This is a genomic window from Kaistia hirudinis (assembly GCF_014196455.1).
Lineage (GTDB): Bacteria > Pseudomonadota > Alphaproteobacteria > Rhizobiales > Kaistiaceae > Kaistia > Kaistia hirudinis.
In genome coordinates this window covers 568,256-682,331 of the sequence record NZ_JACIDS010000003.1, presented here as the reverse complement: position 1 = coordinate 682,331, position 114,076 = coordinate 568,256, and the positions used below count along the sequence as shown (strand labels likewise).

General features: G+C 67.4%; 102 protein-coding genes (2 of these 102 cut by a window edge). 64 read left to right on the top strand and 38 right to left on the bottom strand.

Going from position 1 to position 114,076, the window contains the following annotated elements; genetic code table 11:
• Nucleotides 1-615: the 5' portion of a glutamate synthase large subunit gene (gene gltB / locus GGR25_RS13175; protein WP_380146893.1), read on the bottom strand. Its footprint begins 4,104 nt before the window's first position; the window shows 615 of its 4,719 coding nt (coding positions 1-615); it begins with the start codon at nt 613-615; the stop codon falls past the left edge of the window.
• A 464-nt stretch (nt 616-1,079) separates the two neighbouring features.
• Between gltB and GGR25_RS13170 the strand changes: the two genes are divergently transcribed.
• Complete coding sequence (locus GGR25_RS13170) at nt 1,080-2,126, top strand: threonine aldolase family protein (RefSeq protein WP_183399231.1); 1,047 nt, start codon at nt 1,080-1,082, stop codon at nt 2,124-2,126.
• An 81-nt stretch (nt 2,127-2,207) separates the two neighbouring features.
• Here GGR25_RS13170 and rpmB read toward each other — a convergent pair whose 3' ends face one another.
• Nucleotides 2,208-2,501: a 50S ribosomal protein L28 gene (rpmB, locus tag GGR25_RS13165; protein ID WP_183399230.1), complete on the bottom strand. Its 294-nt coding sequence runs from the start codon at nt 2,499-2,501 to the stop codon at nt 2,208-2,210.
• A gap of 319 nt (nt 2,502-2,820) precedes the next feature.
• Between rpmB and GGR25_RS13160 the strand changes: the two genes are divergently transcribed.
• The 6 genes from GGR25_RS13160 (at nt 2,821) to GGR25_RS13135 (ending at nt 10,708) form a co-directional block, all read left to right on the top strand.
• A complete protein-coding gene (locus tag GGR25_RS13160) occupies nt 2,821-3,684 on the top strand; it encodes a DUF3108 domain-containing protein (RefSeq protein ID WP_183399229.1) in 864 nt (287 codons plus the stop codon).
• 635 nt (nt 3,685-4,319) lie between these two features.
• Nucleotides 4,320-7,652: a helicase-related protein gene (locus GGR25_RS13155; protein WP_183399228.1), complete on the top strand. Its 3,333-nt coding sequence runs from the start codon at nt 4,320-4,322 to the stop codon at nt 7,650-7,652.
• Between the two features lie 15 nt (nt 7,653-7,667).
• The gene (locus GGR25_RS13150) at nt 7,668-8,063 is read left to right on the top strand and encodes an RNA-binding S4 domain-containing protein (protein ID WP_183399227.1); all 396 of its coding nucleotides are present in this window, start codon (nt 7,668-7,670) and stop codon (nt 8,061-8,063) included.
• A gap of 116 nt (nt 8,064-8,179) precedes the next feature.
• Nucleotides 8,180-8,518, top strand: coding sequence for a ferredoxin FdxA (gene fdxA, locus GGR25_RS13145; RefSeq protein WP_183399226.1), 339 nt, complete (start codon nt 8,180-8,182; stop codon nt 8,516-8,518).
• Between the two features lie 187 nt (nt 8,519-8,705).
• The gene (locus GGR25_RS13140; RefSeq protein ID WP_343068051.1) at nt 8,706-9,536 is read left to right on the top strand and encodes a CarD family transcriptional regulator; all 831 of its coding nucleotides are present in this window, start codon (nt 8,706-8,708) and stop codon (nt 9,534-9,536) included.
• A 302-nt stretch (nt 9,537-9,838) separates the two neighbouring features.
• Complete coding sequence (locus tag GGR25_RS13135; RefSeq protein WP_183399225.1) at nt 9,839-10,708, top strand: RNA polymerase factor sigma-32; 870 nt, start codon at nt 9,839-9,841, stop codon at nt 10,706-10,708.
• Between the two features lie 15 nt (nt 10,709-10,723).
• Here the strand turns inward: GGR25_RS13135 and GGR25_RS13130 are convergent, their stop codons facing one another.
• The 3 genes from GGR25_RS13130 to galE are packed head-to-tail and all read right to left on the bottom strand — an operon-like array spanning nt 10,724 to nt 14,304.
• On the bottom strand, nt 10,724-11,974 hold the full coding sequence (locus GGR25_RS13130; RefSeq protein ID WP_183399224.1) for an SGNH/GDSL hydrolase family protein: 1,251 nt from the start codon (nt 11,972-11,974) through the stop codon (nt 10,724-10,726).
• Between the two features lie 44 nt (nt 11,975-12,018).
• The gene (locus GGR25_RS13125) at nt 12,019-13,287 is read right to left on the bottom strand and encodes a lytic murein transglycosylase (RefSeq protein ID WP_246409614.1); all 1,269 of its coding nucleotides are present in this window, start codon (nt 13,285-13,287) and stop codon (nt 12,019-12,021) included.
• 24 nt (nt 13,288-13,311) lie between these two features.
• On the bottom strand, nt 13,312-14,304 hold the full coding sequence (galE, locus tag GGR25_RS13120; RefSeq protein WP_183399223.1) for a UDP-glucose 4-epimerase GalE: 993 nt from the start codon (nt 14,302-14,304) through the stop codon (nt 13,312-13,314).
• A gap of 143 nt (nt 14,305-14,447) precedes the next feature.
• Here galE and galU point away from each other — a divergent pair, with 143 nt between their 5' ends.
• Entirely contained in the window at nt 14,448-15,329 is an 882-nt protein-coding gene (galU, locus tag GGR25_RS13115; protein ID WP_183399222.1) for a UTP--glucose-1-phosphate uridylyltransferase GalU, read from the top strand.
• Between the two features lie 24 nt (nt 15,330-15,353).
• Here galU and GGR25_RS13110 read toward each other — a convergent pair whose 3' ends face one another.
• From GGR25_RS13110 to GGR25_RS13085, 6 genes are all read right to left on the bottom strand, one after another.
• Nucleotides 15,354-15,944 (bottom strand): NAD(P)H-dependent oxidoreductase, encoded by a 591-nt coding sequence (locus tag GGR25_RS13110; protein ID WP_183399221.1) that lies wholly within the window; start codon nt 15,942-15,944, stop codon nt 15,354-15,356.
• A gap of 7 nt (nt 15,945-15,951) precedes the next feature.
• The gene (locus GGR25_RS13105; protein WP_183399220.1) at nt 15,952-17,367 is read right to left on the bottom strand and encodes an FAD-binding oxidoreductase; all 1,416 of its coding nucleotides are present in this window, start codon (nt 17,365-17,367) and stop codon (nt 15,952-15,954) included.
• 21 nt (nt 17,368-17,388) lie between these two features.
• Nucleotides 17,389-18,702 carry a cytosine deaminase gene (locus tag GGR25_RS13100; protein ID WP_183399219.1) on the bottom strand — a complete coding sequence of 438 codons (1,314 nt, stop codon included), beginning with the start codon at nt 18,700-18,702 and terminating at the stop codon, nt 17,389-17,391.
• Between the two features lie 2 nt (nt 18,703-18,704).
• On the bottom strand, nt 18,705-19,559 hold the full coding sequence (locus GGR25_RS13095) for an ABC transporter permease (RefSeq protein ID WP_183399218.1): 855 nt from the start codon (nt 19,557-19,559) through the stop codon (nt 18,705-18,707).
• Nucleotides 19,556-20,356, bottom strand: coding sequence for an ABC transporter ATP-binding protein (locus GGR25_RS13090; RefSeq protein ID WP_183399217.1), 801 nt, complete (start codon nt 20,354-20,356; stop codon nt 19,556-19,558). The genes GGR25_RS13095 and GGR25_RS13090 overlap by 4 nt, the downstream gene beginning before the upstream one ends.
• Before the next feature lie 104 nt (nt 20,357-20,460).
• On the bottom strand, nt 20,461-21,474 hold the full coding sequence (locus tag GGR25_RS13085; protein WP_183399216.1) for an ABC transporter substrate-binding protein: 1,014 nt from the start codon (nt 21,472-21,474) through the stop codon (nt 20,461-20,463).
• Between the two features lie 321 nt (nt 21,475-21,795).
• Here GGR25_RS13085 and GGR25_RS13080 point away from each other — a divergent pair, with 321 nt between their 5' ends.
• Complete coding sequence (locus GGR25_RS13080) at nt 21,796-22,188, top strand: RidA family protein (protein ID WP_183399215.1); 393 nt, start codon at nt 21,796-21,798, stop codon at nt 22,186-22,188.
• Here the strand turns inward: GGR25_RS13080 and GGR25_RS13075 are convergent.
• Entirely contained in the window at nt 22,133-23,083 is a 951-nt protein-coding gene (locus GGR25_RS13075; RefSeq protein WP_183399214.1) for a LysR family transcriptional regulator, read from the bottom strand. The two genes, GGR25_RS13080 and GGR25_RS13075, sit on opposite strands and share 56 nt — an antisense overlap.
• A 99-nt stretch (nt 23,084-23,182) precedes the next feature.
• Here GGR25_RS13075 and GGR25_RS13070 point away from each other — a divergent pair, with 99 nt between their 5' ends.
• From GGR25_RS13070 to GGR25_RS13015, 12 genes are all read left to right on the top strand, one after another.
• Entirely contained in the window at nt 23,183-24,211 is a 1,029-nt protein-coding gene (locus GGR25_RS13070; protein WP_183399213.1) for a YeiH family protein, read from the top strand.
• 84 nt (nt 24,212-24,295) lie between these two features.
• Nucleotides 24,296-25,645 (top strand): 8-oxoguanine deaminase, encoded by a 1,350-nt coding sequence (locus GGR25_RS13065; RefSeq protein ID WP_183399212.1) that lies wholly within the window; start codon nt 24,296-24,298, stop codon nt 25,643-25,645.
• A gap of 131 nt (nt 25,646-25,776) precedes the next feature.
• Nucleotides 25,777-27,132: an 8-oxoguanine deaminase gene (locus GGR25_RS13060; protein WP_183399211.1), complete on the top strand. Its 1,356-nt coding sequence runs from the start codon at nt 25,777-25,779 to the stop codon at nt 27,130-27,132.
• Between the two features lie 23 nt (nt 27,133-27,155).
• Nucleotides 27,156-27,965: a creatininase family protein gene (locus GGR25_RS13055; protein ID WP_246409611.1), complete on the top strand. Its 810-nt coding sequence runs from the start codon at nt 27,156-27,158 to the stop codon at nt 27,963-27,965.
• Nucleotides 27,966-28,070: 105 nt separating this feature from the next.
• Nucleotides 28,071-28,997 (top strand): NAD(P)-dependent oxidoreductase, encoded by a 927-nt coding sequence (locus GGR25_RS13050; RefSeq protein ID WP_183399210.1) that lies wholly within the window; start codon nt 28,071-28,073, stop codon nt 28,995-28,997.
• 145 nt (nt 28,998-29,142) lie between these two features.
• On the top strand, nt 29,143-30,729 hold the full coding sequence (locus GGR25_RS13045) for an ABC transporter substrate-binding protein (RefSeq protein WP_183399209.1): 1,587 nt from the start codon (nt 29,143-29,145) through the stop codon (nt 30,727-30,729).
• 101 nt (nt 30,730-30,830) lie between these two features.
• Nucleotides 30,831-31,841 carry an ABC transporter permease subunit gene (locus GGR25_RS13040; RefSeq protein WP_183399208.1) on the top strand — a complete coding sequence of 337 codons (1,011 nt, stop codon included), beginning with the start codon at nt 30,831-30,833 and terminating at the stop codon, nt 31,839-31,841.
• The gene (locus tag GGR25_RS13035) at nt 31,831-32,730 is read left to right on the top strand and encodes an ABC transporter permease subunit (protein WP_183399207.1); all 900 of its coding nucleotides are present in this window, start codon (nt 31,831-31,833) and stop codon (nt 32,728-32,730) included. Before GGR25_RS13040 ends, GGR25_RS13035 begins: the two co-directional genes overlap by 11 nt.
• 3 nt (nt 32,731-32,733) lie before the next feature.
• Entirely contained in the window at nt 32,734-33,741 is a 1,008-nt protein-coding gene (locus GGR25_RS13030; protein WP_183399206.1) for an ABC transporter ATP-binding protein, read from the top strand.
• Nucleotides 33,738-34,727 carry an ABC transporter ATP-binding protein gene (locus tag GGR25_RS13025; RefSeq protein WP_183399205.1) on the top strand — a complete coding sequence of 330 codons (990 nt, stop codon included), beginning with the start codon at nt 33,738-33,740 and terminating at the stop codon, nt 34,725-34,727. Before GGR25_RS13030 ends, GGR25_RS13025 begins: the two co-directional genes overlap by 4 nt.
• Nucleotides 34,728-34,822: 95 nt before the next feature.
• On the top strand, nt 34,823-35,902 hold the full coding sequence (locus GGR25_RS13020) for a CobW family GTP-binding protein (RefSeq protein ID WP_183399204.1): 1,080 nt from the start codon (nt 34,823-34,825) through the stop codon (nt 35,900-35,902).
• Between the two features lie 77 nt (nt 35,903-35,979).
• Nucleotides 35,980-36,966: a WD40 repeat domain-containing protein gene (locus tag GGR25_RS13015; RefSeq protein ID WP_183399203.1), complete on the top strand. Its 987-nt coding sequence runs from the start codon at nt 35,980-35,982 to the stop codon at nt 36,964-36,966.
• 6 nt (nt 36,967-36,972) lie between these two features.
• On the opposite strand, the gene GGR25_RS13010 is transcribed toward GGR25_RS13015, so the two are convergent.
• On the bottom strand, nt 36,973-37,338 hold the full coding sequence (locus GGR25_RS13010) for a hypothetical protein (protein WP_183399202.1): 366 nt from the start codon (nt 37,336-37,338) through the stop codon (nt 36,973-36,975).
• A 70-nt stretch (nt 37,339-37,408) separates the two neighbouring features.
• Here GGR25_RS13010 and GGR25_RS13005 point away from each other — a divergent pair, with 70 nt between their 5' ends.
• Nucleotides 37,409-38,347, top strand: coding sequence for a lytic transglycosylase domain-containing protein (locus GGR25_RS13005; RefSeq protein ID WP_183399201.1), 939 nt, complete (start codon nt 37,409-37,411; stop codon nt 38,345-38,347).
• A 180-nt stretch (nt 38,348-38,527) separates the two neighbouring features.
• Nucleotides 38,528-40,276 (top strand): amidohydrolase, encoded by a 1,749-nt coding sequence (locus GGR25_RS13000; protein ID WP_183399200.1) that lies wholly within the window; start codon nt 38,528-38,530, stop codon nt 40,274-40,276.
• A 35-nt stretch (nt 40,277-40,311) separates the two neighbouring features.
• Here GGR25_RS13000 and GGR25_RS12995 read toward each other — a convergent pair whose 3' ends face one another.
• The 3 genes from GGR25_RS12995 to GGR25_RS12985 form a co-directional block, all read right to left on the bottom strand.
• Nucleotides 40,312-41,751 (bottom strand): homospermidine synthase, encoded by a 1,440-nt coding sequence (locus GGR25_RS12995; RefSeq protein WP_183399199.1) that lies wholly within the window; start codon nt 41,749-41,751, stop codon nt 40,312-40,314.
• Between the two features lie 154 nt (nt 41,752-41,905).
• Entirely contained in the window at nt 41,906-42,457 is a 552-nt protein-coding gene (locus GGR25_RS12990) for a GNAT family N-acetyltransferase (RefSeq protein WP_183399198.1), read from the bottom strand.
• Nucleotides 42,458-42,485: 28 nt separating this feature from the next.
• Nucleotides 42,486-43,616 (bottom strand): type III PLP-dependent enzyme, encoded by a 1,131-nt coding sequence (locus GGR25_RS12985; RefSeq protein ID WP_183399197.1) that lies wholly within the window; start codon nt 43,614-43,616, stop codon nt 42,486-42,488.
• A 754-nt stretch (nt 43,617-44,370) separates the two neighbouring features.
• On the opposite strand from GGR25_RS12985, the gene GGR25_RS12980 reads away from it, so the two are divergent.
• The 5 genes from GGR25_RS12980 (at nt 44,371) to GGR25_RS12960 (ending at nt 49,978) form a co-directional block, all read left to right on the top strand.
• Nucleotides 44,371-45,960 carry a gamma-glutamyltransferase family protein gene (locus GGR25_RS12980; RefSeq protein ID WP_380146741.1) on the top strand — a complete coding sequence of 530 codons (1,590 nt, stop codon included), beginning with the start codon at nt 44,371-44,373 and terminating at the stop codon, nt 45,958-45,960.
• A gap of 108 nt (nt 45,961-46,068) precedes the next feature.
• The gene (locus tag GGR25_RS12975; protein WP_183399196.1) at nt 46,069-47,253 is read left to right on the top strand and encodes an amidase; all 1,185 of its coding nucleotides are present in this window, start codon (nt 46,069-46,071) and stop codon (nt 47,251-47,253) included.
• A gap of 88 nt (nt 47,254-47,341) precedes the next feature.
• Nucleotides 47,342-48,250 carry a LysR family transcriptional regulator gene (locus tag GGR25_RS12970; protein WP_183399195.1) on the top strand — a complete coding sequence of 303 codons (909 nt, stop codon included), beginning with the start codon at nt 47,342-47,344 and terminating at the stop codon, nt 48,248-48,250.
• Between the two features lie 64 nt (nt 48,251-48,314).
• The gene (locus GGR25_RS12965; RefSeq protein WP_183399194.1) at nt 48,315-48,959 is read left to right on the top strand and encodes a DUF1007 family protein; all 645 of its coding nucleotides are present in this window, start codon (nt 48,315-48,317) and stop codon (nt 48,957-48,959) included.
• Entirely contained in the window at nt 48,956-49,978 is a 1,023-nt protein-coding gene (locus tag GGR25_RS12960; RefSeq protein WP_183399193.1) for a nickel/cobalt transporter, read from the top strand. Before GGR25_RS12965 ends, GGR25_RS12960 begins: the two co-directional genes overlap by 4 nt.
• 6 nt (nt 49,979-49,984) lie before the next feature.
• Here GGR25_RS12960 and GGR25_RS12955 read toward each other — a convergent pair whose 3' ends face one another.
• A complete protein-coding gene (locus GGR25_RS12955) occupies nt 49,985-50,791 on the bottom strand; it encodes a gamma-glutamyl-gamma-aminobutyrate hydrolase family protein (RefSeq protein WP_183399192.1) in 807 nt (268 codons plus the stop codon).
• 101 nt (nt 50,792-50,892) lie between these two features.
• A complete protein-coding gene (locus tag GGR25_RS12950) occupies nt 50,893-52,395 on the bottom strand; it encodes a bifunctional metallophosphatase/5'-nucleotidase (RefSeq protein ID WP_183399191.1) in 1,503 nt (500 codons plus the stop codon).
• A gap of 145 nt (nt 52,396-52,540) precedes the next feature.
• Here GGR25_RS12950 and hemH point away from each other — a divergent pair, with 145 nt between their 5' ends.
• Nucleotides 52,541-53,572, top strand: a complete 1,032-nt coding sequence (gene hemH / locus GGR25_RS12945) for a ferrochelatase (protein WP_183399190.1) — start codon at nt 52,541-52,543, stop codon at nt 53,570-53,572.
• A gap of 614 nt (nt 53,573-54,186) precedes the next feature.
• Nucleotides 54,187-54,636: an NfeD family protein gene (locus GGR25_RS12940; RefSeq protein WP_183399189.1), complete on the top strand. Its 450-nt coding sequence runs from the start codon at nt 54,187-54,189 to the stop codon at nt 54,634-54,636.
• A gap of 59 nt (nt 54,637-54,695) precedes the next feature.
• Here GGR25_RS12940 and GGR25_RS12935 read toward each other — a convergent pair whose 3' ends face one another.
• Nucleotides 54,696-55,694 (bottom strand): KpsF/GutQ family sugar-phosphate isomerase, encoded by a 999-nt coding sequence (locus GGR25_RS12935; protein ID WP_183399188.1) that lies wholly within the window; start codon nt 55,692-55,694, stop codon nt 54,696-54,698.
• A 182-nt stretch (nt 55,695-55,876) separates the two neighbouring features.
• Here GGR25_RS12935 and GGR25_RS12930 point away from each other — a divergent pair, with 182 nt between their 5' ends.
• The 4 genes from GGR25_RS12930 to GGR25_RS12915 all read left to right on the top strand — a co-directional run bounded on the left by GGR25_RS12930 (nt 55,877) and on the right by GGR25_RS12915 (nt 59,556).
• The gene (locus tag GGR25_RS12930) at nt 55,877-57,316 is read left to right on the top strand and encodes an outer membrane beta-barrel protein (protein ID WP_183399187.1); all 1,440 of its coding nucleotides are present in this window, start codon (nt 55,877-55,879) and stop codon (nt 57,314-57,316) included.
• A 110-nt stretch (nt 57,317-57,426) separates the two neighbouring features.
• A complete protein-coding gene (locus tag GGR25_RS12925) occupies nt 57,427-57,933 on the top strand; it encodes a MarR family winged helix-turn-helix transcriptional regulator (RefSeq protein WP_183399186.1) in 507 nt (168 codons plus the stop codon).
• 85 nt (nt 57,934-58,018) lie between these two features.
• Entirely contained in the window at nt 58,019-58,936 is a 918-nt protein-coding gene (locus GGR25_RS12920; RefSeq protein ID WP_183399185.1) for a DMT family transporter, read from the top strand.
• Nucleotides 58,937-59,052: 116 nt separating this feature from the next.
• Nucleotides 59,053-59,556 (top strand): GyrI-like domain-containing protein, encoded by a 504-nt coding sequence (locus GGR25_RS12915; protein WP_183399184.1) that lies wholly within the window; start codon nt 59,053-59,055, stop codon nt 59,554-59,556.
• Between the two features lie 35 nt (nt 59,557-59,591).
• On the opposite strand, the gene GGR25_RS12910 is transcribed toward GGR25_RS12915, so the two are convergent.
• Nucleotides 59,592-60,206: a TetR/AcrR family transcriptional regulator gene (locus tag GGR25_RS12910; RefSeq protein WP_183399183.1), complete on the bottom strand. Its 615-nt coding sequence runs from the start codon at nt 60,204-60,206 to the stop codon at nt 59,592-59,594.
• Between the two features lie 185 nt (nt 60,207-60,391).
• Here GGR25_RS12910 and GGR25_RS12905 point away from each other — a divergent pair, with 185 nt between their 5' ends.
• From GGR25_RS12905 to chrA, 4 genes are all read left to right on the top strand, one after another.
• Nucleotides 60,392-61,588, top strand: a complete 1,197-nt coding sequence (locus tag GGR25_RS12905; protein ID WP_183399182.1) for an efflux RND transporter periplasmic adaptor subunit — start codon at nt 60,392-60,394, stop codon at nt 61,586-61,588.
• Nucleotides 61,585-64,728: an efflux RND transporter permease subunit gene (locus tag GGR25_RS12900; protein ID WP_183399181.1), complete on the top strand. Its 3,144-nt coding sequence runs from the start codon at nt 61,585-61,587 to the stop codon at nt 64,726-64,728. Before GGR25_RS12905 ends, GGR25_RS12900 begins: the two co-directional genes overlap by 4 nt.
• A 119-nt stretch (nt 64,729-64,847) precedes the next feature.
• A complete protein-coding gene (locus GGR25_RS12895; protein ID WP_183399180.1) occupies nt 64,848-65,789 on the top strand; it encodes an alpha/beta hydrolase family protein in 942 nt (313 codons plus the stop codon).
• Nucleotides 65,786-67,024, top strand: coding sequence for a chromate efflux transporter (gene chrA, locus GGR25_RS12890; protein WP_183399179.1), 1,239 nt, complete (start codon nt 65,786-65,788; stop codon nt 67,022-67,024). The genes GGR25_RS12895 and chrA overlap by 4 nt, the downstream gene beginning before the upstream one ends.
• Before the next feature lie 76 nt (nt 67,025-67,100).
• Here the strand turns inward: chrA and GGR25_RS12885 are convergent, their stop codons facing one another.
• From GGR25_RS12885 to GGR25_RS12875, 3 genes are all read right to left on the bottom strand, one after another.
• Nucleotides 67,101-68,618: a DHA2 family efflux MFS transporter permease subunit gene (locus tag GGR25_RS12885; RefSeq protein WP_183399178.1), complete on the bottom strand. Its 1,518-nt coding sequence runs from the start codon at nt 68,616-68,618 to the stop codon at nt 67,101-67,103.
• Between the two features lie 118 nt (nt 68,619-68,736).
• A complete protein-coding gene (locus GGR25_RS12880) occupies nt 68,737-69,990 on the bottom strand; it encodes an HlyD family secretion protein (protein WP_183399177.1) in 1,254 nt (417 codons plus the stop codon).
• Complete coding sequence (locus GGR25_RS12875) at nt 69,987-70,490, bottom strand: MarR family winged helix-turn-helix transcriptional regulator (RefSeq protein ID WP_183399176.1); 504 nt, start codon at nt 70,488-70,490, stop codon at nt 69,987-69,989. The genes GGR25_RS12880 and GGR25_RS12875 overlap by 4 nt, the downstream gene beginning before the upstream one ends.
• A gap of 200 nt (nt 70,491-70,690) precedes the next feature.
• Here GGR25_RS12875 and GGR25_RS12870 point away from each other — a divergent pair, with 200 nt between their 5' ends.
• Complete coding sequence (locus GGR25_RS12870) at nt 70,691-71,872, top strand: OpgC family protein (protein WP_183399175.1); 1,182 nt, start codon at nt 70,691-70,693, stop codon at nt 71,870-71,872.
• A gap of 63 nt (nt 71,873-71,935) precedes the next feature.
• Here the strand turns inward: GGR25_RS12870 and GGR25_RS12865 are convergent, their stop codons facing one another.
• Complete coding sequence (locus tag GGR25_RS12865; protein ID WP_183399174.1) at nt 71,936-72,118, bottom strand: YdcH family protein; 183 nt, start codon at nt 72,116-72,118, stop codon at nt 71,936-71,938.
• Between the two features lie 261 nt (nt 72,119-72,379).
• Here GGR25_RS12865 and GGR25_RS12860 point away from each other — a divergent pair, with 261 nt between their 5' ends.
• Nucleotides 72,380-72,586 (top strand): YdcH family protein, encoded by a 207-nt coding sequence (locus tag GGR25_RS12860; protein ID WP_183399173.1) that lies wholly within the window; start codon nt 72,380-72,382, stop codon nt 72,584-72,586.
• Here the strand turns inward: GGR25_RS12860 and GGR25_RS12855 are convergent.
• Entirely contained in the window at nt 72,576-73,262 is a 687-nt protein-coding gene (locus GGR25_RS12855; RefSeq protein WP_183399172.1) for a GGDEF domain-containing protein, read from the bottom strand. The genes GGR25_RS12860 and GGR25_RS12855 overlap by 11 nt on opposite strands.
• A gap of 173 nt (nt 73,263-73,435) precedes the next feature.
• Between GGR25_RS12855 and purE the strand changes: the two genes are divergently transcribed.
• The 4 genes from purE (at nt 73,436) to GGR25_RS25025 (ending at nt 79,418) form a co-directional block, all read left to right on the top strand.
• Nucleotides 73,436-73,900: a 5-(carboxyamino)imidazole ribonucleotide mutase gene (gene purE / locus GGR25_RS12850; RefSeq protein ID WP_183399584.1), complete on the top strand. Its 465-nt coding sequence runs from the start codon at nt 73,436-73,438 to the stop codon at nt 73,898-73,900.
• Nucleotides 73,893-74,981, top strand: coding sequence for a 5-(carboxyamino)imidazole ribonucleotide synthase (locus tag GGR25_RS12845; RefSeq protein ID WP_183399171.1), 1,089 nt, complete (start codon nt 73,893-73,895; stop codon nt 74,979-74,981). Before purE ends, GGR25_RS12845 begins: the two co-directional genes overlap by 8 nt.
• A gap of 227 nt (nt 74,982-75,208) precedes the next feature.
• Nucleotides 75,209-78,364, top strand: a complete 3,156-nt coding sequence (ileS, locus tag GGR25_RS12840; RefSeq protein WP_183399170.1) for an isoleucine--tRNA ligase — start codon at nt 75,209-75,211, stop codon at nt 78,362-78,364.
• Nucleotides 78,365-78,716: 352 nt separating this feature from the next.
• A complete protein-coding gene (locus tag GGR25_RS25025; RefSeq protein ID WP_183399169.1) occupies nt 78,717-79,418 on the top strand; it encodes a cyclic nucleotide-binding domain-containing protein in 702 nt (233 codons plus the stop codon).
• 9 nt (nt 79,419-79,427) lie between these two features.
• On the opposite strand, the gene GGR25_RS12830 is transcribed toward GGR25_RS25025, so the two are convergent.
• Nucleotides 79,428-79,691, bottom strand: coding sequence for a BolA family protein (locus tag GGR25_RS12830; protein WP_183399168.1), 264 nt, complete (start codon nt 79,689-79,691; stop codon nt 79,428-79,430).
• 68 nt (nt 79,692-79,759) lie between these two features.
• Here GGR25_RS12830 and GGR25_RS12825 point away from each other — a divergent pair, with 68 nt between their 5' ends.
• The 4 genes from GGR25_RS12825 (at nt 79,760) to GGR25_RS12810 (ending at nt 84,451) form a co-directional block, all read left to right on the top strand.
• Complete coding sequence (locus GGR25_RS12825; protein ID WP_183399167.1) at nt 79,760-80,383, top strand: J domain-containing protein; 624 nt, start codon at nt 79,760-79,762, stop codon at nt 80,381-80,383.
• A gap of 94 nt (nt 80,384-80,477) precedes the next feature.
• Nucleotides 80,478-81,464, top strand: coding sequence for a cobaltochelatase subunit CobS (cobS, locus tag GGR25_RS12820; protein ID WP_183399166.1), 987 nt, complete (start codon nt 80,478-80,480; stop codon nt 81,462-81,464).
• 39 nt (nt 81,465-81,503) lie between these two features.
• On the top strand, nt 81,504-83,396 hold the full coding sequence (gene cobT / locus GGR25_RS12815) for a cobaltochelatase subunit CobT (protein ID WP_183399165.1): 1,893 nt from the start codon (nt 81,504-81,506) through the stop codon (nt 83,394-83,396).
• Nucleotides 83,393-84,451, top strand: coding sequence for an esterase-like activity of phytase family protein (locus GGR25_RS12810; protein ID WP_183399164.1), 1,059 nt, complete (start codon nt 83,393-83,395; stop codon nt 84,449-84,451). The genes cobT and GGR25_RS12810 overlap by 4 nt, the downstream gene beginning before the upstream one ends.
• A gap of 281 nt (nt 84,452-84,732) precedes the next feature.
• On the opposite strand, the gene GGR25_RS12805 is transcribed toward GGR25_RS12810, so the two are convergent.
• Genes GGR25_RS12805 through hemC form a run of 4 tightly spaced genes read right to left on the bottom strand, consistent with a single transcriptional unit; the run spans nt 84,733 to nt 89,192 of the window.
• Nucleotides 84,733-86,256, bottom strand: a complete 1,524-nt coding sequence (locus GGR25_RS12805) for a heme biosynthesis protein HemY (protein ID WP_183399163.1) — start codon at nt 86,254-86,256, stop codon at nt 84,733-84,735.
• Nucleotides 86,257-86,261: 5 nt separating this feature from the next.
• A complete protein-coding gene (locus GGR25_RS12800; protein WP_183399162.1) occupies nt 86,262-87,473 on the bottom strand; it encodes a COG4223 family protein in 1,212 nt (403 codons plus the stop codon).
• 46 nt (nt 87,474-87,519) lie between these two features.
• Nucleotides 87,520-88,251, bottom strand: a complete 732-nt coding sequence (locus GGR25_RS12795; protein ID WP_183399161.1) for a uroporphyrinogen-III synthase — start codon at nt 88,249-88,251, stop codon at nt 87,520-87,522.
• Nucleotides 88,252-88,253: 2 nt separating this feature from the next.
• Nucleotides 88,254-89,192, bottom strand: coding sequence for a hydroxymethylbilane synthase (gene hemC, locus GGR25_RS12790; protein WP_210299923.1), 939 nt, complete (start codon nt 89,190-89,192; stop codon nt 88,254-88,256).
• Nucleotides 89,193-89,298: 106 nt separating this feature from the next.
• On the opposite strand from hemC, the gene tsaD reads away from it, so the two are divergent.
• The 13 genes from tsaD (at nt 89,299) to GGR25_RS12725 (ending at nt 103,610) form a co-directional block, all read left to right on the top strand.
• Nucleotides 89,299-90,393: a tRNA (adenosine(37)-N6)-threonylcarbamoyltransferase complex transferase subunit TsaD gene (gene tsaD / locus GGR25_RS12785; protein ID WP_183399160.1), complete on the top strand. Its 1,095-nt coding sequence runs from the start codon at nt 89,299-89,301 to the stop codon at nt 90,391-90,393.
• Nucleotides 90,390-90,881, top strand: a complete 492-nt coding sequence (locus tag GGR25_RS12780; RefSeq protein WP_246409609.1) for an NUDIX domain-containing protein — start codon at nt 90,390-90,392, stop codon at nt 90,879-90,881. Before tsaD ends, GGR25_RS12780 begins: the two co-directional genes overlap by 4 nt.
• Nucleotides 90,878-91,846, top strand: a complete 969-nt coding sequence (locus GGR25_RS12775; protein ID WP_183399159.1) for an NAD(P)H-dependent glycerol-3-phosphate dehydrogenase — start codon at nt 90,878-90,880, stop codon at nt 91,844-91,846. The genes GGR25_RS12780 and GGR25_RS12775 overlap by 4 nt, the downstream gene beginning before the upstream one ends.
• Nucleotides 91,847-91,925: 79 nt before the next feature.
• Complete coding sequence (locus GGR25_RS12770; protein WP_183399158.1) at nt 91,926-92,207, top strand: YciI family protein; 282 nt, start codon at nt 91,926-91,928, stop codon at nt 92,205-92,207.
• A 23-nt stretch (nt 92,208-92,230) separates the two neighbouring features.
• Nucleotides 92,231-92,650 (top strand): EVE domain-containing protein, encoded by a 420-nt coding sequence (locus GGR25_RS12765; RefSeq protein ID WP_183399157.1) that lies wholly within the window; start codon nt 92,231-92,233, stop codon nt 92,648-92,650.
• Between the two features lie 8 nt (nt 92,651-92,658).
• The gene (locus GGR25_RS12760) at nt 92,659-93,363 is read left to right on the top strand and encodes a class I SAM-dependent methyltransferase (RefSeq protein ID WP_183399156.1); all 705 of its coding nucleotides are present in this window, start codon (nt 92,659-92,661) and stop codon (nt 93,361-93,363) included.
• A gap of 103 nt (nt 93,364-93,466) precedes the next feature.
• Entirely contained in the window at nt 93,467-95,422 is a 1,956-nt protein-coding gene (gene acs / locus GGR25_RS12755) for an acetate--CoA ligase (protein WP_183399155.1), read from the top strand.
• A gap of 250 nt (nt 95,423-95,672) precedes the next feature.
• Nucleotides 95,673-95,759, top strand: a complete 87-nt coding sequence (gene kdpF / locus GGR25_RS25105; RefSeq protein WP_183399581.1) for a K(+)-transporting ATPase subunit F — start codon at nt 95,673-95,675, stop codon at nt 95,757-95,759.
• A 33-nt stretch (nt 95,760-95,792) separates the two neighbouring features.
• On the top strand, nt 95,793-97,502 hold the full coding sequence (gene kdpA / locus GGR25_RS12745; protein ID WP_183399154.1) for a potassium-transporting ATPase subunit KdpA: 1,710 nt from the start codon (nt 95,793-95,795) through the stop codon (nt 97,500-97,502).
• Between the two features lie 24 nt (nt 97,503-97,526).
• Nucleotides 97,527-99,590, top strand: coding sequence for a potassium-transporting ATPase subunit KdpB (gene kdpB, locus GGR25_RS12740; protein WP_183399153.1), 2,064 nt, complete (start codon nt 97,527-97,529; stop codon nt 99,588-99,590).
• Nucleotides 99,591-99,602: 12 nt separating this feature from the next.
• Nucleotides 99,603-100,205 carry a potassium-transporting ATPase subunit KdpC gene (gene kdpC, locus GGR25_RS12735; RefSeq protein WP_183399152.1) on the top strand — a complete coding sequence of 201 codons (603 nt, stop codon included), beginning with the start codon at nt 99,603-99,605 and terminating at the stop codon, nt 100,203-100,205.
• A 12-nt stretch (nt 100,206-100,217) separates the two neighbouring features.
• Nucleotides 100,218-102,923, top strand: coding sequence for a DUF4118 domain-containing protein (locus tag GGR25_RS12730; RefSeq protein WP_183399151.1), 2,706 nt, complete (start codon nt 100,218-100,220; stop codon nt 102,921-102,923).
• 3 nt (nt 102,924-102,926) lie between these two features.
• The gene (locus tag GGR25_RS12725) at nt 102,927-103,610 is read left to right on the top strand and encodes a response regulator (protein ID WP_281378612.1); all 684 of its coding nucleotides are present in this window, start codon (nt 102,927-102,929) and stop codon (nt 103,608-103,610) included.
• A gap of 6 nt (nt 103,611-103,616) precedes the next feature.
• On the opposite strand, the gene GGR25_RS12720 is transcribed toward GGR25_RS12725, so the two are convergent.
• The 7 genes from GGR25_RS12720 to GGR25_RS12690 form a co-directional block, all read right to left on the bottom strand.
• Complete coding sequence (locus GGR25_RS12720) at nt 103,617-104,381, bottom strand: SDR family oxidoreductase (protein WP_183399150.1); 765 nt, start codon at nt 104,379-104,381, stop codon at nt 103,617-103,619.
• 22 nt (nt 104,382-104,403) lie between these two features.
• Nucleotides 104,404-105,912 carry a sugar ABC transporter ATP-binding protein gene (locus GGR25_RS12715; protein ID WP_183399149.1) on the bottom strand — a complete coding sequence of 503 codons (1,509 nt, stop codon included), beginning with the start codon at nt 105,910-105,912 and terminating at the stop codon, nt 104,404-104,406.
• 109 nt (nt 105,913-106,021) lie between these two features.
• On the bottom strand, nt 106,022-106,960 hold the full coding sequence (locus tag GGR25_RS12710) for a sugar ABC transporter substrate-binding protein (protein WP_183399148.1): 939 nt from the start codon (nt 106,958-106,960) through the stop codon (nt 106,022-106,024).
• Nucleotides 106,961-107,120: 160 nt separating this feature from the next.
• Nucleotides 107,121-108,104 (bottom strand): ABC transporter permease, encoded by a 984-nt coding sequence (locus tag GGR25_RS12705; RefSeq protein ID WP_183399579.1) that lies wholly within the window; start codon nt 108,102-108,104, stop codon nt 107,121-107,123.
• A gap of 73 nt (nt 108,105-108,177) precedes the next feature.
• Entirely contained in the window at nt 108,178-109,650 is a 1,473-nt protein-coding gene (locus GGR25_RS12700) for an FGGY family carbohydrate kinase (RefSeq protein WP_210299921.1), read from the bottom strand.
• Between the two features lie 2 nt (nt 109,651-109,652).
• Nucleotides 109,653-110,606: a transketolase family protein gene (locus GGR25_RS12695; RefSeq protein ID WP_183399147.1), complete on the bottom strand. Its 954-nt coding sequence runs from the start codon at nt 110,604-110,606 to the stop codon at nt 109,653-109,655.
• On the bottom strand, nt 110,606-111,430 hold the full coding sequence (locus GGR25_RS12690; RefSeq protein ID WP_210299963.1) for a transketolase: 825 nt from the start codon (nt 111,428-111,430) through the stop codon (nt 110,606-110,608). Before GGR25_RS12690 ends, GGR25_RS12695 begins: the two co-directional genes overlap by 1 nt.
• A gap of 320 nt (nt 111,431-111,750) precedes the next feature.
• Here GGR25_RS12690 and GGR25_RS12685 point away from each other — a divergent pair, with 320 nt between their 5' ends.
• Both GGR25_RS12685 and GGR25_RS12680 read left to right on the top strand, forming a co-directional pair.
• A complete protein-coding gene (locus GGR25_RS12685; protein ID WP_183399146.1) occupies nt 111,751-112,713 on the top strand; it encodes a sugar-binding transcriptional regulator in 963 nt (320 codons plus the stop codon).
• 19 nt (nt 112,714-112,732) lie between these two features.
• Complete coding sequence (locus tag GGR25_RS12680; RefSeq protein WP_183399145.1) at nt 112,733-113,515, top strand: glucose 1-dehydrogenase; 783 nt, start codon at nt 112,733-112,735, stop codon at nt 113,513-113,515.
• A 29-nt stretch (nt 113,516-113,544) separates the two neighbouring features.
• Here GGR25_RS12680 and GGR25_RS12675 read toward each other — a convergent pair whose 3' ends face one another.
• Nucleotides 113,545-113,751 (bottom strand): DUF1674 domain-containing protein, encoded by a 207-nt coding sequence (locus GGR25_RS12675; protein ID WP_183399144.1) that lies wholly within the window; start codon nt 113,749-113,751, stop codon nt 113,545-113,547.
• A 217-nt stretch (nt 113,752-113,968) separates the two neighbouring features.
• Between GGR25_RS12675 and htpX the strand changes: the two genes are divergently transcribed.
• Nucleotides 113,969-114,076, top strand: the beginning of a protein-coding gene (gene htpX, locus GGR25_RS12670; RefSeq protein ID WP_183399143.1) for a zinc metalloprotease HtpX. It continues 870 nt past the right edge of the window; 108 of the gene's 978 nt are visible here — the first part of the coding sequence; it begins with the start codon at nt 113,969-113,971; the stop codon falls past the right edge of the window.

The window sequence follows — 114,076 nt, the reverse complement described above, 5'->3', positions numbered from 1 at the left end:
GATCACCTTGCGGATAATGAAGAGCCGCCGCTCGAAATCGTCCTCGCTCTCGATCGCCTTGCCGCGACCGATGAAGACCTGCCGGTGATAGGGCTCGGTCGCCGCGATCTCCGGCGCCTTGGACAGCGAGGAATTGTCGACGGGCACGTCGCGCCAGCCGATGAGGACCTGGCCCTCCTCGGCGACGACGTCCTCGACGATCTTCTCCATGCCGGCGCGAACCGCCGCATCCTGCGGCAGGAAAAGGAAGCCGACCGCATAGTGGCCGGGCTCGGGCAGCGTGAAGCCGAGCCGGACCGCTTCCTCGGAGAAGAAGCGGTGCGGAATCTGCACGAGCATGCCGGCGCCGTCGCCCATCAGCGGATCGGCACCCACCGCGCCGCGATGCGTGAGGTTCAGCACGATCTCGAGGCCGCTCTCGACGATGCGATGCGACTTCTCGTTCTTCAGGTTCGCGATGAAGCCGACGCCGCAGGCGTCGTGTTCGTTGCGCGGGTCGTAAAGGCCGCGGCGGCCGGGGCTCAGCGTTCGGGCGCCGGTGGCCGTGGCGCGCGCGGCGTCTTTGGCTTCACGGACCACCGCCGCTCCCGCCAACCGCATCTGCGCATCGCTCATGACCTTCGGCATTGCACTGCCCTCATCTCTGTCAGAAATCCGTTCATCGCCCGCGTCGGGCCATCAGCCCGACAGCGGTCCCCCTCCGCCGCCCGAACGGGCCCGGCCTCCTACCGCCATCCCGTCCAAGCAAGTTCCATTCCGGGTCCGGAAGGCATCGCCGCAGCGATTCACCCCCGATCTCGGAGCACCCTCAAATGGGACAGCAATACTGTCCTATCAAAAGCGCGCCAAAATGCCAGACTTCTCCGCGGTGCGCAAGCGTTCGGCACCGGCGGCATTATGTTTGTTTCAGAGCGCTCCCCGCAATCGTCGTTACCGCGAAAGCGCCCCGACGTACACGCAAGATTCTTGCGCCGGGTTGCCCATTTCGCGAATCACCCGATGACACGCTTTGTCGCGGCGGCGCCCTCGGCGTCGCAGCCGGCTTGCGCGGGCGCTCCATCCCATAGCATGAGGAAGCCATGAACTTTGCGAGCGACAATTGGGCAGGCGCTTCCGAGCGCGTGGTGGCGGCACTGGCAGCGGCCGGGGACGGCGCGATGCCGGCCTATGGCGGCGATCCGCTGACCGCCAGGGTGGAGCGCCTCTTCGCGGAGGCCTTCGAGCACGAGACGCATGTCTTCTTCGTCGCCACGGGCACGGCGGCCAATGCCCTCGCGCTGGCGCAGGCCGGACGAGCGGGTGGCGTGGTGTTCTGCCATGCGGGGGCTCATATCGCCGTCGACGAGGCCGGCGCGCCGGAATTCCTCGCCGGCTGCCGTCTGCATCCGATCGAAGGTGCCGCCGGCAAGATTACGCCGGATGCGCTCCGGGCGGCGATCGCCCGCTATCCGGCCGCCGCGATCCATCATGGCCAGCCCATGGCGGTCTCGATCAGCCAGCTCACGGAGGCCGGCACGGCCTATGCGCCGGATGAGATCCGGGCGCTGGCCGAGATCGCTCATGGCGCCGGGCTGCCGCTGCACATGGATGGATCGCGCTTCGCCAATGCGCTGGCCGGCTCGACCGCGAGCGCGGCGGAACTCACCTGGTGCGCCGGGGTCGACATGCTGTCCTTCGGCGGCACCAAGAATGGCTGCTTCGCCGCCGAGGCGGTCGTGTTCTTCGATTCGGCGCGGGCAGCCGGCTTCGCCTTCCAGCGCAAGCGCGCCGGCCACCTATTTTCCAAGAGCCGGTTCGTCTCGGCGCAGTTTGCGGCCTATCTCGAAGACGGGCATTGGCTCGCGCTCGCCGCCCACGCCAACGCCATGGCAGCCCGCCTCGCGGCCGGGGTCGCGGCGTCACGCGGCGCCCGTCTGGCGCTTGCTCCGGACGGGAACGAACTCTTCATCCATTTGACGAGGGATGCGGACAGCAGGCTGCGCGCGGGCGGCGCCGTCTATCACGGCTGGCCGGCGGAAACGCTTGGCCTGGCCAAGCCGGACGACGGCGTCATCGTGCGCGCCGTTACCAATTTCCGCACACGGGCCGGCGAGGTCGACCGCTTCGTCGCGCTCATCGACGGATAGGCCACCCCGGCGAATGCGCAAACGAAAACACCCGGCGGCGCAGCGGCGCGGCCGGGTGTTTGAACGTCGAAGCGACGATTATCAGGCGGCGGAAGCGCTGAGCTTCTTGGCGATCTGACGCTTCAGAAGCTGGGCCTTCGCCGAAAGCTCGCTCGCATCGGCCTTCGCCAGGAAGGCGTCGAGGCCGCCGCGATGCTCGACCGTGCGCAGGCCGGCCGCGGAAACGCGGAGACGGTAGCTCTGGCCGAGCGCGTCGCTGATCAGCGTCACATTGACGAGATTCGGCAGATAGCGACGACGGCTCTTATTGTTGGCATGGCTGACGGTGTTGCCGGTCATGACGGCCTTGCCGGTCAGCTCGCAGACTCGAGACATGGCAATAATCCTTCTTATCCGCCGCGCTCAGTCGGCATCCGCCATCCGTACGGCAGGGATCTGAAAAGTGGGCTTCTCATAGTCACCACGAAGCGGCGCGTCAAGCCGAACAGGCATGGAGCCGGCTATGATCGCGCGGATAGGGTGGCTTTTCCCGCGCCGATCCCGGCCGAACGCCCCTTTGACCGGCCTCGATGGCGGCCTAAGCTACCCGCATCGTGCAGACGTCCGCCGGCAGGTAACACTTTAGTCAGAACCCCCGGTCATTATGGTTAATGAAATGATGACGTCCTCTGCACCCCTGCGACGGAAGAGGCCGATGACCGGATCTCTGTTCTCATCCCTGCGGCGCGCCGGCACATTGGCGGCTGCCCTGTTCGCTTTCGCGCCTTCCGGCGGCCAGATCGCTTTTGCCGAGCCTGGCCCGGTGCGCGACGGCTCGCTCGAGGCGAGCTACAATATGCTGCTCAATGGCGTCACGATCGGCCGCTTCGATCTCGACACCAAGATCGATCATGCGCGCTACACCATGACGATCCGCGGCCGCACGGCCGGCGTCACAGCGATGGTCTCCGACGGCACCGGGCTGTTGAAGAGCAGCGGCCAGATCGCCGGCGCCAAGGTACTGCCGGGCGACTATTATCTCGACACGACCGAGAATGGGCAGAGGAGCAGCAATGTCTCCATGCGCATGAAGCTCGGCACGATCGTCTCGGTCGCGGCGCTCCCACCCTTGCCGGTGAAGGCGGACCGCGTGCCGCTGCTCCCTGCGCACAAGCACAATATCGTCGATCCGCTCAGCGCGATGATGGTGCCGATGAAGCGCGCCGACATGGGCGCGGCCTGCAACCGCTCGATCCCGGTCTTCGACGGCTGGCAGCGCTTCGACGTCAAGCTCTTCTACAAGTCGACCGCGCAGGTTCAGGGCGAGGGCGGCTCCTATTCGGGGCCCGTCGTCGTCTGCGGCGCGCGCTACGTGCCCGTCGCCGGCCATCGGCCGTCGCGCGAGCAGGTCAAGTTCATGGAAAACAACAAGCAGCTCGAAGTCTGGCTGGCACCGGTCGATAATCTTGGCGTGCTGATGCCGTTCCGCATGCAGATCGGCACTGAAGCGGGCGTGCTTACGATCCATGCCTCGCGCTTCGTCGGCCAGTCGACCAGCGAGCGCGCCGCGCTGAACTGACACCCATCCGACCGTTTCACTCATAAGCCCGCCGGCTTGAGCAGCCGGCGGGCTTTTTCATGCCCGTACGCCTGGGCCACCCAGTCCCGTAACGCGACAGAATCCGACGACAATCCCTAACGAAGCCGACGTGGTTTCGCTGGTGCGCTGCTTGCGGCAGAACGCCGGCATCGCAGATCTTGAGGACTTGGACGCGCCGACCGCGACCCGTGGTGAGAACGAAGCATGAAGCCCCGGTTCCCAGCGATTCGTCGCCGATTCGTTCAGGATTCGGCCCAGCCCTTAACGCCGATGCGAAAAATCCGAGTGATCGAATTAAGGTGTTGTTGACCATGACTTGGCGGGTGACGGGGCGCCTCCCGTTAATACGGGCAGCCGGATTTCGCCCCGGCATGGCGTCCCGGCGCGCTGAAAATAGTGGAACCCCACGCTACGCACCCCATATGTCGCCGTGAACAGAACGCGAAGATCGATCGAGTCAGCGATTCGGACCGTGTTTGTTCCAGACTCGTTCCGGTTGTTAAGACGGCCGCGCTACAGGCAGGATGGTCTCCCGCTTCTGTGCCGGCATGGTACAAGCACCTGCCCGCCGCGCGCCGAGAAGGCGATTTTTCCTGTCCCGAGACCCCGCAGCGATGACCGAGTTTGAGAAGCCCCCGCGTGGGGTTGCCGACGGGCGCAAGGTGATCGCCGTGCTCGGGCCGACCAATACCGGCAAGACGCATTATGCGATCGAGCGGATGCTCGCCCATTCGAGCGGCGTGATCGGCCTGCCGCTGCGCCTGCTCGCGCGCGAGGTCTATAGCCGTGTCGCGGCGCGCGTCGGTCCAGAGGCGGTCGCCCTCATCACGGGCGAGGAGAAGATCGTCCCGCCACATCCGCGCTACCGCGTCTGCACGGTCGAGGCGCTGCCTTCGGAGACGGATGCCTCGTTCCTGGCGATCGACGAAATCCAGCTCGCCGGCGATTTCGAGCGCGGCCATGTGTTCACGGACCGCCTGCTCAATCTGCGCGGCCGCGACGAGACGCTGCTGCTCGGCGCCGGCACGATGCGGGGCATCATCGAGAAGCTGCTGCCGGGCGTCACGGTCATGACGCGGCCGCGCATGTCGCTGCTCACCTATTCCGGCTCGAAAAAGATCACGCGTCTGCCGCGGCGCTCGGCGATTGTCGCCTTCTCGGCCGACGAGGTCTATGCGGTCGCCGAGCTGATCCGTCGCCAGCGCGGCGGCGCGGCCGTCGTGCTTGGCTCGCTCAGCCCGCGCACGCGCAATGCCCAGGTCGAACTGTTCCAGTCGGGCGACGTCGATTTCCTCGTCGCGACGGACGCGATCGGCATGGGTCTCAATCTCGATGTCGAGCATGTCGCCTTCGCGCAGGAGCGCAAGTTCGACGGCTACCAGTATCGCCGCCTGAGCGCGGCCGAGTTCGGCCAGATCGCCGGGCGCGCCGGCCGGCATACGCGCGACGGAACCTTCGGCGTCACCGGTCAGGTCGATCCGTTCGAGGATGAGCTGGTCGAATCGCTCGAGAATCACGCCTTCGCGCCGGTGCGCGTGCTGCAATGGCGCAACCGCGCGCTCGATTTCCGCTCGATGGATGCGCTGCGCCTCTCGCTCGACCGCCCACCCGCGATGGAAGGCCTGACCAAGGCGCCGCCATCGGAAGATGTGAACGTGCTGGAGATCCTGAAGCGCGACGCGGAGACGCGAGAACTCGCCAAAGGTGTCGAACGCGTGCAGCTTCTCTGGGACATTTGCCAGATTCCGGATTATCGTCGCATCGCGCCCGCCAGCCATGCCGAACTGGTGGGCGAGATCTTCTCATTCGTCGTCCGGCAGGGAGCGGTTCCCGACGACTGGTTCGCACGGCAGGTCGCCTTCGCCGATCGCACGGACGGCGATATCGATACGCTCGCGAATCGCATCGCCCATATCCGCACCTGGACCTTCGCGGCCAACCGGCCGAACTGGTTATCGGATCCACGCCATTGGCAGGAGCGCACGCGCGCGATAGAGGATCGGCTGTCCGATGCGCTGCACGAAAGGCTGACACAGCGTTTCGTGGATCGTCGGACCAGTGTGCTGATGAAGCGGCTCAGAGAAAACGCGATGCTCGAAGCAGAAATCACGACCTCCGGCGATGTGCTGGTCGAGGGACAGCATGTCGGAAGCCTGCAGGGTTTCCGCTTCACGCCCGATCCAAAGGCTGATGGTCCCGACGCCAAGGCCATTGCCGCGGTGGCGCACAAGTCGCTCGCCAGCGAGATCGAGCGGCGGGCCGAGAAGATCGGCCGCGCGCCCAACACCGAATTCGCCCTTGCGATCGACGGCACGCTGCGCTGGCTCGGCGCGCCGGTCGCGCGCATCATCGCGACCGACGACCGGCTGAAGCCGCGCTTCATCCTGCTTGCCGACGACAGCCTCACCGGCCCGTCGCGCGAGCGCGTCCAGGACCGGGTCGATCTCTGGCTGAAGAGCCATATCGAAACCCTGCTCAAGCCGCTGTTCGACCTTCTCGCCGGCGCCGAGCTTTCCGCCGAGGCGCGCGGCATCGCGTTCCGTCTCGCCGAAGGCCAGGGCGTGCTCGAGCGCTCCGAGATCGCTGGCGAGATGAAGGCGCTTGACCAGGATTCGCGCGCCGGACTGCGCAAGCTGGGCGTCCGCTTCGGCGCGCATCACATCTATGTCCCGGCGCTGCTCAAGCCGGCCCCGAGCGCCCTCAACGCGATGCTCTATGCGCTGAAGGCCGGCGGGCTCGACATGCCCGGCCTCGCCGAGCTGCCGCAGCTCTCGTCCAGCGGCCGCACGACCATCCAGGTCGACCCGACCTTCGCCAAGCCGCTCTATCGCGTCGTCGGCTATCGCATCGCCGGCAACCGCGCCGTGCGCATCGACATCCTGGAGCGGCTGGCCGACATCATCCGCCCGCTCATCGCCTGGAAGCCGACATCCGACAATCCGATCCCGCCCGACGGCGCCTATGACGGCAATGGCTTCACGGTAACGGTCGCCATGACCTCGCTGCTCGGCTGCTCGGGCGAGGATTTCGCCGGCGTGCTGAAGTCGCTCGGTTATCGCGTCGAACGCCGCCCTGCCCCGCCCAAGGCGGTCGCCGCGCCCGCACCGGCCCCGGCTGTAGCGGCAGAGGACGCGCCGGTCGCCGAGGACGCGGCCACGGCGAGCGAGGCTCCGGCCGAGACCGTCGCCGAACGCGCCATTGTTGCCGATGCCCCCGAAGCGGTCGAAGCCGATGCGCCGGAGACGGCCGAGGCGATCGCCGAGCCCGAAACCGCAGCGGACGAGCCCGTCGCCGCCGAAACGGCCGAGGCGGACGAGGTGCCGGCCGACGCGGAAGCGACCGCGGATCCCGTCGAAGAGCCGGAGGCTGCGGCCGAGATCGCCGCCGACGCGCCGGTCGAGACGGCGGATGCTCCTGTGGCCGAGGCCGGTACGGCCGAGACGGCGGCGGCTCCCACTGAGCCCGAAATGGTCGATGTCTGGCGTCCCGGCCGCCCCGATCGCCGTCCGCGCGAGCGGCACGAGAAGCGCGATTTCGGCCGCCAGCGCCACCAGAACAATGCCGGCGGCGCCGAGGCCGGCGAGGCCCGTCCCGCGGAAGGCCGCAACGCCGAGCCGCGGCATGGCCGCCCGCCGCGCGAAGGCGAGCGTCGTGACGATCGCCGTCCGCGTCCCGAGCGCCAGGGCGGGCCGCGCGGCGGCGAGCAGGATCGCGAGCAGCGCGCGCAGGGCGAACGCAATCATGGCGGCCAAGGACGCGGCGATCGTCCGCGCGGCGATCGTCCGGATCACCGCCAAGGCGAGCACGGCAAGAGCCATGGCGGCAATCATGGCGGCGCGCCGCGCCGCGAGGAGCCGAAGCGCGAGCGCGCAATCGATCCGAACTCGCCCTTCGCCGCGCTCGCCGCGTTGAAGGCCGATCTCGAAGCGCGCAAGCGGGGCGGCTAGCGGACCGGGAGCGCGATGGCCGAAGCGGATCGCCAGCGCATCGACAAATGGCTCTGGTTCGTGCGCCTCGCCAAGACGAGGACCGCGGCCCAGCGCCTCGTCGAGGACGGTCGCGTCCGCGTCAATCGCGAGAAGGTCGAGGCGGCCAGCCGCCTCGTCCGCCCGGGCGACGTGCTGACCATCCGCCTCGAGCGGCAGATCCGCGTGCTGAAGGTGGTCGCGCCGGGCGTGCGCCGCGGCCCGCCGGCGGAAGCGCAGACGCTCTACGAGGATCTGACGGAGCCCGCCGACCCCTCTGCCCCGTCGTCGGGCGGGCAGCGCCCGACCAAGCGGGATCGTCGCGCCCTGGACGCTTTTCACGCCGGAACGCCCTTCGCCGAAACTGACTTTTCGCGGGACGGCGACGAATAGACAACCATTCCTGACACGTCGTCGCGGGCGAACGGCGAATCCTTGCACGCTCGCGCCAAACCGTTTACCCCAACGCTCGGCGCGGGAAAGCGTTATGCCCGCCGCAGGAGGCTCAAGTGCCCTATGTCGTGACCGACAACTGCATTCGCTGCAAGTACACGGATTGCGTGGAAGTATGTCCGGTGGACTGCTTCTATGAGGGCGACAACATGCTCGTCATTCATCCGGACGAATGCATCGACTGCGGCGTCTGCGAGCCGGAATGTCCTGCGGAAGCGATCAAGCCGGACACCGAGCCGGGTCTTGAGAAGTGGCTGAAGCTCAACGCGGAATATGCGGAGAAGTGGCCCAACATCACGGTGCGCAAGGACCCTCTGCCGGAGGCGAAGGAGTTCGACGGCGTCCCCAACAAGCTGGAAGCGCACTTCTCCGAGAAGCCGGGCGAGGGCGACTGATCCGCCTACCGCTCTGAACCGCTTTTACGCGCGGCCCTCCGGGCGGCGACGGCAAGACTTTGTTTTTCGGGTATTTTGTGATATATACCCAACACAGTCGGTAAATGCTCTAAGGCGTCGCCGCACCGTGTTGGTGTTTGGTTTGTGATCAGCCCTCAATCTTCAGCTCGTTGACGTTCAGGTGCACGTGGCGGTGCGCCTGAATTTTTGCGCGATTGAATTTCTGCTGATCACGCCCATCTCTGCGGGCAAAGCGATCTTCCCATCGGCTGATGTTGCGAATGTGCGGACCAGCCGGTTCGCCGCCGGACCTTGCGTCTCGGCATCGGCTGGTTGCGCGGAAGCGATGCTTCGGACGGATTACCGAGATCCGGCCTCTGGCTTGGCGAGCTGGGACCGTAACCGCAAGGGAGTCAATACGCGTATGGCCGCAATAAAGAAGACCACCCAACGTTCCGATTTCAAGACGGGCGAGCGGATCGTCTACCCGGCGCATGGCGTCGGCGAGATTGTCGGCCTCGAGGAACAGGAAGTGGCCGGCATCAAGCTTGAACTCTTCGTCATTGCCTTCGAGAAAGACAAGATGAAGCTGCGTGTCCCCGTCGCCAAGGCGAATTCGGTCGGCATGCGCAAGCTCTCCGATACAACGATCGTCAAGAAGGCTCTGGAAACCATCCGTGGCCGCGCGCGCGTCAAGCGCACCATGTGGAGCCGCCGCGCGCAGGAATACGAGGCCAAGATCAATTCGGGCGATCTGATCGCCATCTCCGAAGTGGTCCGCGACCTCTATCGTTCGGAATCGCAGCCCGAGCAGTCCTACTCGGAGCGGCAGCTCTACGAGGCCGCGCTCGACCGCATGTCGCGCGAGATCGCCGCCGTCAGCGAGATCTCCGAGACCGAGGCGATCCGTCAGATCGAGCAGAACCTCGCCAAGAGCCCGCGCCGTGGCGGCAAGGGCGACGAGGAGAATGTTGCGGTCGAGACGGCCGAGGATGACGAGCACGACGAGGCGGCGTGATCCCTTCTGCGGGATTTTGACGCAGGCGCTCCCACGCCACGCCGCGACCCCGCCGAAGATCACCTGCCGCTAGAAGCTTTGTCGGCCAAGGCTGACGAGCCATTGAAACGAGGCGTCCGGACCCTGTCCGGGCGCCTCGTTGCATTTGGTGCCGGCCAATCTGGCCGGTCGTCCACGATCATCGCCGCCGATCGCGTGCGATCACGTTCAATCACGTCCTTTTGTGCCGGCAACGGAAGCCGAATGGCTGCCTCGTTCGTATTGTGAGTATCGGGAACCACAACAGCGAAACGGGTGATCCTATGGGCAGCGCAATGACTTCAGGACGTGGATACGTCAGGGCGGCCATGCATGCACCGTATCTGGAACGCGAGGAGGAGAAGGATCTCGCCACCCGCTGGCGCGAAGATCACGACCCGGGCGCGCTGCATCGCCTGACCGCCTCCCATATGCGGCTCGTGATCGCCATAGCCGCGCGCTTCCGCCATTTCGGGCTGCCGATGGCCGATTTGATCCAGGAAGGCAATGTCGGCCTGCTGGAGGCGGCGGCGCGGTTCGAGCCGGAGCGCGATATCCGCTTCTCGACCTACGCGACCTGGTGGATCCGCGCCGCGATCCAGGACTACATCCTTCGCAACTGGTCGATCGTGCGCGGCGGCACCAGTTCGACGCAGAAGTCGCTGTTCTTCAACCTGCGCCGCCTGCGCGCCAAACTGGCCCGCGGCGGGATCGCCGTCGAGGCGCATCATCTGCACCAGCAGATCGCGGCCGCCATCGGCGTTTCCATGGACGATGTCGCGCTGATGGATGCGCGGCTTTCCGGCTCGGATCTCTCGCTGAACGCGCCGATCCAGGATGGGGAATCGGCGTCATCCGACCGTCAGGACTTCCTCGTCGACGGCGCGCCGCTGCAGGACGAACTCGTGCAGGACGAGATCGATACCGGCCGCTGGAGCGGGTGGCTGCAGGACGCCATGGCGACGCTGTCGCCCCGCGAGGCCCGCATTCTCAAGGAGCGGCGGCTCAAGGATGATGGCGAGACGCTGGAATCGCTCGGCGCCACGCTCGGCATCTCGAAGGAACGCGTGCGGCAGATCGAGAGCCGCGCGCTGGAGAAGCTGCGGCTCGCCCTGACGCGCGACCATCCGCATCAGCGTCCGACCTTCTCGTAAGGTCGGTCCGCGCCGCTACTGAGCGGGTGCCGCCGCCGGGAGGATGACGATGCCGTCGACAACGCTCTTGCGCGTGGCGGCGGCTTCCTCATCGGAGCGTGGCGCCTTCCAGGCGAAGTCGTCGGCGCGTCCGGGCGGCGCCGGCGGCGCATCGCCCTTGACCGTCAGGCTATAGGCAACCCCGGTGGTGGATGCTGCCGCGGTCGGCTCGCCGCCGGCCAGCGCCGCATCGGCCGCGCCGGGCGGCGGGTCGGTCAGCGAGACGATCGGCCCGACCACGCGCGATTTTCCGTCCGGTCCAATCTCCGTCGTCTGGTTCGGGTTCAGCATGGTGGCCGTGCTGGCACCGGAACCGAGCCCGGCATCCTGGCGGATCTCGCGCTCAACATAGAAGGCGAGCTTGCGCCGTCCGGCCTTGGTGAAGTTGATGCCGTCGCCAGAGCGAAGCTGCCGCATCTGGCCGTCGACATCGGGACCGCGCGAGACGAACTTGCCGTCCTCGCTGGCAAAGCCATCCCAGATGTCGACGAAGCTCGCGCCCACGGCCTCGGAGCGCGCCTTGAACAGCGTGTTCAGATAGGCCATGTCGGCGGCGCTGTCGGCCGACTGCATCGGCGGCTCGCCGACCCAATAGACCGGCTTGCCATAGGACTGGAGCGCCAGCAGGAAGCGATCGACGCGCTGCTGATAGAGCTTCTGCCACTCTTCCGAACGCGGCGCGAAACGCCCGTCGGCCGTGCGGAATTGCTGGCGGTCATTCGTGCCGATCATGACGACGATCATGTCCGGCTTCTCGGTCGAGAGCAGCTCGGGCAGCGTCGCGGCCCAGTCGTAATGGTCGTCGCGCACGAAGCCGGACGAGCCTTCCGTCCGGTCGAGGATCTCGACCCGCGGCTCGTCCGCGAAGGCCTGGTCGAGGCCCCAGGCGAGACCGCCGGCAATGAAATCGCCGACGACGAGGACGCGCTTGGCATCGGCGTTCTTCGGCTGCACGTCGAGGACCGCATAGGGCGGCTCGCTCGGCTGCGCGGGCGCCTTCTTGCGCGGGGCCTGGCCGGGGTTCTGCCCGGCCTGCGGCTGCCGGCCTGCCCGCGGGGCGACGTCGGGAATATCCGCCGGCGGCGCCACCTCGCGCTCGCGGCCGAACAGGCGATCGAGAAAGCCCGTCGGCCCGCCACGGAACGACTGCGCCGATGCGGGCGCGGCTATGACACCGACCAGCGCCGCCAGCAGGACAAGAAACAACCCGGAACGTGCGCGCCGCATCACAAAGTCACCCGGACAATCCGCCCCCCGGAGCCGGGTCTACTCTATCCGCCAGCACGCAGGCGCTGCAACAACTCGGTCGAGGGATAGCCGTCGGCAACCAGCCCGGCGCGATGCTGATAGGTGCGGATCGCCGTCCGCGTGCCCTCGCCGATCTTGCCGTCGACCGTGCCCTGGTAGAAGCCGCGGCGGGCGAGCAATTCCTGGATCTCGGCGCGCTCGGCGCTCGTCAGCGGCCGTGCGTCGCGCGACCAGCCGGAGACAAAGGCGCCGCCGCCCCTCAGCCGGTCGGAGAGATGTCCGACCCCGAGCGCATAGGCATCGGCGTTGTTGTAGCGCTTGATGACGCGGAAATTCGGCAGGAGCAGGAAGGCCGGTCCGCCGGCACCCGCGGGCGCATAGAGCCGCGCTGTCTCGTCGAACTGGGGAAAGGGTCGGCCCGCCACCCGCGTGATACCAATCTTGCGCCACTGGCTGAGCGGCGCCGATTTCGAACCGTCGGCAAGACGCCAGTCGAAGCCGGCGGGAAGCTCGACCTCGTAGCCCCAGGTCTCGCCGCGGCGCCAGCCCATCTTGGCGAGGTAATTGGCGGTCGAGGCGAGCGCATCGACCTCGGAATTCCAGATGTCGCGGCGGCCGTCGCCGTCGGCATCGACCGCATAGGCCAGATAGGTGGTCGGGATGAACTGGGTGTGGCCCATGGCGCCGGCCCAGGAGCCGGTCATGCCACGCGCCGTGATGTCGCCCTTCTGCAGGATCTTCAGCGCCGCGATGAGCTGCTGGCGGCCGTATTTCGCCCGCGATCCGCCCATATAGGCGAGCGTCGCCAGCGAACGGATGGTGTTCTTGACGATCTTCTCGTTCTTGAGGACCTGGCCATAGGACGATTCCATCCCCCAGATCGCGACGACGACATAGCGATCCACGCCATAGGCAGCCTCGATCTGGGCGAGCTGGCGGCCATAGGTGGCGAGCGCCTCGCGGCCATTCTCGAGCCGCTTCGCCGAGACCGCGCCGTCGAGATATTCCCAGATCGGCTTGACGAATTCCGCCTGATTGCTCGCCTTGGCGAGCACGTCGGGATCGGGCGTGAAGTTGGCCAGCGCCCGGTCATAGACGCTCCGCGAGATGCCGGCCTTCTTGGCGGTCGGCCAGAAGGACTGCACGAAGCGCGCGCCGGCCGCATCAGCGAACGCGGCGCCGCCGGCACAGAGCATCAGGCCGACAGCCAGAAGGGCCGCTGCGGCGAGGGCGAACGGACGCCGGACCCCCATGGGCATCCTGGCGGCAGCAATGGTTCCGGTCGCCATCATCGTCACGTCCTCCCTATCGTCTCTTCAGTCCAGTCGGTTGCGCTTCGACAGCGCCTCTTCCCAGGCCAGCGCCGTCGCGACGCATTCGTCGAGATCGTCATGCGCCGGCTGCCAGCCGAGCCGCGTGCGCGCCAGCGTCGCGTCCGCGACCACGGCGGGCACGTCGCCGGCCCGGCGCGGGCCCTCGACGACCGTGAAATCCACACCCGAGACACGCAGGACCGCGTCCACCACCTCGCGCACCGAATAGCCGTGGCCATAGCCGCAATTGGCGACGAGGCTGGTGCCGCCCGCGCGCAGATAGGCGAGCGCATCGGCATGCGCATTGGCGAGGTCGCTCACATGGATGTAGTCGCGCACGCAGGTGCCGTCGGGCGTGTCGTAGTCGGTGCCGAGGATCTCGATCCGGTCGCGCTTGCCGAGCGCGGTCTCGCAGGCGACCTTGATCAGATGGGTGGCGCCACGGGTCGACTGGCCGGTCCGCCCCTTCGGATCGGCGCCCGCCACGTTGAAATAGCGCAGCGCCGCATAGCTGAAATCATGCGCGCGGGCGGCATCTTCGAGCATCCATTCGGTCATCAGCTTCGATCGGCCATAGGGCGAGAGCGGATGCGTCGACGCCGTCTCGACGACGGGTTTGGTGCCGGCGTCGCCATAGACGGCGGCGGTCGACGAGAAGATGAAGTGCCGGACGCCGCAGCGGATCGCGGTGGCGATCAGGGCGCGCGACTGAACCGTGTTGTTCTGATAGTAGCCGAGCGGATCGGCGACCGATTCCGGCACGACGATCGAACCGGCGAAGTGAATGATCGCGTTGATGCCGTGCTCGCGGATCAGCCGCTCGACGAGCGCCTCGTCGCCGACCTCGCCCACGACGAGCTTTGCCTCGGGCGCCACGGCCCATTCGAACCCGGTCGTGAGGCGGTCCAGCACGACGACGGACTCGCCCGCATCGACCAGGCGCCACACCATATGGCTGCCGATATAGCCTGCACCACCTGTGACAAGTACCGTCATCCCGTCCTCATGCGTTTCATATCGTTAATGAACCCTCAACGTGTGAAGGAAGTCTTGCAAGTGGTGAGGATCCAAAGCGCTGCGTTAGTTTTGTTGTTAGAATCCTCGGCTAAAGTGCCGCCGCATCCAACCGTGAGGCATTCATGACTGCTCCGATCCGCAAGGCCGTGTTTCCCGTAGCCGGTCTCGGTACCCGTTTCCTGCCGGCCACGAAGGCCATGCCCAAGGAAATGCTGACCGTCGTCGACCGGCCGCTGATCCAGTATGCGGTCGACGAGGCCCGCGAGGCCGGGATCGAGCATCTCATCTTCGTGACCGGTCGCAACAAGGCCGTCATAGAGGATCATTTTGACGTTCAGTATGAACTTGAGGCGACATTGTCGGGCCGCGGCAAGCAGGAGGCGCTCGATCTGCTCGCGCGCGACCTGCCGGAGCCGGGCGCGACGAGCTTCACCCGCCAGCAGGTGCCGCTCGGGCTCGGCCATGCGGTCTGGTGCGCGCGCGAACTGGTGGCCAACGAGCCTTTCGCCGTGCTTCTGCCGGACATGGTGATGCGCGGCGAGCCCGGCTGCCTCGCCCAGATGGTGGAGGTCTACAATCAGACGGGCGGCAATCTGCTCGGCGTCAGCGAATGCGACCCGGCGGAGACCCACCAATATGGCATCGTCGGCATCGGTGCCGAACTCGAAGGCCCGGCCTTCCGCATCAACGGCATGGTCGAGAAGCCGAAGCCGCAGGACGCGCCGTCGAACCTCTACATCAATGGCCGCTATATCCTGCAGCCGCAGATCTTCGATCTGCTCTCCAAGCAGAGCAAGGGTGCCGGCAACGAAATCCAGCTGACGGATGCGATGCTGCGGCTGATGGACCGCCAGTATTTCTATGGCTGCCGCTTCGACGGCCAGGTCTATGACTGCGGCAGCAAGGTCGGCTTCCTCACCGCCAATGTCGCCTTCGCCCTCGGACGCAAGGACATCGCCGACGAATTCCGTCCGGCGCTGGAGGCACTGCTGGCCGGCAAGTGACACGAAGGTTGCGGGAGCGGCGGCTCAGAGACGGGCCAGCCGCTTCCGCACTTTCGTGAGGTATCGCGCCCGGCTTTCCGGCGTTGAGCTGTCCATCTTGTAGTGGGCGAGATAGAGCGTCTTGCACAGCGGATGCGCCAGCGTGCGAATGCCGCGCAGCAATGTGCGGCGGCCGGGCTCGCCGACCCATTTCGACAGCCACCAGTTCGCGCCGCAGGTCGTGACCACGACGATGCGACGAATGTGCTGCATGGCCGGGCGGATGTTCTGGCCCTCGTGCGCCGGCATCAGGAAGGCGACGTGCGGCACCCAGACGCGGTCGAGCCAGCCCTTGAGGATGGCGGGCAGACCGTACCACCAGGTCGGATACACGAAGACCAGCATCTCGCACCATTTGATGTGCTCGATCTGATCGGCAACCGGGACCTCGTTCACGCCCTGATCGAAGTGATGCCGCCGCTCGTCGGCGCTCATGACCGGATTGAAGCCGATCGCGTTGAGATCGACGAGGCGGACATCGTGCCCGGCCTCGCCGAGGGCCGCGACGACCGTATCCCTGACCGCCGCCCCAAAACTCTCAGGAACGGGATGAGCATAGACCACGAGCGCGCGCATGGAGCCATCACCCCGTCTGTTGCAGTCCCGGGAACAAATACGTCTTCTGCGCGGCAAAGTCGAAGCTCGGATCTTCCCAAGCGATCATCTTGCCGGGATTGAGGAGGCCCTTGGGGTCCGCCTCGCGCTTGAAGTCGAGCTGGACGAGGTCGGTCTGCTTCATGCCGCCCTCCTCCAGCGTATAGCGATGCGGATTGAAGATCGGGCAGCCATTCTCCTCGTGCAGCCGCATGATCTCTTCGAGCCGCTCATTCGTCGTGTGACGGATCAGCGAGAGCCCCATCGGCGTGATCTTGCCGTCGAAGCGGACGAATTCGAGGTGGCCGGGGACCTCGTCGCCGAACAGCCTGGTGATCGTCTCGATCTTCTCGATATGGGTCGGCGGCGCGAACATCGTCTGGATGTAGGTGATCGACGGATCGACGCGGAGCGCGCGCAGCGTCGTGTGGTTCCAGGCAAGTTCATAGGCGGGCGGCAGGCCCTTGGGGTCGGCGGCCGTATCGGCGCGGAACAGGACCTCGCCCTTGGCGCGAGCCGTGAACGCCAGGAAGGCGTCCATCGCATGCGGCGCGACCATCAGGACGGCGACCGACTTGCCCTCGGGAATGAACTTCTGGTGGCGGAGGAAATAGGTGTGCGGCACCGGTGCCGCGATGGCCGCGATCTCCTTGAGCAACAGGCCGTCGGCATTGCCGAGCGCGTCGCAATACCGGACCGTGTCCATCCATTGGTCGAAGCCGACGAGCACGTCGACCCAGTCATAGGCCGCGGTCAGCGGCATCTCGACTTCGGTGATGATGCCGTTGGTGCCATAGGCATGCATGACCTTGTGCAGTTCCCAGCCGGTCAGCTCGAGAATCCGCGGCTCGGCCTCCATGGTGACAACGCGGAGGCGCAGCACATTGCCGATATCGCGCAGCCCGCCCCAGCGAATGGAGCCGACGCCGCCGGAGCCGCCGGCGACATAGCCGGCGATGCTGGCGGTCGCATAGGTCGAAGGATGCAGCCGCAATTCCTGGCCGGAATGGGCCCGCGTTTCCTTGTCGATCTGGGCGATGATCGCGCCCGGCTCGCAGATCACGCGGCCCGGATGGATCGCCTTGACCTTGTTCATCTCGGCGAGGTTGAGGATGAGCCCGCGCGAGAGCGGCATGGCCTGGCCGTAATTGCCCGTGCCACCGCCGCGCGGCGTGACCGGGACATCATGCGCGAACGCGGCCTTGAGGATGCGGATGACCTCGGCCTCGTCCTTCGGCGTCGCCACCAGATCGCCGGTCACATGCTCGAGCTGCCCCTTGAGGATCGGCGAATACCAGAAGAAATCGCGGCTCTTCTGCTTCACGAGCGCGGGATTGTCCTCGATCGCGATGCCGTCGAGATCCTTGCGGAAAGCGTCGAGGTCGAATGCGAAGGTGCGGGTCATGGTGAGCGTCCGAAGGCCTGTTCAGCGGGCAAAGAGGAAATCGAGTTCGCGATAGTCGGGCAGCGTCCGGTCGATCGCGGCGCCGTCCCGGACGACCGTGCGGTCGGCTTGCGGGCGCGAAAGCAGCTCGGTCCAGCTCCGCGCGCGGAACAACACCAGATCGGCCTTGCCGCCGACCGCGATCCGGCCGTGCTCCGGCCTCCGCAGGACGGAGGCGGGCGTGGTCGTGACCACTTCCGGCGCCAGGTCGATCGGATGATCGAGTTGCAGGATGCGGACGGCCTCGCGATAGACTTCGAGCGCGTCGAGATCGCCATAGGCGTAAAAGGGATCGCGCGTGTTGTCGGAGGCGACGGCAACGCGGATGCCGCGCGCACGCATCTCATGCAGCAGCGTGACGCCGCGCCAGCGCGGCGTGCGGCCGCGATGACGATCCTGCAGATACATATTGCACATGGGCAGCGAGACGACGGAAAGCGCAGCCGCGGCGACGAGATCCATCGTCCGGTCGGCCTCGGCCTCCTCCTGCCGCGCCAGCGAACAGCAATGCCCGACGACCACCTCGCCCTCGAACTCGGTCTCGAGCGCGACCTCGGCGATCACGGCGAGCGAACGCGCCGCCGGATCGGCCGTCTCGTCGACGTGGAGATCGATGTCGAGCCCGTTCTCGGAGGCGAGATAGAACAGCCGCTTCAGCCCCTCGCGCAGTTCCGGGATCATAAAGGTGACGCCGCCGAGCACGCCGCGATGCTCGACGATCGTGTTGGCGAGGCGCTCGGAAAACGCCGCGTCGAGATAGCGGTCGATCGGCGTCAGGCCGACGCCCTGGAGCTCGACCTTGCCGGCCCATTTCTCGCGCATCTCGGAAAAGACAGGCCACGAGGCCGGGAACTGCGGCGGCACGCTGTCGATATGCGTGCGGATCAGCGAGGTGCCATGCGCATAGGCGCAGCGGATCGCGAAATCCATGCGGGCGCGCACGTCGTCCGCCGACCAATTGGCGTCGCGGTCGGCCTCGACGGCGGCCAGCGCGCCGGGAAACGTGCCATCGGGATTGTGCGCCCGCGGCAGGATATGGCCCTTGTCGAGATGGGTGTGCATGTCGACGAAGGTCGGCCAGACCTGGCCGTGATCCATGTCGAATGCCGCGATGCCGCCGACCGAACCGGCCGGACGGAGCGCCTCGATCACACCATCGGTGACGACGATATCGGCGCGGATCAGCCCCTCGCCGACATCCTGCCCCTCATAGCCCTGCACCACCGCCTGCGGCAGCGTGGCATTGGCGAGCACATAGCGCCCGCCCCGCGGAAGCGCCGCGAATCCCGTGCCCATGCTCAATTCTCCCGCCGGATGGCGCTCTCGTGCCAGCGCCGCAGCATCAGATGTGAAATGAGGCTGGTCGCGCCGTAGATCGCGACGCCGGTGGCGCACAGCAGCAGCAGCGCCGCGAACAGGCGCGGAATGTTGAGGCGATACTGCGATTCGAGCAGGCGGAAGGCGAGGCCGGATCCGGCGCCGGCCGATCCGGCGGCGAACTCCGCGACCACGGCCGCGATCAGCGCCAGGCCGCCGGCAATGCGCAGGCCGGCCAGGAAATAGGGCAGCGCCGCAGGCAGCTTCAGCAGGAACAGCGTCTGCAGCGGCGAGGCGCCATAGAGCTCGAACAGGTTGAGCAGGTTGTGATCCGTGCTCTTGAGGCCCTGCGTCGTGTTGGACAATACCGGGAAGAAGGCGACGATCCAGGCGCAGACAAGCAGCGCAACCTGGGTCGACGGAGCATAGATCAGGATCAGCGGCGCGATCGCGACGATCGGTGTCACCTGCAGGATGACCATATAGGGCGAAATGGCGAGCTCGATCCATTTCGACTGCACCAGGAGGACGGCGAGGACGACGCCGCCGACGAGCGCGATGGCGAGCGCGGCAAAGGTGATCTTCAGCGTCACGAGCAGGGCCGCACCGAGGATCGGCCAATCATTGACGAGCGACTGCGCGACGAGGGCTGGGCTCGGCAGGATGTATTTGGGGATGTTGTAGGCCTGGACATACCAGGCCCAGAGCCCGACCAGCGCCGCGAGCATCACCAGCGGCACGATGACCCGCAAGACCCGCTCGCCCGAGAGGGAAACCGCCGGCGCGGCGTTCTCGGCAGCGGCCGGCACCGCGCCGCTCTGATCCAGCTGACTCATAGGTGGTCGTTCGCTCCGATGGCCGAGAGCAGCGACTGCGACGCCCGGCGGCAGAATTCGCCATATTCCAGCGAGGTGCGGAAGGCCACGCCGCGCGGATGCGGCGCGTCGACTTCCATTTCATCGATGACGCGGCCGGGTCGGGCCGCCATGACGACGATCCGGCTCGACAGATAGACAGATTCGAACACCGAATGGGTCACGAACACGACGGTCCAGCCGAACTGCTCCCAAAGGCGCAGAAGGTCGTCATTGAGCTTTTGCCGCGTGATCTCGTCGAGCGCGGCGAAGGGCTCGTCCATCAGCAGGACGCGGGGGCGGGTCACCAGAGCGCGCGCGATCGAGACGCGCATCTTCATGCCGCCGGAGAGCTCGCGCGGATAGGAGTCGGCGAACTTGTCGAGGCCGACCATCTCGAGCGCCGACATGACGCGCTCGCGCGCCGCGGCCTTCGAGACGCCGTGCAGCCGCAGCGGCAGCCAGACATTCTTGTAGACGGTGGCCCAGGGCATCAGCGTCGGCTCCTGGAACACGAAGCCGATCTCGCGCTCCGGCTTGCCGGACGCATCATGCGGCATGGTCGGCCATTCGACCCGCCCGGTCGAGGCATCGCCGAGCCCGGCCATGATCCTGAGCGCCGTGGACTTGCCGCAGCCCGACGGGCCGAGCAGGCTGACGAACTCGCCTTCGCCGATCGTCAGCGACATGTCCTTGAGGGCGATCGTCCCGTTCGAGAAGGTTTTGGAAACATGCTCGAGCCGGACGATCGGCTTCCCGGACGGTGCGACCGCGTTCATGCTCACTGCCGAAGACACAGAGAAAAACCCTCGCAAGGCCGCGCGCGGCCGAAGAAAGACGGCGCCGCCCGCCGGTGACCGGCAGGCGGCGCGCCCATATTGCACTACTTCTTCAGTTCCTTGCCGACGCCCTTGCAGACGAATTCGGTCGAATAGACGGGCGCCAGGTCGAGCCCGGCCTTGACGACGCCGGCCTTGACCATCTTGCCGTAGAAGGACTCGATGTGTTCCTTCGTCAGGCAGCCGATGCCGCCCTTCTCCGCCTCGCCGGAATCGACGATGCCATACTCCTTCATCGTCGCGATGGAGAAGGCGATCTGCTCATCCGTCATCTCCGGATTGTCTTTCTTGATCAGATCGTTGGCGGCCTTGTTGTCGCCGTAGAGATAATTGTACCAGCCGATGATCGACGCCTCGACGAAGCGCTTCACCACGTCCGGATTGGACTTGAGATAGTCCTGCGTGGTCTCGATCAGCGTCGAATAGGTGTCGAAGCCGCTGTCGGCCAGAAGGAAGAGCTTCGGCTTGAAGCCGCCCTGCTTCTCGATCTCGAAAGGCTCGGACGTGATGTAGCCCTGCTGCGCCGACTGCTTGTCCGCCAGGAACGGCGCCGGATTGAAGGTGTAGGGCTTGTACTGTTCGTCGGTGAAGCCGGGATAGGCCGACTTCATCCACTGGAAATAGGACGCATAGCCGTCCTTGCCCATGAAGATGGTCGGCAGCTTGGCGAGATCCTCGAACTTCTCGATTCCCGTATCGGGATGGGCGATGAGGACCTGCGGCTCCTTCTGGAAGATCGCCGCGACCTCGACGAGCGGAATGCCCTCCTGCGCGGCCGAGAACGGCTCCAGCAGATTGCCGGCCATGAAGAACTGCGTCTTGCCGGCCAGCATCAGCGCGCGGTTGGCCGCCTGCGGCCCGCCCTGAACGATCGTGACCTTGAGGCCGTATTTCTCATAGGTGCCATCGGCAACGGCTTGATAGAAGCCGCCATGCTCCGCCTGCGCGAGCCAGTTGGTGCCGAAGCTCACCTCGTCGAGCGCCATCGCCTGACCGGCCGCGAAAAGCGCAAATGCGCCCGCCACCGCCGCCAATGCCCCGTTTTTCGTCCGTCCCATTCTTATGTCCCTCTCTTCGACGCCGCGTTCCGGTCCTGCCCGTCCCGCATCCAGGCAGCCGCCGCGGACGCCGTTCGCTCGCAAGACGTGTGCCACCGGATTGTGCGCCATCGGCCTCGCCATCGCGGCGCCGCAGAGCTCTCCCGTGCCATCATCAGCCAATCTAGGGGATGGCTTTTGCCTAGTATAGAGGCAAATCACGACTCCACCCCAGCGCACTGCGACAGATTGCCTATTGGCTGTGCGACACGCGGCGCGGTGCTCTTGCGGCCCGCGCCAGGCGCTTCTAGCCTCGCCCGACCACGCAGAAAGGCATCGTCCATGTCCAACCGGCCCGTCACGCCTTCCGACATCCGCCCACCCTTCGGCCGCTATAGCCATGGCGTCGAGGTGCCTTCCGGGAGCCGTTTCGTCTATACGTCCGGGCAGCTCGGCGTCCGGGCCGACGACACGGTTCCCGAGAGCGTCGAGGAACAGGCGGAAATCTGCTTCGAGGCGATCCGCAGCATTCTGGCGGCCGGCGGCATGGACATGGCGGACATCGTCCGCCTCTCCGCCTTCGTGACGAAGCGCGAGGACATGCGCCGCTATATGAGCGTGCGCGACCGCTATGTGAGCGACCCCCTGCCCGCCTCCACGCTCTATATCGTCTCCGGCTTCACGAGGCCGGAATTTCTGGTCGAGGTCGAGGCGGTGGCGGCGCGGCGCGACTGACGGCGCGCCACGGGCCGCGCGCGAACAGGAGCGTCTCGAACGCGCGCATCGCCGCCGTCGCATGGCGCTCGCGGTGGCGGATCATGGCGAGCGTGCGCCGCGTCAGGCCGAGATCCGCGCGGATCACCCGTCCGGCATCGATCGCCGCAGCGGCGGCCGATACAGAGAGCGCCGCGACGCAGGTGCCGCCTTCAAGGGCCGACAGCACCGCTTCGTTGGACGGGAGTTCGAGCGCCACGTCGAGCTGGCCGATCGATAGTCCGACGGACTGAAGATACTGCTCGAAGGTCGCCCGCGTCCCGGACCCCTCCTCGCGCAGCACCCACCGCGCCGCCCTGATGTCATCGGCACCGAGGCCTTCTCGCTCAGCCCAAGGATGCCCCGGCCCGACGAGCGCGATCAGTTCGTCTTCAGCCACGGCGACGCGCTCGACCAGCGGCGAGGAAAACGGCCCCTCGATGAAGCCGAGCTCCACGCGCCCTTCGACGACGGCCTGACCGATCGTCTCCGTATTGCCTGTCAGAAGGCGGAGCGTGATCGCCGGATGCGCGTCATGGAATGCCATCAGCAGCTGCGGCAGGTGATAGCTGGCCGTGGTCTGGCTGGCGCCGATGATCAGCGCACCACGCGCCAGATTGCCGAGATCCGACAGCATGGCCTCGGCGGCCGCCGCCCGATCGAGGATCGCCCGCGCCTCGCCCAGGAAGAGCAGGCCGGCCTCGGTCAGCGCGATTCCCCGCCCGACACGGTCGAAGAGGCGCACCTGATGGCGATCCTCGAGCGCACGGATCGCGGCGCTGACCGCCGAAGGCGTCAGGTGCAGATGCTCGGCCGCGCGTGTGAGGTGTTCGCGCTCCGCGACGGCCAGGAAGATACGAAGTTGCTCGAGCGTCATGGGTTCATTCGCTTTGATCGAATGAAACATAGCACATTAGTCGATGGATCGAACGGTTTACCGGGAGGATAAGCGGCCTCATTCGATCCGGAGGCTGTCATGCCTGCATTCACTCTTTCTTCCCGGCCTTTGTCCCATCCCGGCCCCCTGGTGGGGGGCATCCTCGCGGCATGCGGCGTCGCCGTGCTCGCCAGCCTTGTCGCCGAGGCCGAGGGCGCGCTGTTCGGCCGTGTCTGGCTGGAGCCGCTCGTGCTCGCCATCCTTCTCGGCTCGCTCATCCGCACCAGCTTCCCGGAATCGGCTGCGCTCGAGCGCGGGATCGGCTTCAGCGCCAAGCTTCCGCTGGAACTCGCCATCGTGCTGCTCGGCCTTTCCGTCGACGGAACCGTGGTGGCCGGCGCGGGCGGCCGCCTGCTCGCCGGCGTCGCCGTCATCGTGCTCGCCTCCATCGGCGCGTCCTACGCGATCGGGCGCCTGCTGGGCCTCCGGCACGGCATGGCGATGCTGGTCGCAGCCGGCAATTCCATCTGCGGCAATTCCGCCATCGCCGCCGCGGCGCCGGTGATCGGCGCGGACGCGACGGAAGTCGCATCTTCGATCGCCTTCACCGCCGTCCTCGGCATCCTGACGGTCCTGCTCCTGCCCCTGCTCGTCCCCCTGCTCGGCCTCGTTCCGATCCAGTATGGCGTGGTCGCCGGCCTCTCCGTCTATGCGGTGCCGCAGGTGCTGGCGGCGACCGCGCCAATCGGGCTCGCCAGCGTGCAGATGGGGACGATCGTCAAGCTGCTGCGCGTCATGATGCTCGGCCCGGTCCTGCTCGGCCTCGCGCTGATCCACGGTCGCAGTGGTCCCCGCCTGCCCTTCGGCAAGCTCGTTCCCTGGTTCCTGCTCGGCTTCTTCGCGCTGGCGGCGCTCAGGACGCTCGGCGTCGTGCCGGACGCGGCGGCAAGCTTCGCACGGGCGGCCTCGACCGTGCTGACCGTCATCGCGATGGCCGGGCTCGGCCTTGGCGCGGACCTGCGGAGCCTCGCCAAGTCGGGCGGGCGGGTGGCGATCGCCGCCGCGCTTTCGCTGGGCGTGCTCATCCTCGCCAGCCTCGCCTTCGTTCGGATCGCCGGGTTTGCCTGAGAATGCGGCATGCCGAAACCTTGTAACTTTGCGGCGCCGGCCCTAGCGTCGGCCCGCAGATCAATGTTCCGAGAGTGGCATGCGATGACCGAACGGGTGTGGGTGAAGGATCCGATCGCGGTTCTGGCCGACGGCGCCGAACGCGGCGTCGTGGTCGAGGACGGGCGGATCGTCGAGCTTGTCGGCAAGGGCGCAGCGCCCGCCCACCCGGTGCATTCGGTGTTCGACGCCTCGCGCCACGTGGTGACGCCGGGCCTCGTCAACACGCATCACCACATGTTCCAGACGCTGACGCGCGCCCATCCGAAGGCGATCAACAAGGAGCTCTTTCCCTGGCTCCAGGCGCTCTTTCCGATCTGGGCTGGGAACGTCGACCCCGAGAATTTCCGCCTCGCCACGCGCCTTGCCTTGACCGAGCTGCTGATCTCGGGCTGCACCACAGCTTCGGACCACCAGTATCTGTTTCCGCCGGGCCTTGAATTCGCAATGGACATCCAGGCCGAGGAGGCGGCGAAGCTCGGCGTGCGCATGACGCTGACGCGCGGCTCGCTGAACCTCACCGCCGACGAGGGCGGCAATGCCGACCAGGGCGCGGTGCAGGATACCGACGTCATCCTCGCCGATTGCGAGCGCGTCATCGGCCGCTATCACGACGCGTCCGAGGGTTCGATGCTGCAGGTCGCGTTTGCGCCCTGCGCGCCGTTCAACGTCACCAAACGGCTGATGGTCGAGACGGCCGAACTGGCCGCGAAGTGCAATTGCCACATGCACACCCATCTCGGCGAGACGCGCGACGAGAACGTCTACTGCATGGAGCATTTCGGCTACCGGCCGGTCGATTATCTGGAGGAGGTCGGCTGGCTCAACGACCGCGTCTGGCTGGCGCACGGCATTCATTTCAACGACGACGAGATGGTTCGCCTCGGCAAGGCCGGCGTCGGCGTCTCGCATTGCCCGACCTCGAACATGGTCCTCGCCTCGGGCCAGTGCCGCACCAAGGAGCTGGAGGCGGCAGGCAGCCCGGTCGGGCTCGGCGTCGACGGCTCGGCGTCCAACGACAATTCCAACCTGATGGAAGCCGTGCGCCACGCGCTCATGATCGGCCGCCTCACCTATAATGCCGAGACGGTGACCCATTTCGACGCCTTCCGCTGGGCGACTGAAGGCTCCGCGCGCTGCCTCGGCCGCAGCGATATCGGCGCCATCGCCGTCGGCAAGCAGGCCGATCTCTCCTTCTTCACGCTGGACGAATTGCGCTTCTCGGGCGCCGGCGATCCGCTCGCCGCGCTCGTGCTCTGCGGCGCCTACAAGGCCGACCGCGTCATGGTGAAGGGCGCCTGGCGGATCGAGGACGGCGTACCGCCGGGCGTCGACCTCGCCGAACTGCGCTACGAGCATGGCCGCGTGGCGAAGAAGTTCCTGGAGAGCGTCTAGGTTCGATCAGGCGATCTGCACGCAGTTCGGGTCCTGCGCTGCACATCGTCCCCATCCTTGCCGCACATATGGTCTTGCCCGGCAAGGCGCGACGATATCTTGTCGCTAGCCGGGCATCGATGAGGATGGGAATGGCGGAGCGGCGCTGGATCAAGGACCCGATCGCGGCTTTGGCTGTGGGAGCCGAGCGCGGTGTCGTCGTCGAGGACGGGCGCATCGTCGAGCTGGTGCCCTCGGGCGCCGAGCCCGCCCATCCGGTGCATGCGGTGTTCGACGCCTCGCGCCATGTGGTGACGCCCGGCCTCGTCAATACGCATCACCACTTCTTCCAGACGATGACGCGGGCCCATCCCAAGGCGATCAACAAGTCGCTCTGGCCGTGGATCACCTCGATCTACCCGGTCTGGACGCGGCACGTGAACGCGGAGAATTTCCGCCTCGCCGCGCGGCTCTCGATGACCGAGCTGCTGATGTCCGGCTGCACCTGTGCCTCCGACCACCACTACCTCTTTCCCTCCGGCCTCGAAAACGCGATGGACATCGAGGCGGAGGAGGCGGAAGCGCTGGGCCTTCGCATGACGCTCACCCGCGGCGCGCTCGACCTCTCGGGCGGCGAGGACAGCCAGGCGGTGGCGCCGGGCGGTGCGATCCAGGACGACGACGTCATCCTCGCCGATTGCGAGCAGGTGATCGCGCGCTATCACGACCGCGCCGACGGGGCGATGACGCGCGTCGCGCTCGCGCCGAACGCGCCCTTCGACGTCACCAAGCACCTGATGCGCGAGACGGCCGCGCTTGCCGAGAAGCATGATTGCCGCCTGCACACCCATCTCGTCGAAACCGCGCAGGAAGCGGCCTTCGCCCGCTCGACGCATGGCATGACGGCGGCCGACTATCTCGAAGATTGCGGCTGGCTGACGAACCGGACCTGGCTCGCGCATGGCATCTATTTCGACGATGATGAGGTGGCAAAGCTCGGCCGGCACGGCGTCGGCGTCTGCCATTGCCCGACCTCGAACATGGTCCTCGCTTCGGGCCTTTGCCGCACCAAGGAGCTGGAGGCCGCCGGTGTTCCGGTCGGGCTCGGCGTCGATGGTTCGGCCTCGAACGACAATTCCAACCTGATGGAAGCCGTCCGCCACGCGCTGATGCTCGGGCGGCTCAAATATAACGCCGAGACGGTCACCCATCTCGATGCGCTGCGCTGGGCGACGGAAGGCTCGGCGCGCTGCCTCGGCCGCGACGACATCGGCACCATTGCGGTCGGCAAGCAGGCGGACCTCGCCTTCTGGTCGCTCGACGACCTCCGCTTCTCCGGCGCCGGCGATCCGATCGCCGCCCTCGTGCTCTGCGGCGCCCATGCGGCCGATCGCGTCATGGTCAAGGGCGAATGGCGGGTCGAGAATGGCCAGCCTGTCGGCGTCGACCTCGCAAAGCTGCGTCACGAGCACGGCGAGGCGGCGAAGGCGTTTCTCGAGGCGATCTAGGTTCCACTGTTGAGGCTGATGCGATGACCCTCCCCCGCCCCTACTGGCACGAAATGCAGGCTCCCGACTTTCTCGATCCGTCGACGAAGGACTGGATCGCGGTGCTCCCGGTCTGCGCGATCGAGCAGCATGGGCCGCATCTGCCCGTATATACCGATCACTGCATCGGCGAGGGCATGGTGAAGCGGGCGGTCGAGCTGCTTCCCGCCGGCCTGCCGGCGACGTTCCTGCCGATCCAGCCGATCGGCAAGTCGAACGAGCACATCTCCTCGCCCGGCACGATCACCTTCTCCTGGGAAACGGCGATCCGCATCTGGACCGAGATCGCGGATTCGATTGCGCGGGCCGGCGTGCGGAAGCTGGTGATCGTCACCTCGCATGGCGGCAATGTCGCTATCGCCGACATCCTCGCCCGCGAACTCCGGATCAAGCACGACATGATGGTCGTCTCGACAGGCTGGGCCGGCGTCGGCGAGCCGACCGGTCTCGTCGAGCCGCGCGAGAAGCTCTACGGCATCCATGGCGGCGACGACGAGACGTCGATCATGCTGCATCTGCGACCCGATCTCGTGAAGATGGAGCTCGCCGAGGACTTCCATTCCGCCCAGCTCGATCTCCTCAAGGAATTCAAGCATCTGCGCTTCCACCAGGCCGCGGCGCGGATCGGCTGGAAGGCGCAGGACCTCAATCCGAAAGGCGCGGTCGGCAATGCGGCGCGGGCGACAGCCGAGCGTGGCCGGCAGATCGTCGACTATCAGGCGCGGCTCTTCGTCGAGCTTCTCGAAGAGATGCACCGATTCGACATCGACCGGCTCTGGCGCCCGGCGCGCTGACGCGCGAAAAAGCCGCCGCCGATCCGCTTGAGCCGCGCCGCCGGACCGATAAAGTGAAGTCCGGCGGGGGGCTGGCGACAGAGGCCGCGTAGCCCGGGGGCGGCGTTGGTCGACATTGTCATCACCGAGTTCATGCACAAGCAGTCGGTCGCGGATCTCGCGCGCGACTTCGAGGTGCATTACGAGCCGACGCTCGGCATGGACCCGGTGGCGCTCAGGAAATTCCTGCGCGGCGCGCTGGCGCTGGTGATCCGCGACCGCACGGTGATTGACGTGCCGCTGATCGCCCAGGCCTACCAGCTCCGCGTCGTTGCGCAGGTGGGGCTGCCCTCCGACAATATCGACATGGGGAGCTGCGACGCCCACGGGATCGCGGTGGTCCGCACGCCGGATGCCATGGCCGATGCCGTCGGCGAATATGTTATCGCCGCCGCGCTGGTACTGACGCGCGGCGTCTTCTTCTCGAACCGCGACATGCTGACGGGCCAGTGGCCGCGCGGCCTCCTGATGGGACGCGAGATCGGCGGGCGAACGCTCGGTCTCGTCGGCCTCGATTTCGGCGCGCGGAGCGCTGCGGCGCGGGCGCGGGCGCTCGGCATGAGCGTGATCGGCTGGGACCCTCTGCTGAAGGACAGCCATCCCGTCTGGCAGGATATCGAGCGCCGGGAATTCGACGACGTCCTCGCCAGCGCCGACGTCGTCAGCGTACACCTCCCGCCGCGCCGCGAGCTGCAGGGCAAGCTCGGCACGCTCGCGCTCAACCGGATCAAGGCCGGCGCGGTGCTGATCGCGGTCGGCGCCTCCGGCGTCGTCGACGAGGCGGCGGTCGCCAACATGCTCTCCGTTGGCAAGCTGCGCGGCGCCGCGCTCGACGGCTTCGTGACCGAGCCGCTGACCATCGAGACGGCAGCGGTCTTTGCCGGCGTGCCCAACCTGATCCTCACGCCCCGTGTCGCCGATCTGACGCTCGAATCGCACCTGCGATCTTCCGAGGCCGTGGTCGAGAAAATCCGAAGCGCTTTGAAACGCTGACCAAGCGGACAAGATTCGCTCTTGCTTTCGTGCCTCGCCTCGGCTCGATTGGAGTTAAGTCACCGGCGAGCGGCCCAATCGACAAGAGATCGCACCGGGGCGACATGCAGAAGCGCGCGACGCTGCGCTGAAGGGGAGTTCAGTGATGAAGATTGTTTCCCGCCTCCTGGCGGCGACCGTTCTCATGGGCGGCCTTGCGGTCGCGGCCGAAGCCAAGACACTGGTCTATTGCGCCGAGGGCAGCCCCGAAAACTTCAATCCGCAGATCAATACGACCGGAACGTCGCTCGATGCGGCCCGTCCGGCCTATAACCAGCTCGTCCAGTTCGAGCCCGGCACGACCAATGTCGTTCCCGCGCTCGCGGAGAGCTGGGACGTGTCGCCGGACGGCACGGTGGTCACGTTCCACCTGCGCAAGGGCGTCAAGTTCCACTCGACCAAGACGTTCACGCCGACCCGCGATTTCAACGCGGACGACGTGATCTTCTCGTTCGATCGTCAGTGGAAGAAGGACAATCCCTATCACGACGTTTCGGGCGGCGCGTATGACTACTTCAACGACATGGGCATGCCGGACCTGCTGAAGTCGATCGACAAGATCGACGACTACACGGTCAAGTTCACGCTGACCCGTCCGGAAGCGCCGTTCCTCGCCAATCTGGCGATGGATTTCGCGACCATCCTGTCGGCCGAATATGCCGACGCGATGCTGAAGGCCGGCACGCCCGAGCAGGTCGACCAGGTGCCCGTCGGCACCGGCCCGTTCGAATTCGTCGCCTATCAGAAGGACGCGGTGATCCGTTTCAAGGCCTTCCCCGAATATTGGGGTGGTCAGCCGAAGATCGACCTGGTTTTCGCGATCACCAAGGATCCGACGGCCCGCTGGGCCAAGGTGCAGAATGGCGAATGCCACATCATGCCCTATCCGAACCCAGCCGATCTCGAGGCGATCGGCAAGGATCCCAATGTCGACCTGATGCAGCAGCCGGGCCTCAATATCGGCTATCTCGCCTTCAACGTGACCAAGAAGCCGTTCGACGACAAGCGCGTGCGCCTCGCCGTCACCTATGCGATCGACAAGGCGGCGATCCTGAAGGACGTTTATCTCGGCGCCGGCCAGCCGGCCAAGAACCTGATCCCGCCGACCATCTGGGGCTATAACGACGCGATCGTCGACTATCCGCACGATGTCGAGAAGGCCAAGGAACTGCTCAAGGAGGCCGGCCTCGAGAACGGCTTCGAGTCCGACATCTGGTGGATGCCGGTTCAGCGGCCGTACAATCCGAACGCCAAGCGCGTCGCCGAGATCATCCAGTCGGACCTCGAGAAGCTGAACATCAAGACGAACCTCGTCTCCTATGAATGGGGCGAGTATCGCAAGCGGCTTCAGGCGGGCGAGCACCAGATGGGCCAGCTCGGCTGGACCGGCGACAATGGCGATCCCGACAATTTCTTCTTCCTGCTCGGCTGCGAGGCCGCGCGTGAAGGCGGGCAGAACCTCGCCAAATGGTGCAACAAGGACTTCGACGACAAGCTGAAGAAGGCACGCGCCAGCTTCGACAAGGCCGAGCGCACCAAGCTCTATGAAGAGATGCAGGTGATCCAGCACGACGAGGTGCCGGTGTTCACCATCGCGCATTCGGTGGTGTTCGAGCCGGTGCGCAAGGAGGTCGTGGGCTACAAGGTCAGCCCGCTCGGCCGGCATGAATTCACCGATGTCGATCTGAAATAGGCCTCTCGCAAAGCCGGGAGATTGCGGGCCACGCCTGCGCTCTCCCGGCGATGCCGGACCAGGCGCCGCGCCCTGGCGCGCCGCCCACCACGGGTCCCCTCATGTTCAGCTTCGTCGTCCGGCGCATCCTGCTGGTCATCCCGACCTTCATCGCGATCGCCTTCCTGACCTTCGTCGCCATCCGTCTCGTTCCCGGTGACCCGATCGAGGTGCGGACCGGCGAGCGGGGCATATCGCCCGAGCGTCTCGCCTATTTCCGCCACGAGCTCGGCCTCGACCAGCCGGTCTGGAAGCAGTTCCTCGACTATCTCTGGCAGCTCGCCCATGGCGATTTCGGCACGTCGCTGTCGACCCATGCGCCGGTGCTGACCGAATTCACGACGCTGTTTCCGGCGACGCTCGAACTGGCGCTCTCGGCCATGATCTTCGCGGTCGTGCTCGGCGTTCCCGCGGGCGTGATCGCGGCGACGCGGCGCGGCACCTTCGTCGATTATTCGCTGATGGGCGTCGCACTCACCGGCTTCTCCATGCCGATCTTCTGGTGGGGCCTGCTGCTCATCCTGTTTTTCTCGGTGACGCTCGGCTGGACCCCGGTCTCGGGCCGCATCGACCTGCTCTATTATTTCGAGCCCACGACCGGCTTCATGCTGATCGATAGCTGGCTCTCGGGCGAGGACGGCGCCTTCGCCTCGGCGGTGTCGCATCTCATCCTGCCCACCGTCGTGCTCGGCACGATCCCGCTCGCGACGATCGCGCGCATGACCCGCTCGACCATGCTGGAGGTGCTCGGCGAGGACTATGTCCGCACGGCGCGCGCCAAGGGCCTCTCGCCGTTCCGCGTCATCGGCATCCATGCGCTGCGCAACGCGCTCATTCCCGTCGTCACCGTGATCGGCCTGCAGGTCGGCATGCTGATGGCTGGCGCCGTGCTGACCGAATACATCTTCTCCTGGCCCGGCATCGGCACCTGGCTGATCGAATCGATCCAGCGCCGCGATTATCCCGTGCTGCAGGGCGGCATCCTGCTGGTCTCCGGCATCGTCATCCTGATCAACATCCTGGTCGACCTGCTCTACGGCGTGCTCAATCCGAGGATCCGCCATGCCCGCTGACCGGACCGCACCCGCCGTCATGGCGCCGCCCGGCGCCTTCGCCTCGTTCGTGCGCGCCTTCGCCGAGAACCGGGCGGCCGTCGCCGGCTTCTTCATCCTGGCGCTGCTCGTCTTCGTCGCGATCTTCGCCAATTTCCTTGCGCCCCATAGCCCTGTCGAGCAGTTCCGCGATTTCGTGCGCATCCCGCCGATGTGGCAGGAGGGCGGCAATCCCGCCTTCCCGCTCGGCACCGACGAGGTCGGCCGCGACATGCTCTCGCGGCTGATGTTCGGCGCGCGGCTGTCGCTTTTCATCGGCCTCGCGGTCGTTGCCGCCTCCATGGTCTTCGGCATCGTGCTCGGTCTGGTCGCCGCCTTCTTCACCGGCTGGCCTTCGATCCTGATCATGCGGGCGATGGACGTGATCCTGTCCGTGCCGAGCCTGCTGCTCGCCATCGTGATCGTCGCGGTGATCGGCCCGAGCCTCACCAACACGATCGTGGCGATCACGGTCGTCTATCTGCCGAACTATGTGCGCCTCGTGCGGGCATCGGCGCTGACCGAGAAATCGCGCGACTATGTCACCGCGGCCCGCGTCGCCGGCGCCGGCACGTTCCACATCATGTTCCGCACCGTGCTGCCCAATTGCATGGCGCCGATCATCGTCCAGGCGGCACTCACCATCTCGAACGCGATTCTCGAGGCCGCGGCGCTCGGTTTTCTCGGCCTCGGCGCACAGCCGCCCTCGCCCGAATGGGGCGCCATGCTCGCCTCGGCGCGCGAATTCCTGCAGAGCGCGTCCTGGATCGTCACCGAGCCGGGCCTGGCCATCCTGATCACCGTGATCGCGATCAACCTCGTCGGCGACGGCCTGCGCGACGCACTCGATCCCAAGATGCGGAGGAGTTGAGCCATGGCGCTCCTTGAGATCGAGGACCTCACGGTCGAGTTCCGCACCGCCTCCGGCCTGTTTCGCGCCGTCGACGGCGTCTCGCTCAGCGTCGATGCCGGCGAGATCCTCGCCATTGTCGGCGAATCCGGCTCCGGGAAGTCGGTCGCCATGCTCGCCGTGATGGGGCTGCTGCCCTGGTCGGCGAAGGTCTCTGCCCGGCGCCTCGTCTTCGACGGCAACGACATCGCGCATCTGTCGGCGCGCGAGCGGCGCAGGATCGTCGGCAAGGACATGGCGATGATCTTCCAGGAGCCGATGTCGAGCCTCAATCCGTGCTTCACGGTCGGCTTCCAGATCGGCGAGACGCTGAAGGCCCATCTCGGCCTTTCCCGGAGCGAGCGCCGCGCACGCTCGATCGAACTGCTCGCCGCCGTCGGCATCCCCGATCCCGAGCGGCGGCTTTCCGCCTTCCCTCACCAGCTTTCGGGCGGCATGAGCCAGCGCGTCATGATCGCCATCGCGATCGCCTGCCAGCCGAAGCTGATCATCGCCGACGAGCCGACCACGGCGCTCGACGTGACGATCCAGGCGCAGATCCTCGAATTGCTGATCGCTTTGCAGCGCGAGACCGGCATGGGGCTCGTGCTGATCACGCATGACATGGGCGTCGTCGCCGAAACGGCGCAACGCGTCTCGGTGCATTATGCCGGGCAGAAGGTCGAGGAACAGGCCGTGCGCGACCTCTTCGCCGACCCGCACCATCCCTATACGGCGGCGCTGCTCGCCGCGCTGCCGGAGCGCTCGACCGGGCGGCACCTTCCCTCGATCCCGGGCGTCGTGCCCGGACAGTTCGACCGCCCGCCCGCCTGCCTGTTCGAGCCGCGCTGCCGCTTCGCCACCGCACGCTGCCGCGACAAGGCGCCGCCGCGCCAAGGCGCGCTCGCCGGCTTCGCGCTCTGCCACTACCCGCTCACCCATGGGCGGCCGATCGGCCACCCCAACCCGGCGGGCCGCGAGGTGGCGGCATGAATGCGACGGTCCTGGAAGCGAGCCATCTCGCCCGCCATTATCGCGTCAGCCGCGGCGCCTTCGCCCCGACCGCGACCGTCAAAGGCCTTGCCGACGCGTCTTTCAGGCTGGAAGCCGGGCGCACGCTCGCGATCGTCGGCGAATCCGGCTGCGGCAAGTCGACGCTCGCCCGCCTCGTCGCCATGATCGAGCCCCCGACATCGGGACGGCTCGACATCGGCGGCGTCGATATCGGCACGGCGGACAAATCAGCGCTGCGCGCGCTGCGCACCGACGTCCAGATCGTGTTCCAGAACCCCTATGGCTCGCTCAATCCGCGCCAGACCATCCTCGATGCGCTGACGGAGCCGCTCGCGCTCAACGGCCGCGGCGGCAACGCCGCCGCGCGGCGCGAGGCGGCCCGCGCGATGCTCCAGCGCGTCGGGCTGCGGCCCGAGCATGCCGACCGCTACCCGCACATGTTCTCGGGCGGACAGCGCCAGCGCATCGCCATCGCGCGCGCCCTGATGCTGCAGCCGAAGATCCTCGTCCTCGACGAGCCTGTCTCCGCGCTCGACCTCTCGGTCCAGGCTCAGGTGCTGAACCTCCTCGTCGACCTGCAGCAGAGCTTCGGCCTCGCCTATCTCTTCATCAGCCATTCCCTGTCGGTCGTCCGCCACATGGCCGACGAGGTCGCGGTCATGTATCTCGGCCGCATCGTCGAGCAGGCACCGCGCGACGCCCTCTTCGACAATCCGCTGCATCCCTATACGCAGGCCCTGCTTTCGGCGACGCCGGTCGCCGACCCGGAGCGGCCGCGCGAGCGCATCCGCCTCACGGGCGAACTGCCGTCTCCGTTCAATCCCCCCGCCGGCTGCGCCTTCAACCCACGCTGCCCGCTCGCTTTCGACCGCTGCCGACGCGAACGGCCGGAACTCGAAATACACGGCGAGACGCTGGTCGCGTGCTGGGCGGCGAACGAGGCGATGAGCGGGCGAACATTGTAACGGCCCCCGTGCAAATCGGCGCGTCATCGCCTATATCACCCTACCTCGACTTCCCTCATTCGCCCGGCGCCCTCGGCCGGGCCGGAGATTGACCGATGGCGGAAACGCAGATTCCGGTAACCGTGCTCACGGGCTATCTCGGGGCCGGCAAGACGACCCTCCTCAACCGCATCCTCTCTGAAAACCACGGCAAGAAATATGCGGTGGTGGTCAACGAGTTCGGCGAGATCGGCATCGACAACGACCTCATCGTCGAGAGCGACGAAGAGATCTACGAGATGAACAATGGCTGCGTCTGCTGCACGGTGCGTGGCGACCTGATCCGTGTCGTCGAAGGGCTGATGAAGCGGCCCGGCGGCTTCGACGGCATCCTGGTCGAGACCACGGGCCTCGCCAATCCGGCGCCGGTCGCGCAGACCTTCTTCATGGACGAGGACGTGCGCGCCAAGTCGCGGCTCGACGCCGTCGTCACCGTCGCCGACGCCATGAACCTCCTGAAGCGGCTCGACGATTCGCCCGAGGCCGAGGAGCAGATCGCCTTCGCCGACGTGGTGCTGCTGAACAAGATCGACCTTGTCAGCGCCGAGCAGATCGCGGCCGTCGAGCGGCGCATCCGCGAGATCAACCCGCACGCCACCATCCATCGGACGGAGCGCTCGGCGATCGACCTCGACAAGGTGCTCGACCGCGGCGCGTTCGACCTCGACCGCATCCTGACCCTCGATCCCGAATTCCTCGAGGGCGAGGACGATCATGATCACGATCATGAATGCGGCCCGGACTGCGATCACGACCACCATCACCGCCACGCCCATGGTCACGATCATGGTCACGACCACGATCACGACCATCACCACCACCCGCGGCATGACGAGTCGGTGTTCTCGATCTCGCTGCGCGGCGGCGAGCTCGATCCCGGCAAGTTCTTCCCGTGGATCCAGGAGGTGACGCAGGTCGAGGGGCCGAACATCCTGCGCCTCAAGGGCATTCTCGCCATGGACCGCGACCCGGACCGCTATGTGATCCAGGGCGTGCACATGATCATCGAGGGCACGCATCAGCGCCCCTGGCGCGATGACGAGCCGCGCGAGAGCCGACTCGTCTTCATTGGCCGCAAGCTGAACGAAGACGCGATCCGCAAGAGCTTCGAAGCCTGCCTGGCCAAGAAGAACTAGGATCGCCAAGACCTGAATTGTTCAGCCGGCGGCGGCGCGCCGCCGGCTTCCCTCTCCTCCCGACCGACCGACGGACGATGCCGACCCTGCAGACCTTCCCCTTCGGTGCCTTCGTCGTGGGCGCCGCCTTTCTCCGCGGCACGCCGGTCTTCGCGCTCGGCGACGGGCGGGTCGCACGGGTCGACGGCGCCGCCGCCGAGACGTCGGTCGCGCATCAGGGCGGCCTGCTCGCCGCGGCCGTCAGCGCCGATGGCGAGCAGCTGCTGACCTCCGGCGATGACGGCCGCGTCGTCGCCAGCGATGCGGCCGGCGGTCTCGTCGAGCTCGCGAGTCGGCCCAAGAAGTGGATCGACCAGCTCGCCACGGGCCCGAACGGGGCTTTCGCCTTCGCCTATGGCCGCGAGGCGGTGGTGCATCTGCCGGATGGCAAGGAGCGCGTGCTGCAGCACGAGCGCACCGTGGGCGGCCTCGCCTTCGCGCCCAAGGGCCTCCGGCTTGCAGTCGCGCGCTACAATGGCGCCTCGCTCTGGTGGCCGGCGACCGACGCCAAGCCGACCGATTTCGAATGGAAGGGCTCGCATCTCGGCGTGACCTTCTCGCCGGACGGCAAGTTCCTGGTCACGTCGATGCAGGAGAACGCGCTGCATGGCTGGCGCGTCGCCGATGGCGGCGGCCATATGCGCATGTCCGGTTATCCCGGCAAGGTCAGGTCGATGTCCTGGTCGGCGAAGGGCCGCTTCCTCGCGACCTCCGGCGCCGAGATGGCCGTGCTCTGGCCGTTCCATTTCAAGGACGGCCCGATGGGCCGCCAACCGCTGCAGGTCGGCAACCGGCCGACCAGCATCGTCTCCTTCGTCGCGTGCCACCCGACCGAGGAGGTCGTGGCGATCGGTTACAAGGACGGCATGATCCTCGCCGGCCGCTACGGCGACGGCGGCGAGGCCGCGCTGCGGCAGGCCGGCGAAGGCGGGCCGATCAGCGCGCTGGTCTGGGACAAGGCGGGCGTCCGCCTCGCCTTCGGCACCGAGGAAGGTGTGGCGGGGATCGTCGATCTGCGCGGCTGAAGCCCATCAGCTGCGATAGACGTTGATCGCGAAGAGGATCATGCCGATCAGCGTCACCAGCGAGCCGAGGATCACGAGCGGCTCGCCGACCGGGACCTGCAGCAGCGTCAGGATCAGGCCGGGGATAATGACCCAGACGCCCACGGTCGAGATCCAGAACTGCACGAAGGCGGCGCGCCAGGCTGCCTTGGCCGGCACGGCATTGTAATAAAGCCCCATCAGCGCGAGCGAGACCCAGCCGATCAGGTTGAGATGCGCGTGCGCGGGCGCAAGGGTGAAGTCCTGCTTCATGCCCATTGCAATCCCGAGCAGCATGCCGAGGATCACATAGATCACGGCCGACTTGATGAACCACTGACTGAGCTTTGGCATGGGGTCTCCTCCACCGGCGAATCGCTCATCTTCCTCGCAGCGAGACTATTCACGTCCGCAGCGGGATTGCATGCAATTTCGCGCCAGGTTCCGCGCCCTGCTCGCCGCGCTCGCCGGTCTGCTGGTCCTGCCGACCGGAGGCTTCGCGGCTTTGCCCGCGGGGGGCGAGACGACCGAGCAGACGATCTGCCGGCTGATCGAGACGTCCGCTTCGGCGGAGGCGCTGCCGGTCGATTTCTTCACCCGGCTGATCTGGCGCGAAAGCTCGTTCCGCCCCGGCGTCACCAGCCCGGCCGGCGCCAAGGGCATCGCGCAGTTCATGCCCGGAACCGCCGCCGAGCGCGGGCTCGAGGATCCGTTCGATCCGGAGGCGGCGATCCCCGCTTCGGCCGGCTATCTCGCGACGCTCCGCGCCCGGTTCGGCAATCTCGGCCTTGCGGCCGCCGCCTATAATGCCGGCCCGACCCGCCTCGCCCGCTGGATCGCCGATGGCGGCTACCTGCCGCTCGAAACGGAAGACTATGTGCTGTTCATCACCGGTCGCCCGGTCGCCGAATGGGCGGCCAAGGGACGCGAGGCGCCTGCCGCGCCGACGCCCGCCCCGATCGGTCCCGGCGAGATCGATGCCGGCATGGCGCGGCCGGGCACCGGCGCCAGGGCGCCGCGCATTTCTGCCGTGAAGACGGCCATGGCGGACTGCGCCACCACGGTCGCGGCGATCCGCAAATCCGCGCCGCGGATCTATGACGGCGTCTATGCCCCTTATGGCGTTCAGCTCGCCGGCAATTTCTCGAAAGCGCGGGCGATCGCCGCCTATGAACGGCAGGCCGGGCGCTTTCCGGCGCTTCTCGCCGGCAAGCCGACGCTCATCCTGGGATCACGCGCACCCGGCCGCGGCCGGCACGCCTTCTATCGCGTGCGCCTGCCTGCGGGAACTCTGAAGGAGGCGAGCGCGTTCTGCCGTGATCTGAAGCGCGCGGGCGGCAATTGTGTCGTGCTGAGAAATTGACGCCTTGATAGCCAAGGCGCGCCAAGTTCAACGAACACGACTTGTCACACTATCCTCTGCACGCCAAAGTCTCTTCGAGCGACCATTTCAAGGGCGCAATTCAGGGAGGTTCTTTTGTGCATTAATTGCGGCTTGAATGATGTCCTTGGTCAATTTGCGTCCGGTCAGTCCTCCCGCCTGATGCAGGCGCATGGAATCAGCCGGCGAGGATTTTTCGGCGCAGCATTCGCCTGCACCGCGGCTCTGGGTACCACGTCGCTCCCGGCCTTTGCGGCTGAGGAGACGGGCACGACCTTCATCCTGCGCGGCGGCAAGGTCTATACCCAGAACCCGAAGCAGCCCTGGGCGGAGGCCGTCGCCGTCTCCGGCAAGAAGATCACCGCCGTCGGCACCAATGCGGAGATCGATGCGCTCAAGACCGAGGGGACGAAAGTCGTCGAGCTCGACGGCCGGCTGGTCATGCCGGGCTTCGTCGAGGGTCACACGCATCCCTTCCTCGGCGCGTTCCTGACCTCCGGCCTCAATCTCCAGCTTCCCGATCTCGATGCTGTTCTCGCCGCGATCGAAGCCCATGCGAAGGCGAATCCCACCGGCCCGATCCGGGGCTTCGGCTGGCGCGTCGACATGTTCCCGCCGTCGGGCCCGACCCGGCAGCTGATCGACAAGATCATTCCCGACCGACCGGCCTATTTCTTCGCCGTCGACGGGCACAGCCTCTGGGCCAATTCCAAGGCGCTCGAGATCGCCAAGATCGGCAAGGATACGCCGGATCCAGTCCCGCGCTTCAGCTATTACGCCCGCGACGAGGAGGGCTTCCCGACTGGCTACGCGCTGGAGGTCAACGCCGTCCTGCAGCTCGTCAACGCCGTGCAGCCGATCTCGCCCGATGCGATGGCGGGCCTGATGATCGACTGGCTGCCGGGCGCGTCGGCGGCCGGCATCACGTCGCTTTTCGATGCGGGCGTGCCGCCGATCGGCGCCGACCAGGCTACGGTGCTGTCGATGTACACAACGTTGGACAAGCAGGGCCGCCTGCCGTTCCGCGTCGTCGGGTCCTACATCGTCAAGTCGCCGCCGATCGACGATGCGGTGGCTGAACTGAAGAAGATAAATGCGTCGGTCTCCTCCGAGCTGGTCAATGTCTCGGTGATGAAGATCGTCGGCGACGGGACGCAGGAAGGCTATACGGCCTGGCTGGTCGAGCCCTATTCGGACCGCCCGGATTTCCGTGGCGGCTCGCCCTTCTCGACGGAGGACTGGATCAAGCTGGTCGGCATGTCGGATGCCGCCGGGTTCGACGTGCATATCCATGCCTGCGGTGACGGGACCGCCCGGATGGGGCTCGACGCCATCGAGAAGGCGATCGCCGCCAATCCCGCCCGCGAGCGGCGCCACACGATCGCCCATCTCGTCTATGTGACCGAAGAGGATATTCCGCGTTTTCGCCCGCTCGGCGTCAACGCGCAGTTCTCGGCCAACTGGTTCTCCGCCGATCCCGACACGCTGATCAACATGAAGGAACGGTACGGCGAGCGTCAGCAGAAGATCTACCGCGCCAAGACCGCGCTGGAGGCCGGCGGGCGCATATCCTTCGGCACGGACTGGCCGGCGGCCGGCTATTTCTCGACCTACAAGCCGCTCGATTCCATCCAGATCGCGGTGACGCGCCAGCTGATCGGCAATCCCAATAATCCGATTCTGCATCCGGTTTCGGAGCGGCTGACGCTGGAGCAGGCTGTGCACGCCAATACGCTCGGCGCCGCCTGGCAGATCCGGCTGGACGACAAGGTCGGCAGCGTCGAGACGGGCAAGTTCGCGGACCTGATCGTGCTCGAGAAGAACATCTTCGAAGGCGATGTCTATGACATCGCCTCCACGAAGATCGACCTCACGCTGATGAACGGCAAGGTCGTTCACGGCACCGCCTGAGCGCGAGGGGCTGTCCCGCCCCTCGCGGGGCAGCCTCACGCCAGCGAGTGAACCAGCACGTTGCGGAACTGCCAGGGGTCGCTCTCGTCGATATCCTCCGGGAAGAAGCCCGGCCGGCCGGTGAGCGGCGTCCAGTCCGTGTAGATGCCCTCGACCGTTCCGAGATAGGGCCGCTGCACCCGCAGGCAGAAATGATAGTCCATGTCGTCGGCTTCGACGATGCCGGCGCTCGGATGGGCGAGCGCCCAGGCCATGCCGGCGACGACCGACGAGGTCACCTGCAGGCCGGTGGCGTTCTGGTACGGCGCGCGCTCGCGCGCCTCGTCGATGGTCAGCCGGGACCCGTACCAATAGGCGTTCTTGGCATGGCCATAGAGCAGCACGCCGAGCTCGTCGCGACCGGAGATGATCTCCTCTTCCGTCAGGATGTGCTGGCGTGACTGCGGCTTGCCGGCTCGCCCGAACAATTCGTGCAGCGAGAGCACCGCGTCGTTGGACGGGTGATAGGCATAGTGGCAGGTCGGGCGATAGACGACCTTGCCGGCCTCGCGGACCGTGAAGTGGTCGGCGATCGAAATCGCCTCATTATGCGTCACCAGGAAGCCGAGCTGCGGTCCCGGCGTCGGGCACCAGCTGCGCACGCGCGTGTCGGCGCCCGGCCCGAGCAGGAAGATGGCCGCGCCCGAGCCCGTGTCATGGGTGCGGGCATGGTCGGGCACCCACTTTTCATGCGTGCCCCAGCCGAGTTCGGCCGGCTGCAGGCCCTCGGAGATGAAGCCGTCGACCGACCAGGTGTTGACGAAGGTGTCGAGGGGCTTGGGATTGCGCGAACGCTGCGTGTCGCGCTCGGCGATATGGATGCCCTTGACGCCGGTCCGGCGCATCAGCTCCGCCCATTCGGGCCGCGTCTTCGGCTCGTCGAATTCGAGATCGATGTCACGGGCGACATCGAGCAGCGCGCGCTTCACGAACCACGACACCATGCCGGGATTGGCGCCGCAGCACGAGACCGCGGTCGCGCCGCCCGGATTGGCGCGCTTCTCGGCGAGGAGCGCCTCGCGGAGGCTGTAGTTGGAGCGCTCGGCCGGATCGGCCTTGTGATCGTAGTAGAAGCCCGGCCAGGGCTCGATGACGGTATCGATATAGAGGCTGCCGAGCTCGCGCGTCAGGCGCATGATGTCGAGCGAGGAGGTATCGACCGAGAGGTTGACGCAGAACGCCTGGCCCGGTCCCGCCGTGAGCAGCGGCGTCAGGATCTCGCGATAGTTCTCGCGCGTCAGCGCCACGCGGACATGACGTGCGCCGAAGGTCGCCAGCAGGCCGGAATTCTCGTCGCTCGGCTCGACGACGACGATATGCGAGCGATCGATCGCGAAGTGACGGCGAATCAGCGGCAGGACGCCGCGGCCGATGGATCCGAACCCGATGATCACGACGGGGCCATCGATGCGACCATATACAGGCCAACTGGTCATATCGGTGTACTCCTTGAACTTGGCACGACGACTTCGGCAAGGCTGCCGATAGGGCAGCTCATAGCCTCCTTGCGTGACGATACAGAAAAAGAACAGGCAAAAGTAACCCCGCCCGACATCATCGGGCGGGGGCGGTGACGAGCCGAAGCTGCAATCAGGCTGCGAGACGGACCGGCAGACGCTCTGCGAGGTCGGGAACGAGGGCCGGCGCGACGAGGTCGCCGGTCGGCACGATCAGGCCGCGGGCACCCGCCAGCGCACCCGAACGAAGCTCGAGCGCGAGGAAGCGGTTGCGGTCGACCGGGCCCGGCATCAGCAGCCGCGCCGTCAGGCCGTTCGCGAAGCCGAAACGGCTGTAATAGGGCGCGTCGCCCACCAGCACGATCGCGCCATGCCCGGCCGCAGCCGCGCGGTTGAGCGCGAGGCGCATCAGCTTCGAGCCGACGCCTTCGCCCTGGAGCTCGGGCGCCACGGCCAGCGGGCCGAGCAGCAGCGCGTCGCGGCCGCCGGCCGAGACGTTCCACAGGCGCACCGTGCCGACGATGCTGTCGCCGTCGCGCGCGACGAGGGCAAGGCCCTCCGCCGGCAGGCGGCCTTCACGCAGCCGCTCCGAGGATTTCGTGAAGCGGCCCTCGCCCATGGTGCGGTCGAGCAGGATCTCACGGGCGCCGGCTTCCGCCGGCGCCTCGACGCCGAGATGAATCATGTTCGTGACGCCTTCGAATGCCCGGTGATCAGATCACGTAGGAAGCGAGCGGCTGGAAGCCGTTGAAGGCGACGGCCGAGTAGGTCGTCGTGTAGGCGCCGGTGCCCTCGATGAGCACCTCGTCGCCGATCGAGAGCGTGACCGGCAGTTCGTACGGCGTCTTCTCGTAGAGGACGTCCGCCGAATCGCAGGTCGGGCCGGCCAGGATGCACGGCGCCCTGTCGTCACCATCATGGATCGTGCGGATCGGGTAGCGGATCGACTCGTCCATCGTCTCGGCGAGGCCGCCGAACTTGCCGATGTCGAGATAGACCCAGCGCACCTGGTCCTGCTCGCTCTTCTTCGAGATGAGCACGACTTCCGACTTGATGATGCCGGCATTGCCGACCATGCCGCGGCCCGGCTCGATGATCGTCTCGGGAATGCGGTTGCCGAAATGGCGCTTCAGGGCACCGTCGATGGCCGAGCCGTAGCTCTCCACGCCCGGAATGTCCTTCAGGTAGCGAGTCGGGAAACCGCCGCCGAGATTGACCATGGAGAGCTGGATGCCGCGCTCGGCCAGCGTGCGGAAGATCTCCGCCGCCGAAGCGAGCGCGCCGTCCCAGGCCTCGACATTGCCCTGCTGCGAACCGACATGGAACGACACGCCATAGGCGCGCAGACCCAGACGGTGCGCATGCTCGAGCACGCCGACGGCCATTTCAGGCTCGCAGCCGAACTTGCGCGACAGCGGCCATTCCGCGCCGGCACCGTCGCAGAGGATGCGGCAGAAGACGCGCGCGCCGGGGGCCGCACGGGCGACCTTCTCGACCTCGACTTCGCAGTCGACCGAATAAAGGCGGATGCCACGCTCGAAGGCAGCGGCGATGTCGCGCTCCTTCTTGATCGTGTTGCCATAGGAGATGCGGTCCGGGCTCGCGCCGGCGGCGAGCGCCATGTCGATCTCGGCCACCGAAGCGCAGTCGAAGCTCGAGCCGAGCGAGGCGAGCAGCTTCAGCACTTCCGGAGCCGGGTTGGCCTTGACCGCGTAGAAGATGCGCGTGTCCGGCAGGGCATGGGCGAAATTGAGATAGTTCTCGCGCACGACCTCGAGGTCGACGACGAGGCAGGGGCCCTCAGGACGTCGGGTATTCAGGAAATCGATGATGCGAGCGGTCATCTCAGTTGTCCCCATGAGCCCAGCGACAGGCCCAAAAAAGCGTTGCGAAACGAGCGAGCGGAGCGAAACCTTCACGCCGGCCGCTGTGGACGCGGCCGGAGCGCAGATGGCGATCCGATTTGCCGGAAGAACCGGCTGCTTTCGCGGGTGACAGTCGCCTCGATCTCGCGGTTGCGATATCGTGTGCGCCGCCTTCGCTTGGAACGGGGAACCCGATCCGCACGCCCGGCAAGGATGTAGTGCCTCTTCAGTAACCCCGGCCTTTGGAGAGCCGGTAGAGACCAAAAAAGCCCGCTACGTCGTTGCTTCAAGTCGCGTCCTCCGCGGAGACGGAGTTCACCGGTTCGCTTTCCGGCTGCCGACCTTTCCGGGACTTCCCCGGACTCCTCGTGGCCCTTTCGGGATCCACATGGGCGTCGCTTCGGCCTCTTGTCCGAAGCCCCACCGGTCGGCACGCAACCACAGGCACGTGCGATAATTGGGCAAGCGGTAGGTATGCCGAACGCACCCCTGATTCAAGCGACTTTTTGCATTCGCCCCGAAAAATCCGCGCCGGGGGTCCGGCAACACCGCCCAGGGCCGGAAAGTCGCCGCAAAGGCGCAGGAAATGTGATGTTCCGGTGACGAAAATGACATCTTCGGCCCCCTGCCGCAGGCTTGGGCAGAAGCTGCGCAGATAGGCGGCAGGCCTTGATTCGCCCTTCCGGCGCCCCCGCGATTCGCCTAAGCAGAAGCCAGCTTTCAGGAGGCGGATGTGAGCGAGACGGTCGTCGGCGAAAAGGGCATGGTGGTGGCGCCGCATTTTGCGGCGGCGGAGGCGGGCGCCGAGGTGCTGCGGGCCGGCGGCAACGCCATCGAGGCGATGATCGCGACGGCCGCGACGATCGCCGTGGTCTATCCGCACATGAACAGCATCGGCGGAGACGGCTTCTGGCTGGTGCGGGAGCCCGGCCGTCCGCCGCGCTATATCAAGGGCTGCGGCTCGGCCGGCTCGAAGGCGACGATCGCCGCCTATCGCGAGAAGGGCTATGACCGCATCCCGACGCGCGGCCCCGACGCGGCGCTCACCGTCGCCGGAGCCGTCTCGGGCTGGCAGCTCGCCTATGAATACGCGCAGAGCGTCGGCGGCCGGCTCGACCGGCAGACGCTGCTCGCCAATGCGATCGCCCATGCGCGGTCCGGCATTGCCGTCACGCGCTCGCAGACGCGGCTGACGCGCGAGCATTTCGAGGCACTCAACGCCGCGCCGGGCTTCGCCGAGGCCTTCCTCGTCGATGGCCAGGTGCCGGAGGTCGGCACGATCATCCGGCAGGAGCGGCTCGCCGAGACCCTGGATCACCTCGCCCATGCCGGCTTCGACGATTTCTATCGCGGCGACGTGGCTGCCACGATCGCTGACGACCTCGAGCGGATCGGCAGCCCGGTGACGCGCGAGGATCTGGCGCGTCATGAGCCGCGCTTCCGCCAGCCGCTGTCGGTCCGCCTCAGCGACGTCGAACTGTTCAACGCCCCGCCGCCCACGCAGGGCGTCGCCTCGCTGATCATCCTCGGCGTGTTCGAGCGCCTCGGCGTCAAGCGCGGCGAGAGCTTCGAGCATGTGCACGGTCTGGTCGAGGCGACCAAGCGCGCCTTCCTCATCCGCGATGCGCATGTGACCGATCCGATCATCGCCGGCGATCTTTCGGTCCATCTCTCCAATGCCGTGCTCGACCGCGAGGCAGGCGCCGTCGACATGCGCCGGGCGGCGCCCTGGCCGCAGGTCGCGCTGAAGGGCGACACGGTCTGGCTCGGCGCGATCGACGCGAACGGCATGGCCGTCTCCTATATCCAGTCGGTGTTCTGGGAATTCGGCTCGGGCGTGGTGCTGCCGCGCACCGGCATCACCTGGCAGAATCGCGGCTCGTCCTTCTCGCTCGATCCCAAGGCGCGCAATCCGCTCCACCCCGGCCGCAAGCCCTTCCACACGCTGAACCCGGCCATGGCCTCGTTCGACGACGGCCGCTTCATGAGCTACGGCACGATGGGCGGCGAAGGGCAGCCGCAAACGCAGGCCGCAGTCTTCACCCGCTATGCCCGCTTCGGCATGGACCTGGCCCGGGCCGTCGATGCGCCGCGCTGGCTGCTCGGACGGACCTGGGGTTCGGACCACACCAATCTGCGCCTCGAGAACCGCTTCGATCCCGATCTCGTCCTGGCGCTCGAACGGGCGGGGCACGATGTCGAGGTCCTCGATGCCAGCCATGCGGACCTGATGGGCCATGCCGGCGCTCTCGTCCGGCGACCCGACGGGCGCATCCTCGGCGCGACGGACCCACGCTCCGACGGCGCGGCGATTGCCGCCTGAAGCGGCAGTTTTTTTGGCATTGGATGAAAGAACGGGCTATGTACTGAGGGAGCCTGTCCCACGCCGCATCGGCCGAGCCGATCGGCCTTCCCCAGCCCTTGCGAGCCCATGCTTCTCACCAGCGATCCCGTCAACGCCTTCGTCGATTATCCGGCCGTGGAGGTCACGGCTGCATCGTCCGGTCCCCTCGCGGGGCTGACCCTCGCCGTGAAGGATCTCTACGACGTCGTCGGCTATCCGACCGGCGGCGGTCATCCGCTGTTTCGCCAGCAAAGCTCGATCAAGACGGAGAATGCGCCGGCGGTCCAGAAGCTGCTCGATGCCGGCGCGCGCTTCGTCGGCAAGACGCACACGGACGAGTTCGCCTATTCGATGAATGGCGAGAACTTCCACTACGGCACGCCGATCAATGTGCGCGCGCCCGGGCGCATTCCCGGCGGCTCGTCGTCCGGCTCGGCGGCGGCGACCTCGGCGGGCCTGGTGGATTTCGCGCTCGGCACCGATACGGGCGGCTCCGTCCGGGCGCCCGCCTCCTATAACGGGCTGATCGGGCTTCGCCCGACGCATGGGCGGATCGACATTTCCGGCGTGCTGCCGCTCGCCGAGACATTCGACACGGTCGGCTGGTTCGCGCGCGATATCGACACCTTCGCCCGGGTCGGCGACGTGCTGCTCGGCGAGGATGCCGGCGGTCCGCCGCTGACGCGCTTCATCGTCGGCGACGACATTCACGCCCTGCTGCTCGGCGACATCGAGGAAGCGGCCGTGCGCAGCGCCAGCCCGCGGATCGCGGCGCATCTGGAGCCGGCCGGCGCCGTGATGGTGTCCGATGACGGCCTCGCCGCCTGGCGCATGATCTTCCGCACCATGCAGGCCTATGAAGCCTGGCAGGCGAACGGCGCCTGGATCACGGCCAACAACCCGGTCTTCGGCCCGGGCGTGCGCGAGCGCTTCGAATGGGCGAGCCGCGTCACCGCCGAGGACTACGCGGCCGCCGGGCAGCGCCGCAGCCATGTGCGCGAGCGGCTCACCGGCCTGCTCGGCGACGATACGGTGCTCGCCATTCCGACGACGCCGAGCATCGCGCCGCTGCGCAATCTCCCCAGCGACGACCTCGAATCCTATCGCAACCGCGCCCTTTCGATGCTCTGCTCGTCCGGCCTTTCGGGATTGCCCCAGATCAGCCTGCCGATCGCCGACATGGATGGCTGCCCGCTCGGCGTCTCGCTGGTGGCGCCCGCCGGCCGCGACAAGGCGCTGATCGACATCGCCCGGCGGATTCTCGCCGGCTGAGCCGCCGGCGGGATGTTGCGGCACGATCGCGGCCCTGCAAGCAAGACGAGGACTTCCATCATCTCCGGCACGCTATAGTATCGCGCGGATGGACACGCTCACCCGCATGCGGACTTTCGTCGAAGTGGTCGAAGCCGGAGGCTTCTCGGCCGCGGCGCGCAAGATGGGCCGCTCGAAGGCGCTCATCTCGAAATATGTGCGCGAGCTCGAGGACGAGCTCGGCGCGCGCCTGCTGAACCGCACGACGCGGACGCTGTCGCTCACCGAGGTCGGCCAGACCTATGCGCGCGACGCGACGGAAATCCTGCAGCGCATCGACGATCTGCAGAACTCCGTCGGCGACGCTCATGCGGCGGCGCGTGGCCGCCTCAAGGTCAGCGCGCCCCGGACCTTCGGCGACGGCGAACTCGGCCGCGCCATCATGGACTTCGTGGTGAGCGAGCCTGGCATCACGCTGGAACTCCACCTCGAAGACCGGTTCGTCGACCTCGTCGACGAGGGCTTCGACGTCGCGATCCGAATCACCTCGCTGACCGATTCGAGCCTGATCGCGCGCCGTCTCGCCGCCTTCCGCATCATGATCTGCGCCAGCCCCGAGGTCATCGAACGCTATGGCCTGCCGGAGGTGCCGTCCGACCTCTCCAGCAAGCCCTGCATCATCGACACCAATGTCGGCTATCGCAGCAACTGGCCCTTCATGGTCGATGGCGAGCGCGTCGCCGTGGGCGTCAAGGGCCGCGTCGAGGTGAACAGCCCGAACGCCGCCCGCCTCGCCGGACTGGCCGGCCTCGGCTTCGTGATCGTGCCCTATCTCGTCGTGAAGGACGATCTGCGCAACGGACGGCTCGTCGCCGTGCTCGAGGCCTATGAGCCGGCGAGCGTCGCGATCCACGCGGTCTATCCGCACCGGCGCCATCTCTCCGGCAAGGTGCGGGCCTTCATCGACTTTCTCGTCAAATGGTTCGAGACGAACACTCCCCCCGGCGGCGCCTGCTGAGCTGACACGATCCGGCCGCAGTTCTGCGCGATCTGATAATTCCCCAAACGATAGGCGACCGTGAATGCTCCGAATAGGCTTCGCGCTCCTCATGCTGATCGCGGCCACCGGCCTCGCCTCGGCGCATCCCCACGTCTTCGTGGATGCCAAGGAAGAAATCGTTTTCGACGAGCAGGGCCGGATGACGGCGATCCGCCATATCTGGCAGTTCGACGAGGCGTTCACCGCCTTCGCGATCCAGGGCCTCGACGCCAATGGCGACGGCAAGCTCTCGGATGAGGAGCTGCAGCCCCTCGCCAAGGTCAATGTGGATTCACTCAAGGATTACAACTACTTCACCTTGCTCAAGGTGAACGGCAAGCACGTCCCGGTGAAGTTCCCGAGCGAATACTGGCTGGACTTCCACGATGGCCGCCTGACGCTGTTCTATACGCTGCCGCTCAAGACGCCGACGGCACCGGGGCTGACCACGACGCTCGAGGTGTTCGACCCCGAATATTTCGTCGCCTTCAATTTCGTGAAGGACCATACGATCCATCTCGCCGGTGCGCCCGCCAATTGTCAGGCGACCTACCGTCCGCCGCATGAACTCGACGACGCGACCATGGCGCAGCTCGCCGCGATCCCGATGGATCAGCGCGACCTGCCGCCGGAGCTCGCCGATGCGGCATCGAGCCTTGCGAGCCTCATCACGGTGAAATGCTCATGAGACGCCTGCCGGCTGCGCTCGCCCTCATGGCGATCCCCGGCCTCGCCTTCGCCGCGAGCAGCCCGTTCGGCATAGCGACGCCGGACGGCTCCGGCTCCGTCGCCTGGGCGGGGCCGTTCAAGGGCTTCTTCATCTGGGTCGCCGCGCAGCAGGCCGCCTTCTATCACCAGCTCACCGCAGCGCTGAAGCTCCTGACCGAGAGCGGCCACGCCGCGCTGATCCTGGTCGCGATCTCCTTCGCCTATGGCGTCTTCCACGCCGTCGGCCCCGGCCATGGCAAGGCGGTGATCTCGTCCTATCTGCTGGCGAGCGGCGACACGCTGAAACGCGGCATCGCGATCTCCTTCGCCTCCGCCTTCGTGCAGGCGCTGACGGCGATCGTCGTCGTCAGCATCGGCACGCTGGTCCTGAACGTGACCGCGGTGACGATGACACGCGCGACCGACGCGCTGGAGATCGCGAGCTACGCGATGGTGGCGCTCTGCGGCCTCTGGCTGCTGTGGTCGCGGCTGAAGCCTGTGGAACGGCGGACGGCCGGCGCCGGCGCGCCCGTGCATGTCCATGATGCCCATTGCATCCACAATCTCAGCTTCTCGACCAATGGCGCCATGAGCACGGCCGCGGTCTCGTCCACATCGTTCTCCTGCGATTGCGGCCATGCCCACACGCCGGACCCGTCGACGCTGACCGGACCGCTGACCTTTCGCAATGCGCTCGCGGCGATCCTCGCGGTCGGCATCCGGCCCTGCTCGGGCGCGATCATCGTGCTCGTTTTCGCGATCTCGCAGCGGCTCTATTGGGCCGGCATCCTGTCGGTTCTGATGATGGCGCTCGGCACCGGCGTCACGGTCGCAGCGCTGGCGACCATGGCCGTCAAGGCGAAGGATCTGGCGCTGCGTTTCTCGGCCGAAGGTTCGAATGGCCGGCTGCGCATCCTGCGCGGCCTCGAGCTTGCCGCGTCGGCGGGCATCCTGCTCTTCGGTCTGGTGATGCTGGGCGGCGCCATCGCCGCCGCCTGACCGGCGCTATTCGGCCGCAGCGAGGCCCGGCGTGCGGGCCATGCGCTCGCGCATCGCCTCGCCGAAGGCGCGGAAGAGACGGCCCGAGGGCGCGTCGGTCGCCACCCAGAATTCCGGATGCCACTGGACGCCGACGGCAAATCCCGCCGCATCGGTGACGCTGACCGCCTCGATGGTTCCGTCAGGCGCGACCGCCTCGATGGAGAGGCCATCGGCGAGGCGCAGCACCGCCTGACGGTGGAGCGAGTTCACGCGGATCACGCCGTCGCCGAGGATGCGGCCGAGGCAACTGCCCGTCGCCACGACCACGTCCTGGCGGATGGCGAAGCGCTCGCTCTGGTCGGTCGATTCCGGCGAGCGGTGGTCGACGCGGCCGGGCACCTTGTGGACCTCCGGCACGAGCGTGCCGCCCAGCGCGACGTTGAGTTCCTGGAAGCCGCGGCAGATCGCCAGCAGCGGCACGCCATGGCGGATCGCCGCGCGGATCAGCGGCAGCGTCGTCTGGTCGCGCGCGATGTCATAGGGCTCGGCCACCGGATCAGGCGTCTCGCCATAGAATTCGGGGAAGACGTTCGAGCGGGCGCCGGTCAGCAGCACGCCGTCGACGCGCTGGAGCAAAGCGTCGAAATCGAGCACGTCGCCGAGCGAGGGCACGATCAGCGGGATGCCGCCGAGGCCGATGGTCACGGCCTTCAGATAGGTCTCGGGGGCCGCATGCCAGCGATATCCGTCCGCATCACGGACATCGGCGCTGACGGCGACGATCGGGGGGCGATGGCCGGCGGCACCGGCGGTGGGAGCGGCTGCGATCATGGCCCTGAATTATACCGGATGGAGCGTCTTGGCGAGAGAACAGCGTCACGAAAGGCGCCGCGCGGGAGCAAGAAAAGACCCGCCCCGCGCGGTGCGGCGCCTTATGGCGCCGGCCTGATCCGGCCCTCGACCGTCGGGGCGATCGTCTTCTTCGCCGTGATATAATCGATGACCTGGCTCGCCATCAGCTGAGCGTCGATCGGGCCGATCAATTGCCCGGCCTCGCGCAGCACCGCATAGCCGTCGCCGCCATTGGCCATGAAGTCATTGGTCGCGAGCGTATAGGTCGCCGACAGGTCGAGCGGCTTGTCGCCGACTTTGACGGCGAGGACGCGTTCGCGCGGCGGCTTCGCAAGATCGACATCGACCGTGAGGCCCGAGACCTGCGGGAAGCGGCCGGCGCCCTGATCGGCCTGGCTGAAGCCGTTCACCAGCGCGGCGCGGAGCTGCTCGCCCGTCACCGAGAGCTTCACCGTCTTGTTGCCGAAGGGCAGCTCGGCAAAGATGTCGGCGCGCGTCAGCACGGTGCCGGCCGGATATTCGCGGTCCGCCCGGATGCCGCCGCCATTGGTGATCGCGACATCGGCGCCGACAGCAGCGCGCATCGCATCGGCGAAGAGATCGCCGATAGCCGCCTCCTCCCCGCGCACCGTGGCCCGGCGGCTGTCGAGCGGCGTGGTGGTGGTGCCGATATCGACCTTCAGCGCCGCGTCGAGCTTGTCCTGATACGCCTTCACGACCGCCGCGATCTTCGGATCGGGCGTAACGGTGGCGCTGTCGACGATGTCGAAGGCCGGACGCCAGGTCACGCGCGTCTTGCCGTCCTTCACCTCCTTGTCGACCGTGACGCGGGTCACGACGATATCGTCGGCCTGCGAGCCCGATTCCGTGAGAACGGTCTTGCCGTCATAGAAGGTCATCAGATGCTCGTCATGGCCGGAGAAGACGAGATCGGCGGCGTGGGCGCGGACGAGGGCGATATCGACCGGCAGCGGCGTGTGCACGACCGCCACCACGAGATCGGCGCCAGCTTCGCGCAGCGCCTTCGCCTTGGCCTTGGCGGTCTCGATCGACGACTTGAACACCATGTCGCCGGGGCTGGAGACGATCGGCGTATCCTCCGTCGTCAGGCCGTAGAAGGCGATCTTGATGCCGTCGACGTCGACGATCCGCTCATCCAGCGTGCCCGGCGGCTGGCTTCCATCCGCCTCGCGCATGTTGGAGGTGAGAACAGGGAACTTCGCCTCGGCGATCCGATCGTGGAAATTGTCCTTGCCGAAGTCGAACTCGTGATTGCCCGGCGTCATGGCATCGACGCCCATCTGATTGAGGATGTCGATGATATGGGCGCCCTTGTCGATGCCGGACAGCAGCGAGGGCGACAGCGTATCGCCGGAATGGACGAAGAAGGTCGGACCCTCGGCGCGCTCCGCGCCAATGACGGCGGCAAGGCGCGCGAAACCGCCGCGGCCCTTCTCTTCCTGCATGCGATCAATGTCGTTGGTCTGGACGAAGCGCAGCGTGACCGTCTCGGCGAGCGCGGCGGTCGACAGCAGGGATGCGAGCGCAAGGACGCTCAGCCGAAGTCGGATTCGGGCGGACATGGCATGATCTCCGTTCGATCGGCCCCGGCCTCAGGGCCTCTTGCTCGCGAGCTTAGCGCGAGTTTGCGACGCGCGCTTCACGCCTTTGCCGCAACGCACCGATTGGCCCTTCGCGCGGGGGCGATCGGGCGCTAGATAGATTCAAATGAACCACACTCCCGCCAGCGCGCTCCCGCCCGGCCACCCGCCCGTCGCCTTCGGCAAGGTGGGCGTCCTGCTCGTCAATCTCGGTACACCGGACGCGACCGACTATTGGTCGATGCGGCGATATCTGAAGGAATTTCTCTCCGACCGGCGCGTCATCGAGCTGCCGCGCCACCTCTGGTGGCCGCTGCTCAATCTCGTGATCCTGACCACCCGGCCGAAGCGCTCGGGCCATGCCTATGCGTCGATCTGGAATACCGAGCGCAATGAGTCGCCGCTGCGGACCATCACCCGTGCCCAGGCGGAGAAGCTCGCCCCGGCCTTCGCCGGCGATGTCGTCGTCGACTGGGCGATGCGCTACGGCACACCGGCGATCGGCGAGCGGATCGAGGCGCTCAAGGCGGCCGGCTGCGAGCGCATCCTGATCATGCCGCTCTATCCGCAATATTCCGCGGCGACCACGGCGACGGTGAACGACAAGGCCTTCGAGACGCTGCAGAAGATGCGCTGGCAGCCGGCGCTCAGGACGCTGCCGCCCTATCACGACGATCCCGTCTATATCGACGCGCTCGCCCGCTCGATCGAGCGCTCGGTCGCCGCGCTGGATTTCGAGCCGGAATGCGTGCTGGCCTCGTTCCACGGCCTGCCGAAATCCTATTTCCTGAAGGGCGACCCCTATCACTGCCACTGCCAGAAGACGACCCGCCTGCTGCGCGAGCGCCTGGGCTGGAGCGCGGACCGGCTGCGGCTCACCTTCCAGTCGCGGTTCGGCAAGGCGGAGTGGCTGAAGCCCTATACCGACGAGACCGTCGCCGCGCTCGCCAAGGGCGGTATGCGCCGCCTCGCCGTCGCCTCCCCCGGCTTCGCGGCCGATTGCGTCGAGACGCTGGAGGAGATCGGCATGCAGAATGCCGAGATCTTCCATGAGCATGGCGGCGAGAAGTTTGCGGCCCTCCCCTGCCTGAACGACAGTCCGGAGGGCATCGTCCTCCTGGAGCACCTCGCCCGCCGCGAGCTCTCCGGCTGGATCTGAGGCACCGCCCTCCCGGCTCAAATTGCGGTTGCAACTCTTCAGCGAGACGCTTAATCCTTCCAAGCTTCTTGCTGGAGTGCTTGAGATTATCGGGATGAATTCGGTGCACCGGCCCTGTCTATTCCGACTGACAGGCTGGCGATGACGATCCTTGCAAGGGATGAGCGCTCCGTTCCATTGGCACCGGAAGCCTCCACGAACTATTCGATCAAGCGACCTTGCCAGCTGAACGCCGGGACATTGTATCTGATCGTCGCCCGACGGGACGAGAACGCTTCGGGCCGTGAGCGCGCCCCCCTGCCCTTCGGTATGCAGAATAGAGCGGCGCGCCCGGCCGGAATCAGTGGAACGCCGGTGGCGCTGGTGCTAGACGAAGCGCGGCTTCGAAGCCTCGATCCTCGGCGGCGCAATCGGATCGGCCGGAACGCAGCAGGCTGGGCCGAGTTGATGTCCAGCATCGCCATGTCCCGGTCTGCCCGGTGCGGGTGGCGGAGGCCGGGGCCGGCGATCTCCGATGGGGCGGTGATCCGTCGCGATGGCAGCGCAGATGTCGCATCGGCGCGTGGTCGGTTCGTTCCCGCGAGATTGCGCGCGGATGCAGGGGTACGGTCTTGATGTGGGATGTGGTCTGGAGCTGGGACGGTTGGCACTGGATCATCGTCGGTATCGCCCTCGTGCTCCTCGGCCTGATCCTCGCGGACGGCGTGGTCGGATGGCTGGGCGTCGCGGCGGTGTTCGTGGGGCTGATCGCTCTCGTGCTCCCGCTGCCGCTGCAGGCGCAGTTCGCGGTCTATGCCTTTCTTGCCCTGGTCCTGGTCTATGTGGCGCGCCGCATTCTCGTCCTGCGTGAGATCCGCGGCGACCCGCTGCGCCTCAACGACCGCTCCCGCCGCCTCCGCGGCCATGTCTATCCCCTGTCCGAGCCGATCATCAACGGCGTCGGGCGCATTCGTGTCGATGATTTCACATGGGGCGTCGCCGGGCCCGACCAGCCGGCCGGGACCCTGGTCCAGGTCACCGGCCATGATGGCACGCTCCTGACCGTCAAGCCGCCCCAGGACTGACCCGGGACCGATCGCCAGGCCCGTTCGAGGCCTCGCGGAATGGCTGAACGGCCTGCGCGTCAGGCGACGCCGAGGCGCAGCAGGTCGTGGACGTGCAGGATGCCGACCGGCCGCCCGTCCTCGACCACGAAGAAGGCCGTGATCGCGGTGCGGTTGAGGAGCTCGATCGCCGAGCCGACCAGCATGTCCGGCGGGATGGTCTTGGGATTGCGCGTCATCACCGCCTCGACCGGCCTCCCGAGAAGATCCGGGCCGAAGTGACGGCGGAGGTCGCCATCGGTGATGATGCCGACAATGCGGCCGTCGCCATCCAGGACGCCGACGCAGCCGAGGGACTTCTCCGTCATCACGGCCAAGGCGCGGTCCATCGCCTCGCCGAGCGCGATCAGCGGCATCGCATCGCCCTGATGCATGACCTCACGGACGAAATGGAGGCTGGCGCCGAGGCTGCCGCCGGGATGAAACAGGCGGAAATCCTGGGCCGAGAAACCGCGCGATTCGAGCAGCGCGATCGCCAGCGCGTCGCCGAGCGCCAGTTGCATGACGGCCGAAGTCGTCGGCGCCAGGCCATGCGGGCAGGCCTCTTCAGCGCGCGGCATCAGCAGCACATGGTTCGCCTGGCGGGCGAGCGAGCTCGTGGGGATCGACGTCATGGCCACGAAGGGAATGCGGAAGCGGCCGGCATATTCGACGACGGCCTTGAGTTCGCCCGTCTCGCCCGACCAGGAAATGGCGAGGATCACGTCGTCGCGCGTCACCATGCCGAGGTCGCCATGGCTCGCCTCGGCGGCATGGACGAAGAAGGCTGGCGTTCCGGTCGAGGCCAGCGTCGCGGCGATCTTGACGCCGACATGCCCGCTCTTGCCGACGCCGGTGACGATGACGCGGCCACGCGTCGTGCGGATCATGTCGACCACGGCGACGAAGCTGCGCCCGAGTTCGCCCGAGAGCGCCTCGGACAGGACGTCCAGGCCCGCGCGTTCGCTGGCCAGCGTCCGCCGGCCCGATTCGATGGCGTCGATGTCGTCGGCCGGGAAGGGCCGCACCGAACTCTTCATGTCCGGCTCCACTTGGTTTCCACCGCCGGCTTTTAACACGATGGCCGTGACGTGGCGCAGGAAATGCGACGACGGCCGGGGCCGGGGCGCGGGAAGGTTCTCTTAACCATCTGTGTTTACGATTCGGCAACCAAATGGTCCCGCCTGCCGGGTCGCCTCGCCAACGGAAGACGGAACGCGCAATGCGCCCCCTGCTCCGGCTCCACGCCCTAGCCGCGCTCCTCGTCGCGCTCGGCACGGGGTCGGCTGCCCGGGCGCAGGAGGCTGAGGCGCCGCCGATCTGGTTCGATACGCAGGACGATTTCTCGCAATTGCGCGGCACAGATCCCGGCGCGCCGGTTGCCATCGATTCGGGGCCCGGAACGAGTGTCGGCACCGCCCCAACCGAGAGCGAGGACGGGAAGCCGCAGCGCGCCGCGCCGCAGGCACCCATCACAGACGAGGCGGCGGAGGGCCCGGCGCAGCGCAAGCGGTCCAGCGCCCCGGACGGCAGTGACTATGAGCCGCTCGGCATCCGCCTCGGCGCCTTCATCCTGCGTCCGGCGATCGAGTTCCGCACGGGCTACACCAGCAATGCCGCCGGCTCGCCGACAGGCGGGCCCTCCGGCGTCCTGGCGGTCGCGCCCGATGTGAGCCTCCAGTCGGACTGGTCCGAGCACCAACTCGGCTTCCGCCTCAAGGGCGCTTACAATTATTACACCGACACGAGCGTGGCGGCCGATCCGACGCTGTATGTCGAAGCCAATGGCCGGATCGACCTGCCGGATGACTGGGCGCTGCGGCTGAAGGCGGACTACGACTATCAAAAGGACGCGATCACCGTCCTCGGCTATCCGATTGACGCGAACAACCCGTCGGGCGTGAACACCTTCGACGGCGGCGCCACGCTCGACGGCTCGTTCGGCCGCGTGCTGGTCGAGTTGCGCGGCACGGCGACCTATACCGGCTATGAGGCGGCGACGCTCGCCGGGCAGGTCATCGACCAGTCCTATCGCGACAACACCCTCGTCAGCGGCGCGGTGCGCGTCGGCTATCAGGCGACACCGGCCATCGCGCCGTTCGTCGAGACGCAGCTGACGGGTCGCACCTTCGCGCAGCCGATCGACGCTTTCGGCTACGGCCGCGATAGTAACGGCATCACGATCCGCGGCGGCCTGCAATATTCCGCCGACCCGGTGCTCAAGGGCGAGATCGCGCTCGGCTGGCATCGCGAGAATTATGTCGACGCGGCCTATCCGTCCTTCGACGCGCCGACGATCGACGCCTCGTTGGTCTGGTCGCCCTCGCCGCTGACGCAGATCAATTTCGTCGCATCGACCTCCATCGACCCGGCGGACGACCTGACGGCCTCGAGCACGCTGGTCTACGATCTTGCTTTGTCGGCGCAGCGCTACATCCGCGAGAACTTCACCATCGAAGGCGATATCGGCTGGCAGCGGCAGCACTATATCGGCACCGACCTCTCGAACATCACTTACGAAGCCGGCATCGGCGCGACGTGGAAGCTCAACCGCACGGCCTGGATCGTGGGACGGCTGGCGCAGGAATATTATGCGAGCGCCGCGCCGGGCGGCGACTATCCGACGACCACGGCGACGATCGGCCTGCGGCTCCAGCGCTGACGCGCCGCGACGAGCGCGGATCAGGTCGGATCCGGCGGGAAACTTGCATGGTGCTATGATCCTTTGCCGTGTCATCAACCCGACACGATCTTCCGTTATGGGAAGGCATCATGGCGTTTAACCATCGCAAAACCATCACCTTTCGCCTCGCCCAGACGGCCCGCGCCGCGCGCGGCCGGTCCGGCGGCCATCTGATCCGGATCGGACTGCATCCGGGCCAGGAAAGCGTCCTCAAGGCGCTGGCCGAGCAGGACGGACTGACGATGAGCCAGCTGGCCCAGACGCTGGCAGTCCAGCCACCCACGGTCACCAAGATGGTGAGCCGGCTGGCGGCACAGGGCTATGTCGAGCGCCGCGCCTCCAAGGGCGACGGCCGGCAGGCGCATGTCTTCCTCACCGAACAGGGCCGCGATACGATCGCCGATGTCGATCGCGGCTGGAAGCGGCTGGAAAAAGAGGCGCTCGCCGGCATCGACGAGAAGGACGTGAAGCGGCTGCGCAAGCTTCTCCGCCAGATCGAGCGCAACCTCACCGCCTCGCATGAGAGCGCGGACGACCAGCCCGAGGACGAGCCCGAGGCCGAGGACGTCGAGATTGCCGCGGTGCCGGCCGCTTGAGGCGCCGCCGCCGATCTGGTTGACTGGCGGGCGATGATACCCCGCCGGACGCAGCGCGCCGGACCGCCCCTTCCCCGGAGCTTCGATGCCTCCCCCGCCTCTGGCCGCGAACCCCGCGCATCGCCTGCGCGGCATCGCGATCTACTGCTGCACGATGCTGGCCTTCGCCTGCCTCGATGCGTCGGCGAAATATGCGGGGCGCTATCTGCCGGCTCTCGAAGTCGCCTGGGTCCGCTTCCTCGTCCATGTCGCCCTGGCCCTCGCCATCTTGCGGCCGTGGCGTGACTGGGCGCCGTACCGGACCAATCGCCTCTTCCTCCAGGTGGTGCGCAGCTTCTGCCTGGTCGGCTCGACGATCTTCAATTTCTGGGCGCTGCAAAGCCTGCAGCTCGACCAGACCGTATCGATCGGCTTCTCCGGCCCCTTCCTGATCGCGGCGCTGGCGGGGCCGGTGCTCGGCGAATGGGCGGGACCGCATCGCTGGGCGTCGATCGCCGTCGGCTTCGTCGGCGTTCTCGTCATCACCATGCCGGGCTTCGGCGATGTGAAACCGGCCGTGCTGCTTTCGCTCACGGGAACGGTTTCCTACGCATTCTATATCCTCCTGACGCGCCTCCTGTCGGGAACGGAGACCAGCGCCTCCATGCTGCTGCTCTCGGCCGTCGTCCCGGCGATCGCTCTGGCGCCGGTGGCCGTACCGGTCACCGTCGCGCCGCCGAACATGATCGTCGTCTTCTGCCTGTTCATGACCGGTTTCTGCGGGCTTTTCGGCCATTGGTGCGTGATCGCGGCGCACAAGCTCGCACCGGCGCCGGTGCTGGCGCCGTTCATGTATACGCAGATCATCTGGATGATCATCCTCGGCTATCTGGTCTTCGGCGATACGCCTTCGCCGCGCACGCTGGCCGGAACCGCGATCATCGTCGCGAGCGGCCTCTACCTGCTCTATCGCGAGAGCCGCCGCGGCCCGACCCACGTCACCAGCACGCTCGACGACGCCTGAGCCGCGGCCTTCAACCGCTTGACAAGCGCCGGCCCATGATTAACCTGATCGTTAATTAACCGATCAGCTAAATCAATGTCGGCCCCGCGCCGACGACCGCTTCCTGGGAGGAACACTTGCTGACCCTGCCGAAATATATCGACCGCCCGGCGCAGCCCTATGCGGCGATCCGCGCGCTCGTGACCATGAAGACCATCGACGAGATCGCGCCCGGCCGCATCGAGGCCCTCTTTCGCCGGCTCGGCGAGCGCGGCATCACGCCGGCCGGACCGCTGTTCTTCCGCTATCTGGCGATCGACATGGATGCCGATCTGGAGATCGACTTCGGCGTGGCCGTGGCGGAGCCCATCGCGCCGGACGAGGTGCTCGTCGCCGGCACCATCCCCGGCGGGCGCTATGCGAGCGTCACCTATTTCGGCCCCTATGACGACCTCTACGACGTCAACACCGTCATGATCGGCTTTGCCAGGCAGCGCGGCCTGCTTTTCGATCAGCATGTCGAAGGAACGAGCGATGTCTTCGGCGGGCGTTTCGAGATCTATCACACCGACCCGAAGGCCGAACCGGACCCGTCGAAATGGGAAACGGAGCTCGCGATCCGGCTGGCCGATCAGGGCTAGCGCCATGCAGCGTTTCGCGAAACGGCCCGCCAGATCTAGGACGGAATCGTTCCGGCGGCACGCTCCAGACCATTGGCTTCGAGCCGATCCTTGAGCCGCATCAGGATCGACTCGCATTCGCCGCGGCTGAGCGGGTTCGAGTCGAACAGTTCGAGGCTGCGCATGCCTTCCACGACCAGGAAGGAAATCAAGGCGAGGTCCGCCTCGGGCGCCTTGCGCAGGCAATCGACGATGCGCACATTGTGGGCCCGGATCGGGTCGAGCAGGCTCGGCGTCTCGGCGATGGCGGCGAGAAACCCTTGGGCGCCTCCGGCCTTGCGCGGCGATGCAGTGCAATAGGAGCGAAGGAGGCCGATCGCGATCGCGTTGCCGTCCTGCGGCGGCGCCTCGGCCGAGATGCCGGCCGCCGTCTCGATTGCCGCGAGATGGCTTTCAACGATCGCCTGCAGCAGCGCCTGCTTGGTCGGGAAATGATAGAGCAGGCCGCCCTTGGAGATGCCGGCCCGCTCGGCGACGGCGTCGAGGGACAGATGGGCCGGCCCCACGTCGTGGGCCACGGCGAGCGCCGCATCGAGGATGCGCTGGCGCGCGTTCTTCCGCTCTCCCTTGCCTCGGGAGGCCGTGCGCTTCTCGCTCGTGATTTCGTGCATCCTACCGTTGCCGTTTGGTCATCAAGCCCGACCAATTTCGGAACGCTGCAACGCAGCACATTGACAGTACCGTCCGGACGGTACACTAATTCCCGCTGCTCGATCAAGGACGCCGTGCCCTCCCTTGCGTCCGAGCCAGCGAAAGCGCCCTCCGGCGGTCGGAGTGCCAGAACGGAACTGCCCCCATGAAGCGGACCATAATCGCCACGATCTTTCTCGTCCTCGTGGCTGCCCTCTGCGGCCTGCTGATCTTCATGAACGTCTTCTTCGACAAGGCGACGGCGCAGTTCTTCGCCAATATGAAGCAGCCGGTCGTCACGATCTCGGCAGAGGAACTGAAGCCGACGACCTGGGAGCCCGGCATCGAAGCCGTCGGCACGGTCGCCGCTTTCCAGGGCGTCGACATTGCGGTCCAGGCGGGCGGCATCGTCAAGCAGATCCTGTTCAAGGCCAATGACCGCGTGAAGGAAGGCCAGCTCCTGGTGCAAATCGACGACGCCGTCGACCGCGCCGGCCTGCTCTCCGCCAAGACATCCGTGTCCGTCGGCCAGGATGCGCTCGACCGCGCGCAGCAGCTGCTCGACCGCAAGGTCGGCACGATCGCGTCGCTGCAGGACGCCCAGAACAATCTCGACAAGGCCAAGGGCCAGTTGCAGCAGATCGAGGCGACCGTCGACCAGAAGGCGATCAAGGCGCCCTTCGCCGGCACGATCGGTATTCCGAAGATCGATGTCGGCCAGTACGTCCAGCCTGGCACGATCGTCGCGACGCTGCAGGATCTCGATACGATGAAGGTCAACTTCACCGTGCCCGAGCAGCGCCTCGCCTCGCTCAAGATCGGCCAGCCGGCCAAGTTCGGCCTCGACGAGAACAATCTGAACTTCACCGGCGAGATCACCGGCATCGATCCCAAGATCGACCCCGCCTCGCGCCTCGTGACCGTGCAGGCGCGCGTCGCCAATGCCGACGGCACGCTGCGTCCGGGTCAGTTCATCCATGTCCGCGTGCAGCTGCCGGCCGAGCCGAACATCCTCGCCGTTCCGCAGACGGCGGTGACGATCAGCCTCTATGGCACCTATGTCTATGTCGTCGACAAGGCACCGCCGCCACCCGCCGCCAAGGAGGGCGAGAAGCCGGCCGAAGGTGCCGCCGCCCCGGCTCCCGCAGCCGGCGCCGCTCCGGACCTCGTCGCCAAGCAGGTCTTCGTGAAGACCGGCCGGCGCTCGGATGGCTGGATCGAGCTGCTCGACGGCGTCAAGGCGGGCGACATGATCGTCACCTCCGGCCAGAACAAGCTTTCGCCCGGCAGCCCCGTGGCGATCGATCCCTCGGGCACCCCGCCGATGGGCGCGGTTGAGAAGGCGGGCTCCGTCACGCCATGAATTTCTCGGAAATCTTCATTCGCCGACCGGTCCTCACGACCGTCGTCAGCCTCCTGATCCTGCTGCTCGGCGCGCAGGGCATCCTCAACATGTCGATCCGGCAGTATCCGAAGGTCGACGAGACGGTGATCACGATCACCACGGCGTATCCGGGCGCGAGCGCGGACGTCATCCAGGGGTTCATCACCTCGACCATCACCAAGTCGGTCTCGTCAGCCGAAGGCGTCGACTATGTGACGTCGAAGTCGGCACTCGGCCTGTCGACCGTCTCGGTCTACATGCGCCTCAACACCGATCCCGACAAGGCGCTGACCGAGGTCATTGCCAAGGTGCAGCAGGTCCGCGGCGACCTTCCGACCGAGGCCAAGGACCCCGTCATCCAGAAGGGCACGGGCTTCACCTTCGCGCTCATGTATCTGGCGGCGCGCTCGAAGACGATGAACACGCAGCAGCTCACGGACTACCTGATCCGCGTGATCCAGCCGCGTTTCGCCACCGTCAACGGCGTTGCCAATGCCGAGGTGCTGGGCGCTCAGGAATTCGCCATGCGCGTCTGGCTCGACCCGACCGCCATGGCGGCCCGCAAGGTCACCGCGACCGAGGTGCTGGCGGCCATCCAGGGCTCCAACTTCCTCTCGGCGCCCGGCAAGACCAAGAACGAGTACTACGCCTATTCGATCGAGGCGAAGACGACGCTGCAGGATCCGGACACGTTCGGCGAGCTGCCCGTCCGTGCCAATGGCGACGAAGTCGTCCGCCTGCACGACATTGCCCGGATCGAGCTCGCCGCAGCGTCCAACGACACGCGGGTGCGCTTCAACGGCGAGGAGGGCGTGTTCCTCGGCATCTACCAGACGCCGTCGGCCAACCCGCTCGACGTCTCGGCGGGCGTCAGGGCTGAGCTTCCGCTCATCCAGTCGTCGCTCCCGGCCGGCATGGATATCGTGCTCGTCTACGACTCGACTGAGGCGATCAGTGCCTCGATCGAGGAGGTGCTGCACACGATCCTCGAGGCCGCGGCAATCGTCGTCGTGGTGATCCTGCTGTTCCTCGGCTCGTTCCGGTCGGTCATCATCCCGATCGTGACGATCCCGCTGTCGCTGATCGGCGTCTGCTTCATCCTCTGGGCGCTCGGCTACTCGCTGAACACACTGACGCTCCTCGCGATGGTGCTGGCGATCGGCCTCGTCGTCGACGACGCCATCGTCGTGGTGGAGAATATCCATCGCCATATCGAGGAAGGTCTCGCCCCGATGGAGGCGGCGATCGTTGGCATGCGCGAGATCTTCGGCGCCGTGGTCTCGATGACGATCACGCTCGCCGCGGTCTATGCGCCAATCGCCTTCACGCAGGGCGTCACCGGAGCGCTCTTCCGGGAGTTCTCGCTGACGCTGGCCGGCGCCGTGATCCTGTCCGGCTTCGTCGCCGTCACCGTCTCCCCGATGATGGCGGCGCGCATCCTGAAGCCGGGCGGCGGCAAGCTGCAGCACTTCGTCGATCGCATCTTCGAGCGGTTCGGCAACTGGTATGCGCGCCGTCTCGACGGCTCGCTGAAGGTGCGCCCGATCACCTTGCTGATGGTGGCCGTGATCCTCGGCACGCTCGTCTACCTCTTCACCAGCACCAAGTCGGAGCTGGCGCCCGAGGAAGATCAGGGCGCGATGTTTGCGGTCGTCAATGCGCCGCAATATGCGACGGTCGACTACACGCAGCATTACGTGGACCAGATCGCGCAGAAGACGAAGGATATCCCCGAGCGTGACGCGCTGTTCTCGATCTCCGGATCGGGCTCCGCCAACTCGGCCTTCTCCGGCCTCGTGCTCAAGCCCTGGAGCCAGCGTACGCGGACCCAGGCCGAGATCCAGCAGGAGGTGCAGGGGCTGCTCAACCAGGTGGCCGGCGTTCAGTCCTTCGTGTTTGGCGTCCCCTCGCTGCCGGGCACCGGCGGCGGCCTGCCGATCCAGATCGTGATCCAGTCGACCGCCGCTGCCGACCGCGTCTATCAGGTCGCTGAGACGATCCTCGGCCGTGCCATGGGCTCGGGCAAGTTCATCATCGTGCAGAACTCGCTGTCCTTCGACACGCCGAAGGTCAACGTCACGATCGATCGTGCCCGTGCCGCCGCGCTCGGTGTTTCCGTCGCGGATATCGGCAACACGCTGACGCTGCTCGTGGGCGAGAACGGCATCTCGAAGTTCGACCGGGAGTCGCGCGCCTACGACATCATCACGCAGGTGCCGCAGAAGTACCGCATGAATCCGGAGAGCCTCGGCACCTTCTTCGTGCGGGCGCAATCCGGCGACATGGTGCCGCTGTCCTCGGTGGTGTCGATCGATACGGTCGGCTCTGCGCCGGCGATCGAGCAGTTCAACCAGCTCAACTCGGCGACGCTCTCCGCGCTGCCGGTGCCCGGTGTCACGTCGGGCCAGGGCCTCGCTGAACTGCAGCAGATCGCCAAGGAAGTCATGCCGCAGGGCTTCTTCCTCGAATATGCCGGCCAGTCGCGCACGGAAATCGAGACCGGCAACACGCTGCTCATCGTGTTCGGCCTCGCCATCGTCGTGATCTATCTGGTGCTCGCCGCCCAGTTCGAGAGCTTCCGCGACCCGCTCATCATCATGATGTCGGTGCCGCTGTCGATCTTCGGCGCGGTGGCGGTGCTGAACGTCTGCTCGCGGCTCGGCAATTTCGTGCCGGCGCTATCGGGCGGAACGATCAACATCTACAGCCAGGTGGGTCTGATCACGCTGGTCGGCCTGATCACCAAGCACGGCATCCTGATGGTGGAGTTCGCCAACCAGCAGCGCGAGCTGCGCGGTCTCGGCAAGCGCGAGGCGATCATCGAGGCCGCCCGGGTGCGCCTGCGTCCGATCCTGATGACGACGGCGGCCATGGTGTTCGGCGTCGTGCCGCTGATCACCTCGGTGGGCGCCGGCGCCAAGGCACGCTTCGCGATGGGTATCGTCATCGCCTCGGGCATGTCGATCGGTACGATCTTCACGCTCTTCGTGGTGCCGATGTTCTACACGCTGCTGTCGAGCGAGCATAAGCAGCATACGGACGGCAGCGCGCCGGCCACGCCGCATGCGCCGCCCCCGGCCGGCCCCGCGCCGACCGCCGAGCCCGCCGCAGCGCATTGACGCGGCGCAGCAATCGCAGGACGATGAGAAAGGCCGGCTTCGCCGGCCTTTTTCTTGATCTGTGTCCTGGCCCGGCCGCGAAGCGGCGGGCCGATTGTCGAACCAGAGGGATATGCGGGATGTTGAAGCGTTTGGCTCTTTCGGCGGCGCTGTTGGCCGCTGTCGCGGGCTTTGCCCGGGCCGAGGACGTGACGGACAAGCTCAAGACGTCGGCGGCGGAGGTTCTGGCGCGCCCTGCGGCCGACTATGTCGAGAGCCGCGTCGAGATCAAGCGCGGCGACGCGACGATCGTCGGCACGCTCACCCTGCCCAAGGGCGCCGAGAAGCCGCCCGTCGTGCTGCTGCTGCACGGCTTCACGGGATCGCGTGACGAACTGCCGATCGAAGGCACCAAGGAAGGCGTGTTCTCGCGCACGGCGCATATCCTCGCCGCGCGTGGCCTGGCGAGCCTCCGCATCGATTTCACCGGCTCGGGCGAGAGCTCGGGCAAGTGGGAGGACATGACCCCGCAGGGCGAGATCGTCGATGCGCTCGCCGCCTTCGACTGGCTGAAGACCCAGACGAATATCGACCCGGCCAAGATCCACGTGCTGGGCTGGAGCCTCGGCGGCCTCGTTGCCGCCCATGTCGCGGCCGAACGCCCGGTCGTCACGGCGACGCTGTGGGCGCCGGCCAGCAACGCGCTCTACAATTTCAGCCATTTCCTCGGCAGCGAAGCCGTCGAGAAGGCGATTGCCTCGGCCGATCCCGACGCGGTCATCGAGATCAAGCTGCCCTGGGGCGCCACGACCAAGCTCAAGGCCCGCTTCTTCCAGTCGCTGGTGACGGTCGATCCGGTCGCTGCGATCTCGCATTACAGCGGCCCGCTGCTGGTCATCGTCGGCACCAAGGATACCGTCGTGACGCCGCAGCCCTTCGCGGGCGAATCCTTCCTCGCCTATCACGACGGCCCGGAGGGGCTGATGGTGCTGCCGACCGACCACGCTTTCGACGCCTTCACCGGCCCGCAGACCGTCGACCTGATGGCGGCGGCGAGCCTCGCCTTCATCGAAGGAAAATGAGCCGCGCGCGGCGGCCGGCGGCCGCACCGGGTTCGCCCGGCGCTGCCGTCCCCGCCGGCGCCGTCACGCCGGGGCGCATCTTCCTTGAGTTCCTGCGCCTCGGCCTCACCGCCTTCGGCGGCCCGGTCGCCCATATCGGCTATTTCCGCGAGCGCTTCGTCGCCCGGCTGAAATGGCTCGACGAGCCGGCCTTCGCCGATCTCGTCGCGCTCTGCCAGTTCCTCCCCGGCCCCGCCTCGAGCCAGCTCGGCATGGCGATCGGCCTCTCGCGCGGCGGCTTTGCCGGCGCGCTCGCCGCCTTCATCGGCTTCACAGCGCCCTCCGCGCTCGCCATGACGCTGATCGGCCTCGCCGTCGCGGCATCGGGATCCGCCGGGATCGACCGCGGCGTCATCGGCGCGCTCGCCATCGTCGCGCTCGCCGTCGTCGCCGAGGCGGTGCGCGGCATGGCCGTGTCGCTGGCGAGCGGCCGGCTGCATGCGGGAATCGCGCTCGCCGCCGCCGCCCTTGCGCTGGCCGTTCCGCTCGGCGCCGTCCAGATCCTGATCCTCGTTCTCGGCGGCCTGGCCGGCTGGCGCCTCGATCCGGCAACGCCGCCGCATGTCCGCCAGGGCGCGGCCGTGCCGGTGACGCGGAGGACCGGCGCCGTGCTCATGGCACTCTTCTTCCTGCTGCTCGCCGGCCTGCCGCTCGCTGCGCATCTGGCACCGACGCCCGCACTCGTCCTCGCCGATGCATTCTACCGCGCTGGCGCGCTGGTCTTCGGCGGCGGCCATGTCGTGCTGCCCATGCTGCAGAGCGCCGTGGTCGACAAGGGGCTCGTTCCGGATGCAGCCTTCGTGGCGGGCTATGGCGCGGTTCAGGCGATGCCGGGGCCGCTGTTCACCCTTGCCGCCTTCCTCGGCGCCGTCGCGGCGGTGCCGGGCCCGATCTCCGGCGCGCTGCTCGCGACGCTCGCGATCTTCCTGCCGGCCTTCCTGCTGGTGACGGGCGTGCTGCCGTTCTGGCTGCGCCTGCGCTCCAACGCCGCCTGCCGCAAGGCGCTCGCGGGCGTCAATGCCGCCGTGGTCGGCCTGCTCGGCGCGGCGCTCTATGACCCCGTCTTCGTGACGGCGGTCCATAATGGGCGCGATCTCGCTGCCGCGGTGTTCTGCTACGCGCTGATCACCGCGGGCCGGGTCCCGGTCTTCATCGTCGTGCCGCTGGCGGCGCTCGCCGGCTATCTGCTGCGATAGGGATCGGCGCCACCGGCCGCCGAAGGACGCGGGTAGGGACTGCGTCACGGGGCGAGCTGGTGGCGCCGAAGGGAGCTCAATCGAGTGCGACGTGCTGGGCCGGGCCCTTTTGCGGGCGGTAGCGCAGCAGGAGCAGCAGCGGGATGGTCGTCAGCGTGACGAACATCATGAGCTTGAAGTCGTCGATATAGGCAATGAACGCCGCCTCGCGGGTGATGACGTTGTTGATCTGGGCAAGCGTCTCCAGATTGCCCATCGCCGCGTCGGCCGGGATCGCCGGATTGAACGGCGTGACATGGCCCGCCAGCACCTGGTGGTTCACCTGCGTGTTCTGCGCCAGCAACGTCGCGACCAGCGAGACGCCGATCGAGGAGCCGAGATTGCGCACGAGCGAGAAGAGGCTCGCCGCGTCGGTGCGCCAGTGCGGCGGCAGCGTCGCGAAGGCGATGGTGGAGAGCGGCACGAAGACGAAGCCGAGCCCGAAACCCTGCACGACGCCGGTGATCATGAACGGGACCGAGCCCATCTGCGGCGCCCAGGTCGTCATGTCGTAGAGCGACCAGCTCGTGGCCGACAGACCGACCAGAATCAGCAGCCGCGGATCGACCTTCCCCATCAGCCGCCCGACCAGCAGCATCGCGGCCATGGTCCCGACGCCGCGCGGCGCCAGGATGATGCCGGTGGTGATGACCGGATAGCCATAGAGGTTCTGCAGCATCGGCGGCAGCAGCGCCATGGTGGCGAGCAGGATGATGCCGATGATGAAGATGAAGACGAGTCCCGTGACGAAGTTGCGATCCTTGAAGATGTGCGGATCGATGAAGGTGAGCTTCGATGTCGCCATGTGGATCGTGAAGACCCAGAAGCCGATCGCGGTCAGCGCGGCCTCGATCAGGACCTCGGGCGAGGAGAACCAGTCGAGCTGCTCGCCGCGGTCGAGCAACATCTGCAAGGCGCCGATGCCGAGCGAGAGAAAAGCGAAGCCGAAGAAATCGAACCGGCGATCGCGGATAGGCCCTTCGCGCATGAAGGCGAAGATACCGGCAAAGGCGAGGATGCCTACCGGCAGATTGATGAAGAACACCCAGCGCCAGTTGAAGCTATCGGTCAGCCAGCCGCCGAGTGTCGGTCCGATGATCGGGCCGACCATGATGCCGGCGCCCCACATCGCCATGGCCTGGCCGTGCTTCTCTTTCGGGTTGATGGAGAGCAGCACCGATTGCGACAGCGGCACCAGCGCGGCGCCGAAGATGCCCTGCAGGATGCGGAAGCCGACCATCTGCATCAGGCTCTGCGAAAGGCCGCAGAGCATCGAGGCGAGCGTGAAGCCGGCGACGGAGATGAGGAACAGCCGCTTGATGCCGATGCGATCGGCCACCCATCCCGTGATCGGCGTCGCGATCGCCGCGGCGACGATGTAGGAGGTGAGCACCCAGGTGATCGTGTCCTGCGCCGCGCCCAGCGAGCCCTGCATGGACGGCAGCGCGACATTGGCGATCGTGGTGTCGAGCACCTGCATGATCGTCGCGAGCATGATCGAGACGGTGATCAGCCCGCGGAAGGGGACCGGCTTGAAGGCGGCAGGAGCGTTCATCTGACTGGACCCTGGATCCCGGGCTCCGCGTCACCGCGCGCGGCATGCCGCGGATCCCATGGGAATTCGCGGGCCGTCGCGCTGCGCGGCATGCCGGGCATCGCCGATTGCATGGCCTCTATTGCGTGGCGATATTGGCCGCCGCGCCTGTCTTCTCGTCCTCGGCCGTGCGGATGCTCAGCGAGTCGGCCGCCTGCGCCGTGCCGAAGCCCGGCAGCGAGCGCTTGTAGCCCGTATCGACCTCCACCGAGGCGCTGAGGCCGGCCTGGAGCACGTCCTTGTCGACCGCATCGACCAGCTTCAAACGCACCGGCACGCGCTGGACCACCTTGACCCAGTTGCCGGTGGCGTTCTGCGCCGGCAACAGCGAGAAGGCCGAACCGGTGCCGGCATCGATCGAATCGACCGTCGCGCGGAAGGTGTGATCCGGATAGGCGTCGAGCGTGACCGTCGCATCCTGGCCGACCCTCATATGGGTGAGGTCGGTCTCCTTGAAATTCGCCTCGACATAGGTCGTCGCCGTCTCGACGAGGCTCATCAGCGCCGTCGGCGCCATGGCGGGATTGGTGACGTACTGGCCGACGCGCAGGCGATCCGTCTGCGAGACGATGCCGTCCGCCGGGGCAAACACCGCCGTCTGCTTCAGGGCGAGCGCAGCGCTTGCGGCGGCGGCCAGCGCCTGCATCACCGCGGGATGCTTGTCCGTCTCGATGTTGGGATCGCCGCCGATCGCGGTCAGCGCGCCGGCAACCTTTTCCTTCGCCTGTGCCAGGGACTGCTCGGCATTGCGCAGCGCATTCTGCGCCGTGTCGAAATCGGCATTGGACGAGACGCCGCGCTTCAACAGGTCCTGCTGGCGCGCGAAGACCTTCTGCTGATAGTCGAGCGTATCCGTCGCCGACTGCTGCGCCGCAAGCGCCTGCTGATAGGCGGAGCGGAGCTGCTCCACCTCGAGGCGCGCGACCGCCACGGCCGCATTGGCCTGGTCGAGCGCGATCTTGTAGGGCTCGGGATCGATTCGGAAGAGCAGATCGCCCTTCTTGACGCGGTCGTTCTCGGCCACCGCGACCTCGACGAGCCGGCCCGACTGGTCGGCGGTGATCGTCACGCGGTTCTGCTCGAGATAGGCGTTGTCGGTCGCGGCGAAGCGGCCGCCGGTCAGCCACAGATAGCCGCCACCGATGGCGAGCACGAGCGGCAGCGCCAGCATCAGGCCGACCCTGAGGCCGCGCTTGCGCTTGGCGGGCGGCGCCTCGCCGACGACGGTCAGCTGCGGCGCCTTGGCCGCGTCCTTGACGGGACTGGCCGGGTTTGCCTGCGCGGTGCCGGCAGCTTTTGCTTCCGAGGCATTCTGGTCGGTTTGGGCGCTCATGACGGCACCTTCTGGCGTTGGGACGACGGCATGGGCGCGTCGCCGGAATGATCGGGTGTTTCGATGCCGCGTCCGGCCATGTTGGCGCGCATGCGCGAGAGCGAAGTGATCATGCGCTCCGTCTCCTCCGCATCCACGCCCTCGAGGGCGGCCGCGAGTACGCTCTTGCCGATAAGCCGCATCTCATCGAGCAGCGGCTGAACCGCCGGCGTCAGATGCAAGCGGCGGGCACGGCGATCGTTCGGATCGGGGAGGCGCACCACGAAGCCGAGCTTCTCGAGCTTGTCGATGTGGCGCGACAGCGTGATCGGCTCGATCTCCAGCGCCTCGGCGACCGCGGCCTGGTTCGAGCCCTCATTGTGGAAGAGATGGGCCAGAACCTGCCACTGGGCGCGCGTCAGGCCGGCCCCCTGTGCGCGCTGATCGAAGGCGCGACGGAGCAGGCGCGCAACGTCGTTTATTAGGAAACCCAGGTGCTTTTCGCGGGGCGGCTTATCCATGGCGGCAATATAATAAGCATCCTTATCATATGCAAGCACCCGGCTTTCCCGCAACCTCCTGCGCCCGTCACGGACACGTGAGGCACGGGAACGCGGCGCGCATTGACGGGTTGTCGTATTGCCGCGCGGCCCCAAGCTGGCCTTTATTGCTTGTTAGCCGGCAGAGGTGAGATTGGAACCTGCACGCAGGATCGATTGAATTGTTGCAGCCATTTTCGAACACCATGCCGCGCGACTACCGGATCGATTTTTTCCGTGGGCTCGCGCTGCTTTCCATCTTCGTCAATCACATTCCCGGGAATTTCTATGCGAATTTCACGCACAGGAATTTCGGTCTTTCGGATGCGGCGGAGGTTTTCGTGCTGCTGGCGGGCATGTCCGCGGCACTCGCCTTTTTCCCCCGCTTCCTCTCCGGACAGGCGCCGCTTTCGGTCGGCCTGATCCTGAAGCGGGTCGGCACGCTCTATGTCGCCCAGCTCTCCTCGGTCGCCATCGGCTTCGCGCTCTATGCCGCCGCCGCGGTGCTCCTCGAAAAGCCGGAACTGATGGTGCCGGACGAGCGGCACTGGATCATGGACGAGCCGCTGAAGGCGATGGCGGGCATCGGCGCCCTCACCTACCAGACCGGCAATTTCAACATCCTGCCGATGTATGTCTGCATGCTGCTGATGCTGCCCGCCATCATGGTGCTCGCCCGCATCCGCCTCTCGCTGGCGCTCGGCGCCAGCTTCGCGCTGTGGCTGGCCGCCAATATCTTCCGCCTTTCGCTGCCGGCCTACCCCGCGCCGGGCGGCTGGTTCTTCAACCCTTTCACCTGGCAGCTGATCTTCACCATCGGCTTCGTCATGGGCGTGAAGCTAAGGCGCGGTGACGTGGTCAAGCCGTCCAGCGCGCTCTATGCGCTCGCGGTCGGCTATCTCGTCCTGAGCGCCGTGCTGGTCGTCGGCGCCTTCTGGGATCGCTTCCCGCCGCTGCCGCAATGGGTCTGGCTGACCGGCTTCGACAAGAGCTGGGTTGGCGTCTTCCGCCTCGCCCACCTTCTGGCGCTGGTCTATGTGATCGTCTTCAGCCCGGTGCCGCGCTTCCTGCAGCAATGGCTCGACGCCGATAACTGGATCGTCCGCCTCGGGCGCAACACGCTGCCCGTCTTCTGGCTTTCGGTCGTGCTCTCGGTCACCGGCCACATCATCCGCGAGAACGTCTTCCTGCTGCCGAACGACCCGACCCTGTCGGCCTCGAGCCTCGTTCTCGACACCATGCTGATCGGCGCGGGCCTCGTCGGGCTGTTCGGCCTCGCCTTCCTGCTCGACTGGATGAAGCCGCGCACGGGGCGCTCGTTCCAGCCGCAGCGCGCCGGCGTTTCCGTGGCTCCGGCCGAGTAAAGCCCCAAAAAGAAACGCCGCGTCGAGGCGCGGCGTTTCGAAGATTTGATTGAAATTTCTCGCCTAGTGCATCGTCGCATCGGCCTTCAGCCGCGCGATCTCATCCTTGAGTTGAAGTTTCCGGCGCTTGAGACTTGCGAGTTCAAGAGCATCCATACTCGGATGGCTCTTCACCGCTTTGTCGAGTTCATGGGCCAAAGCCTGGTGCCGACGCTCCAACGCTTCCAGATGCGATTCGATGGACATGAGCATTGCCTTTCTTCGTCTACCGATGATGGCGAGTTCATGCTGACACAAAGCATGCCGCCTGTCGAACGGAGGGAGTGGATCCGGCGATCAAAATCGGCGTTGCCGGCTCACATCTCCTTGAGGTGATCTGGGAACGGGGATCGACGGGCGCAAGAGCCTCATGCGGCGGAAACGCCGCTCGCGCCGCAGCGGTCGACCATGTATTCTGCTCACCGATTTGTCGGCCCCCGACGGGAAAGGGGAGCGAGATTGGGGCGCATGACCGAGGAAGACGAACAGGAAATCCGCTTCGAGCTCGCGCGGTTGAAGCAGGAGCATGCCGACCTCGACGCGGCGATCGCGGTCATGTCGGAAACCGGGCGGGTCGATCCGCTGCGCATCCAGCGCCTCAAGAAGAAGAAGCTCGCGCTGAAAGACCGGATCGTGGTGCTGGAGGATCAGCTCCTGCCGGACATCATCGCCTGACGGCGCGGGACGCCGTCTCGTCGAGCAATCCCTCCGCCCGCGCCAGAAGGCTCGCCGAATCGTCATCCGGGCCGATCGCGGTTGCGACCGCGCGGATGCGGATGGCGCAGACGCGGCCTTCCAGCATCCGGTCCATGCCGCCCAGCGCCGCGCGCACGAGTTCGAGCCGCCGCTCGCAATCGGCCGGCGCCGCATTCCACATCACCACCGCGAAACGGTGCGGCTCGATCCGGGCGGCCACGTCGCAGGAGCGGATGGCGCCGCGCAGACGATCGCCGAGCGTGCGCAGGATGCGGCAGCCGACGCGCTGGCCGTGCCGCTCCGTGACCGTGCCCATGCCGTCGGCGGAAATCAGCGCCAGCGCCGCATCCGCGCGATAGCGGGCATGGAAGGCGATCGCCTTGTCGATCTCGCGCTTCAGTGCGCGCTCGTTGAGAAGGCCCGAGACCGGATCCTCCGCCGCCTCGAGCTCTAGGCGGGCAATCTGCTGGCGGCTCGTGTCGAGCGCGGCCCGGAGCGCCGCAACCTCCTGGGCGAGGCGTGCAAGCAGCGCCGCCGAGTCGCCCGCGCCATGGCCCGGCGCCATCGCATCCGCGTCGAAGAGGTTGCGGCCACGATAGGACGGGGCCCCATGATCATCGGCGGAATGAAACGGATTGGGCTTGGGGGTCGGCATTCGTGAATCATCGCCGAAAGCGGTTCAGCAATGGTTAACGCTCCGTCACCAAGCCGGTCTTTCCGCGCCGGCTTGCTCCCCGGCGCCTTGTCCCTATAATCCGCGCGCTTTCCCGCCCGGCCCAACCCTGGAGTACAACGCGCTTGGAGACCACGCCGTCCGTCGCGATCATCATGGGCAGCCAGTCCGACTGGCAGACCATGCGCTTCGCAGCCGAGGTCCTCGACGCGCTGGATGTCGCGCATGACGACCGGATTATCTCCGCGCATCGCACGCCCGACCGCCTCTATGCGTTCGCGACCGGCGCGCGCGAGGCCGGCTTCAAGGTGATCATCGCCGGTGCCGGCGGCGCGGCGCATCTGCCCGGCATGTGCGCCTCCATGACGCCGCTGCCCGTCCTTGGCGTCCCCGTCGAATCGAAGGCGCTGCACGGCGAGGACAGCCTCCTCTCCATCGTTCAGATGCCGGCCGGCATCCCCGTCGGCACGCTCGCCATCGGCAAGGCCGGCGCGATCAATGCCGGCCTTTTCGCCGCCGCGATCCTCGCCATCGGCGATCCGGCGCTCGCAGCCCGGCTCGACGCCTGGCGGGCGGCCCAGTCCTCCCGCGTCGCGGAGCGGCCGACCGACGATGCCTAGTTCCGTCCTGAAGCCCGGCGCCACGATCGGCATCCTCGGCGGCGGTCAGCTCGGCCGCATGCTGGCACTCGCCGCGGCCGAACTCGGCTTCCGCTGCCATATCTATTGCCCGGAGGGCGAGAGCCCGGCCTTCGACGTCGTCGCCGCCCGCACCGTCGCCTCCTATGACAACCAGCGGGCGCTCGCCGCCTTCGCCGGCTCGGTCGACGTCATTACCTATGAATTCGAGAACGTGCCGGCCGAAACCGCCGCCTTCCTCGACGAGCAGGCCCGCGTGCTGCCCAATGCCCGCGCGCTCGCCGCCTCGCAGGACCGCCTGTCGGAAAAGCGGCTGATGCAGGAGCTCGGCATTCCCGTCGCACCCTTCGCGGCGATCGACCGCCAGGGCGACCTCGATGTCGCGCTTGCCCGGCTCGGCCGCCCCTCGATCCTGAAGACGCGCCGCTTCGGCTATGACGGCAAGGGCCAGGTGGCGATCCGCGAGGGCGACGACGCGGCCGCCGCCTTTGCCGCGATCGCCGGCAAGCCCGCCGTGCTCGAAGGCTTCGTCGATTTCACGCGCGAGGTCTCGGCGCTGGTCGTGCGCGGCCGCCGCGGCGAGGTCGCGGTCTACGACATCGCCGAGAACGCGCATCGCAACCACATTCTCGCGACATCGACCGTCCCCGCCGCAATCCGTCCGGAAACGGCCGACGAGGCGCGCGCCATCGCGATCCGCATCGCCGAGGCGCTCGATTATGTCGGCCTGCTCGCCGTCGAGATGTTCGTGACCGAGAGCGGCGGCGAGGAGCGACTGCTCGTCAACGAGATCGCGCCGCGGGTCCATAATTCCGGCCACTGGACGCAGGATGGCTGCCTCGTCTCGCAATTCGAGAACCATATCCGCGCCATCGCCGGCTGGCCGATCGGCTCGACCGAACGCCACAGCGACGCAGTCATGATCAATCTGATCGGCTTCGAGGCCGACGAATGGCTGCCGCTCGCCGCCGAACCCGGCGCCCGGCTGCATCTCTACGGCAAGAGCGAAACCCGCGCCGGCCGCAAGATGGGCCATGTGAACCGGATCTATCCGAAGCGGTAGGCAGCGTTCGCCTTCTCCCCCCTCCATAGGCGGGTTGAGACCCCTCACCCCGACCCTCTCCCGCAAGCGGGAGAGGGGGAGGAAGGCGCGCCTGTCGCGAGGTCCTGAGCCCTTCCGCTCCGCCCGCGCGCTCCCCATATGCTGCCCTTCCCGCCCGGGGGTGGCGCCTGCCCGTCAAAGGCGCTATCTGAAACGCCGATTTCCGCCAGAACCGAAGATCCGTCCTCATGACCGAGCCGAAGACCGTCTATCCCGCCGCTGATCCTTCGCCGTCCTTCCCCAAGATGGAGGAAGCGATCGGTGCCTGGTGGAAGGAGAACGGGACCTTCGAGGCCTCGATCAAGCAGCGGCGCGACCAGGGCGCGGGCGAGTTCGTCTTCTATGACGGCCCGCCCTTCGCGAACGGCCTGCCGCATTACGGCCATCTCGTCACGGGCTTCGTGAAGGACCTCGTGCCGCGCTACCAGACGATGCGCGGCAAGGTCGTCGACCGCCGTTTCGGCTGGGATTGCCACGGCCTCCCGGCCGAGATGCAGTCCGAGAAGGAACTCGGCGTCTCCGGCCGGCTCGAGATCCTGAAATACGGCGTCGCCCGGTTCAACGAGCATTGCCGCACCTCGGTGCAGCAGTTCACGGCGGACTGGGAATATTACGTCACCCGCGCCGCGCGCTGGGTCGATTTCAAGAACGATTACAAGACCATGGACCTCTCCTTCATGGAGAGCGTCATGTGGGCGTTCAAACAGTTGCACGACAAGGGCCTCGTCTATGAGGGCTATCGCGTGGTGCCCTATTCCTGGGCCGCGCAGACGCCGCTGTCGAACTTCGAGACCCGCCTCGACAATTCCTACCGCATGCGCCAGGACCCGGCGCTGACGGTCGGCTTCCTGCTCGATCCGCTCACCGCCGACGAGAAGCCGACGCGCCTCGCCGCCTGGACGACCACGCCCTGGACGCTGCCGTCCAACATGGCGCTCGCCGTGGCGCCGGACGCCGATTACGCCGTGCTCGAAAAGGACGGCCAGCGCGTCATCGTCGGTGCGCCGCTCGTCGGCAACTATGCCAAGGAGCTCGAAGGCTGGAACGAGGTCGCGCAGGTCCGCGGCTCCGACCTGGTCGGGCGCACCTACCAGCCGCTGTTCCCCTTCTTCGAGGCCAAGCGGCAGGAAGGCGCCTTCCGCGTCCATGCCGGCTCGTTCATCGAGATGACGGACGGCACCGGCGTGGTGCATATCGCGCCGGCCTTCGGCGAGGACGACATGGCGCTCGCGCAGGCGAACGGCGTCCCGGTCGTCGATCCCGTTGATTTCGCGGGCAATTTCACCGCGGAAGTGCCTCCCTATGCCGGCATGAACGTGTTCGACGCCAACAAGGAGGTCATCCGCGAGCTGAAGCACCAGCATGGCGTGGTGCTGCGCCACGAGACCTATGACCACAATTATCCGCATTGCTGGCGCACCGATCAGCCGCTGATCTACAAGGCGCTGCGCTCCTGGTATGTGAAGGTCTCGGCCTTCAAGGACCGGATGGTGGAGCTCAACCAGGGCATCACCTGGGTGCCGGAGCATGTGCGCGACGGCCTGTTCGGCAAGTGGCTGGAAAATGCGCGCGACTGGAACATCGGCCGCAACCGTTTCTGGGGCTCGCCGATCCCGGTGTGGAAGTCGGATGATCCGAACTATCCGCGCATGGACGTCTATGGCTCGCTCGACGAGATCGAGCGGGACTTCGGCGTGCGCCCGCACGATCTGCACCGCCCCTATATCGACGATCTGACGCGCCCGAACCCGGACGATCCGACCGGCAAGTCGGTGATGCGCCGCGTCGAGGACGTGCTCGATTGCTGGTTTGAATCGGGCTCCATGCCCTTCGCGCAGGTGCATTACCCGTTCGAGAACAAGGACTGGTTCGAAGGGCATTTCCCCGGCGACTTCATCGTCGAATATGTCGCGCAGACGCGTGGCTGGTTCTACACGCTGATGGTCATGTCGACGGCCCTGTTCGACAAGGCGCCGTTCCGCTCCTGCGTGTGCCACGGCGTTGTGCTCGACGAGAACAAGCAGAAGCTTTCCAAGCGTCTGAAGAACTATCCCGACCCGATCGAGGTGTTCGACACCTATGGCGCGGATGCGCTGCGCTGGTATCTCGTCTCGTCGCCGCTCCTCTCCGGCGGCGATCTCGCCATGCCGAAGGACGGCCGCGCCATCGCGGAGACGGTGCGCCAGGTCATGCTGCCGATCTGGAACGCCTATTCCTTCTTCACGCTCTACGCGAACATCGACGGCATCAAGGGCCGGATGGTGACGACCGCGGAGGCGGAGCTCGACCGCTACATCCTCGCCAAGACCGCGGACCTGATCCGCGGCATCGAGGCGGCGATGGACAAGCTCGACCTTGCCGGCGCGACCAACGCCTTCCCGCCCTTCATCGAGGCGCTGAACAACTGGTTCATCCGCCGCTCGCGCGAGCGCTTCTGGAAAGCGGAGAAGGACGCCGACAAGCAGGCGGCCTATGACACGCTCTATACCGTGCTGGTGACGATGACCCGCGCGCTGGCGCCGTTCCTGCCCTATCTGACCGAGCACATCCACCGTGCGCTGGTCGATGGGCAGAGCGTGCACCTCGCCGACTGGCCGGATGCAGGCGCGCTCGTCAATGATCCGGTCCTGGTCGAGCGCATGGACCTCGCCCGCTCCGTCGCCTCTTCGGCCGCCTCGATCCGGACGATCAAGAACCTGCGCACGCGCCTGCCGCTGCGCTCGCTGGTCGTGGCGCATCCCGACCATGCCAAGCTCGAGCCGCTCGTCGGCGTCATCACGGACGAGGTCAACGTCAAGGCAGTCACCTTCGTCGACGATCCCTCGGCCTATGGCCGTCCGGTGCTGACGCCGAACCTGCCCGTCGTCGGCAAGCGGCTCGGCGCGCAGCTGAAGGGCGTCATCGCCGCCGCCAAGGCGGGCGAGTGGAAGCCGGTCGGCGATGCGGTCGAGGTCGGTGGCGTGACGCTGGCGGCTGGCGAGTATTTCCTCAAGTTCCAGGCCAATGAAGGCGTCGACGCGGCGCCCTTCGACGGTTCGGCCGGCGTCGTCGTGCTCGACACGCATGTCGACGAGGGCCTGGAGCGCGAGGGCATCGCGCGCGACTTCATCCGCCTCGTCCAGGTGGCGCGCAAGGAAGCGGGCTTCCGCATCTCCGACCGCATCCATATCGAGGTGAAGGCCGCGAACGACGCGGCCATGGCGATCGTCGACCATGAGGAGACGATCCGCGCCGAGACGCTGGCCGAGACGCTCCGCCCGACCGACGGCGAGCCGGAAGGCTTCGTCTCGCGCTCGACCCTCGACGACCAGCCGATCGAAATCGGCGTCCGCGTCGCGCGCTGAGCGCGGCGCGGGGGCGATCCCCCCTCCGTCCCCTGGCGTTATTCCGGCGAAAGCCGGGATGACGATTGCCGGGGCGGGCTGGCGCAGTCCTGCCATCACCCCATGCTTGCCGTCATCCCGGCGAAAGTCGGAATGACGGCAGTTGTTGCGGAGAGCGCGGCGCACCAATCCACCGAGGATTTCGGACTGCGCCCCTGAAGGGTGAGAGGCCCGGTCGGAATGCGTCCTCCAGCGTCCCCCGGCTTCTTTTCGTCCTCTCGTGAAGCGATGGCGCGCGCCTCGCCGCATCGGCGCTTGTCTGGTCCTTCGTCTGCACTAGAGTGGCCGCAGCCGCTCGGAAGGGGGAACGACCGTGCTCGACGTGCTCAGCCTGTTCTTCGGCAACAAGATCGACATTCCCGGCCATATCGGCTTCCTGCTGATGGCCGTTTCGTTCTTCCTGACCTCCATCTTCTGGCTGCGCGTCTTCCTCGTCCTCGCCTTCGCGTTCCAGATCGTCTATTTCGCGCTGCCCGAGACGCCGCTCTATACCGGCATCGCCTATAACGCCCTGTTTATCCTCATCAATCTCTACCGCCTCTATATGCTGGAGCAGGCGCGCCGGCTGGTTCACGCGGCGAGCGGCGGCGATCTCTTGAAGAAGGGCATCGCGGATCTCGACGACGAGCATCTGGCCGAACTGATCGAGTTCGGCGAGGCGTTCGACATGCCGCCGGGGGCCGTGCTGACCAGCGAGGGCGAGCCGATCGAGGCGATCTATCTGATCGCGTCCGGCCATGCGGTGGCCGAGGTCGGCGGGCGCCGCGTGGGGCAGATCCGGGCCGGCGAATTCGTCGGCGAGGTCGCGTTCCTCACCGGGATCGCGGCGACGGCGACCGTGCGCGCCGCGACGCCGCTCTCCGTGATCGCGCTCGACAGCGCGAAGCTCAAGGCCGCGGGCGAGGAAGACCCGAAGATCGCCGCCGCGATCTATCGCGGCGTCGGCATCGCGCTCGCCCGCAAGCTCACCGCCGCCAATCGCCGCCGCGCCATCGAAACCGGCCGCACCAGCTGAGAAGCGACGTCAGGCCGGCACTTTCGCCTCGATCGCCAGCGCATGGACGCCGGCCGCAAGTTCGCCCGCGAGCAGCGTGTTGATCGTGCGATGCATCTCGATGCGGCTCTTGCCGCGGAAGGCCTCGCTCGTGATGCGGACGCGGTAATGTGTCTCGCCGCCGGGCCGCGCGCCCGCATGCCCCTTGTGAAGATGCGATTCGTCGATCACATCTAGGCTCTGGGGCGCGAGCGCCTCGCCGAGAACCTTTGCGATCCGCTCCCTCGTATCCATCGCTCTTCCTTTCACCTTTCCCGAGCCTTCGCCTTGTCCGGGCGCGGGCGCCCTAGCATAATCGTTCGATGAAGCTCGATTCAAAACTCTTCGATCGCATCCGCATCAAGCCGAGCGTCGATGCGATGCCGAAGGATTCGCCCTTTCGCTGCGGCTGGGCCGGGTGCGACCTCGCGGGGACGCACAAGGCGCCGATGGGTCGTGGCCGCGAGGGCCAGTACCATCATTTCTGCATCGACCATGTGCGGCTCTACAACAAGTCGTACAATTATTTCGCCGGCATGGGCGACGAGCAGATCGCCGCCTACCAGAAGGACTCGATCACCGGACACCGCCCGACCTGGGCGATGGGCGTGAACGCGGCCGGCGAGCAGCGCGACAATGTGCGCGCCCATGCCGCACGCGACTGGCGCGCCGATTCCGAGGATCCGTTCGGCATGTTCCGCGGCAATCGCACGGCGCATGAGGCGGCGGCGCCGGAGCCGAAACGGCACCTGAAAACGCTGGAAAAGAAGTCCTTCGACACGCTGGAGCTCGAAGGTTCGGAATCCCAGACCGAGATCAAGGCGCGCTACAAGTCGCTGGTGAAGCTCTACCATCCGGACGCCAATGGCGGTGATCGCTCGTCGGAGGACCGACTTCGCGAGATCATCCAGGCTTACAACTTCCTCAAAGCGGCCGGCTTCTGCTAGAAGGACCTCGGACCCCTTCGCCGGAGAAGCGATGCGGGCCCTTCCCCTCCAGGAACCGACCGCAGGCGTTCCCCCGGGACGCGACGGAGCCAATATGACTGAAACGACGATCGATCAGGCCTCCCTCCCCGATACGCAGATTGCGGTGCGGGAGGTGTTCGGCATTGATTCCAACCTGACGGTCCCTGCCTTTTCGGCGCCGAACGAGCATGTCCCGGACATCGATCCCGACTATCTCTTCGACCGGACGACCACGCTCGCCATCCTCGCCGGCTTCTCGCGCAACCGCCGCGTCATGGTCACGGGCTATCACGGCACCGGCAAGTCGTCGCATATCGAGCAGGTCGCCGCGCGCCTCAACTGGCCGTGCGTGCGCGTCAATCTCGACAGCCACATCTCGCGTATCGACCTGATCGGCAAGGATGCGATCGTCATCAAGGACGGCCTGCAGATCACCGAGTTCCGCGACGGCATCCTGCCCTGGGCCTATCAGCACAATGTCGCGCTCGTCTTCGACGAATATGACGCCGGCCGGCCGGACGTGATGTTCGTCATCCAGCGCGTTCTCGAAAGCTCCGGCCGCCTGACGCTGCTCGACCAGAACCGCGTCATCCGCCCGCATCCGGCCTTCCGCCTGTTCGCCACCGCCAACACGGTCGGCCTCGGCGACACGTCCGGCCTCTATCACGGCACGCAGCAGATCAACCAGGCGCAGATGGACCGCTGGTCCATCGTGACGACGCTGAACTACCTGCCGCACGACAATGAGGTGAACATCGTCGTCTCCAAGGCGAAGCACTTCTCCGATCCCAAGGGCAAGGCGCTGGTCGGCCGCATGGTCCGCCTCGCCGACATGACCCGCTCGGCCTTCATGAACGGCGATCTTTCGACCGTCATGAGCCCGCGCACGGTCATCACCTGGGCCGAGAACGCCGAGATCTTCGGCGACATCGCCTTCGCCTTCCGCGTCACCTTCCTGAACAAGTGCGACGAGCTGGAGCGGCCGCTGGTCGCCGAGTTCTACCAGCGCGCCTTCGGCGAGGAACTGGCGGAATCGGCGGCGAACGTCGTCCTCTCCTAATCCGGCCCCGTCACGTCGAGCATCAGCCGAGCAGTCATCATGAGCGGCAGCAACACCGATCCGAAGGCACGGCCGGGCGAGCCGGCCTCCGAACCGTTCAAGCGGGCGGTCGTCGGCTGCGTGCGCGCGATTTCCGGCAAGGCCGATCTCGAGGTCACCTTCTCCAACGACCGGCCGGGGCTCGCGGGCCTGCGCGTGCGCCTGCCGGAGCCGGGTCGCAAGCCCACGGCCAACGAGATCGCGGTGACCCGCGGCCTCGGCGATTCCATGGCGCTGCGCCTTGCCTGCCATGACGCAACGGTCCACCGGGCCGTGGCGCCCGAGGGCAAGAACGCTCGCGCCGTGTTCGACGCGGTCGAGCAGGCGCGGGTCGAGGCGATCGGCGCACGGCGCATGGACGGCATGGCGAGCAACCTCGCCGCCATGCTCGAGGACCGCTATCACCGCGGCAATTTCCACGAGATCACCGACCGCGCCGAGGCGCCGCTCGAGGATGCCGTGGCGCTCATGGTGCGCGAGAAGCTGACCGGGCTGAAGCCGCCGGAATCGAGCCAGCGCATCGTCGATCTGTGGCGTGATTGGGTCCAGGAGAAGGCGGGCGACAATTTCGACCGCCTCGCCGACACGCTCGCCGACCAGCGCAAATTCGCCTCCGCCGTGCGCTCGCTGCTCGCCTCCCTCGACATGGCCGACGAACTCGGCGAGGGCGAGGAGGATCCGAACGACGAGGACGGCGAGGCGAGCGAGGATTCCGGCTCCGAGCAGAACGAGAGCTCCGAGCAGGCCGACCAGTCCGAGAGCGAATCCTCGGAGGAATCCGAGGCGACCGGCGACGAGACCGAGAGCGGCGACACCGAGACGACCGAAGCCGGCGCCGAGGACGAATCCGAGGGCGAGGACAGCGAGGATGCACGCGACGCCGGCGAGGCGCGCCATCCCGACATGCCGACCGCCCCGAGCGTGCCGACCAGCGACTACAAGGCCTTCACCACCCGTTTCGACGAGGTGATCAAGGCCGAGGACCTCTGCGATGCCGCCGAGCTCGACCGGCTGCGCGGTTTCCTCGACAAGCAGCTTTCCAATCTGCAGGGCGCGGTCGGCCGTCTCGCCAACCGCCTGCAGCGCCGGCTGATGGCGCAGCAGAGCCGCTCATGGGATTTCGACCGCGAGGAGGGCATGCTCGATCCGGCGCGGCTCCACCGCGTCGTGACCGATCCGATGCAGCCGCTCTCGTTCAAGATCGAGAAGGACACGAATTTCCGCGACACGGTCGTGACGCTGCTGCTCGACAATTCCGGTTCGATGCGCGGCCGCCCGATTACCGTGGCGGCGACCTGCGCCGATATCCTCGCGCGCACGCTGGAGCGCTGCGGCGTCAAGGTCGAGCTGCTCGGCTTCACGACGCGTGCCTGGAAGGGCGGGCAATCGCGCGAGGCGTGGCTGCAGGCCGGCAAGCCGGCGGCGCCCGGCCGTCTCAACGATCTCCGGCACATCATCTACAAGGCCGCCGATGCGCCCTGGCGGCGCGCACGCCGCAATCTCGGGCTGATGATGCGCGAGGGTCTCCTCAAGGAGAACATCGACGGCGAGGCGCTCGACTGGGCGCATAAGCGCCTGCTCGCCCGCACCGAGCAGCGCAAGATCCTGATGATGATCTCGGACGGCGCGCCGGTCGACGATTCGACGCTATCGGTGAACACCGGCAATTATCTCGAGCGGCATCTGCGCTTCGTGATCGACGAGATCGAGAACCGTTCGCCGGTCGAGTTGATCGCCATCGGCATCGGCCATGACGTGACGCGCTATTACAAGCGCGCCGTGACCATCGTCGATGCCGAGGAACTGGCCGGCGCGATGACGGAAAAGCTCGCCGAACTGTTCGACGAGCACGCGGCCGCCCCGGCGCCCCGGCGGCGGGCCGGCGGCCGATGACGGCACTCGTCTTCGCCGCCCTGCGTCCCCTCTTCCTCGCGGCGGCGATCGCGCTGCACCTCCTGCACCCGCTGGCCGGCTCCGCCGAGGCGGCGGGCTTTGCCGATATCGAACTGACGGCGACGCCGATCAACCGCTTCGGCCTCACCAGCGACGCGACCCGGTTCGGCGAGCTCGAATTTCGCGGCGGGCTGGTGCTTTCCTCGCCGGCCCCGAGCTTCGGCGGCCTCTCCGGCCTCGACTTCGAGGCGGACGGCAAGCGTTTCGTCGCGGTATCGGATCTCGGCTACTGGTTCCGCGGCACCGTCGAGCGGACGAATGGCTGGCTGACCGGCATTTCGGAGCCGCAATGGGCGCCGATCCTGAACGCCGAGGGACGCCCGCTCGGCGCCAAGCGCAATGCCGATGCGGAAGGCCTCCGGCTCGGCCATCTCAATGGTGCACCGGTCGCCTATGTCTCGTTCGAGCAGACCAATGATCTGAAGGCCTATCGCCAGGAGCCGGACCTCGCTCTGTCGCGGCCGCAGCCGATCCGCCTGCCGAAGAGCGCCAAGGGGATCCGGCGCAATCGCGGCTTCGAGGCGCTGGCGCTCGCGCCGCAGGATTCGCCTCTCCAGGGCGCGCCGATCCTGATCGCCGAGGAAACGCTGAACCGGGCCGGCGATCATCGCGCCTTCGTCGTGAACGGCCCGCTCGCGGGCGAGTTCGCCGTCAAGCGCCGCGACGGCTTCGCCGTGACCGACGCCGATTTCCTGCCCAATGGCGACCTCGTCATCCTTGAGCGCCGCGTGATCATGCCGCTCGGCGTCCAGATGCGGCTCCGCCGCATCGACGCGGCCCGCATCCGCCCCGGCGCCACGGTCGACGGCCCCGTGATGCTGTTCGCCGACATGTCGAACCAGATCGACAATATGGAAGGGCTCTCGGTCACCACCGACCCGGACGGCCGCACACGCCTGACGCTGGTCTCGGACGACAACCGCTCCTTCATCCAGCGCACGATCCTGCTGGAATTCATCTGGCTCGGCCCGCAGCAGGCTGCGGCGAACGAGTAGTTTTGATCGCCCTCGGGTCGGCTGCGGCTGCCCCCCGGTCATTCGGCTTCGATCGCCGTGTGGAAGAGCGCACCGGCCTGCGCCAAAAAGCTCCGTCATGCCGGCGGAAGCCGGCATCCATTCAGCCTGACGCGCATCAGCGTCCGGTACCTCGGCTGTATGGATCCCGGGTCAAGCCCGGGATGACGCCGGAGTGTGGGACGACGGGCGGGCCGGACGACGTCCCGGCCAAGGGCATTGCACGGCAATCTGTCCCGCAAACGCCGTCAGCCCGCCCTCCGCTATTGCAGGTGGATCGGGTCGATCCGCTTGTCGGGGTCCTCGACGCCGGGATCATCGGGGATCGGTGCCTTGGGGAGATCGCGCCCTGCCTGGACGGGGCGGCTCGGCTGAACGGCAGCCGGCTCGACGGGAGGCGATGGCGGCGCGGCGCGCTGGACCGGCGCGGCTTCGAGGACCGGCATCTCGGCCGGGCTCGTCTCCGGCGCCGGCATCAGATCGATCAAAGGCCGCTCCTCGCCGCCGAGGCTGAGCGTCGGCACGCGCCATTCGAACGCGTCGATGCGTCCGGAAACCGGCGAGACCGGAGCCCAGGCCGTGAAGACATAGCCATCGGCCATCCAACTGGGATCGCGCGGGGCCCGCAGCGCACGGCCGAGCCATTCGCGCACCCGCCCGCGATCGCCCTCGGCCTCCTCGATCTCGGCCATGAGCAGGCAATAGCGCTCCGTGCGCTCGCTTTCCGCGACCGACCCGAGCGCGCGCCGCGCGGCGGCGAAATCGCGTGCATCGAACGCGGCGCGGGCGAGGGCATAATGGCTCTCGGCGCTCATCGGCCGGAGCGTGACGAGCTTCTCCGCCCGCTTCAGCCGGTCGCCGGCGGCATCGCCGGGGCGGACGTTCAGATAGGCCTCCGCGATCTCGGGATGCGGCTCGACCTTCCAGGCCGCCTCGAGAATCTTGGACGCGCGGCGATAGTCGCTGTTGCGCGCCGAGAGGCGGGCCGCGAGCGTCGCCGCCGGGACGAGACCCGGCGCCAGCTTGACCGCTTCGAGCGCGGCGGCCCGCGCCTCTTCGGGATTGGAGGCCTCATCGCCAAGGCCGCGCGCGGTCAGCAGCACGGCGCGCAGACGATGCGACTCGCCGCGATCGACCAGCTTGGCATGAGTGTTGGAGCCGAGCGTTTCCAGCGCGCCGCGCCAGTCGGACGCCGCGGCCTGATAGGCGAACAGCGCCTGTCCAGCCCAGGCGAGGGCCGGCGCGCTCTGATGCGCCTCGGACGCGAAATGGCGGGCGGCCTCGTGCTCGCCGGCCCGCTCCGCCTCGACGAACAAACCGCGGAGGCCGAGGAGCCGTGTCTCCGGGTCCTCCAGCATGGCCTCGAACGCCGTCCGCGCCGCCGGGGCGTCGCCCGAGAGCTGCGCGGATTGCGCGGCCAGCAGCAGCGTCATCGGCTCGGCGCCGAGGATCTTGCGCGATTCGAGCGCATAGCGCCGGGCGAGCTTCACGTCGCCGGCGCCCACCGCGACCATGCCGCGCGACAAGGCGCGGAAGCCGCGGTCGCGACGGCGGCCGCCGAGCCAGTCGCCGAACAGGCGCGGGGCACGGACGAGGGTCGTCACGATCCAGAACAGGATGGCGAGCGCCACGAACAGCGCCGCGAAGGCGATCGCCGCCACCATCAGGCTGCTGCGGATCTCATAGCCCTGCCAGACGAGCGCGATTTCGCCCGGCCGGTCGGCGAGCCAGGCGAAGCCGGCGGCGACGGCGAAGAGAAGCGCGAGATAGACGAGGATGCGGATCATGCGGCCTACCCGTTCGAGGCGCCGGCGGGCGGCAGATCGGCAATGGCCGCGTCGATGGCGACGCGGCGCCGTGCCCCTTCGGCCCAATCGGCGAGCGGCACCTTCGCCGCCTGGTCCAGCGCATCGGATTCGCGCAGCGCCGCCGGAAGATCGCCGCGGGCGACCGCGGCCTCCATGCGCGAGACGACCGCGATCGTCGAGCTGCCCTCGATCGGGCCGGCCGGCTTCACGCTGACGAGGGACCCGGCCGAGGCGGCGAGGCGCTGCCAGACGCTGGCATCGGGATCGACCTTGGCCGCATCAGCGCGGATACGGTCGGCAATGGCGGGAAAGGCGGCTTCGAGGCTGGCGAGCGACGGCGCACCCGCAGCGGCCAGCGGCGCGAGCGCTTCCGCCTTGCCGCCGAGCGCCGCATAGGCGGAGAGCTCACCGGCGAAGGCTCTGCCGCTGGATGCGGCCTGGCGCAGCGAGGTGAGCGCGATGGTCAGCGCCGCGGCCTCGGTCTTGGGATCGACGGGCGGATGCGCCACGAGCTGGTCGAGCCGGGCGGCGAGTTCGGTGACGCGCGCTTCGACGGGCGAAAGATCGACCGCCGGCGCCGCAACAGCGGCCGGACGGGATTCGAGCGCGGCGATCCGCGCGTCCAGCGGCCCGAGATCGACGGGCGCCGGGGCCTCGGCCGCGGCAGGGGCGGCAGACGGCGCGGCGCGGAGCGCCTCGACCTGCTGCTCCAGCGCCGCGAAACGCTGCGGATCGACGGAGCCGGCAGAGGCGGTGTTGTCCGCCGTCTCCAGCTTGTCGAGGCGGGCGGCGAGCGTCGCGAAGCGGCTGTCGATGCTGGCGATATTGACGGTATCGGTCTGCGGCGCGTTCAGGAACGCGACCAGCACGCCGCCGACGACACCGCCGAGCACGGCCGCCGCGAGAACCGGCACATAGCGCGACGCCCCGGCGCGCCGCCGCTCGATCGCCGCCGTATCGACCGCGACCTCCGGATCGGGATTGGCTTCCGGCTCGGCCGGACGGGCCGGCTCCGCCTCCCGGTGAGGCTCAGGCTCAGGTGCCACGGCGACCTCCGGCTCGGCAGGCGATTCGGTGCGCTCGCCCGCGACCTCGTTCACGGCTTCCGCTTCGAGATCGATCGTCACGGGCGGCCGCTTGCGGCGCGCTTCTCCCGTCCGGTCGGCCTCGGGCTTCGATTTGTCCGCGTCTTGCATCTGGCCTCGTCTCGCGTTGCCCCGGCGCACAGTATAGAGGAAAGCGTCAACGCTTGCCTGCGGCCGATGTTCCGTCCCCGCTTTCGAGCGCGGCGAGGAGCGCATCCTCGTTCGGCGCCGCCGAAAGGGTCACCCGATCGAAAGGCAGCCCGGCGACGACCGCCTCCGAGATCCCAAAGGCGCGCACCGCCGCCAACGCCGGCCCGAGACCGGCCGCATCGGCCAGCCGGACCAGCGTCGCCGCTGTCCGATGCGAATAGAGCAGCACGCCGTCGAGCCTTCCCTGGCGGAGCGCGGCTGCGACCTCCTCCGGCAGGCGCGCCGCCGGCTCCATGGAATAGACTTCGGCGAGATGCACGCGGTAGCCGGCGGCGGCGAGGGCCGCATCGACATGGCCGGCCCGCTCCGTCGCGGCCGGGTAGAGGATGGTCCCCGCGCCGGGGGAAAGATCGCTCGCGATCAATCGGACGAGGTCGGCCGAATCACCCTCCGCCGAGCGGACGTCGGCATAGCCGGCGACGCGCGCCGCCGCCGCCGTACGGCCGCCGACGCTGAAGACGGGTAGATTTCGCCAATGGCGGCTTTCGGGCGACGCCTCGAGGCCGGCGAGCGCATTGGCGCTGGTCAGCGCGATCGCGGCGGGCATCTCCCCGAGGGTCGGCATCGGCAGCAGCACACGTTCCAGCATCGGCGCGACCAGCGCCTCATGCCCCAAGGCTGCCAGCCGGGCGGCGGTCGCCTCGGCATCTCCCGAAGGCCGCGTCACCACAAGGCGCATGGTCAGTCGCCGCCGAAAAAGGTGCGCCCGCCCCGGCCGACCAGTTCTTCGGCCGCAGCCATGCCGATCGCCCGCGCATCGGCGATGCCGCCCTCGAGCCGGACCGCCTCGCTGCGCCGACCATCGGGCGAAAGAACCATGCCGCGGAAGAGGATATGCTCGCCCTCGATCTCCGCGAGCCCGCCGATCGGCGTCCGGCACGACCCGTCGAGCACGGCCAGGAAGGCCCGCTCGGCGATGAGCGCGATACCCGTCGCCTCGTCGCCGATCCGCGCCACGCGTTCGCGGATGCGGAAATCGTCGATCCGCGTCTCGATCGCGACGGCGCCCTGCCCGACGGCCGGCAGGAAATCGTAGGTGTCGAGGAGGCTGGTCGCATGGGCTTCGAGACCGAGGCGGTTGAGACCGGCCTTGGCGAGCAGCGTCGCCTGCGCGACGCCTTCCGCGAGCTTCTTCAGCCGCGTCTCGACATTGCCTCTGAAATCAATGACTTGCAGGTCCGGCCGAACGCGCAGCGCCATGGCGCGCCGGCGCAGCGACGAGGTGCCGAGCACCGCGCCTTGCGGCAGTTCGCGGAGCGTCGTCGCGACCGGCGAGAGGAAGGCGTCGCGCACGTCCTCGCGCTTCAGGAAGGCGGAAAGCTCCAGCCCTTCGGGAAGCACGGTCGGCATGTCCTTCGAGGAATGCACCGCGAGATCGATCTCGCCGGAGAGCAGCGCCGCCTCGATCTCCTTGGTGAAGAGGCCCTTGCCGCCGACTTCCGACAGCGGACGATCCTGGATGCGGTCGCCCGAGGTGCGGATCACCGCCACCTCGATCTCGGTCGCCGCCATGTCCGGCAGCGCCGAAAGGTGCGCGCGGACTGCATGCGCCTGCGCCAGCGCGAGCGGGCTGCCGCGCGTGCCGATCCGGATAACGGGCGGGAGAAGGTCGGATTGCAAGGCGTCGGGTCCGGGTGTTAGAGCCTCTCGGCGAACAAGGCGCGCAGTCTAGTGTCCGTGCGCCTGATCGCAATCCGATATTTCTCGAGGTGCCGAAAGGCCTGCGATGCACTCCTCCCCGGTCCTGGTGCTCGGCATCGAGACGAGCTGCGACGAAACGGCCGCTTCGGTCGTCGCCTGGGACGGCGAGGGTCGCGGCGAAATCCGCTCCAATGTCGTCCGCTCGCAGATCGCCGATCACGCGGCTTTCGGCGGCGTCGTGCCGGAAATCGCGGCGCGTGCCCATATCGAAGCGCTCGACCATATCGTGGCGCGCGCGATGGCGGATGCCGGCGTGTCCTATGACGGTCTTTCGGCGGTTGCGGCCACCGCGGGCCCCGGCCTGATCGGCGGGCTGATCGTCGGGCTGACCACCGCCAAGGCCATCGCGCTTGCCGCCGACAAGCCGCTCGTCGCGGTCAATCATCTCGAAGGCCATGCGCTGACGGCGCGGCTGACGGATGGCCTCGCCTTCCCCTATCTGCTCCTGCTCGTCTCGGGCGGCCATACGCAGATCCTGCTGGTGCGCGGCGTCGGCGACTATGAGCGCTGGGGCACGACGATCGACGACGCGCTCGGCGAAGCCTTCGACAAGACCGCCAAGCTGCTCGGACTGCCCTATCCCGGCGGTCCCGCCGTCGAGCGCGCCGCCGCTGTCGGCGATCCGGACCGCTTCGACCTGCCGCGGCCGATGACCGGCCGGCCGGGCTGCGATTTCTCCTTCTCCGGCCTCAAGACAGCCGTCCGCCACGCCGCCGAGGCTGCCGCGCCGCTGTCCGAACAGGATGTCGCCGATCTCTGCGCGGCCTTCGAAGCGGCCGTCACCGATGTCGTCGGCGACCGGGTCGGCCATGCGCTGGCGCGCTTCCGCGCCGCCTATCCCGGCATCGTGACGCCGACCCTCGTCGTCGCCGGCGGCGTCGCCGCGAACCGCGCGCTGCGCCGGCGCCTCGATGCCGAACTCACCGCCCGCGGCTTCCGTTTTCTCGCGCCGCCGATGGAGCTTTGCACCGACAATGGCGCCATGATCGCCTGGGCGGGCGCCGAACGGCTCGCGCTCGGCCTGACCGACGGGCTCGACGCCCTCGCCCGGCCGCGCTGGCCACTCGACCAGCTCGCCGCGCCACGGATCGGCTCGGGCGCAAAGGGAGCCAAGGCATGAGCTCCGATCGCCGAATGCACGTCCGGTTTCGGCGCAAGGTTGTGGTCTACGCGACCTGGAACCAGCACCTTCTCGTGTTCAGCGAACCCGACTTTCCGGAGCTAGGGCTTCAGGTTCCGGGCGGGACCGTCGAGACGGGGGAGGATATCGAAATGGCCGCCCGGCGCGAGTTCACCGAGGAAACCGGCCTTGCCGCGCCACAGGTCTTCGGTCGGCTCGGCGAGGCGCTCTACAGCTTCGAATCCGAGAGCTTCGAGACGGGCGCCACGCGTTTCGAGCACCTGCGCACCTATTTCCATACGGCGCTCGATCAAGCGCCGGCAACCTCGTGGGAATGGACCGAGGCGACACCCGACGGCGGCGGACCGCCGATCCGGATGGCGTTTTCGTTCAAGCCTCTGTTGCCACAGCCGAAGCTGTTCGGCGCGCTCGACAGCTTCCTGCCGCAGGTGATCGCGCGGCTCAGCCTCGAGGAGATGTCCCGATGAGCCTCGAACGAATCGCCGTCGTCGGTGCGGGTGCCTGGGGAACCGCGCTGGCGCTCGCTGCCGAGCGGGCCGGACGCGAGGTCATCCTCTGGGGGCGCGACGTCGAGGCGCTGGCCGCGACCCGGCGCAATGATGCGCATCTGCCCGGCGTCGCCATCCCGCCCGCGATCGAGATCACCGGCACTATCGCCCATGTGGCCAAGGCGGACGCGATCCTGCTCGCGACGCCGACACAGACCGTGCGCGCCGTCGCGATGCGGCTTTCCGCCATTGCGGACGGAACGCCCGTCGTGATCTGCGCGAAGGGTCTCGAACGATCGACCATGTTTCGTCCGACGGAAGTGCTCGAACAGGCCCTGCCGCCCGCCGATCCGGCGGTGCTTTCGGGACCGAGCTTCGCGGTCGATGTCGCCCATGGATTGCCGACGGCGGTGACGATCGCCGCGTCCGAGCCGAAGCTGGCCATGGCGCTTTGCCAGGCGCTCGGCTCGCCGAGCTTCCGGCCTTATGCCGAGACCGACATGATCGGCGTCGAGATCGGCGGCGCCTTCAAGAACGTGCTCGCGATCGCCGCCGGCATCGTCACGGGACGGCAGCTCGGCGCGAGCGCGTCGGCGGCGCTCATCGCCCGTGGTTTCGCGGAGCTGCGCCGGATCGGTGCGGCCATGGGCGCCCGGCCGGAGACGCTAATGGGGCTTTCCGGGCTCGGCGATCTGGTGCTCACCTGCTCCTCGGTGCAGTCGCGCAATTTCGCCTATGGCATTGCGCTCGGCCGCGGCGAGGCACCGGCTCTCGGCCTGGTCGAGGGCGCGGCCACGGCCCCCGTCGCGCGCGAGATGGCGCGAACCCACAGCATCCAGATGCCGATCACAGAAGCCGTCGCCGCGATCGTCGAGGGCGAGATTGATATCGACGAGGCGATCCTGGCCCTGATGAGCCGGCCGCTGAAACACGAGACCGATTAGCGCCCCGTTGCCGAGAGCGGCCTTTACCGCCGCGCGCCTGCCGCATAACGTGCCGCCGGCCCATTCCTGGAGGAAGCCCATGCATTTCGTCGCCATTCTCGAAGACCGCGACGACGGTCTGCCGACCCGTCTCGAGACCCGGCCCGTCCATCTCGAATGGATGAAGACCGCCCCCGTCCGGATCGCCGGACCGCTGCTCGACGCGAGCGGCGAAAAGCCGGTCGGCTCGCTGCTGATCGTCGAGGCGGAGAGCGAGGCCGAAGCCGCCGCCATTCTCGCGCAGGATCCCTATGCGAAGGCTGGGCTGTTCAAGTCGAGCCAGATCAAGCCCTGGCGCTGGGTCGTCGGTAAGCCCGACTGATCACGACCGAGAGGATCCGATTCATGGCCCACTGGCTCTTCAAGTCCGAGCCCGACGTCTTCTCCTTCGCCGATCTGGAATCGAAGGGTCCGGCGGGCCAGGAATGGGACGGCGTGCGCAACTATCAGGCGCGCAACCACATGCGCACCATGCAGGTCGGCGATCGCGGCTTCTTCTACCATTCGAACGAGGGCAAGGAGATCGTCGGCATCGTCGAGGTGGTGCGGACCGCCCATCCCGATTCGACCGACGACAGTGGCACGTGGGAATGCGTCGACATTCGCGCCGTGCGACCGGTCGTGAAGCCGGTGACCCTCGTTGCGGCCAAGGCTGAGCCCCGGCTGAAGACCATGGCGCTCGTTTCCAATTCGCGCCTCTCCGTCCAGCCGGTGAGCGATGCGGAATGGGCGATCGTTTGCGAGATGGCGGGGACCGAGCCCTGAACGGCCGCATGCTGAGCGGCGTGGACAGGCAGCGCTTCATCCGGGCCGAAACCCGGCTGGCGCCAGTGCCCTTCGTTCCGGAAATCAGTATCCACCAGGCAGACGAAGCCACGAGCCTCTGGGAGAAGACCGAGACGGAGCTGGCGACGATCGGCCTGCCGCCGCCGTTCTGGGCCTTTGCCTGGGCCGGCGGGCGCGGCCTCGCGCGCTATGTGCTCGACCATCCCGAGATCGTCGCCGGCAAAAGGGTGGTCGATTTCGCCAGCGGCTCGGGCCTTGTCGCGATCGCGGCGGCGCGCGCGGGCGCGGCCTCCGTCGAGGCGGTCGACATCGATTCCTTCGCCGCCGTGGCGATCGGCCTCAATGCATCCGCCAATGGCGTCACAATAGTGACGGGCGGCGGCGACCGGATCGGTTCGCCCGCCGACACGGACATCGTCCTCGCCGGCGACATCTTCTACGATCGCGCCTTCTCGGAACGAGTCCTGCCCTGGCTGACCAGCCTCGCCCGGCATGCCCGTGTGATCGTCGGCGATCCCGGCCGGACCTACAGGCCGGCGGAGGGGTTCAGAGAGCTTGCGCGCTACGAGGTGCCGGCGGAAACGGCGCTCGAGGACAGCCTCGTCAAACAGGTCTCAATCCTCGAGATACTGCCCTCGCGGGCCGACGCCGGGACGTCGCCTGCCGCATCGTGCGACAGCGCGTCACGATGATGAGCCGACGGCACGGTTGCGACATGAGGCGAGAATGACTTATCTCAATTGCGGAGGCCGCCGCATCGGCTAGCGTGCGCGGGTGCGGCAATGGGAGGTTGGCATGCACGACAAGATCCATCCGATTCCGGAAGAGTGGGCGCGCGCCGCGCGTCTGGACACCGCCGCGTATGATTCGCTCTACCGGCAGTCGATCGAGAATCCGGATGTGTTCTGGGCCGAGCAGGCGAAACGGATCGACTGGATCCAGCCGTTCACCAAGGTCAAGAATACATCGTTCGAGCTCGGCGACGTTGCGATCCGCTGGTTCGAGGACGGCGTTCTGAACGTCTCCGCGAACTGCCTCGACCGCCATCTGGCGACGCGCGGCGACAAGGTCGCGATTCTCTGGGAGGGCGACGACCCTTCCGAGTCGCGCGCCATCACCTATCGCGAACTGCACGCGGAGGTGAACCGCTTCGCCAATGTGCTGAAGCGCCTCGGCGTCGAGAAGGGCGATCGCGTCACGATCTACCTGCCCATGATCCCCGAGGCGGCGATGGCGATGCTCGCCTGCACCCGCATCGGCGCGATGCACTCCGTCGTCTTCGGCGGCTTCTCGCCGGACAGCCTCGCGGGCCGCATCGGCGACTGCCATTCCAAGGTCGTGATCACCGCCGACGAGGGCGTGCGCGGCGGCAAGAAGGTGCCGCTGAAGCACAATACCGACCTGGCGCTGACCCGCACGATCGGCGACGAGAAGGTGCTCGTCATCCGCCGCACGGGCTCGGAAGTCGCGATGCATGCCGGCCGCGACTACTGGTACCATGAGCTCGCGGCGGCCGTTCCGGACTTCTGCGAGCCGGAGCCGATGAGCGCGGAAGATCCGCTGTTCATCCTCTACACCTCCGGGTCGACCGGCCGGCCGAAGGGCGTGCTGCACACGACCGGCGGCTATCTGCTGCACGCGGCGATGAGCCATGAGATCGTGTTCGACCTGCGCGAGGACGACGTCTTCTGGTGCACGGCCGATATCGGCTGGGTCACGGGCCACAGCTATATCGTCTACGGACCGCTCGCCAATGGCGCGACCAGCGTCATGTTCGAGGGCATCCCGAACTACCCGACCACGTCGCGTTTCTGGGAAGTCGTCGACAAGCACAAGGTCACGATCTTCCACACGGCCCCGACCGCGATCCGCGCCCTGATGCAGGGCGGCGAGGAGCCGGTGAAATCGACCTCGCGCGCCTCGCTCCGCCTGCTCGGCTCGGTCGGCGAGCCGATCAATCCGGAAGCGTGGGAATGGTATCACCGCGTCGTCGGTGACGGGCGTTGCCCGATCGTGGACACCTGGTGGCAGACCGAGACCGGCGGCATCCTGATCACGCCGTTCCCCGGCGCGACCCCGCTGAAGCCCGGCTCTGCGTCCTGGCCGTTCTTCGGCGTTCAACCCGCCATCGTCGACGGCGACGGCAAGATTCTGGAAGGCGCCTGCGAGGGCAATCTGGTCATCCTCGATTCCTGGCCGGGCCAGATGCGCACGGTCTATGGCGACCATGAGCGCTTCGAGCAGACCTATTTCTCCGCCTACAAGGGCATGTACTTCACCGGCGATGGCTGCCGGCGCGATGCCGACGGCTATTACTGGATCACCGGCCGCGTCGACGACGTGATCAACGTGTCCGGCCACCGCATGGGCACGGCCGAGGTCGAGAGCGCGCTGGTCTCGAACCACAGCGTCTCCGAGGCTGCGGTCGTCGGCTATCCGCACGACATCAAGGGACAGGGCATCTATGCCTATGTCACGCTGATGCAGGGCGTCACGCCGAGCGAGGACCTCAAGAAGCAGCTGAAGGACTGGGTCCGCCGCGAGATCGGCCCGATCGCGACGCCGGACCTGATTCAGTTCGCGCCCGGCCTGCCGAAGACCCGCTCCGGCAAGATCATGCGCCGCATCCTGCGCAAGATCGCGGAGGACGAGTTCGGCGCGCTCGGCGACATCACGACGCTGTCCGACCCGTCGGTCGTCGAGGATCTCATCGCCAACCGCCAGAACCGTCGCGCCGAAGAAAAAGTCTAGGCGAACGCAAGAAGCCGCGCGAAAGGCCGCCGCCCCGACCGGGACGGCGGCCTTTTTCATTGCGTCTTTACGCGATCCTTATGCAGGCCGCCTCCATTCCCGATGGAGCCCTTATCCGCCTGTCCATAGATGCTTAGCCCGACCCCGAAAGGAGGGCTGCATCATGTCCGATATCCTCTATCTCGTGCTGGGGCTCGGCGGCTTCGCGCTGCTCGTCGCCTATGCGCGCGTCGTCGCGAAGGCCTGAGCCATGCTGGACCTCGTCCTCGGCGCCGCCATCGCACTTGGGCTCACCGTCTATCTCGTGATCGCGCTGCTGCGACCCGAGAAGTTCTGACGCCCGCTCCATTCCCGAAACAAGAGAAATGCCATGACCGTCGTCGGCTGGCTTCAGATAGCCGTCATCCTCGCCGTGGTCCTGCTGGCCGCGGCACCGCTCGGCGCCTATATGGCGCGCGTCTTCGCAGGCGAGCGAACCTTCCTCTCCCCCCTCTTCCGGCCGATCGAACGCGGGCTCTACGCCGTCGCGGGCGTCGATCCATCCCGTGAGCAGAGCGCGCTCGGCTACACCGTCGCGATGCTGGTCTTCAATGCGGCCGGCTTCGCGCTGCTTTACGCGCTGCTGCGCCTCCAGGGCCTTCTGCCGCTCAACCCGCTCGGCTTCGCCGGGCTCTCGCCGGATCTCGCCTTCAACACGGCCGTCAGCTTCGTCACCAACACGAACTGGCAGTCCTATGGCGGCGAGACGACCATGAGCTTCCTGAGCCAGATGGCGGGGCTCACGGTCCAGAACTTCCTCTCCGCCGCGACCGGCATTGCGCTGGCCGTCGCGCTGGTCCGTGCCTTTGCGCGGTCCGGGGCAAGCGGCGTCGGCAATTTCTTCGTCGATATGACGCGTGCGGTGCTCTACGTGCTGCTGCCGCTCGCGGTGGTCACCGCGCTGATCCAGGTCGCCATGGGCGTGCCGCAGACGCTGGACGCCAGCGCGACCGTCACGACGCTCGAGGGCGCCAAGCAGACGATCGCGCTCGGCCCGGTCGCGAGCCAGATCGCGATCAAGCAGCTTGGCACCAATGGCGGCGGCTTCTTCAATGCCAATGCGGCGCACCCCTTCGAGAACCCGACCGCGCTTTCGAACGCGCTCGAGATCTGGCAGATGCTCGTCGTCTCGGCGGCGCTCGTCTTCGCCTTCGGCCGCCTCGTCGCCGATCGTCGCCAGGCGCGCGCGCTGCTCGCGTCGATCGGCCTCATCCTGATCGTCGGCATCGGCATCACCTATTGGGCCGAGGCTGCCGGCACGCCGATGCTGCATGCGGCGGGCATCGATCCGGCCGGCGGCAATATGGAGGGCAAGGAGGTCCGCTTCGGCCTCGCCGGCTCGGCGCTGTTCGCGACCGTGACCACCGGCCTCTCCGATGGCGGCGTCAACGCCATGCATGGCTCGTTCACGCCGATCGGCGGCCTCGTGCCGATGTTCATGATCCAGCTCGGCGAGATCCTGCCCGGCGGCGTCGGCTCCGGCCTCTACGGCCTCCTGGTGATGGCGATCATCGCGGTGTTCGTCGCGGGCCTGATGGTCGGACGCACGCCCGAATACCTCGGCAAGAAGATCGAGGCCAAGGAAGTGAAGATGGCCATGCTCGCCATCCTGATCCTGCCCGCGGCGATCCTCGGCTTCTCGGCCGTGGCCACCGTCCTGCCAGCGGCGCTCTCGGGTCTCGGCAATGCCGGTCCGCACGGCCTCTCCGAGATCCTCTACGCCTATTCGTCGGCGGCCGGAAACAATGGCTCCGCCTTTGGCGGCCTCTCGGCGAACAGCCCGTGGTGGAATGCGACGCTCGGCATCGCGATGATGCTCGGCCGGTTCGCCTATATCGTGCCGATGATGGCGATCGCGGGATCGCTCGCCGGCAAGACACGCCTCACCGCCTCGTCCGGCACCTTCCCCACCCATGGCCTGCTCTTCGTCGGCCTCCTGACCGGCGTCATCCTCATCGTCGGCGGCCTCCAGTTCTTCCCCGCTCTCGCCCTCGGCCCGATCGCCGAGCAGGTGCAGATGCTGGCCGGGAAGACGTTCTGAGCCCGTCGCTTCGGAGATCCATCCATGTCCAGCAAGACCGAAACGGCCTCGTCCCGCATCGCCTCGCCCGAATTGATCGGGCGGGCCGCGCGCGACGCCTTCGCCAAGCTCAACCCCGCGCATCTCATGCGCAATCCGGTGATCTTCGTCACCGAGATCGTGGCCCTTCTGGTCACGGTCATCTTCATCCGCGACCTGATCGCCGGGCTGCCACTCCGCTTCAACGGGCAGATCGCTGCCTGGCTCTGGTTCACGGTGCTGTTCGCGAATTTCGCCGAGGCGATCGCGGAAGGCCGCGGCCGGGCCCAGGCCGACACGCTGCGCAAGGCGCGCACGGATACGGTGGCGAAGCGCCTCCGCGACCCGGCGGACCATGCCCATTTCGATCGCGTCTCCGCGCTCGACCTCAAGATCGGTGACCTCGTCTATGTCGAGGCCGGCGACCTCATCCCCGGCGATGGCGAGATCACATCCGGCATCGCCTCGGTCAACGAGGCCGCGATCACCGGCGAATCGGCACCGGTCATCCGCGAATCGGGCGGCGACCGCTCCGCCGTCACCGGCGGCACCACCGTCATCTCGGACTGGATCGTGGTGCGCATCACCGCCAGCCCCGGCTCGTCGTTCCTCGACCGCATGATCGCACTCGTCGAGGGTGCTGAGCGGCAGAAGACACCGAACGAGATCGCACTTTCGATCCTCCTCGTCGGCATGACGCTGATCTTCCTGATCACCGTCGTGGCGCTTGCCGGGCTCGGACGCTATGCGAGCGCCGACGTGCCCGTGCCGATCCTGGTCGCGCTGCTCGTCACGCTGATCCCGACGACGATCGGCGGCCTGCTTTCGGCCATCGGCATCGCCGGCATGGACCGTCTGATCCGCCACAATGTGCTCGCCATGTCCGGACGAGCCGTCGAGGCGGCCGGCGACGTCGACACGCTGCTGCTCGACAAGACCGGCACGATCACCTTCGGCAATCGCATGGCGACCGAGATCATCCCGGTTCCCGGCGTTTCCGAGGAGGAAGCCGCGCGGCTCGCGGTCGAGGCAAGCCTCGCGGACGAGACCGCCGAGGGCCGCTCCATCCTCGCTCTCGCCCGCGAGCGCTATGGCATCGCCGTCGCGGAACAGGCGGAGGCGGGCACGAACTTCATTCCGTTCTCGGCGGCGACGCGTCTCTCCGGCGCGGATGTCGGCGATCGCCAGATCCGCAAGGGCGCCATCGACGCGGTTCGCCGCTTCGTCGCCGGCGCCAGCGGCCGGCCGGCCCCGGAAATCCCGGCCTTCAACGCTGCCGTCGAGCGCATCGCGCGCTCGGGCGGAACGCCGCTCGGCCTCGCCGAGGGCGGACGGATCATCGGCGTCATCCATTTGAAGGACGTGGTGAAGCCGGACATCAAGGAGCGGTTCGCAGAGCTGCGCCGCATGGGCATCCGCACGGTGATGGTCACCGGCGACAATCCCATCACGGCGGCGTCGATCGCGTCGGAAGCCGGCGTCGACGATTTCATCGCCGAAGCAACGCCGCAGGACAAGCTGTCCTATATCCGCAACGAGCAGCGCCAGGGCCGTCTTGTCGCCATGTGCGGCGACGGCACCAATGACGCACCCGCGCTCGCGCAGGCGGATGTCGGCGTTGCCATGCAGAGCGGCACGCAGGCCGCCCGCGAGGCCGGCAACATGGTCGACCTCGACAGCGATCCCACCAAGCTCATCGAGATCGTGGGCATCGGGAAGCAGCTGCTGATGACGCGCGGCGCGCTGACCACCTTCTCGATCGCCAACGACGTCGCGAAGTACTTCGCCATCATCCCGGCGCTGTTCATCGCGGCCATCCCGGAACTTGGCGTGCTCAATGTGATGGGTCTCCACTCGCCGCAGAGCGCGATCCTCTCAGCGGTCATCTTCAACGCGCTGATCATCATCGCGCTGATCCCGCTTGCGCTTCGCGGCGTCCAATACCGCGCCCAGGAAGCCGGCTCTGTGCTCGCCCGCAATCTCCTCGTCTACGGCCTCGGCGGCATCCTGGTGCCCTTTGTCGGCATCAAGCTCGTCGATCTCGCGATCGTCGCCCTCGGCCTCGCCTAAGGAACATCCACGATGCTCTCCGAACTACGTCCCGCGGCGACCCTGCTCGTCGCCTTCACCCTCCTGACCGGCCTCCTCTATCCGCTCGCCATGACCGAGGTCGCCGAGGCCGTGCTGCCCTTCCAGGCGAAGGGCAGCCTGATCGAACGGAACGGTACCCCGGTCGGGTCCGCGCTGATCGGCCAGGCGGTCGCCGGCGAGGGGTATTTTCACCCCCGACCCTCGGCCTCCGGCAATGGCTATGACGCCAGCACCTCGTCGGGCACCAATCTCGGCCCGACCAGCGCCAAGCTCGCCGACCGGCTGAAGAGCGACGCCGCGGCGATGCAGGCCGCCGGCATGGCCGGTCCGATCCCCGCCGATGCCATCACGACATCGGGCAGCGGCCTCGACCCGCATATCTCGCCGGCCTATGCGCTGGCGCAGGTGCCGCGCGTCGCCAAGGCGCGCGCCCTCGACGCGACAGTTGTCCGCGGGCTCGTCCAGGCGCACATAGAGGGACCGGAACTCGGTTTCCTCGGTGATCCCCGCGTCAATGTGCTCAAGCTCAACATCGCGCTCGATGATGCCGCGGCGAAGGCCGGCAAGCCGGCGCCCGTCCCTCCGGCATCCTGACGAGGCGCGCCGGTGAGCAATGAGGCGACACCCCGCGCGTCGCCCGACGCGCTGCTCGCAGCCGCCGAACGGGAGATGCGCGGCAAACTGCGCATCTTCCTCGGCGCCGCCCCCGGCGTCGGCAAGACCTTCGCCATGCTCCAGGCCGCCCGCGCCGCCAAGGCCGGCGGCCTCGACGTCGTCGTGGGCCTCGTCGAGACCCATGGCCGCGCCGAGACCGAGGCGCTCGTCGGCGGCTTCGAGGTGCTGGCCCGGCGAAACATTCCCTATCGCGGCCGGCTCGTCGCCGAGTTTGATGTCGACGCGGCGCTGAAGCGCGCACCACAGCTGCTTCTCGTCGACGAATATGCCCATTCCAACATCGAAGGCAGCCGCCACGCCAAGCGCTGGCAGGATGTGCAGGAACTGCTCGCCGCCGGCATCAATGTCTGGACGACGCTCAACATCCAGCATGTCGAGAGCATCAACGATGTGGTGCAGCGGATCACCGGGGTCCGCGTCCGCGAAACCGTTCCCGACACGGCGCTGCAGAAGGCCGACGAGATCATCCTCGTCGATCTGCCGCCGGATGAGCTGCTGCGGCGGCTCGCCGAGGGCAAGGTCTATGTCGAGGATACGGCGACGCGCGCCGTGCAGAGCTTCTTCAAGCCGAGCAATCTGACGGCGCTCCGGGAACTAGCGCTCCGCCGCGTCGCGGCGCGGGTCGACAGCGACCTGCTCGAGCGCATGCAGGGCTCGGCGATCGAAGGACCCTGGGCAGTCGGAGAGCGGCTGCTGGTCTGTGTCGGACCCGACGTCGCCGCCGAACGCGTGGTGCGGGAGGCGAAGCGCCTCGCCGACCTGCTCGATGCGAGCTGGTTCGCGGTAACGGTCGAGCGGCCGGGCCGGACGGTCGCGGCGGCCGAGCGGGCGCGGCTCGAGGCCGGCATGCGGCTCGCCGAGAGCCTCGGGGCGCAGACGCGCTCGCTGGTGGCGGGTGACATCGCCGCGGAATTGCTGCGCTTTGCCCGCTTCGAGAACGTCACGCAGATCGTGATCGGCAAGGCGCAGCCACGTCGGCCCTTGCGCCTGCGCCGTAGCCTCGCCGATGCGCTCGTCCGCGAGGCCGACGGCGTCGCGATCCATGTCGTCACGGCGGAAAGCGTCGCGCGGCGGATGGAGCGGCCGAAGCTGCCGGCCTCGGGTGGCGCCGCGGGCTATCTCGCCGCGACGGCCTGCGTCGCGCTGGCGAGCGTCATCGGACGCCTCCTGACCCAGTTCGTCGCGCTGCCGAACGTCTCCATGCTCTACCTGCTGGCCGTTCTGGTGCCCGCGATCCGCTATGGCGTATGGCCGGCGATCTTCGGCTCGGCGCTCTCCTTCCTCGCCTACAACTTCTTCTTCATCGACCCGGTCGGAACACTCACGGTCGCGCGGCCGCACGAATTGCTGGCGCTGGTGATCTTCCTCACCGTCGCGGTCCTGATCTCGGCGATTGCCGGCCGCGCCCGCGAGCAGACGCGCGCGGCGGCGCTGCGCATCCGCGCGACACGCCGGCTCTATGACTTTACGCGCAAGCTTTCGGCTCTCCCCGACCGCACCGCCGTCGCCGAGGCCGCCGCGATCGAGATCCATGCGGCGCTCGGCCGGGCCGCGGTGATCCTGACCAGGCCGGGCGGCGACCTCGCGATTGCCGCCGCCTGGCCGCCGGAGGACCGACTCGACACCGCCTCGATGACCGCCGCGCGCTGGGCGCTCGACCATCGCGAGGCGGCGGGCGCGGGAACCGAGACCCTGCCGGACGCAGCTTGGCGCTTCGTGCCTTTCGCAGGATCGGCCGAGGCCGAGCCGCTCGGCGTCATCGGCGTCGAGCGTGGGGCGGCCGGCAGTGCGCCCTTCGACGCCGAGAGCGAGGCGCTGCTGGCGACGCTCGCCGAGCAGACCGCCGCAGCCCTCGTCCGGGCACGGCTTTCAACGGAAGTCGCGAGTGCACGGACGGCCGCGGAGACGGAGCGCGTGCGCAACATCCTGCTCGCCTCGATCAGCCATGATTTCCGCACGCCGCTCGCCTCGATCCTCGGCGCGTCGACCAGCCTGCTCGACTATGGCGGCGGCATGCCGGAAGCGACGCGGCGCGATCTTCTCGGCCATATCCGCGACGAGGCCGAGCATCTCGACGCGATGGTGCGCAACCTCCTTTCGATGACGCGGCTGGAGGCAGGCGCGCTCGAGCTGCGGCGGGACTGGATCGATGTCGCGGAGGTGCTGAACCGGGCCGTCGCCGCCGCCAGGCGCCGTGGCGCGCAGCAGGGCTTCTCGATCCGCGTTGCACCGGCGCTGCCGCTGCTCTTCGCCGATCCGGGGCTGATCGACCAGGCGCTTGGCAATGTCGTCGGCAATGCCGTGCGCCACACGGCGCCGACCTCCAAAATCGAACTCGCCGCCGAAGCCACCGGCGACCGGCTGGAGATTGCCGTCACCGATGATGGGCCGGGGATCGCCGCCGAGGTGCTGCCGCATGTGTTCGAGAAATTCGTGCGCGCCGCGCATGACAATGGCGATGGCGGCGACGGCTCCGGCCTCGGACTTGCGATCACCAAGGGAATCGTCGAAGCGCATGGCGGCACGGTGTCCGCGACGAGCCCGGCACCAGGCGCGACATTGGGAACGCGGATCACGATCCGCCTGCCGCTCGCGCCGCCGCCCGACATGACCGGCGCACGACAGATGGAGGGCTAGGAGATGCAGCTGCCGCGGGTGCTCGTGGTCGATGACGAGCCGGCGATCCATCGCTTCATGGCGCCTGCGCTGGTCGCGAATGGCTATGAGGCGCTGAAGGCCGAGAACGGAGCCGAGGCGATCGCGATGACCGCGAGCCGCCGGCCCGAGATCGTCATTCTGGACCTCGGCCTGCCCGACATGGACGGCAAGGAGGTGATCCGGCGCCTCCGCGGCTGGACCGATACGCCGATCGTCGTGCTCTCCGCGCGCGATCGCGATGCCGAGAAGATCGAGGCGCTGGATCTTGGCGCCGACGATTTCGTGAACAAGCCCTTCAGCATGGGCGAGCTGATGGCGCGCCTGAGGGCGGCGCTCCGGCACCATGCCCGCGCGACGGTCGAAACGCCGGTGCTGCGGCTCGGACCGATCGAGATCGACCTGCCGCGCCATCGCGTCGTCCGCGACGGTGCGGAGGTGAAGCTAACGCCGAAGGAATTCGACCTGCTCGCCTTCCTCGCCCGCCATGCCGGCCGCGTCGTGACGCATCGCCAGATCCTGCGCGAGGTCTGGGGGCCGGCCCATGAGCACGACACGCAATATCTGCGCGTCTATGTCGGCCAGCTCCGTGCGAAGCTCGAGGCCGACCCGGTCAATCCGAAGCTGATCGTCACGGAACCCGGCGTCGGCTACCGCGCCGGGGAATGAGGCCGGTCACCAGCACTCGAAACCGCCATCGACCAGGAGGTCGACGCCGGTGACATAGGACGCCGCACGACTGAGCAGGAACACCGCCGGGCCGACCATCTCATCGGGCACAGCCATGCGCTGCATCGGCGTCTCGCGCTCGAAGATCTTGCGCTGCTCGGCGACCTCGGGACGGAGGTTCATGGGCGTCAGCGTGTAGCCGGGGCTGATCACATTGACGCGGATACCCTTCTCGACCCACTCCATGGCGAGGCTCTTCGAGAGGTGCACGACGCCCGCCTTGGAGGCGTTGTAGTGCGCCTGGGTCAGGCCGCGATTGACGATCGAGCCCGACATGGACGCGATGTTGACGATCGCGCCCCGGCCGCGCTTCAGCATGGCCCGCCCCTCGGCCTGGCAGGACAGGAACACGCCGGTCAGATTGACGTCGATCATGCGCTGCCACTGCGCCAGCGGCAGATCCTCGGCCGGGGCGGCATTGGCGATGCCCGCTGAGTTGACGGCGATCGACAGGGCGCCGAACTCTGCCTCGATCCTCTCCACCGCCGAGGCGATGTCGGCCGCCTCGGTGACCGTCCCTGCCGTGACAAAGGCACGCCGCCCGGTCGCTTCGATCGCCGCGACGGTGTCGGCGACGCCCGGGCTGGTCGGCATGTCGAAGATTGCGACGTCGGCGCCCGCCTTGGCGAGACCGATCGCGATGCTCTGGCCGATGCCGCTGCCGCCGCCGGTGACCAGCGCGATCTCGCCCTCGAGGCTGAACAGGTTCATGTCCGTCTCCTTCGCGCCACGCTCAGGTCGTGGCCAGTTCCATCACTTCAATCCGGCCGGCGGCCTCGTGTCCGAGAATGCCGCGGTTCCGGCCCCGATTCAGCACCATGATCCGATGCGACAGGCCGAGCACCTCGTCGAGATCGGAGCTGACGACGATCACCGCCAGGCCCTCTCGCGCCAGCTCGGCGATGACATCGTAGATCGCGGCGCGGGCGCCGACGTCGATGCCGCGCGTCGGCTCGTCCAGGATGACGACCCGCGGCTGGCGCGAGATCGACTTCGCGATCACGACCTTCTGCTGATTGCCGCCGGAGAGCTGGCGCGCGAGCTGGCCGCCGCGCCCCTTGATGCCGAAACGCTTGATCGCCGCCTCGGCGAAACGCTCCACCGCCGCCGGCCGGACCCAGCCGGACGGCGCGACGCGCGGATAGTTTCCGAGCGCGATATTGTCGGCGATGGTGTGGTCGAGCAGCACGCCCTGCGCCTTGCGATCCTCCGGAACCAGCACGATGCCCTGGTCGAGCGCCGCGCGGGGATCGCCGGGATGCACAGGCACTCCGTCGACCTTGACCGTGCCCGAGACGACCGGATCAGCCCCGGCAATCGCACGAACCAGCTCGGTGCGGCCCGCGCCGACGATGCCGGCGATGCCGAACACCTCGCCGGCCCGGACCGCGAAGCTGACATCGGAGAAGGCACCATCGACACCGGTCAGGCCCTCGACCTCGATGCGGGTCGCGCCGCCCTCGATCGACTGGATCGCCGGGAACATGCGGTCGAGCGGGCGGCCCACCATGTCCTCGACCAGCCGCTTCACCGGGACCTGGGCCGTCTCATGCGTCGCGACCAGTTCGCCATCACGGAGGACGGCGACGCGATCGGCGATCAGCGCGATCTCGTCGAGGCGGTGGCTGATATAGATGAAGGAGACGCCCTCGGCCTTGAGGCTGGCGATCTGTTCGAAGAGGCGGTCGGTCTCATCGCCGCCGAGCGCCGCGGTCGGCTCGTCGAAGATGAGGAGCCGCGCCTTCAGCGTCAGCGCCTTGGCGATCTCCACCTGCTGCTGGGCGGCGACGCGCAGCTCGCGCACCAGCATGGACGGGGAGACGTCGAGGCCGAGCCGATGCAGCTGCTGGGCAGCGCGCCGCTCCATCTGCGCCCGGTCCACCCTGCCGCCCGCCACCGGCAGGCGACCGACGAAGACGTTCTCGGCGATGGAGAGATCCGGCAGCAGCCGCATCTCCTGATGGATCAGCCCGATGCCGGCGGAGAGGGCATCAGCGGGACTCGCCGGCGCATAGGGCGCGCCCTGCCATGTCATCGTGCCGACCGTCGGGCGGACGAGACCGGCGATGATCGACGAAGCCGTCGACTTGCCGGCGCCGTTCTCGCCGAGCAGCGCCAGCACCTCGCCGCGGCGCACATCCAGATCGAGGTTACGCAGCACGGTCACCGGCTCGTAAGTCTTGCCGATGCCCCGGAGCTGCAGCACGACATCGCGGTCGGGAGAGGGGGAGGAAACCGTCATCGCGTTGGCCTCGATTGAAATGTCCGCCGCCGGCGAGGTGACAGGCCGGCCGGATCCTGAGGAACGGCGCCTGGGCGCCGTCCCTCATCGTGCTTGGCGCGGATACGCGTCAGGGGTGGTTGGCGATGAACTGGTCGACGTTTTCCTTCGTCGTCAGCGTCGCGTCCTGAAGCTGCTCGGCCGGGAGCTTCTCGCCCGCGACGAGCGCGATCGCCGCATCGACGCCGAGCCGGCCCATCTTCTGGGTCTGCTGGGTCGCCGTCACGTCGAACACGCCGTCCTTCAGCGCCGTCAGAGCGGCCGTGTCGCCGTCGAAGCCGCCGATGAAGATCCGGTGGCCGGAATTGGCTACTTTCACCGCCTGGGCGGCGCCGAGCGCGAGCGCGTCGGCCTGGGCGAAGATGATGCTGACATTCGGGTTCGACTGCAGCAGGTCCGAGGTCAGCTTGAAGCCCTCGTCCTGATGCCAGCCTTCCGACCACAGCTCGCCGACGACCTTGATGTCCGGATAGCCCTTGAGCGCCTCGGCGCAGCCCTTGGAGCGATCGACCTCGGGCGTGGTGCCCTTCTGGCCGTGGACGATGACCATCTCGCCCTTACCGCCAGCCTGCTTGGCCAGATAGTCGCATACCTGCTTGGCCGAGGTGACGCTGTCGGTGGCGATGAAGGTGTCGCCGGGCGAACCTTCCGCATTGCGGTCGATGTTTACGACCGGGACGCCGGCAGCGCGGGCGGCCTTGACCGGAACGGCGGCGGCGGTCGCGCCGGCTGGGATGTAGATCAGCGCGTCGACGTTCTGCGCCAGCAGATCCTGGATCTGGCTGACCTGCGTCGCCGCGTCGCCCTTGGCGTCGACGGTGATGACCTCGAGGCCCTTCTCCTTGCCGTACGCTTCAACCGACTGCTTGATCTGATTGAAGAAATTGGCCTGCAGATTGGCGACGGCGAGACCGATCTTCTTGGCCTCCTTGGCGTCGGCGACGCCCATCGTGGCGGTGAGCGCGAAGGCCGCGGCGGCGGCCAGAAGCGTGGTACGACGAGTGAACATGTTTCTCCTCCAGGGTTGGGCGCCGCCGGACTTTGGGCCGGCTGCGTTCGGTGCGACCCCCTCCGGGGCCTCCGTCTCGCCTTTCGGGCGAAACGTCTCGGACGGCAGGCCGCCCGAATTCCTCCATCCGGCAGCGGCTCGATCGCCGCGCCGGCCTTGTTCAGTGCCGACGGCGGCTCCTCAGCGTGTCGGCGGCGACGGCGAGCGCAATGACCACGCCGATGACGACCTGCTGCACGAAGGGAGAGACGTGCAGGAGATTGAGGCCGTTGCGCAGGAAGCCGATGATCAGGACGCCGACGGCCGTGCCGGCAATGCCGCCGACGCCGCCTGCGAGGCTGGCGCCGCCGATCACGACAGCGGCGATGGTGTCGAGTTCGTAGCCGAGGCCGGAACTCGGCTGGGCGCTGTCGAGGCGCGCGGACAGGATGACGCCGGCGAGGCCGGCGAGCAGGCCGGACACCATGTAGACCCGGACCGTCACGGCCTTGACTCGGATACCGGCGAGGCGGGCAACCTCGGGGCTGCCGCCGATCGCATAGAGCGCGCGACCGGCCGGGCGGAAGCGCAGGAACACCCAGAACGCGAAGGCGAGCACGATCATGGTCGCGACGGTCGCGCTCAGGAAGCCGCCATAGCGGATAATCGCCAGGTTGGAGAACCAGTCGGGGAAGCCGACGATCTGCTCGCCATCCGTGATGATGGAGGCGATGCCGCGCGCGATCGACATCATCGCCAGCGTGGCGATGAAGGGCGGCATGTTGAGCTGCGTGATCATCAGCCCCGAGACCGTCCCGCACAGCGCCGCCGCAAGCAGGGCAGCCAGGATCGCGACGCCGAAGGGCAGACCGATCGTATTGCCGAGGAAGCCCATCACCATCGCGGAGAGGGCCAGGACCGAACCGACGGACAGGTCGATGCCGCCGATCAGGATCACCAGGGTCATGCCGATCGCCATGACGCCGATCACCGTGACCTGGTCCATCACGTTGAGGAAATTCCGCACCGAGAAGAAGGTGTCGGTCGCGAGGGACAGGAAGATGCACATCGCGATCAGGCCGATGAACGGCCCGGTCGCGCCGCCGCCGAGGCTGAACCGCCGACGCTTCGTCTCCACTCGTGCAGTCTCGGACGTCACGGCCATCATTGCCTCTCCTCCTCTCCCGCCGGGTCTCGCTCGCCCGGTCGTATCCTTCCGTCCGCCTGGCGGCGTCCGGTCAGCTCCTCGAGCGCGCGAGCGCCCTCGCCCAGCCCGCCCGCTTGGCGGCGCGCGACGCGGCATCGATCGCCGGCGCGAATTCCGTCCCGCCGCGGTCGAGCCGCGCGAGGCCGTCGATCGTGAAAAGCCCGGCCGCGAGGCCTGCCAGATGCGCCACACCGAGCGCGGAAAGCTCGGCCGTATCGGTGCGCGCGACCGTCAGGCCGGTCATGTCGGCCTCGAACTGCATCAGCTGGTCGTTGCGGGTCGGGCCGCCATCGACATGCAGACGATCGACCGGAACGCCGCTCGCCCGGACCGCGTCCAGCACGTCGGCGATCTGGTGCGCGATCGAATCGAGCGCCGCGCGGGCGACGGCAGCCCGGCCGGATCCGAGCGTGAATCCGGACAGCGTCGCGACGGCCGCGCCGTCCCACCAGGGTGCGCCAAGGCCGTTGAAGCCGGGCACGAGATGGACGTTGCCGGCGTCATCGACGCTCGCCGCGAGGCGGGCAAGCTCCGCCGGATCGATGCCGAGCAGTTCGGCCGCCCAGATCAGCGTGGAGCCGGCCGACCGGATATTGCCCTCGAAGGCGAGCATCGGCGCGTCGATCCACCAGGCGATCGTGAGGCACACGCCCGGATGCAGCCGCTCAGCCGCCTCGGCGCCCGTGCCGGCCAGCAGGCCCATGACGGACGAACCCGTGCCTTGCGTCGCCTTGACCGGACCCGGCGCGAAGGCGCCATGGGCGAAGAGCGCCGAATGGCTGTCGGCCATGACCGCGGCGAGCGGCACGCCATCAGGCAGCGGCGCCAGCCCCTTCACCGCCGGGAACGGGCCGGTGGACGGCACGATCCGCGGCAGCGCGGCACGCGGGACGGCGAAGATGCGCAGGAGATCGTCGTCATAGGCGGCGCGCGCGACATCGACGAGTTGCATGCGCGAGGCATTGCCGGCCTCGACGACCGGCTCGCCGCCGAAGCGCGAGACGAGGAAGCTGTCGATCGTGCCGATGACGAGTTCGCCGGCCTCGGCGCGGCGCCGGTCAGGATCGATCCGGTCGAGCAGCCACTTCGCCTTGACGGCCGAGAACATCGGATCGAGCGGCAGGCCGCTGCGCGCGCGGATCAGCGCGTCGTGACCGTCGGCGCGCAGCACCTCGCAGAGCGGTTCGGTGCGCTGGTCCTGCCAGGAGAGCACCGGTGTCAGCGGCGCGCCCGTCTTGCGATCCCAGATGACGCAGCTCTCGCGCTGCGTCGAGAGGCCGACGGCGACCACCCGCGCGGCCAGTTCTTCCGTCAGCGTCGCGGCCACGGCGGCCCGGACGCTCGCCCAGATCTCCTCGGCGTCCTGCTCGACCCAGCCGGGATGCGGCGTCTGCTGGCTCACCGGCGCCTGGCCGCGCGCCACGACCCTGCCCTCGCCGTCAACGGCGAGGCATTTGGTCGAGCTCGTGCCCTGGTCGATGGCGAGGAGCAGCGGCGCCTGCATGATCAGCCCCTGAGCTCCAGCGCGGCGCGGACGATGCCGTCGCGATTGAGGCCGAAATGATCGAGCAGGAAGGCGGTGTCGCCGGTCGGCGCGAAGCCGGGCACGCCGAGAAGGCGCATGGCGACCGGATGATGCCGCACCACCACTTCGGCGACCGCGGCGCCGAGGCCGCCGCTGACGACCGCCTCCTCGACCGTGACGATCGCACCGGTCTCACGGGCGGCGGCGATGATCTCCGCCTCGTCGAGCGGGGCGATGGTCGCGATGTTGACGACGCGCGCCGAAATGCCCTGCGCGGCAAGCGCCTCGGCCGCCTCAAGCGCGCGGGAGACCAGGATGCCGGTCACGACGATCGTGAGGTCGCGGCCTTCCCTGAGGCGGTTGGCCTTCCCGAAGACGAACGGCTCCGCCTGGCCCTCGCTGACCGACGGCACCTTGGTGCGGCCGACGCGGAGGAAGGACGGCTTGCCATATTCGACCGACCAGCGCACCGCCGCGCTGGTCTGGGCCGGATCGGCCGGCACCACGATCGAGAGATCGGTGATGGCGCGCAGCCAGGAAAGATCCTCGATCGAATGATGGGTCGGACCGAGCTCGCCATAGGCCATGCCCGGGCTCATGCCGCAGAGCACGACATGATAGCCATTATAGGCGATGTCGGCTTTAACCTGTTCGAGCGCGCGGCCGGTCAGGAAGGGCGAGGCGCAGCACACGAACGGCACGAAGCCGCCATTCGAAAGGCCGGCGGCGACGCCGACCATGTTCTGCTCGGCGATGCCGACATTGACGAGGCGGTCCGGGAACGCCTTCTGGAAGCCACCGAGATTGGACGAGCCGACGCTGTCGTTGCAGACGGCGACGATGCGCTCATCCGCCCTCGCGAGTTCGATCAGCGTCTCGGCGAAGGCCTGGCGGCAGTCGAAGGTGGCGGGCGGGGCGGCGACGGGGGCGTTCATCAGCGCAGCTCCTCGAGCGCGAGAGCGACCTGCTCGGCCGACGGCACCTTGTGATGCCATTCGACCCGGTCCTCGATGAAGGAGACGCCCTTGCCCTTCAGCGTGTTGGCGACGATCGCGAGCGGCTTGCCGCTGCGGGGGCGCGTGAACAGCTCATAGAGCGCGGCGTGATCATGGCCGTCGACCTCCACGGCTTCCCAGCCGAAGGCCGCCCATTTGTCGGTCAACGGATCGAGGCGGTTGGTGTCCTCGGTGCGCGCGCCCTGCTGCAGGCGGTTGCGGTCGACGATGACGCAGAGATTGTCGAGCCCGCGATGGCCGGCGCTCATCGCCGCCTCCCAGTTCGAGCCTTCCTGCAGCTCGCCGTCGCCGGTGACGACGAAGGTCTGCCAGTTACGGCCCGAAAGGCACGAGGCGATCGCGCTGCCGACGGCAATCGGAAGGCCATGGCCGAGCGGGCCGGTATTGGCCTCGACGCCCGCGACCTTGCGGCGATTGGGATGGCCATTGAGCACGGAGAGCGGCTTCATGAAGGTTGGGAGCAGCGCGGGATCGATGAAGCCGCGGAGCGCCAGCGCGGAATAGAGCGCGGCGGCGCAGTGTCCCTTGGACAGGATGAAGCGGTCGCGGCCCGGCGCGAGCGGTTCCGCCGGATCAAGCTTCAGCACGCCGAAATAGAGTGTCGTCAGGATGTCGGTGACCGACAGATCCCCGCCGATATGGCCGGCACGGGCCGAGTCGATCATGCGCACGACCGAGCGGCGCACGGCGCGCGCAATGTCCGAAAGGCGCGCGGCCCGATCGGATGGGGAGAGGTTCGACAGCCCTTCCGGCGTCGGCACTTCAGCAGAAAACTCGAGCGACACGATCGACCTCGAAAATCGAATGTCCAATCTGAATAAATATTCAGATATGTATTGATTTGCAGATTAGGCCTCGATAGGATGGTCGTCAAGCTGGTTTGGCGAGTCGTCGATGCATGCACTGCACCCAAAATTTGCGTTGCGTTGCACCATTTATCGATCGACATGGCCGATAGCGCCGACCTGTCTGGATATTTTCAGGTGTGAATTTTAATGCAAAGAATGGCCGCTCAAGGCCATCGAAGATGGCCGCACGGATCGGTCGCAGGGGACGGCGCGCAATGAGCAGGATCTATGAGCTGAGGCTGATCACGCGGGTCGCACAGCTCTATCATGTGGATGGCATGAAGCAGGCTGAGATCTCGGCGCTGCTGCACATCTCGCAAGCGACCATCTCGCGGCTGCTCAAGCGCGCCGAGCAGGAAGGGATCGTCCGGATCACCATCACGCCGCCGCGCGGCACTTTCCCCGATCTGGAAGCGGGCCTCCGCGAACGCTTCGCCCTGACAGAGGCGATCGTGGCCGAATGCTACGAGGATCGGGAAGAGACCATTCTGGGCGCCATCGGCGACGCCGCCGGACATTATTTCGAGACGACGGTGTCAGATGGCGAGGTGATCGGGATCTCGTCCTGGAGCGCCTCGCTGCTGCGCATGGTGGACGCGATCCATCCGCTGAAGCGCGCCCGCGCCGAACGCGTGGTGCAGATCCTGGGCGGCATCGGCAATCCGGCCGTGCAGAGCCACGCGACCCAGCTGACGACCCGACTGGCGACGCTGACCAGCGCCGAGCCGATGCTCCTGCCGGCGCAGGGTGTCGCCGGCTCCGCCGCCGCCCGCCTCGTCATGGTCGGCGACGGCTATGTCCGCGCCACGATGAACCAGTTCCGCCGCGTCACCATGGCGTTGATCGGCATCGGCGCGCTGCAACCCTCCGTCATGCTGGCCAATTCCGGCAACACTTTCGATTCCGAAGAGCTGCACGACCTCGAAGCCCGGGGCGCGGTCGGCGACGTCTGCCTGCGCTTCTTCGACGAGAAGGGCGAGGCCGTTGGCGGCCCGCTCGACGAGCGCGTCATCGGCATGACGATCGACGAGCTCCGCGCCGTGCCGCGCGTCGTCGGCGTCGCGGGCGGCGAGCGCAAGGTTCGGGCGATCCGCGCCGCGCTGCTCGGACGGCTCGTCGACGTGCTGATCACCGACAAGTTCACGGCGGAGAAGCTGCTCGCGCAGCCGGCTCCCTGACATCTGGAGTGGAGGAACCATGACCCGTTTCGAAGGCAAGACCGTCGTCATCACCGGCGGAAGCCGCGGCATCGGCGCCGCGATCGCCCGGCGCTTCGCCCGTGAAGGCGCGGCCGTCGTGGTCTCGGCCAACGAGGCGCGGGTCGCGGAGGTCGCCGACGAAATCCGCGCTGCGGGCGGCAAGGCGCATGCGGTCGTCTCCGACGTGACCGACAAGGCGAGCGTCACCGCGCTCTATGACGAGGCCGAGCGGACCTTCGGCGGCGTCGACATCTCGGTCCAGAATGCCGGCGTGATCACCATTGCGCGTATCGAGGCGATGACGGAAGCCGAGTGGGACAAGGTGCTGGCGGTCAACACCAAGGGCGTCTTCTTGTGTTGCCAGGAGGCGATCGCCCGCATCCGCAAGCACGGAAAGGGCGGCCGGCTGATCAACACCGCCTCGGGCCAGGCGCGGCAGGGCTTCATCTTCACGCCCCATTATGCCGCCTCGAAATTCGGAGTCGTCGGCATCACGCAGAGCCTCGCCAAGGAACTGGCGAAGGAGGGCATCACCGTCAATGCCTTCTGCCCCGGCATCATCGAGACCGACATGTGGGCCTATAACGACACCGCCTGGGGCAAGCTGCTCGGCGACTACAAGCCCGGCGAGCTGATGGCCGAATGGGTCGAGGGCATCCCGATGGGCCGCGCCGGCACGGGCGAGGACGTCGCCGGGCTCGTGGCGTTCCTCGCCAGCGACGACGCCGCCTATATCACCGGCCAGACGGTCAATGTGGATGGCGGCCTCATCATGTCCTGAGGCCTGCCGGGAACAAACGGGATCGCCGGTCAGAAGTCGCTAGCGATTCCCTTGTTCTCCCAGTCGCCATAGCGGATCGGCTCCGGCCCTGCGCGGCCGAGGATCTCGCGCGGAAGCCCGCTGGATGCCGCATCGATCGCCTTCCGCCGCGCCGCGGCTTCGGCCAGCGCGCGCGCTGCGGCCGGACTGATGATCCTCTCGGCGTCCGGCGCCGCGGCTTCGGTCGGTTCGCTCATCGTCCGTCCCGTTCAAATTCAGGTCTTGCGTCGATATAGAGATCGGCACGGCCCGCCGGCAATCCCGAACGACGAACCGATCGGCTCGCGTCGCCGGCCGCGATGGGGGCCGATGCGCGACCGACGCCGCGAACAGACTTGTTGCAGGGCGGCGGCACTCCCATCATATGGCTCGCAGATCATAGCGAGAGGAGGCCGCGCCAGCGGGCCTGAAACGATGAACGTGATGCGGACTGCACTGCTGCTCGCGGCGCTCACCGCCATCTTCATGGGTGTCGGCTATCTGGTCGGCGGCATGGGAGGCATGATGATCGCCTTCCTGATC

Excerpts from the sequence above, each read along its gene's own strand:
- kdpA (WP_183399154.1), top strand. The coding sequence starts at position 95,793 with ATGACCGTCGTCGGCTGGCTTCAGATAGCCGTCATCCTCGCCGTGGTC.
- GGR25_RS12975 (WP_183399196.1), top strand. The coding sequence starts at position 46,069 with ATGCTTCTCACCAGCGATCCCGTCAACGCCTTCGTCGATTATCCGGCC.
- rpmB (WP_183399230.1), bottom strand. The coding sequence starts at position 2,501 with ATGTCTCGAGTCTGCGAGCTGACCGGCAAGGCCGTCATGACCGGCAAC.
- GGR25_RS13135 (WP_183399225.1), top strand. The coding sequence starts at position 9,839 with ATGGGCAGCGCAATGACTTCAGGACGTGGATACGTCAGGGCGGCCATG.
- GGR25_RS13055 (WP_246409611.1), top strand. The coding sequence starts at position 27,156 with ATGACCCTCCCCCGCCCCTACTGGCACGAAATGCAGGCTCCCGACTTT.
- GGR25_RS12705 (WP_183399579.1), bottom strand. The coding sequence starts at position 108,104 with ATGGCCGTGACGTCCGAGACTGCACGAGTGGAGACGAAGCGTCGGCGG.
- GGR25_RS12720 (WP_183399150.1), bottom strand. The coding sequence starts at position 104,381 with ATGAACCTGTTCAGCCTCGAGGGCGAGATCGCGCTGGTCACCGGCGGC.
- GGR25_RS13000 (WP_183399200.1), top strand. The coding sequence starts at position 38,528 with ATGCAGGCGCATGGAATCAGCCGGCGAGGATTTTTCGGCGCAGCATTC.
- GGR25_RS12960 (WP_183399193.1), top strand. The coding sequence starts at position 48,956 with ATGAGACGCCTGCCGGCTGCGCTCGCCCTCATGGCGATCCCCGGCCTC.
- GGR25_RS13075 (WP_183399214.1), bottom strand. The coding sequence starts at position 23,083 with ATGACGCTCGAGCAACTTCGTATCTTCCTGGCCGTCGCGGAGCGCGAA.
- GGR25_RS13130 (WP_183399224.1), bottom strand. The coding sequence starts at position 11,974 with ATGCGGCGCGCACGTTCCGGGTTGTTTCTTGTCCTGCTGGCGGCGCTG.
- kdpB (WP_183399153.1), top strand. The coding sequence starts at position 97,527 with ATGTCCAGCAAGACCGAAACGGCCTCGTCCCGCATCGCCTCGCCCGAA.
- GGR25_RS13090 (WP_183399217.1), bottom strand. The coding sequence starts at position 20,356 with ATGAACGCGGTCGCACCGTCCGGGAAGCCGATCGTCCGGCTCGAGCAT.
- GGR25_RS12685 (WP_183399146.1), top strand. The coding sequence starts at position 111,751 with ATGAGCAGGATCTATGAGCTGAGGCTGATCACGCGGGTCGCACAGCTC.
- GGR25_RS12725 (WP_281378612.1), top strand. The coding sequence starts at position 102,927 with ATGCAGCTGCCGCGGGTGCTCGTGGTCGATGACGAGCCGGCGATCCAT.
- GGR25_RS13080 (WP_183399215.1), top strand. The coding sequence starts at position 21,796 with ATGTCCAACCGGCCCGTCACGCCTTCCGACATCCGCCCACCCTTCGGC.
- galE (WP_183399223.1), bottom strand. The coding sequence starts at position 14,304 with ATGACGGTACTTGTCACAGGTGGTGCAGGCTATATCGGCAGCCATATG.
- GGR25_RS13110 (WP_183399221.1), bottom strand. The coding sequence starts at position 15,944 with ATGCGCGCGCTCGTGGTCTATGCTCATCCCGTTCCTGAGAGTTTTGGG.
- GGR25_RS12805 (WP_183399163.1), bottom strand. The coding sequence starts at position 86,256 with ATGATCCGCATCCTCGTCTATCTCGCGCTTCTCTTCGCCGTCGCCGCC.
- GGR25_RS13100 (WP_183399219.1), bottom strand. The coding sequence starts at position 18,702 with ATGGGCACGGGATTCGCGGCGCTTCCGCGGGGCGGGCGCTATGTGCTC.
- GGR25_RS12680 (WP_183399145.1), top strand. The coding sequence starts at position 112,733 with ATGACCCGTTTCGAAGGCAAGACCGTCGTCATCACCGGCGGAAGCCGC.
- cobS (WP_183399166.1), top strand. The coding sequence starts at position 80,478 with ATGACTGAAACGACGATCGATCAGGCCTCCCTCCCCGATACGCAGATT.
- GGR25_RS12995 (WP_183399199.1), bottom strand. The coding sequence starts at position 41,751 with ATGACCAGTTGGCCTGTATATGGTCGCATCGATGGCCCCGTCGTGATC.
- GGR25_RS12970 (WP_183399195.1), top strand. The coding sequence starts at position 47,342 with ATGGACACGCTCACCCGCATGCGGACTTTCGTCGAAGTGGTCGAAGCC.
- GGR25_RS12775 (WP_183399159.1), top strand. The coding sequence starts at position 90,878 with ATGAGCCTCGAACGAATCGCCGTCGTCGGTGCGGGTGCCTGGGGAACC.
- GGR25_RS12865 (WP_183399174.1), bottom strand. The coding sequence starts at position 72,118 with ATGTCCATCGAATCGCATCTGGAAGCGTTGGAGCGTCGGCACCAGGCT.
- GGR25_RS13045 (WP_183399209.1), top strand. The coding sequence starts at position 29,143 with ATGAAGATTGTTTCCCGCCTCCTGGCGGCGACCGTTCTCATGGGCGGC.
- GGR25_RS13020 (WP_183399204.1), top strand. The coding sequence starts at position 34,823 with ATGGCGGAAACGCAGATTCCGGTAACCGTGCTCACGGGCTATCTCGGG.
- GGR25_RS12780 (WP_246409609.1), top strand. The coding sequence starts at position 90,390 with ATGAGCTCCGATCGCCGAATGCACGTCCGGTTTCGGCGCAAGGTTGTG.
- galU (WP_183399222.1), top strand. The coding sequence starts at position 14,448 with ATGACTGCTCCGATCCGCAAGGCCGTGTTTCCCGTAGCCGGTCTCGGT.
- GGR25_RS13125 (WP_246409614.1), bottom strand. The coding sequence starts at position 13,287 with ATGATGGCGACCGGAACCATTGCTGCCGCCAGGATGCCCATGGGGGTC.
- GGR25_RS13085 (WP_183399216.1), bottom strand. The coding sequence starts at position 21,474 with ATGGGACGGACGAAAAACGGGGCATTGGCGGCGGTGGCGGGCGCATTT.
- GGR25_RS12955 (WP_183399192.1), bottom strand. The coding sequence starts at position 50,791 with ATGATCGCAGCCGCTCCCACCGCCGGTGCCGCCGGCCATCGCCCCCCG.
- GGR25_RS12860 (WP_183399173.1), top strand. The coding sequence starts at position 72,380 with ATGACCGAGGAAGACGAACAGGAAATCCGCTTCGAGCTCGCGCGGTTG.
- GGR25_RS13025 (WP_183399205.1), top strand. The coding sequence starts at position 33,738 with ATGAATGCGACGGTCCTGGAAGCGAGCCATCTCGCCCGCCATTATCGC.
- GGR25_RS13095 (WP_183399218.1), bottom strand. The coding sequence starts at position 19,559 with ATGAGTCAGCTGGATCAGAGCGGCGCGGTGCCGGCCGCTGCCGAGAAC.
- GGR25_RS12930 (WP_183399187.1), top strand. The coding sequence starts at position 55,877 with ATGCGCCCCCTGCTCCGGCTCCACGCCCTAGCCGCGCTCCTCGTCGCG.
- GGR25_RS13015 (WP_183399203.1), top strand. The coding sequence starts at position 35,980 with ATGCCGACCCTGCAGACCTTCCCCTTCGGTGCCTTCGTCGTGGGCGCC.
- GGR25_RS13105 (WP_183399220.1), bottom strand. The coding sequence starts at position 17,367 with ATGACCCGCACCTTCGCATTCGACCTCGACGCTTTCCGCAAGGATCTC.
- GGR25_RS13035 (WP_183399207.1), top strand. The coding sequence starts at position 31,831 with ATGCCCGCTGACCGGACCGCACCCGCCGTCATGGCGCCGCCCGGCGCC.
- GGR25_RS12710 (WP_183399148.1), bottom strand. The coding sequence starts at position 106,960 with ATGTTCACTCGTCGTACCACGCTTCTGGCCGCCGCCGCGGCCTTCGCG.
- GGR25_RS12935 (WP_183399188.1), bottom strand. The coding sequence starts at position 55,694 with ATGAAGAGTTCGGTGCGGCCCTTCCCGGCCGACGACATCGACGCCATC.
- GGR25_RS13005 (WP_183399201.1), top strand. The coding sequence starts at position 37,409 with ATGCAATTTCGCGCCAGGTTCCGCGCCCTGCTCGCCGCGCTCGCCGGT.
- GGR25_RS12900 (WP_183399181.1), top strand. The coding sequence starts at position 61,585 with ATGAATTTCTCGGAAATCTTCATTCGCCGACCGGTCCTCACGACCGTC.
- GGR25_RS13160 (WP_183399229.1), top strand. The coding sequence starts at position 2,821 with ATGACCGGATCTCTGTTCTCATCCCTGCGGCGCGCCGGCACATTGGCG.
- GGR25_RS13065 (WP_183399212.1), top strand. The coding sequence starts at position 24,296 with ATGACCGAACGGGTGTGGGTGAAGGATCCGATCGCGGTTCTGGCCGAC.
- GGR25_RS12695 (WP_183399147.1), bottom strand. The coding sequence starts at position 110,606 with ATGAACGCCCCCGTCGCCGCCCCGCCCGCCACCTTCGACTGCCGCCAG.
- GGR25_RS12895 (WP_183399180.1), top strand. The coding sequence starts at position 64,848 with ATGTTGAAGCGTTTGGCTCTTTCGGCGGCGCTGTTGGCCGCTGTCGCG.
- GGR25_RS12765 (WP_183399157.1), top strand. The coding sequence starts at position 92,231 with ATGGCCCACTGGCTCTTCAAGTCCGAGCCCGACGTCTTCTCCTTCGCC.
- GGR25_RS13040 (WP_183399208.1), top strand. The coding sequence starts at position 30,831 with ATGTTCAGCTTCGTCGTCCGGCGCATCCTGCTGGTCATCCCGACCTTC.
- hemH (WP_183399190.1), top strand. The coding sequence starts at position 52,541 with ATGAACCACACTCCCGCCAGCGCGCTCCCGCCCGGCCACCCGCCCGTC.
- GGR25_RS12715 (WP_183399149.1), bottom strand. The coding sequence starts at position 105,912 with ATGACGGTTTCCTCCCCCTCTCCCGACCGCGATGTCGTGCTGCAGCTC.
- GGR25_RS12875 (WP_183399176.1), bottom strand. The coding sequence starts at position 70,490 with ATGGATAAGCCGCCCCGCGAAAAGCACCTGGGTTTCCTAATAAACGAC.
- GGR25_RS12830 (WP_183399168.1), bottom strand. The coding sequence starts at position 79,691 with ATGGATACGAGGGAGCGGATCGCAAAGGTTCTCGGCGAGGCGCTCGCG.
- purE (WP_183399584.1), top strand. The coding sequence starts at position 73,436 with ATGGGCAGCCAGTCCGACTGGCAGACCATGCGCTTCGCAGCCGAGGTC.
- GGR25_RS13070 (WP_183399213.1), top strand. The coding sequence starts at position 23,183 with ATGCCTGCATTCACTCTTTCTTCCCGGCCTTTGTCCCATCCCGGCCCC.
- GGR25_RS12885 (WP_183399178.1), bottom strand. The coding sequence starts at position 68,618 with ATGAACGCTCCTGCCGCCTTCAAGCCGGTCCCCTTCCGCGGGCTGATC.
- GGR25_RS12925 (WP_183399186.1), top strand. The coding sequence starts at position 57,427 with ATGGCGTTTAACCATCGCAAAACCATCACCTTTCGCCTCGCCCAGACG.
- GGR25_RS13060 (WP_183399211.1), top strand. The coding sequence starts at position 25,777 with ATGGCGGAGCGGCGCTGGATCAAGGACCCGATCGCGGCTTTGGCTGTG.
- GGR25_RS13030 (WP_183399206.1), top strand. The coding sequence starts at position 32,734 with ATGGCGCTCCTTGAGATCGAGGACCTCACGGTCGAGTTCCGCACCGCC.
- ileS (WP_183399170.1), top strand. The coding sequence starts at position 75,209 with ATGACCGAGCCGAAGACCGTCTATCCCGCCGCTGATCCTTCGCCGTCC.
- GGR25_RS12950 (WP_183399191.1), bottom strand. The coding sequence starts at position 52,395 with ATGTCCGCCCGAATCCGACTTCGGCTGAGCGTCCTTGCGCTCGCATCC.
- GGR25_RS12675 (WP_183399144.1), bottom strand. The coding sequence starts at position 113,751 with ATGAGCGAACCGACCGAAGCCGCGGCGCCGGACGCCGAGAGGATCATC.
- GGR25_RS12800 (WP_183399162.1), bottom strand. The coding sequence starts at position 87,473 with ATGCAAGACGCGGACAAATCGAAGCCCGAGGCCGACCGGACGGGAGAA.
- tsaD (WP_183399160.1), top strand. The coding sequence starts at position 89,299 with ATGCACTCCTCCCCGGTCCTGGTGCTCGGCATCGAGACGAGCTGCGAC.
- chrA (WP_183399179.1), top strand. The coding sequence starts at position 65,786 with ATGAGCCGCGCGCGGCGGCCGGCGGCCGCACCGGGTTCGCCCGGCGCT.
- GGR25_RS12810 (WP_183399164.1), top strand. The coding sequence starts at position 83,393 with ATGACGGCACTCGTCTTCGCCGCCCTGCGTCCCCTCTTCCTCGCGGCG.
- GGR25_RS12795 (WP_183399161.1), bottom strand. The coding sequence starts at position 88,251 with ATGCGCCTTGTGGTGACGCGGCCTTCGGGAGATGCCGAGGCGACCGCC.
- GGR25_RS13010 (WP_183399202.1), bottom strand. The coding sequence starts at position 37,338 with ATGCCAAAGCTCAGTCAGTGGTTCATCAAGTCGGCCGTGATCTATGTG.
- GGR25_RS13155 (WP_183399228.1), top strand. The coding sequence starts at position 4,320 with ATGACCGAGTTTGAGAAGCCCCCGCGTGGGGTTGCCGACGGGCGCAAG.
- GGR25_RS12920 (WP_183399185.1), top strand. The coding sequence starts at position 58,019 with ATGCCTCCCCCGCCTCTGGCCGCGAACCCCGCGCATCGCCTGCGCGGC.
- GGR25_RS13150 (WP_183399227.1), top strand. The coding sequence starts at position 7,668 with ATGGCCGAAGCGGATCGCCAGCGCATCGACAAATGGCTCTGGTTCGTG.
- GGR25_RS12855 (WP_183399172.1), bottom strand. The coding sequence starts at position 73,262 with ATGCCGACCCCCAAGCCCAATCCGTTTCATTCCGCCGATGATCATGGG.
- GGR25_RS12905 (WP_183399182.1), top strand. The coding sequence starts at position 60,392 with ATGAAGCGGACCATAATCGCCACGATCTTTCTCGTCCTCGTGGCTGCC.
- kdpC (WP_183399152.1), top strand. The coding sequence starts at position 99,603 with ATGCTCTCCGAACTACGTCCCGCGGCGACCCTGCTCGTCGCCTTCACC.
- GGR25_RS12965 (WP_183399194.1), top strand. The coding sequence starts at position 48,315 with ATGCTCCGAATAGGCTTCGCGCTCCTCATGCTGATCGCGGCCACCGGC.
- GGR25_RS12880 (WP_183399177.1), bottom strand. The coding sequence starts at position 69,990 with ATGAGCGCCCAAACCGACCAGAATGCCTCGGAAGCAAAAGCTGCCGGC.
- GGR25_RS12910 (WP_183399183.1), bottom strand. The coding sequence starts at position 60,206 with ATGCACGAAATCACGAGCGAGAAGCGCACGGCCTCCCGAGGCAAGGGA.
- GGR25_RS12990 (WP_183399198.1), bottom strand. The coding sequence starts at position 42,457 with ATGATTCATCTCGGCGTCGAGGCGCCGGCGGAAGCCGGCGCCCGTGAG.
- GGR25_RS12825 (WP_183399167.1), top strand. The coding sequence starts at position 79,760 with ATGAAGCTCGATTCAAAACTCTTCGATCGCATCCGCATCAAGCCGAGC.
- GGR25_RS12845 (WP_183399171.1), top strand. The coding sequence starts at position 73,893 with ATGCCTAGTTCCGTCCTGAAGCCCGGCGCCACGATCGGCATCCTCGGC.
- GGR25_RS12760 (WP_183399156.1), top strand. The coding sequence starts at position 92,659 with ATGCTGAGCGGCGTGGACAGGCAGCGCTTCATCCGGGCCGAAACCCGG.
- kdpF (WP_183399581.1), top strand. The coding sequence starts at position 95,673 with ATGCTGGACCTCGTCCTCGGCGCCGCCATCGCACTTGGGCTCACCGTC.
- GGR25_RS12985 (WP_183399197.1), bottom strand. The coding sequence starts at position 43,616 with ATGACCGCTCGCATCATCGATTTCCTGAATACCCGACGTCCTGAGGGC.
- GGR25_RS12940 (WP_183399189.1), top strand. The coding sequence starts at position 54,187 with ATGTGGGATGTGGTCTGGAGCTGGGACGGTTGGCACTGGATCATCGTC.
- GGR25_RS12770 (WP_183399158.1), top strand. The coding sequence starts at position 91,926 with ATGCATTTCGTCGCCATTCTCGAAGACCGCGACGACGGTCTGCCGACC.
- GGR25_RS13170 (WP_183399231.1), top strand. The coding sequence starts at position 1,080 with ATGAACTTTGCGAGCGACAATTGGGCAGGCGCTTCCGAGCGCGTGGTG.
- GGR25_RS12700 (WP_210299921.1), bottom strand. The coding sequence starts at position 109,650 with ATGCAGGCGCCGCTGCTCCTCGCCATCGACCAGGGCACGAGCTCGACC.
- acs (WP_183399155.1), top strand. The coding sequence starts at position 93,467 with ATGCACGACAAGATCCATCCGATTCCGGAAGAGTGGGCGCGCGCCGCG.
- cobT (WP_183399165.1), top strand. The coding sequence starts at position 81,504 with ATGAGCGGCAGCAACACCGATCCGAAGGCACGGCCGGGCGAGCCGGCC.